Annotated in this window: 92 protein-coding genes and 1 tRNA gene (1 of these 93 running past the window's edge); 46 read left to right on the plus strand and 47 right to left on the minus strand. The window is 30.5% G+C overall.

Annotated elements, in window-relative coordinates; translation table 11 throughout:
* From Q0049_RS01805 to Q0049_RS01865, 13 genes are all read right to left on the minus strand, one after another.
* A partial coding sequence (locus Q0049_RS01805) for a fibronectin type III domain-containing protein (RefSeq protein ID WP_298115877.1) occupies positions 1–3960 on the minus strand: 3960 nt, incomplete at its 3' end.
* Between the two features lie 127 nt (positions 3961–4087).
* Positions 4088–6268, minus strand: coding sequence for a choice-of-anchor L domain-containing protein (locus tag Q0049_RS01810; protein ID WP_298115879.1), 2181 nt, complete (start codon positions 6266–6268; stop codon positions 4088–4090).
* A 51-nt stretch (positions 6269–6319) separates the two neighbouring features.
* Entirely contained in the window at positions 6320–7531 is a 1212-nt protein-coding gene (locus Q0049_RS01815) for an NAD(P)/FAD-dependent oxidoreductase (protein ID WP_298115882.1), read from the minus strand.
* Positions 7532–7594: 63 nt separating this feature from the next.
* The gene (locus tag Q0049_RS01820; protein WP_298115885.1) at positions 7595–8281 is read right to left on the minus strand and encodes a glycerophosphodiester phosphodiesterase family protein; all 687 of its coding nucleotides are present in this window, start codon (positions 8279–8281) and stop codon (positions 7595–7597) included.
* A 138-nt stretch (positions 8282–8419) separates the two neighbouring features.
* Positions 8420–10075, minus strand: coding sequence for an alpha-amylase family glycosyl hydrolase (locus Q0049_RS01825; protein ID WP_298115887.1), 1656 nt, complete (start codon positions 10073–10075; stop codon positions 8420–8422).
* Positions 10076–10077: 2 nt separating this feature from the next.
* Complete coding sequence (locus tag Q0049_RS01830; RefSeq protein ID WP_298115890.1) at positions 10078–12513, minus strand: TIM-barrel domain-containing protein; 2436 nt, start codon at positions 12511–12513, stop codon at positions 10078–10080.
* Between the two features lie 66 nt (positions 12514–12579).
* Positions 12580–13521: an alpha/beta hydrolase-fold protein gene (locus Q0049_RS01835; RefSeq protein WP_298115893.1), complete on the minus strand. Its 942-nt coding sequence runs from the start codon at positions 13519–13521 to the stop codon at positions 12580–12582.
* Between the two features lies 1 nt (position 13522).
* The gene (locus tag Q0049_RS01840; RefSeq protein WP_298115895.1) at positions 13523–15400 is read right to left on the minus strand and encodes a glycoside hydrolase family 13 protein; all 1878 of its coding nucleotides are present in this window, start codon (positions 15398–15400) and stop codon (positions 13523–13525) included.
* Positions 15387–15767 carry a GxxExxY protein gene (locus Q0049_RS01845; protein ID WP_298115897.1) on the minus strand — a complete coding sequence of 127 codons (381 nt, stop codon included), beginning with the start codon at positions 15765–15767 and terminating at the stop codon, positions 15387–15389. The genes Q0049_RS01840 and Q0049_RS01845 overlap by 14 nt, the downstream gene beginning before the upstream one ends.
* A gap of 116 nt (positions 15768–15883) precedes the next feature.
* Positions 15884–18187 (minus strand): glycoside hydrolase family 65 protein, encoded by a 2304-nt coding sequence (locus Q0049_RS01850; RefSeq protein ID WP_298115899.1) that lies wholly within the window; start codon positions 18185–18187, stop codon positions 15884–15886.
* A gap of 79 nt (positions 18188–18266) precedes the next feature.
* Positions 18267–18923: a beta-phosphoglucomutase gene (pgmB, locus tag Q0049_RS01855; protein ID WP_298115902.1), complete on the minus strand. Its 657-nt coding sequence runs from the start codon at positions 18921–18923 to the stop codon at positions 18267–18269.
* Entirely contained in the window at positions 18916–20445 is a 1530-nt protein-coding gene (locus Q0049_RS01860) for an MFS transporter (protein WP_298115904.1), read from the minus strand. Before Q0049_RS01860 ends, pgmB begins: the two co-directional genes overlap by 8 nt.
* A gap of 189 nt (positions 20446–20634) precedes the next feature.
* Complete coding sequence (locus Q0049_RS01865) at positions 20635–21657, minus strand: LacI family DNA-binding transcriptional regulator (RefSeq protein WP_298115907.1); 1023 nt, start codon at positions 21655–21657, stop codon at positions 20635–20637.
* A gap of 291 nt (positions 21658–21948) precedes the next feature.
* Here Q0049_RS01865 and Q0049_RS01870 point away from each other — a divergent pair, with 291 nt between their 5' ends.
* From Q0049_RS01870 to Q0049_RS01895, 6 genes are all read left to right on the plus strand, one after another.
* Positions 21949–24888 carry a SusC/RagA family TonB-linked outer membrane protein gene (locus tag Q0049_RS01870; RefSeq protein ID WP_298115910.1) on the plus strand — a complete coding sequence of 980 codons (2940 nt, stop codon included), beginning with the start codon at positions 21949–21951 and terminating at the stop codon, positions 24886–24888.
* A gap of 10 nt (positions 24889–24898) precedes the next feature.
* Entirely contained in the window at positions 24899–26500 is a 1602-nt protein-coding gene (locus Q0049_RS01875; RefSeq protein WP_298115913.1) for a RagB/SusD family nutrient uptake outer membrane protein, read from the plus strand.
* Between the two features lie 25 nt (positions 26501–26525).
* Positions 26526–27581 (plus strand): SusE domain-containing protein, encoded by a 1056-nt coding sequence (locus tag Q0049_RS01880; RefSeq protein ID WP_298115916.1) that lies wholly within the window; start codon positions 26526–26528, stop codon positions 27579–27581.
* A 61-nt stretch (positions 27582–27642) separates the two neighbouring features.
* Entirely contained in the window at positions 27643–30519 is a 2877-nt protein-coding gene (locus Q0049_RS01885; protein ID WP_298115918.1) for an alpha-amylase family glycosyl hydrolase, read from the plus strand.
* A 130-nt stretch (positions 30520–30649) separates the two neighbouring features.
* Positions 30650–33406 (plus strand): AsmA-like C-terminal region-containing protein, encoded by a 2757-nt coding sequence (locus tag Q0049_RS01890; protein WP_298115921.1) that lies wholly within the window; start codon positions 30650–30652, stop codon positions 33404–33406.
* Between the two features lie 172 nt (positions 33407–33578).
* Positions 33579–33848, plus strand: coding sequence for a hypothetical protein (locus tag Q0049_RS01895; RefSeq protein ID WP_298115923.1), 270 nt, complete (start codon positions 33579–33581; stop codon positions 33846–33848).
* A 335-nt stretch (positions 33849–34183) separates the two neighbouring features.
* On the opposite strand, the gene Q0049_RS01900 is transcribed toward Q0049_RS01895, so the two are convergent.
* The 3 genes from Q0049_RS01900 to Q0049_RS01910 form a co-directional block, all read right to left on the minus strand.
* On the minus strand, positions 34184–34399 hold the full coding sequence (locus Q0049_RS01900) for a GIY-YIG nuclease family protein (protein ID WP_367178932.1): 216 nt from the start codon (positions 34397–34399) through the stop codon (positions 34184–34186).
* 178 nt (positions 34400–34577) lie between these two features.
* The gene (locus Q0049_RS01905; RefSeq protein ID WP_298115925.1) at positions 34578–34862 is read right to left on the minus strand and encodes a GIY-YIG nuclease family protein; all 285 of its coding nucleotides are present in this window, start codon (positions 34860–34862) and stop codon (positions 34578–34580) included.
* Positions 34863–34910: 48 nt separating this feature from the next.
* Positions 34911–34983: transfer RNA gene (locus Q0049_RS01910), tRNA-Phe, on the minus strand.
* Between the two features lie 121 nt (positions 34984–35104).
* Here Q0049_RS01910 and Q0049_RS01915 point away from each other — a divergent pair.
* The 7 genes from Q0049_RS01915 to Q0049_RS01945 all read left to right on the plus strand — a co-directional run bounded on the left by Q0049_RS01915 (position 35105) and on the right by Q0049_RS01945 (position 42598).
* Positions 35105–35836, plus strand: a complete 732-nt coding sequence (locus Q0049_RS01915) for a type III pantothenate kinase (protein ID WP_298115927.1) — start codon at positions 35105–35107, stop codon at positions 35834–35836.
* The gene (locus tag Q0049_RS01920) at positions 35829–37094 is read left to right on the plus strand and encodes a hypothetical protein (RefSeq protein WP_298115930.1); all 1266 of its coding nucleotides are present in this window, start codon (positions 35829–35831) and stop codon (positions 37092–37094) included. The genes Q0049_RS01915 and Q0049_RS01920 overlap by 8 nt, the downstream gene beginning before the upstream one ends.
* A 15-nt stretch (positions 37095–37109) precedes the next feature.
* Positions 37110–38372, plus strand: coding sequence for a hypothetical protein (locus Q0049_RS01925; RefSeq protein WP_298115933.1), 1263 nt, complete (start codon positions 37110–37112; stop codon positions 38370–38372).
* Positions 38373–38379: 7 nt separating this feature from the next.
* Positions 38380–38928: an LPS export ABC transporter periplasmic protein LptC gene (lptC, locus tag Q0049_RS01930; protein WP_298115936.1), complete on the plus strand. Its 549-nt coding sequence runs from the start codon at positions 38380–38382 to the stop codon at positions 38926–38928.
* A 2-nt stretch (positions 38929–38930) separates the two neighbouring features.
* Entirely contained in the window at positions 38931–39137 is a 207-nt protein-coding gene (locus Q0049_RS01935; RefSeq protein ID WP_298115939.1) for a hypothetical protein, read from the plus strand.
* Positions 39138–40397, plus strand: coding sequence for a hemolysin family protein (locus Q0049_RS01940; protein WP_298115942.1), 1260 nt, complete (start codon positions 39138–39140; stop codon positions 40395–40397).
* 107 nt (positions 40398–40504) lie between these two features.
* Complete coding sequence (locus tag Q0049_RS01945; protein WP_298115944.1) at positions 40505–42598, plus strand: peptidylprolyl isomerase; 2094 nt, start codon at positions 40505–40507, stop codon at positions 42596–42598.
* Between the two features lie 62 nt (positions 42599–42660).
* Here Q0049_RS01945 and Q0049_RS01950 read toward each other — a convergent pair whose 3' ends face one another.
* Together Q0049_RS01950 and Q0049_RS01955 are read right to left on the minus strand one after the other, a co-directional pair.
* A complete protein-coding gene (locus Q0049_RS01950; protein WP_298115947.1) occupies positions 42661–43575 on the minus strand; it encodes a GYDIA family GHMP kinase in 915 nt (304 codons plus the stop codon).
* Between the two features lie 103 nt (positions 43576–43678).
* Complete coding sequence (locus Q0049_RS01955) at positions 43679–44995, minus strand: hydroxymethylglutaryl-CoA reductase, degradative (protein ID WP_298115949.1); 1317 nt, start codon at positions 44993–44995, stop codon at positions 43679–43681.
* Positions 44996–45163: 168 nt separating this feature from the next.
* Here Q0049_RS01955 and Q0049_RS01960 point away from each other — a divergent pair, with 168 nt between their 5' ends.
* From Q0049_RS01960 to Q0049_RS01980, 5 genes are all read left to right on the plus strand, one after another.
* Complete coding sequence (locus tag Q0049_RS01960) at positions 45164–47335, plus strand: S9 family peptidase (protein WP_298115952.1); 2172 nt, start codon at positions 45164–45166, stop codon at positions 47333–47335.
* Positions 47336–47365: 30 nt separating this feature from the next.
* The gene (locus Q0049_RS01965) at positions 47366–49234 is read left to right on the plus strand and encodes a peptide MFS transporter (protein WP_298115954.1); all 1869 of its coding nucleotides are present in this window, start codon (positions 47366–47368) and stop codon (positions 49232–49234) included.
* Between the two features lie 77 nt (positions 49235–49311).
* Positions 49312–50970 carry a peptide MFS transporter gene (locus Q0049_RS01970; RefSeq protein WP_298115957.1) on the plus strand — a complete coding sequence of 553 codons (1659 nt, stop codon included), beginning with the start codon at positions 49312–49314 and terminating at the stop codon, positions 50968–50970.
* Between the two features lie 2 nt (positions 50971–50972).
* Entirely contained in the window at positions 50973–52484 is a 1512-nt protein-coding gene (locus Q0049_RS01975) for a peptide MFS transporter (protein ID WP_298115960.1), read from the plus strand.
* 48 nt (positions 52485–52532) lie between these two features.
* Positions 52533–53075, plus strand: coding sequence for a thioredoxin family protein (locus Q0049_RS01980; protein ID WP_298115962.1), 543 nt, complete (start codon positions 52533–52535; stop codon positions 53073–53075).
* A 1-nt stretch (position 53076) separates the two neighbouring features.
* On the opposite strand, the gene Q0049_RS01985 is transcribed toward Q0049_RS01980, so the two are convergent.
* From Q0049_RS01985 to surE, 5 genes are all read right to left on the minus strand, one after another.
* A complete protein-coding gene (locus Q0049_RS01985) occupies positions 53077–55113 on the minus strand; it encodes a ComEC/Rec2 family competence protein (RefSeq protein WP_298115965.1) in 2037 nt (678 codons plus the stop codon).
* 69 nt (positions 55114–55182) lie between these two features.
* Positions 55183–55665, minus strand: a complete 483-nt coding sequence (locus Q0049_RS01990) for a C40 family peptidase (RefSeq protein ID WP_298115968.1) — start codon at positions 55663–55665, stop codon at positions 55183–55185.
* Positions 55666–55672: 7 nt separating this feature from the next.
* Complete coding sequence (lpxB, locus tag Q0049_RS01995; protein ID WP_298115971.1) at positions 55673–56785, minus strand: lipid-A-disaccharide synthase; 1113 nt, start codon at positions 56783–56785, stop codon at positions 55673–55675.
* Between the two features lie 95 nt (positions 56786–56880).
* On the minus strand, positions 56881–57153 hold the full coding sequence (locus tag Q0049_RS02000) for a hypothetical protein (protein WP_298115973.1): 273 nt from the start codon (positions 57151–57153) through the stop codon (positions 56881–56883).
* Positions 57154–57177: 24 nt separating this feature from the next.
* Positions 57178–57948: a 5'/3'-nucleotidase SurE gene (gene surE / locus Q0049_RS02005; protein WP_298115976.1), complete on the minus strand. Its 771-nt coding sequence runs from the start codon at positions 57946–57948 to the stop codon at positions 57178–57180.
* 177 nt (positions 57949–58125) lie between these two features.
* Here surE and Q0049_RS02010 point away from each other — a divergent pair, with 177 nt between their 5' ends.
* Entirely contained in the window at positions 58126–60402 is a 2277-nt protein-coding gene (locus tag Q0049_RS02010) for a carboxy terminal-processing peptidase (protein WP_298115979.1), read from the plus strand.
* 99 nt (positions 60403–60501) lie between these two features.
* Here the strand turns inward: Q0049_RS02010 and Q0049_RS02015 are convergent, their stop codons facing one another.
* Complete coding sequence (locus tag Q0049_RS02015; RefSeq protein ID WP_298115981.1) at positions 60502–61044, minus strand: hypothetical protein; 543 nt, start codon at positions 61042–61044, stop codon at positions 60502–60504.
* Between the two features lie 96 nt (positions 61045–61140).
* On the opposite strand from Q0049_RS02015, the gene Q0049_RS02020 reads away from it, so the two are divergent.
* On the plus strand, positions 61141–61953 hold the full coding sequence (locus tag Q0049_RS02020; RefSeq protein WP_298115984.1) for a DNA/RNA non-specific endonuclease: 813 nt from the start codon (positions 61141–61143) through the stop codon (positions 61951–61953).
* A gap of 1 nt (position 61954) precedes the next feature.
* Here the strand turns inward: Q0049_RS02020 and rodA are convergent, their stop codons facing one another.
* From rodA to purH, 6 genes are all read right to left on the minus strand, one after another.
* Entirely contained in the window at positions 61955–63220 is a 1266-nt protein-coding gene (gene rodA / locus Q0049_RS02025) for a rod shape-determining protein RodA (protein ID WP_298115987.1), read from the minus strand.
* A 1-nt stretch (position 63221) separates the two neighbouring features.
* Positions 63222–65186, minus strand: coding sequence for a penicillin-binding protein 2 (gene mrdA, locus Q0049_RS02030; protein ID WP_298115990.1), 1965 nt, complete (start codon positions 65184–65186; stop codon positions 63222–63224).
* Positions 65183–65689, minus strand: coding sequence for a rod shape-determining protein MreD (locus tag Q0049_RS02035; RefSeq protein ID WP_298115993.1), 507 nt, complete (start codon positions 65687–65689; stop codon positions 65183–65185). The genes mrdA and Q0049_RS02035 overlap by 4 nt, the downstream gene beginning before the upstream one ends.
* The gene (gene mreC / locus Q0049_RS02040; protein ID WP_298115995.1) at positions 65682–66506 is read right to left on the minus strand and encodes a rod shape-determining protein MreC; all 825 of its coding nucleotides are present in this window, start codon (positions 66504–66506) and stop codon (positions 65682–65684) included. Before mreC ends, Q0049_RS02035 begins: the two co-directional genes overlap by 8 nt.
* Before the next feature lie 66 nt (positions 66507–66572).
* A complete protein-coding gene (locus tag Q0049_RS02045) occupies positions 66573–67601 on the minus strand; it encodes a rod shape-determining protein (protein WP_298115997.1) in 1029 nt (342 codons plus the stop codon).
* 58 nt (positions 67602–67659) lie between these two features.
* Positions 67660–69186: a bifunctional phosphoribosylaminoimidazolecarboxamide formyltransferase/IMP cyclohydrolase gene (purH, locus tag Q0049_RS02050; protein ID WP_298115999.1), complete on the minus strand. Its 1527-nt coding sequence runs from the start codon at positions 69184–69186 to the stop codon at positions 67660–67662.
* A 185-nt stretch (positions 69187–69371) separates the two neighbouring features.
* Here purH and Q0049_RS02055 point away from each other — a divergent pair, with 185 nt between their 5' ends.
* The 4 genes from Q0049_RS02055 (at position 69372) to Q0049_RS02070 (ending at position 74295) form a co-directional block, all read left to right on the plus strand.
* Positions 69372–69992 carry a hypothetical protein gene (locus tag Q0049_RS02055; protein ID WP_298116002.1) on the plus strand — a complete coding sequence of 207 codons (621 nt, stop codon included), beginning with the start codon at positions 69372–69374 and terminating at the stop codon, positions 69990–69992.
* Positions 69993–70138: 146 nt separating this feature from the next.
* A complete protein-coding gene (locus Q0049_RS02060) occupies positions 70139–71395 on the plus strand; it encodes an ABC transporter permease (RefSeq protein ID WP_298116005.1) in 1257 nt (418 codons plus the stop codon).
* A 35-nt stretch (positions 71396–71430) separates the two neighbouring features.
* Entirely contained in the window at positions 71431–71964 is a 534-nt protein-coding gene (locus tag Q0049_RS02065; protein WP_298116007.1) for a hypothetical protein, read from the plus strand.
* Positions 71965–72093: 129 nt separating this feature from the next.
* Complete coding sequence (locus Q0049_RS02070; RefSeq protein WP_298116010.1) at positions 72094–74295, plus strand: TonB-dependent receptor; 2202 nt, start codon at positions 72094–72096, stop codon at positions 74293–74295.
* A 50-nt stretch (positions 74296–74345) separates the two neighbouring features.
* On the opposite strand, the gene accD is transcribed toward Q0049_RS02070, so the two are convergent.
* The 3 genes from accD to Q0049_RS02085 all read right to left on the minus strand — a co-directional run bounded on the left by accD (position 74346) and on the right by Q0049_RS02085 (position 78954).
* Positions 74346–75200, minus strand: a complete 855-nt coding sequence (gene accD, locus Q0049_RS02075; protein WP_298116012.1) for an acetyl-CoA carboxylase, carboxyltransferase subunit beta — start codon at positions 75198–75200, stop codon at positions 74346–74348.
* A gap of 76 nt (positions 75201–75276) precedes the next feature.
* The gene (gene fbaA, locus Q0049_RS02080; RefSeq protein WP_298116014.1) at positions 75277–76344 is read right to left on the minus strand and encodes a class II fructose-bisphosphate aldolase; all 1068 of its coding nucleotides are present in this window, start codon (positions 76342–76344) and stop codon (positions 75277–75279) included.
* A gap of 60 nt (positions 76345–76404) precedes the next feature.
* Positions 76405–78954: a BamA/TamA family outer membrane protein gene (locus Q0049_RS02085; RefSeq protein WP_298116016.1), complete on the minus strand. Its 2550-nt coding sequence runs from the start codon at positions 78952–78954 to the stop codon at positions 76405–76407.
* 35 nt (positions 78955–78989) lie between these two features.
* Between Q0049_RS02085 and Q0049_RS02090 the strand changes: the two genes are divergently transcribed.
* On the plus strand, positions 78990–79718 hold the full coding sequence (locus Q0049_RS02090) for an RNA methyltransferase (protein WP_298116019.1): 729 nt from the start codon (positions 78990–78992) through the stop codon (positions 79716–79718).
* Here the strand turns inward: Q0049_RS02090 and Q0049_RS02095 are convergent.
* The 4 genes from Q0049_RS02095 to Q0049_RS02110 form a co-directional block, all read right to left on the minus strand.
* A complete protein-coding gene (locus Q0049_RS02095) occupies positions 79715–80419 on the minus strand; it encodes a porin family protein (RefSeq protein WP_298116021.1) in 705 nt (234 codons plus the stop codon). The two genes, Q0049_RS02090 and Q0049_RS02095, sit on opposite strands and share 4 nt — an antisense overlap.
* 23 nt (positions 80420–80442) lie before the next feature.
* A complete protein-coding gene (ubiE, locus tag Q0049_RS02100; RefSeq protein ID WP_298116024.1) occupies positions 80443–81174 on the minus strand; it encodes a bifunctional demethylmenaquinone methyltransferase/2-methoxy-6-polyprenyl-1,4-benzoquinol methylase UbiE in 732 nt (243 codons plus the stop codon).
* A gap of 129 nt (positions 81175–81303) precedes the next feature.
* On the minus strand, positions 81304–81786 hold the full coding sequence (locus Q0049_RS02105) for a dihydrofolate reductase (RefSeq protein ID WP_298116026.1): 483 nt from the start codon (positions 81784–81786) through the stop codon (positions 81304–81306).
* Positions 81786–82112, minus strand: a complete 327-nt coding sequence (locus Q0049_RS02110) for a 2TM domain-containing protein (protein ID WP_298116027.1) — start codon at positions 82110–82112, stop codon at positions 81786–81788. The genes Q0049_RS02105 and Q0049_RS02110 overlap by 1 nt, the downstream gene beginning before the upstream one ends.
* A 237-nt stretch (positions 82113–82349) precedes the next feature.
* Here Q0049_RS02110 and Q0049_RS02115 point away from each other — a divergent pair, with 237 nt between their 5' ends.
* Entirely contained in the window at positions 82350–82646 is a 297-nt protein-coding gene (locus tag Q0049_RS02115; protein WP_298116030.1) for an isoamylase early set domain-containing protein, read from the plus strand.
* 60 nt (positions 82647–82706) lie between these two features.
* Here Q0049_RS02115 and Q0049_RS02120 read toward each other — a convergent pair whose 3' ends face one another.
* On the minus strand, positions 82707–83162 hold the full coding sequence (locus Q0049_RS02120; protein ID WP_298116033.1) for a GAF domain-containing protein: 456 nt from the start codon (positions 83160–83162) through the stop codon (positions 82707–82709).
* 69 nt (positions 83163–83231) lie between these two features.
* On the opposite strand from Q0049_RS02120, the gene xrtF reads away from it, so the two are divergent.
* The 12 genes from xrtF (at position 83232) to Q0049_RS02180 (ending at position 95959) form a co-directional block, all read left to right on the plus strand.
* Positions 83232–83783 (plus strand): exosortase family protein XrtF, encoded by a 552-nt coding sequence (gene xrtF, locus Q0049_RS02125; RefSeq protein WP_298116035.1) that lies wholly within the window; start codon positions 83232–83234, stop codon positions 83781–83783.
* Positions 83764–84204, plus strand: a complete 441-nt coding sequence (locus Q0049_RS02130; protein ID WP_298116037.1) for an exosortase F system-associated protein — start codon at positions 83764–83766, stop codon at positions 84202–84204. The genes xrtF and Q0049_RS02130 overlap by 20 nt, the downstream gene beginning before the upstream one ends.
* A 53-nt stretch (positions 84205–84257) precedes the next feature.
* The gene (locus tag Q0049_RS02135; RefSeq protein ID WP_298116039.1) at positions 84258–84677 is read left to right on the plus strand and encodes a hypothetical protein; all 420 of its coding nucleotides are present in this window, start codon (positions 84258–84260) and stop codon (positions 84675–84677) included.
* Between the two features lie 51 nt (positions 84678–84728).
* Positions 84729–86735, plus strand: coding sequence for a TonB-dependent siderophore receptor (locus tag Q0049_RS02140; protein ID WP_298116041.1), 2007 nt, complete (start codon positions 84729–84731; stop codon positions 86733–86735).
* A gap of 26 nt (positions 86736–86761) precedes the next feature.
* Positions 86762–87103: a metal transporter gene (locus tag Q0049_RS02145; RefSeq protein WP_298116044.1), complete on the plus strand. Its 342-nt coding sequence runs from the start codon at positions 86762–86764 to the stop codon at positions 87101–87103.
* A 60-nt stretch (positions 87104–87163) separates the two neighbouring features.
* On the plus strand, positions 87164–87904 hold the full coding sequence (locus Q0049_RS02150) for a DUF2490 domain-containing protein (RefSeq protein WP_298116046.1): 741 nt from the start codon (positions 87164–87166) through the stop codon (positions 87902–87904).
* Positions 87905–87995: 91 nt separating this feature from the next.
* Positions 87996–88673 carry a VTT domain-containing protein gene (locus Q0049_RS02155; protein ID WP_298116049.1) on the plus strand — a complete coding sequence of 226 codons (678 nt, stop codon included), beginning with the start codon at positions 87996–87998 and terminating at the stop codon, positions 88671–88673.
* 14 nt (positions 88674–88687) lie between these two features.
* Complete coding sequence (locus tag Q0049_RS02160; protein ID WP_298116052.1) at positions 88688–89080, plus strand: hypothetical protein; 393 nt, start codon at positions 88688–88690, stop codon at positions 89078–89080.
* A 31-nt stretch (positions 89081–89111) separates the two neighbouring features.
* Positions 89112–91604 (plus strand): YbcC family protein, encoded by a 2493-nt coding sequence (locus tag Q0049_RS02165; protein WP_298116054.1) that lies wholly within the window; start codon positions 89112–89114, stop codon positions 91602–91604.
* A gap of 5 nt (positions 91605–91609) precedes the next feature.
* Complete coding sequence (locus tag Q0049_RS02170) at positions 91610–93478, plus strand: proton-conducting transporter membrane subunit (RefSeq protein ID WP_298116055.1); 1869 nt, start codon at positions 91610–91612, stop codon at positions 93476–93478.
* 18 nt (positions 93479–93496) lie between these two features.
* Positions 93497–95104, plus strand: coding sequence for a SulP family inorganic anion transporter (locus tag Q0049_RS02175; RefSeq protein ID WP_298116056.1), 1608 nt, complete (start codon positions 93497–93499; stop codon positions 95102–95104).
* Between the two features lie 6 nt (positions 95105–95110).
* Positions 95111–95959 (plus strand): DUF2490 domain-containing protein, encoded by an 849-nt coding sequence (locus Q0049_RS02180; protein ID WP_298116058.1) that lies wholly within the window; start codon positions 95111–95113, stop codon positions 95957–95959.
* Between the two features lie 93 nt (positions 95960–96052).
* Here the strand turns inward: Q0049_RS02180 and groL are convergent, their stop codons facing one another.
* The 8 genes from groL to miaB all read right to left on the minus strand — a co-directional run bounded on the left by groL (position 96053) and on the right by miaB (position 103596).
* Positions 96053–97684 carry a chaperonin GroEL gene (gene groL, locus Q0049_RS02185; protein ID WP_298116060.1) on the minus strand — a complete coding sequence of 544 codons (1632 nt, stop codon included), beginning with the start codon at positions 97682–97684 and terminating at the stop codon, positions 96053–96055.
* Between the two features lie 116 nt (positions 97685–97800).
* A complete protein-coding gene (gene groES / locus Q0049_RS02190; RefSeq protein WP_298116062.1) occupies positions 97801–98076 on the minus strand; it encodes a co-chaperone GroES in 276 nt (91 codons plus the stop codon).
* 309 nt (positions 98077–98385) lie between these two features.
* Positions 98386–98757: a preprotein translocase subunit SecG gene (gene secG, locus Q0049_RS02195; protein ID WP_298116065.1), complete on the minus strand. Its 372-nt coding sequence runs from the start codon at positions 98755–98757 to the stop codon at positions 98386–98388.
* A 3-nt stretch (positions 98758–98760) separates the two neighbouring features.
* Complete coding sequence (locus Q0049_RS02200; RefSeq protein ID WP_298116068.1) at positions 98761–99573, minus strand: tetratricopeptide repeat protein; 813 nt, start codon at positions 99571–99573, stop codon at positions 98761–98763.
* A 99-nt stretch (positions 99574–99672) separates the two neighbouring features.
* A complete protein-coding gene (locus Q0049_RS02205; RefSeq protein WP_298116071.1) occupies positions 99673–100176 on the minus strand; it encodes an LptE family protein in 504 nt (167 codons plus the stop codon).
* Positions 100177–100243: 67 nt separating this feature from the next.
* The gene (locus tag Q0049_RS02210; protein WP_298116074.1) at positions 100244–101503 is read right to left on the minus strand and encodes a sigma-54-dependent Fis family transcriptional regulator; all 1260 of its coding nucleotides are present in this window, start codon (positions 101501–101503) and stop codon (positions 100244–100246) included.
* An 80-nt stretch (positions 101504–101583) separates the two neighbouring features.
* Positions 101584–102102 (minus strand): hypothetical protein, encoded by a 519-nt coding sequence (locus Q0049_RS02215; protein ID WP_298116076.1) that lies wholly within the window; start codon positions 102100–102102, stop codon positions 101584–101586.
* Between the two features lie 45 nt (positions 102103–102147).
* Positions 102148–103596 (minus strand): tRNA (N6-isopentenyl adenosine(37)-C2)-methylthiotransferase MiaB, encoded by a 1449-nt coding sequence (gene miaB / locus Q0049_RS02220; RefSeq protein ID WP_298116079.1) that lies wholly within the window; start codon positions 103594–103596, stop codon positions 102148–102150.
* Between the two features lie 316 nt (positions 103597–103912).
* On the opposite strand from miaB, the gene topA reads away from it, so the two are divergent.
* From topA to Q0049_RS02255, 7 genes are all read left to right on the plus strand, one after another.
* The gene (gene topA, locus Q0049_RS02225; RefSeq protein WP_298116081.1) at positions 103913–106414 is read left to right on the plus strand and encodes a type I DNA topoisomerase; all 2502 of its coding nucleotides are present in this window, start codon (positions 103913–103915) and stop codon (positions 106412–106414) included.
* 3 nt (positions 106415–106417) lie between these two features.
* The gene (locus tag Q0049_RS02230; protein ID WP_298116083.1) at positions 106418–107563 is read left to right on the plus strand and encodes a formimidoylglutamase; all 1146 of its coding nucleotides are present in this window, start codon (positions 106418–106420) and stop codon (positions 107561–107563) included.
* A gap of 254 nt (positions 107564–107817) precedes the next feature.
* Positions 107818–109224: a gliding motility lipoprotein GldK gene (gene gldK / locus Q0049_RS02235; RefSeq protein WP_298116086.1), complete on the plus strand. Its 1407-nt coding sequence runs from the start codon at positions 107818–107820 to the stop codon at positions 109222–109224.
* Between the two features lie 49 nt (positions 109225–109273).
* A complete protein-coding gene (gldL, locus tag Q0049_RS02240; RefSeq protein WP_298116089.1) occupies positions 109274–109921 on the plus strand; it encodes a gliding motility protein GldL in 648 nt (215 codons plus the stop codon).
* A 54-nt stretch (positions 109922–109975) separates the two neighbouring features.
* Positions 109976–111511: a gliding motility protein GldM gene (gldM, locus tag Q0049_RS02245; protein ID WP_298116091.1), complete on the plus strand. Its 1536-nt coding sequence runs from the start codon at positions 109976–109978 to the stop codon at positions 111509–111511.
* A gap of 50 nt (positions 111512–111561) precedes the next feature.
* A complete protein-coding gene (gldN, locus tag Q0049_RS02250; protein WP_298116092.1) occupies positions 111562–112476 on the plus strand; it encodes a gliding motility protein GldN in 915 nt (304 codons plus the stop codon).
* A 93-nt stretch (positions 112477–112569) separates the two neighbouring features.
* Entirely contained in the window at positions 112570–113637 is a 1068-nt protein-coding gene (locus Q0049_RS02255; RefSeq protein ID WP_298116094.1) for an FAD-binding oxidoreductase, read from the plus strand.
* On the opposite strand, the gene Q0049_RS02260 is transcribed toward Q0049_RS02255, so the two are convergent.
* Positions 113600–113986: a DUF983 domain-containing protein gene (locus Q0049_RS02260; RefSeq protein WP_298116096.1), complete on the minus strand. Its 387-nt coding sequence runs from the start codon at positions 113984–113986 to the stop codon at positions 113600–113602. The genes Q0049_RS02255 and Q0049_RS02260 overlap by 38 nt on opposite strands.
* A gap of 140 nt (positions 113987–114126) precedes the next feature.
* Here Q0049_RS02260 and Q0049_RS02265 point away from each other — a divergent pair, with 140 nt between their 5' ends.
* Positions 114127–115343, plus strand: the 5' portion of a protein-coding gene (locus Q0049_RS02265; RefSeq protein WP_298116098.1) for an ABC-F family ATP-binding cassette domain-containing protein. Its footprint extends 691 nt past the window's final position; only the first 1217 of its 1908 coding nucleotides appear in the window; its start codon is at positions 114127–114129; its stop codon lies beyond the right edge, outside the window.

A 115343-nucleotide genomic window follows, 5' to 3' on the forward strand; every position in this document is an offset into this window, starting at 1 on the left:
ATAAACACCTTGAGAAAGTTCAGATGTGTTTATTTGTGTTTGATTTGAATTTACTTCATCAATCATTTTGATTGTTTTTCCTAAAACATCATGAATTAGAATTGATTTAATACTTTCTGTATTATTTTGTAAATAAATTTGAACATAATCAGATGCTGGATTTGGAACCATCATAAAACTTCCTGAATCAAAAGCTAAATTACCCAAAGCGGCAACAAATTCAGTGTTGAAAGTATTGGTAACAATAGCAGGATTGGTATCAAAGAAGATATTTGCGGTGTTTGGAACAATATCTCCAACAGCGAATCCAGGTTTTAGTTTTATTTTGAAAGTAATATATCCTTTGCCAATATCAGTATTTTCAACTGATGGAGGAAGTTGAATATTATTGAAATTCCATGATAAATTGTTTTCTACTCTGTCTAAAATATAGGGATGACTCGCACTTAGCATTGTTAAAGATGTCTCATCTAATTTTGAATCTAATAAGTCATTCACTCTAACATCTAATGCAGTTGCATTTCCAGTGTTTTCAAATCTAATAGTATAAGTTAGATAATCATTTGGTGAAAATGAAGAAAATAAAATTTGTTCTCCATGAGCTTCCATTTTATCATTAGGATCATAAGCCGCTATGACTTCTTGAGTAAGAGTACTATTATTATTTGCAAGACTAATTTCTGTTACTGTTGATGAAATTGATGCCGTATTAACTAATAATTGTCCAATTGAAACCGTAGGTAATGATGGCACATTCATAACAACAGTTATTTCTCTTGTTTCAAAAGGTAATAAATTTGTAAAATTATAAGTAAATCCATTCGGAATCGTTGTTGTTCCAGTTTGAGATATAGTTGCAATAGTTACTGCATTATCATGATTAAAGTTTAAATTTCCTGAAGCAATTGTTTGGTTTCCTAAATTTGTGTATACAATTTTATTTTGATATAGGAATCCTGCTCTTGGTGCATTTGAAGGAATTATAGCAACAGATAAATCATTATAATTATTAGTAATTGTTATTGGGAAATTATATGTTATCATTCCACCACCAACAACAACATTAACATTATTGTATGCAGATGTTGTGATTGAATACATTGATGTGTAAGCAGGATTGATAGAATAACTTAAATCATATGAATTTAAAGGATTAATGTCATATATACTATGTCTTCCAACAGGTGACGTAATGTTATGTACATTTCCGTCATCATTTATTTCATAATGGAATTGGCCTAGAGGAAAATTTTGTTCCCCAACTTCTTGAGTTCCATTTGAATTTGTGTCTAAAAAAGCATTCAATCTAAATCCTGAACAATCAATATCACCTGTAGAAGTGCTGTTCATTGTAATATTAATGAAACCTGGTTGATTACTAAAATTAGTAGTCATCAATAAATAGTATTGACCAGGAAGCGCATTAGGAATAATAGGATATTCTATTGCTGCTCCAGAAAAACTGCAACTAACAATATTAGATGTTGTTAAGCCAGATGAGCATGGTGCTGTTGGACTTGTGAATGGACCATAAATTACATAATCAACATCAAGTTGTCCACCAACAAATGTAATATTTGAACTTTGTTGGATAGTAAGATTTACTGTACCAGCACTACTAATTGGTAAATAAAACCAAGTTGGATTTGGTGTTGAAGCAAGACATCCATAATTATTTCCAATTTCAGCAGAAATACTTTGATGTGTATTAGCAAATGGAGTTCCTAAAGAACTACATAATGAATTTGCATTTATACATTCATAAGCTAAATTACAATCTGAATAAGCATTTAATTGAAATCTATATAGCATATCACAACTTGAAGCAATTGTTTCTCTAGCAAAAATTGTTACAGCCGGAGAAGTGGTTAGTAGTGAATAGTTAGTTGGATTTGTTATTGCATTTGTTTGATTTGTAGCATCGACTAAAGACGTATAAAAACTAACAGGATTTGTAGTTGTTAAAGATGTTGTCAAATTAAATATTACGGAACCGTCACCGTTGTCATCACATCCAACAAGATTTTCTATAACAATTGGGTTAGCGGTTGAAAATGTCGTAGATGACCATGAACTACTTGTAGTTGATGAACAAAATGTTCTAACATATGCTTTGTAAGATGTAAAACAAGAAAGATCAGTTGCAATATATGAGTTAGTTGTAATAATCGTTCCAGTTGAAGTTGCTGTTGGAATAGGTGCAGTTGCTGGAAGAATCAATACTTCCCATTGTGTAGAAACTCCGCTAGACCAAGTAATATTTACACTTGTTGGATTTACGATAGAAGTCAAATAACCTGAAGGTGCTGAACAAGTTGGAGTGAAAAAACTTGAACTTGCTGCCCAATTACTTGTACTTGTTCCTGAGCAGAACGATCTAACATAAACTTTATAGGATGTTCCTGCTAATAATCCATTGGCAAGATATGGATTAGAAGATGTTAAAACACCAGTTGAAGTTGATGTTGGAGCAGCCATTGAAGAAGGTTGAACAATTACTTCCCATTGTGTAGCGGCATTATTTTCAGTCCATGCAATTGTAGCAGAATTAATTGAATTTGGTGTAATTACAATATTTGTTGGTTTTAGACAAATTGATACTGTACCACAAACTACACTGGCATTCCATCCGGGTTTATTTACAGCTGTATCACTTCTAAATCTAAAGGTAAGACAACCATCAGGACTTGATGAAGTTATAACTTCAGGTATTGATGTTCCCCAAAAAGCTCCAGGTAAACCACCAGGAACACTTCCTGCAGGATTTGTACTAGATATTTGTGGTGAAGTAATTGAATTTCCATTGTAAACATATAATCCATCCCAGTTTGCTTCTGTATCAAAGGAATTAAAAATTACATTAACCATTTCGCCTGCAACAGTTGGACAAATAACATAAGTATTATCAGAGCCATTTGCGTAATTTGCAGTTAAACCACCATTATCAGTAAAAGTTTCACCACAAACAGGATTTGCAACTGTTAGTGGTAATGTTGTAGCTGATAATACTGATGACCAAGCACTTTTTTCTGTTGCAGAACATACTGCTCGAACAAATAGTTTATAACAAGTATTTGGATTTAATCCATTTATATTAGTTGGATTTGTAGAAGTTAAAGTTCCAGTAGTTGATGCAGTAGGAGTTGTAGCAGTACATGGCAAAACCAAATATTCCCAAGAAGTTGAACTTCCATTTTCTGTCCAACCTAAATCTAAGGAATTTGGAGTGAAATTAGATGAAAATACTGGATTTGGTGTTGGACAAGTTGATAAAGCAGCGAGTGTTGTAATAGTTTTTTGCATTGACCAAAAACTAGTTTCTGTTGCTGAACAAATTGACCTTACAAAAAGATTATAACAAGTTCCCGGATTTAATCCAGTTAAAACATATGGATTTGATGTAACAATTGTACCAGTACTTGTAGGACTTGGAGCTGTTCCACATGGCATAGCAATTACTTCCCATGAAGTTGCAGAACCACTTTCTGACCATGAAAAAGCAACTGAATTAGAAGTTATATCTGTTGTCAATAAGTTAGTTGGTACCAAACAAGATGGTGGTAATCCACAAGTTATATTTGCAACCCAGCCAGCTTGATTCACAGAACTATCAGATGTGAAAACAAATGTCAAACATCCACTAGAATCACTTGAAGTATATGTAGTTGGAATTGTACTTCCTGTTAAATTTGCAATTAATGGTGCACTTGCAGAAGTTCCATTGTAGATTTTTAATCTATCAAAATTATTTTCTAAGGCAAATGATGAAAAAGAAACAGAAACAAATTCTCCAGGATTTGATGGACAAATAGTTGTTGTTACGTTAGAATTATTTGCATAATTTGTAGTTGCACCTGCAGGATCAGTAAATGTTCCTCCACAAACAGGAGTAGTTTGTGCAAGGGTTAAAAATGTTCCGAAAAAGAGTGCAAAAAAACTTAAAAGTAGTTGTTTTTTCATATTTGGTTGATTTATAGAAAACCAAATATAGGTTGATTTTTAATTACTTACAAACAAAAAGCAGTTTTATTTTAATAAAACTGCCTCAGTTGCAATGAAATCAAGGGTTAAAAAATAAAAATGATTTCTATTTGATTATTAATTTCTTAACGGTTTTCAATCCATAATTATTTATTATTTCAATCATATAAATTCCTTTTGAAAATTCAGAAGTATTTACTTTAGTTTGATTAGAATTTACTTCATCAATCATCTTGATTGTTTTTCCTAAAACATCATGAATAATAATTGATTTAATACTTTCTGAATTATTTTGTAAATAAATTTGAACAAAATCAGATGCTGGATTTGGAACCATCATAAAACTTCCTGACTCGAAAGCTAAATTACCCAAAGTGGTAACAAATTCTGTATTGAAAGTATTGGTAACAATAGCAGGATTAGTATCAAAGAAGATGTTTGCTGTATTTGGTATAATATCACCTACAGCAAATCCAGGTTTTAGTTTTGCTTTAAATGTTACATATCCTTTACTCATCTCTTCATCAACTGACATTGGTTGTAGGTAAATATCATTAAAGTTCCAAATTAAATTATTTGCTGTTCGTTGCATATCGTAAACATGACTTGCACTAATCATTTGAACACTTGTTTCATCAATTTTTGAGTTTAAAACATCTTCAATTCTAATATTTATGGCGTCAGCAGTTCCTTCATTTTGAAAACGAATGGTGTAAAATAAATAATCATTTGAACCAAATTGATTGAACTGTATTTTGTCTCCATGCGATTCCATTTTGTCGTTTGGATCATAAGCTCCAATTACAATTTGAGAATTTGAAAAAGTATTATTTGTTGAAATAACATCGCTTGTAGGAACAGTTGTTGTTGCACTATTTGATAAAATATCACCTAAGTTTACTGCCGGAATTGAAGGCACACTCATAGTTACATAAATAATTCTTGCCTCACCTGGAAGTAAATTCAAGAAACTATGAGAAAAGCCTGTTGGAGTTGGAGTTGTTGTTGTTTCGGAAACATTTGTAATAGTAACTTGTGGCGATTTTACAAAGTCTAAAGTTCCTGAAAAAGTTGTTACACCTGTATTTTTCAATTCAATTGCATTGGTATAATTAAATCCAGGTCTTGGTTGTTCAATTGGAATAATTGAAACAGAAATATCTTCAAAAGGAATTGTTTGCGTTATTGGAAAATATAATGTTTGTGTTCCAGAAGGCGAAATCGATATGCCAGAATAAGAAGTTGTTCCTGATGAAAAATAACTTGAAAATTCTGGACTTACTTGATAACTAAAATTATAAACATTAGATAAATTTGCATCATATAAAGAATAAGTTCCTGTTGGCGAATTTATATAGTTAGAAACACCTGCATTTTTTTGATACACAAAATTACCATTAGCAAAATTAACCTCACTAGAATCTTTTATACCATTTGAATTTGAATCAATAAATGAAATCAATTCAATAGGAGAGCATGAACTTGATGAAAAACTACCTGCTTGTAAGAAAACCGCAGAATCAAAAGCAGAATCTGATACATTACTAATTGCTAATTTTATATGATAGGTTTCACCACATAAAACCTCAGAACTTGCTGTAAGTAGTGTTGTAAATCCATCATATTGAATTGATGAATTTAATGTTGGCGTTGTTCCTGTTCCATTATTTATATAATAAGTAGCGTTCGAAGTCGAATTAACGTTGTTAATTGATATTGGTGTCGTTGTAGTAGGAATCAAAGCAATATTTTTTGCATTGTTAGTAAATGGGCCAGAAATTCCCGGACCACTTATAAAAAAACCAAAAACATCATTAAAAGAAGATCCAACATACTCCAAATATTCTTCTGATGCAAAGACGAAATTAAAGCTAACATTGTTTCCAATAGGAACAAAATCAAATTCAATTACAGCTTTTGTATTAATTGTGCCCGAGGATATAGCTGATAAATCGGCATCACTTCCCATAGGAAATAGTGTTGTATTTGTTTTACTGCCTGAATCATTTGGACCAATTGCAACTGTTGCTTTACCAGTTGAAAGTATAATTCCATTATTTAAACCAATATTAGTTGCTGAACCATTTAAAAAATGTCCAACTTGATCTCTAACCATAGCTGCATTTGAAGCTGAACCATTAAATGTAACATTCGAAACAGAAATTCCACTTCCTAAAAGCACATTTTGAACTAGTTGCGCAGGAGTTTGTGTAGTATTGTCAACAACTAATTGAGCGTTAGCTATAGTTACAAGAAGCAATGATAGTGAAAGTAATAATTTTTTCATTTGTAATAAATTAAATTCAAATATAATTTAAAAATCTGTTAATCAGTATTTTTATTCAATGTTTTCTGCAATAATAAATCCTCCAGTCCAAGCATTTTGAAAATTAAAACCGCCAGTTATAGCATCAATATTTAAAATTTCACCAGCGAAATATAAATTTTTATGCAATTTACTTTCCATTGTTTTGAAATTGATTTCTTTTAAATCAATGCCACCAGCAGTTACAAATTCTTCTTTAAAAGTGCTTTTCCCATTAACTTGAAATTCTCCATTCGTTAATTGGTTGGCCAAATTATGAAGCTGATTTTTAGATAAATCTGCCCATTTTGTGTCTTCTGAAATTTCTGACGCTAAAACCAAACTTTCCCAAAGGCGATTTGGAAAATCAAAAGGTGATTTTTTTGAAACTCCTTTTTTAGAATGTTCTAATTTTAGTTCCTTGAGTTTTTCTAGAGTTTCCTCAAAAGTTAGGTCGTTTAACCAATTTACTTGTAAAACAAATTGATAATTTTTTTCTGCCAATATTCGTGCACCCCAAGCCGAAAGTCTTAAAATTCCTGGCCCAGACATTCCCCAATGAGTTATTAATAATGGTCCAGAAGCTTCCAGTTTAGTATTTTTTACTTTCACATTTGCAAAAGCAGATAAACCCATTAAATCTTTAATTCGCTTATCTTTTATATTAAAAGTGAATAATGATGGAACTGCCGAAATAATAGAATGACCAAGTTCAGTAAGCATTTCCCAAATTTTAGGATTACTTCCAGTAGTCATTACTAATTTTTCACAAGAAAAAGTTTCTACATTAGTTTCAACTTTCCAATAATTTTCACCTTCGAAAAGTGATTGTACACTTTGATTAGTTAGAATATCAATTTTTAATTTTTGCGTAGCTGTCAAAAAACAATCAATGATAGTTTGAGAAGAATCGGAAGTTGGAAACATTCTCCCATCATCTTCAATTTTTAATTTAACTCCATGTTTCTCAAACCATTCTATTGTATCACCAGAGCAAAATTGATGAAAAGGTCCGCGAAGTTCTTTTTCACCACGAGGATAAAATTTCACTAAATCATTTGGAACAAAACAAGCATGAGTCACATTGCATCGTCCGCCACCAGAAATTCTTACTTTAGATAAAACTTCTTTTCCACGTTCTAGAATAGCGACTTTTAACTTCGAATTTTTCTCTACAATATTTATTGCCGTAAAAAAACCTGCTGCACCACCACCAACTATAATTATATCGTATTTTGAGTTCATCTTTTGTAAATCTTCGTTAGAGTTTTAATCTCTGACAAAGATAAACTTTTATAACACTAAACTTTAATGCAATCTTTCAGGATAATTGCAAAAAATTCCGTCAACTCCTAAACGAATCATTTTTTTAATGGCATCAGGTTCGTTGACTGTGTAGGTATAAATTTTGTAACCTTTTTTATGAATTAGGTTAATATTTTCTGATGTTAAAGTCTTATACCAAGGATTAATGCTTTGGGCTTTTAATTTTTCAGCAATGTTTATGGCATCAATTGGATTTTCCTCTGTTAAAATTCCAATGGAAATAGTTGTGTCAAGTTGTCTATAATTCTCTAATTCATTCCAGAGAAAACTTGAAATATTAAAATTATCTTTTGTCCATCCTTTTTCATAAAACGTTTGAAGTATATCAAAAACAGGTTTGGCGGTTTTGCTTCCTTTTAGTTCAATGTTTAAAGGAGTTTTTTTATTTATTGTTGAAATTACTTCTTCTAAAAGTGGAATTTTATGGTTTCCTTTTACAGTTACTTTTTTAAGTTCTTCCCAATTATAGTCTTCTATTTTTCCTTTAGCATTAGTTAAACTATCTAAAATGTCATCGTGAAAAACTACTACTTCGCCTGATTTAATTACAAAGACATCAATTTCAATCATATCAACATTAAGCTCTAAAGCTTTTTTGATGGATGAAATGGTGTTTTCAGTTTCGTGTCCCATTGCTCCACGATGCCCAATATTGAGTGGTTTTTTCATCACGTTGCATTGAATAAATAGAAATGAAATTAAAAATAAATAACAGCTTTTCATTGTAACATCTTAAATTTAAATTATTATTTCAAATCTAATTTGTTGAAAATTATTACTTTAAATTATCATGTTATGATATTGTTATTAATTTTTTTCCAATAAAATAATCCCAAATTCACTATCAATAGCAACTTTTCCATCAATAACTTCTGATGTCGTTCCTGAATAAACATCTTTTACTTTTGTGCCATTTTCAAATATAGTTCCAACAGAAATTTCCTTTTTTCCAATAGGTAAATCCAATCCAACTACAACTTTATCAGAATAATTTCCATTAGAATAGTCACGACTAAATACATAAGGAGAACTCGTAATTTGCCTGTGAATTCCTGCTCCAACCGATGGATGATTTTTTCTAAATTGTCCTAATTTTTGCCAATGATTTAAGACTTTGAACGTCATTTTATTGGTTTTCAAATCGTCCCAATTCATCATTGAACGTAAAGTCGCATCACCATTTGTTCCTTCAATATCTAAAGAACGAGCAGTTTCATCTCCATAATATACTTGAGAAACTCCAGGAGTAAGCAATAATTTGGTTCCAGATTCAAATGTTTTTTCACGTTTTTTATCAAACGGCCAACCATCATCGTGAGACGAAACATAGTTCATAACAGTTTTTCCTTTCAAATCATTCTGAAGAATAGTAGAATACTTAGAAAACAACTCTTCATAGTTCATTTTAGCTTCATTTCTAAAATCAAAATTGATTAAGCCAGTAAATCCATTAGCATAATAATCTACTTTTTTATCACCATAATCGTATAATCTTTTGCTTCCAATGTTGTAGCCATAAACTTCTCCAACAGTAAAAAACGCATTATTATCCAAAACTTTTGAAGGATTTTTAGCTTTAAATTCTGCAAAAGACATTTCGCAAACTTTTCCAAAGTCATACCAAACATCTTCTGTAGTATGCTTCACAGTATCTACACGGTATGCGTCAATTCCGAAATCTAAAATATAATCAGCAAGCCATTTCATAATGTAATATCTTGGTGCTCTTGAATAACCTGTTTTTTTGAAAAAAGCATTCAATTCGGCTACTTCTTCTTCATAACGTCCTTCTTTTTTCCATTTTTCAATCAAAAAAGGAGGTAATTCAACATTTTCTTTACTTTCTGTTTTTACATCAAAAAGTCCAGTAACTAAAGTACAATTGATGTTAGAATCATACGAATTGTATTTGCAATTTGGAGTTGAACGAACCCAATCATCTGGATATTTTTCGTCCAATTCTGTGGCGTGACCAGTGTGATTTATAACGGCATCAAGCATAATTCTTATTCCTCTTGCATGTGCTTTATCAACCAATTCTTTCAAATCGTCACGTGTTCCATAACTTGGATCTAAAGCTGTCCAATCTTTGGTCCAATAACCATGAAAACCATAGGTATTTCCTGTTCCTTCATCAACTGAACCATGAATTTGTTCTACAACAGGCGTCATCCATATGGCGTTGATTCCTAAATCGGTAAAGTAACCTTCGTCTAGTTTTTGAATCACACCACGAATATCGCCACCTTCAAAACCGCGCAATTTTGCTGTTGGTTTATCTCTTTTAATGATAGCATTGTTGTTTGGATTTCCATCTAAAAATCTATCGGTTAATAAGAAATATACATTGGCGCTTTCCCAAACGAAAGGTGTTTTAGTTTTTTGAGTATAAGTTGCCTCTTTAGTTGAGTTGCAACTTGAAAAAGCAAACAATACTGTAAGTAAAAAAAATATTTTTTTCATGGTTAAAATGTAATTGTGATATCGGTTTTGTAGCTTGAGTGATTGTATTTTATTTCTAACGATTTTGTTTTTAAATCATATTTATAATCAACGTTTTTGCCATTAATCAATACTTTTTTTGGTTGATTTTCAAATTTGTATATAAAAATTGTTCCGTTTTTTCCTTTAGAAAGTAGTTCTTGATTTTCTGTTTTACTCTCTAATCGTATAAAAAATTGATTTTTAATTAACTCGGTAGAACAATTTAATATTTCATGATCTTTAGCATCAATAATTGTATCAGGTGTTTTTCCATCATCAAAATAAAATTCTCTTTCACTTGACGGTTTCCCTTCGAAATAATAATGTAAATCCAAATCGGAAGTTGTATAGGAATTTGTGTTTTGAACCAATTTTGTCATTGGATAAAATACATTTCCACGAACAAATGTTGGAATATTATTCTTATTCAATTCAACTTTTTGAGTTGTTCCCGCTTCGTATTTTTTTCCGGTGTAAAAATCATACCAATTTGAATTTTTTGGAAAATAAACTTCTTTTTGAGTTTGACCTTTTTCTATAATTGGATATACTAAAAAATCATTTCCCCAAAGATAACCATCAGCTTTTGAAAGCAATTCTTTATTGTTTGGCTCATTAAAAAACAAAGGTTGCATTAATGGTTTGCCCAAAGTTGAATTTTCATAAGCTAAATTGTAATTATAAGGCAACATTTGGTAACGTAGTTCGACTGCTTTTTTTGCAATTTCTTTTGTGTCAACGTCTTTATAAGCTACTTCTGATGCCACATCTTCTTGAGCGTGCGGACGAAAAATTGGGTTGAAAACACCATATTGCAACCAACGCAAATACAATTCGTTGTCAAAATAATCTCCGGCAAAACCGCCTAAATCACTGTGCATATAAGCCATACCTTGCATTCCCATTTGAAGCGCAATTTCCATCTGGCTTTGCAATCCGCCCCAACTTCTTGAAACATCACCACTCCATGGAATCATCCCAAAACGTTGACTTCCAGAATAACCAGAACGCATTAAAATAAATGGACGTTGATTTGAAAAATCTTTTTTATAACCATCAGCAATTAATTTTGCCCAATTATGACCATAAACGTTGTGAACTTCATCAGCTGTACCTGCAAAAGTATTGGCATAAGATGGAAAAACTTCAGGTTCGCCCAAATCACCCCAAAGTCCGGCAACACCTTGATTGATTAATCGTTTGTACACATTCCAAAACCACTCTTTTCCTTCGGGTTTGAAGACGTCAACTATTCCTGTGTTTCCAAAATAGAAATCCCAAGTGGCAGGTTTTCCTTCCGAAACTTCGGAATTTAATGTTGCTAAGACTTTTTTATCAACAGTTTCTTGCCATTTTGAAGATGTTGTAAGGATAAATGGTTCTGTTATCAAAACAGTTTTTACACCTTTTGCATTTAAGTCAGCAATCATTTTATCTGGATTTGGGAAATTATCTTTATCCCATTCTAGATTTCCCATTGTGCCTTGAACTGTTTTCCCGAACCAATATAAATCCAAGATTATGGCATCGACCGGAATTTTACTTTCTTCAAATTTGCGAATGGTTTTTTCAACTTCTTCTTGTGTATGATAACCAAAACGCGAAGAGAAATTTCCAAATGCCCAACGTGGTGGCAAAGGTTGTTTACCAGTTAAATCGGTGTAGTTTTTTACTAAATCTTCCCAAGAATTGCCTACAATTACTTGATAGGTTTTTCTCCCTGATATCGTTTCATATTCTAAAGTATTATCTTTTTTTGAATCTAAATCTAAATATCCAGTGGCTTCATTATCAAAATGAACAGCATATAATTTAGAAGATAAAACCAATGGAATACAGAAATTCATTAATTCGGCACGTGTTTCATAACCATATTGCGCTCTGTTGTAAAGAGCTAATTTGTTGCCACGACGATTCATTCCTAAAGCTCTTGCTCCACCACCATAAAGCACTTCGTCTGATGAAATATTGAATTGTAAAACTTCGGTAGAATCGGCAGTAATGTTTCCTTTTACATTTTCAAGTGGAATGTGTTTGCGTTTTAAATAACCTGATTTTTCAGAAATAATTTCTACGTTATTATTTAAGTAAGATATTTTAAATGGTGATTTTTGAATAACGACCTTCAAATTGCTTGATTTGGAACTACATTCAACTGAGTTTTTATTCTCTTTGAAAGCAATGTTTTTCAGTTTATTTTTTAGTATAACAGCGTCTGAAGGTTTTATGTTTTTTTTACCATTTGGTATAAATGAAGTTTCAACAATTTTATCATTTAGAAAATGTATTAAATAATTCCCATCAGAAACTTTAACCGAAAAGCCACTAGAAATATTTTTGATTTCAATAAATTTTCGATCTGCATTTTGAGCAAATGACAAGGTCGTGAATAGTAATAGTATGAATACTTTTTTCATGTTTTTTTATTAATCTCGCAAAGGCACAAAGGCGCAAAGCATATTTTATTATGATTTTTTCTTTTATTAGTTTTTGCCAAACATAAATTCAATAGGAATGTTAATTCGTTTTTGCCAAGAAGCTTCCGAATGGTTTTCTCCTTCAAATTTAAGACTTTTATAATTTTCAGATGTATATCCTTTAGATTGTAGCACTTCATCAACGCGATATTCATATTTTAAATAACTTGCGTCAAGTGTTTCAGTTCCGTAATCGAAATAGATTTTATGATTTTTTGGATTGGGTAAATTTTTCTCCATGTAAGTAAAAAAACTTTCTGGAATTGGATTGTTTTCAAAATCACGAAATCCAACCCAATGTGTTGATAAACAACTCGCTTTTCCAAAAATATTTGGATATTCACAAATAGCATACATCGAAATCAATCCACCCATACTAGAACCCATGATTCCAGTATGTTCAGCATCGGTGTAAACGGAATAATTTTTATCGATATAAGGTTTTAATTCCGTAACAATAAATTGAAGATAATTATCTGAATTTATCTTTTTGTCATCAAATGGAAATTTTGCCTTTTTCACCTCTGTTTGAATACTTTCCTGAATTTCTTTTGATAGTAATTGATAAGGTTTGTTAGGATATAAATCCATATGTCTCAGGTTTGGAATATTCCAAATAGCAACAACAATAATGTCTTCAATTTTATTTTCAGAATTTAATTTTGATACAACATCATCAACCATCCATTCTTGTTTGTTCCAAGTTGAAGTGGCATCAAATAGCATTTGTCCGTCGTGCATATATAAAACACTGTATTTTTTATCTTTAGAATAATTGGACGGCAACCAAACATCAACAGTTCTTGGAACAATAAATTTTGTTGGAAAACTATCTATACGATTGATTATTCCTTCAATTTTTTCCTTGTTGATGATTTGATGGCTTTCAATTTTCCTTTGAGCAAATGAAAATGTGGTAAGTAATAAGATGAAAAGTAGTTTCTTCATTTTAATTCAATTCTAAAATTAAAACTGATTTTCCTTCAAGTTCAATATCGTTTTTTAAATCAAATGATTTTTCAGAAATAACATCTTTTCCAGATTTGTAGTTTTTGATGTTTTCTTGAAATCTCACAGTTTTGATGGTTTGTTTATCAGTTGAATTATTCATTACCACCATTACAGTTTGTTTTTCATCATATCTAAAATAAGCATAAACGTTATTTTCAGGAACATAATGCGTAGTTTTTCCGTTGTGAATTACAGATTTTGTTTTTCTCCAATTGAATATTTTTGAAGTAAAATCAAAGAATTTTTGTTGCTCTTCTGTTCTTCCTGATTTAGTGAAAGCGTTGTTTGTATCGCCATTCCATCCGCCAGGAAAATCTCTACGAATGTCACCATCGCCAACATTTTTGCTTCCTGCCATTCCAATTTCTGAACCATAATATACTTGAGGAATTCCACGAACGGTTGCAATTAACGAAACCGCCATTTGGTATTTTTTAAAGTCATTTTTATAGAATTCATTGATTCGGTTGGTATCGTGATTTTCAAAGAAAACTAACAAATTATTGATGTTTGGATACAGGAAATCGTTATTGAAATTCTCATAAACTTTTACCATACCGTTTCTCCATTCTTGTTTATCTTCGTTAAAAACACCATTGCCAATAGCATCTTGCAAAGTAAAATCCATAACACTTGGTAGGTTTGAGTTATAACTTTGGATAGCACCAATTTTACTGTCTTTTTGCCAATACGCCATTTGTGCTTGATCGTACATCCAAACTTCACCTACAATGTTGAAGTTAGGATATTCATCGGTTATTGATTTAGTCCATTTGGAAATAGCTGTTTTATCATTGTAAGAATAAGTATCCACTCTAAATCCATCTAAATCAGCATATTCAATCCACCATATAGCATTTTGAGTTAAATAATTTAAAACTAAAGGATTGGATTGATTTAAATCGGGCATTGATTTTACAAACCATCCGTCCATACACAAATCGAAATCTTTTTTGGAAGCATTAGTATCAAATTGTGTACTCATTCTATAATTGGTTTGTGCATAGCCTGGAAATTGATGAATCCAATCGTAAGTTGGCAAATCGTTCATCATCCAATGCTTGTAACCCCAATGATTGGTAACATAATCCATGATGTTTTTCATACCGCGTTTGTGCAATTCGGAACTTAAACGAAGGTAATCTTCATTGGTTCCAAAGCGAGCATCTATTTTATAAACGTCCGATTGTCCATAAGTGTGATATGAACCTCTATCGTCATTGTCTTCACAAAGAGGTGTTGGCCAAACTGCAGTTGCACCTAATTCTTTTATATAATCTAAATTTTTAATAATTCCTTCAATATCTCCACCGTGTCTTCCATTAATATTTGCTCTGTTTGCTTTTTCAGTAAGAATTTTATCTGAATCGTTGTTTGGATTGCCATTTGCAAATCGGTCGGACATAATTAGGTAAATCATATCTGAACTGTCGAAGCTTTTTCTGAACTTAGAATTTTCTTTTCGAGATTTTAGGGAATAATTTTGTGTAAACGACTTGTTTTTGTTTTTGAAAGTGAAAACTAAATCTTGAGCCGTTGTATTTTTTGTGTCGATGGTTACGAAAACGTAGTTAGGATTTTCGGTTTTTTGAATTCCTTTAATTACAATTCTATTGGAAACAGAAACTTCATTTTGAGCAATATTTTTTCCATAGAACATAATTTGAACATCAGAAAGATTCATGTCACTCCACCAAAAAGGAGGTTCAACTCGATCAACTTGAGCGAAAGTTGAAGTTGATAACATTAGAAGAGTAATTAATTTTGTTAATCTCGCAAAGGCGCAAAGGCGCAAAGTTTGTTTAGTATAGTCCATTTGCTACTCGTTTAATTCCGTTTTTTATTAATGCTTCATTAAAATTTATTAGTAAACCTAACCTTAAATCAGTTACTCTTACATAAGTTAATAATTGTTTCAAATGAACATTTGAAATACTTTCTACAGATTTTATTTCAATTATAACTTTATCTTCAACTATTAAATCCGAGCGAAAACCAATATCAAGATGTATATCATCCCAAATAACTGGAATTGGTTTTTGTCTTTCAACTTTTAAACCTCTTTTTGTTAATTCATGATACAGAATAGCTTCATAAACGCTTTCTAATAGACCAGGTCCAAGTCTTGTGTGAATTTTGTAACTCACATCGACTATTGTTTTTGAAAGTTCGTTTTCTGTCATTATCTTCAATTTTTTTTCGCAAAGTCGTAGAGGCACAAACTTTTATTTTCTTGTTATTTATTTTATTAAAAAAGTCGCAAAGTACATTCTTTGCGACTTTGTGTCTTTGCGAGAAACTAAACAGTCACCAAACTATTCGGCTCTACTAAAACTTCTTTTCCGTTGACTAAAACGGAAATTTCTTTATTTCCTTCTAATGAAAATTTAGTTTCATTTTGTAGTACTTCAACTTTTAGAATTTGATTTCTGAAGTTGATTTTGAACGAGTAGCCTTGCCATTGTGATGGAATTTTTGGTTCAAAATGTAATGTATCATTTTTGACTCTCATTCCACCAAAACCTTCTACAATACTCATCCAAGTTCCAGCCATTGATGTAATGTGACAACCTTCTTCAACTTCTTTATTGTAATCGTCTAAGTCTAAACGAGATGTTCTTAAATAGAAAGTGTATGCTTGTTCCATTCTGTCTAAAACCGCCGCTTGAATAGAGTGAACACATGGCGAAAGTGAACTTTCATGAACGGTAAATGGTTCGTAAAAATCGAAATGTTTTTCTAATTGCTCTTTGGTAAAATGATCTTCAAAGAAATAGAAACCTTGTAAAGTATCCGCTTGTTTGATGTATGGCGAACGCAAGATTCTATCCCAAGACCATTTTTGGTTAATTGGACGTTGGCTTTTATCTAAATCATGTACTTTTACCAATTCTTTATCTAAGAAACCATCTTGTTGTAAATAAACATCGTGTTCTTTTGAATATGGAAAATACATATTATCAGCAACGGCTTTCCAATGAGAAATTTCGGCAGCATCCAAATTCACTTTACTCATTATTCGAGCATAATCTGAAGCATATTCTTTTTCTACTTTATTGATTTGTTCAACAGCATAATCGATACACCATTTTGCCAAATAATTAGTGTAGAAATTATTATTTACGTTATTTTCATATTCATTTGGACCAGTAACTCCAAGAATTACATATTGATTTCTGTAAGTAGAGTAGGTTGCTCTTTGGTGCCAAAAACGTGCAATTCCGATAAGAACTTCCAATCCTTTTTCAGGAATATAAGAATAATCTCCTGTAAATCTGTAATAATTAAATATGGCAAAGGCAATCGCACCATTTCTGTGAATTTCTTCAAATGTGATTTCCCATTCGTTATGGCATTCTTCACCATTCATGGTAACCATCGGATACAAAGCAGCTCCATTTTTGAAACCTAATTTACCTGCATTTTCAATTGCTTTATCCAATTGATTGTATCGGTATGTCAATAAATTTCTTGCTACTTGTTGGTCTTTTGTAGCCATATAAAAAGGAATGCAATACGCTTCGGTATCCCAATAAGTTGAACCACCGTATTTTTCTCCTGTAAATCCTTTTGGACCAATATTTAAACGAGAATCTTTTCCTAAATAGGTTTGGTTTAATTGGAAAATATTGAAACGAATTCCTTGTTGCGCTTTTACATCACCATCAATAGTAATGTCGCTCATTTCCCAAATTTTTGCCCAAGCTTGAATCTGACTTTCAGCTAAATTAGAATAACCAATTTTCAAACCTTCAGCAATAACATTTTGAGCAGCAACTTGTGTGTTTTCGTGATTTAATGAAACGGTATATCCACCTAACTTTTGTATAGTAGCAATTTGTTCTTTTGCAACTGCAACTTCATAAGTAAATTGAATTTTGTCAGCTGTTTTTTCAACATTTGATGGATTTAAATTCAGATTTGTTCCGTTTAGCAAAACTGCATTTTGCATAAAAGTTGTTGCAGTGAAATGCGTTTTGAAAGTTCTAGCAGTAACAAATGCTTCATTATTTGAGTATTGAACGTTCAATGGTTCCCAGAATTTTTCTTCCCAGTTGGCATCTTCGTTGTGAACACCAGCATCAATATAAGGTTTGTAAACAATTTTGGCATCACCATTTAAAGGAGTGATATCAAAATTAATCACACCTAATTCATCAATATCTAGGGAAAGAAAACGCGTTACTTTAACTGAAATTTCTAATCCGTTTTGTAATGTAGCTGTGAAAGAACGATAGTAAATACCTTCTTTCATATTCAATTCACGTTTGAAATTGGCAACAGTTTTGCATTTTGCCAAATCAAAAACTTCATTGTTTATTTCAATGTCAATTCCAATCCAATTTGGAGCATTTAAAACTTTTGCAAAATATTCTGGGTAGCCATTTTTCCACCAACCCACTTTTGTTTTGTCAGGATAATAAATCCCTGCAATATAGCTTCCTTGAAATGTTTTGCCTGAATAGTATTCTTCAAAATTGGCACGTTGTCCCATAGCACCGTTTCCAATACTGAATAAACTTTCAGACGATTTTACTCTTTCTGCATCAAATCCTTCTTCAATGATGGACCAATTGTCTGCTTTGATATAATCTTGGTTCATTTTTTATTTTTTTTAAAAAAGTTTCAAGTTTCAAGTTTCAGGTAAAGTCAAACTTTAAACCTGAAACTTGAAACTAAAATTAATTTATCAATGATTCAATAAAAGAAACATCAATAAATGTAAAATCTTTAAATATATATTTTGCTTCGTGTAATGTTGTTGCTTCTCCAATTCCGATGCTGGTCATATTTGCAATATTTGCGGCTTGAATTCCGGCTACTGAATCTTCAAAAACAATTGAATTCTCGTTTGTTGCACCTAATTTTTTTGCTGCTTGAAGAAATACTTCTGGATCAGGTTTTGCATTGGTAACGTCATTTCCATCAACGATTGCATCAAATAAATTTAGAATTCCTGTTTTTTCTAAAATTGGTCGTGCGTTTTTACTTGCAGAACCTAATGCAACTAGCTGATTTTTATCTTTTAAATAGTGTAATACAGGAAGTACACCAGGTAAAATTTCACTTTCATCAATATCTACCAAATACGATAGATAATCTTCATTTTTTTGAATTAGCCATTTGTTTTTATCCTCTTGAGAAGCTTGAATTTCTCCAAGTTCTAAAATAATATCAAGAGATCGAACGCGGCTTACTCCTTTTAATTCTTCGTTGTGTTCGGGTGTAAATTCGATACCGAGTTCTTGAGCAAGTTTTTGCCACGCCAAAAAATGATATTTTGCTGTGTCAACGATTACTCCGTCAAGGTCGAATATGAATGCTTTTTTGTTATTCATTTAAATTAATTTTCGATTCGTCATTAATGGTTAAAGCTATTATTCCGGCAAGAATCATAGAAGCACCACCTATTAATAAAGCGTAAATCGGTTCGCTGTTGAAAAATTTTGAAACTAAAAATCCTAAAATTGATGCGGCAACTAATTGAGGAATTACAATAAAAAAGTTAAAAACTCCCATGTAATACCCCATTTTGCTAGATGGCAATGAACCAGAAAGCATTGCATAAGGTATTGATAAAATACTTGCCCAAGCAATACCAACTCCAATCATAGGAAGCCATTCCATTGTAAAAACGGTTGGTTCGGAAATAAAATATACAGAGATCAAACCTAATCCTCCACAAACTAATGCTACAAAGTGTGTAAATTTTCTGCTTGTATATTTAGCTAATAATGGTAAAAGAAAAGCTGCTAAAGCTGCAATTAAGTTATAATTTGCAAACATTTCCCCAACTTGATTTGCTCCAGTATTGTATGCTTCAGAAGTTGTGTCTGTTGTTTTGTAAATGTGCTGTGTAACGGCAAGAGTAGTGTAAATCCACATTGAAAATAGTGCAAACCATGAAAAGAATTGTACCCATGCTAATTGTTTCATGATTTTTGGCATAAACTGAAAGTCATTCATTATTGTAACGAACCCATTCTCTGTTTTATTAGCTTTTTGCATTAATCCAGAAATTAGCATCGCAATTCCGCCAAGTCCAATTAATCCAATTGATAATACATACAAATCTTTTTTCAAGTCATAATTAAAAATGGCAAATGAAAATAATACACTTATAGCTAAAAGCAATAATCCTTTACTTAAATGTGATTTTCCATTTAACACAAACCATTCTCTTGAATGTGTTTCTTTTTGATATGATTCTTTATTACTGTTTTCAAAAGCTTCTAACTCTTCAGGTGAATATTCTTTAGAAGTTAATACTGTCCATAAAACAGTTATTAAAAATGCAATTCCACCAAAATAGAAGGAATATTTAACAGAATCAGGAATAATTCCTAAAGGTGCTGTGTTACTTACCCCAAAATGAGTAAAAATTAATGGAAGTTTAGAAGCGAAATAGGCGCCAATTCCAATAAAGAAACTTTGCATTGCAAAACCTGTAGTTCTTTGTGAATCGGGTAAATTATCACCTACAAATGCACGAAAAGGTTCCATAGAAACGTTGATGGAAGCATCCATAATCCATAACATTCCGGCTGCAAACCATAAAACAGGAGAATTTGGCATTATAAATAAAGCGGCAGAAGCTAAAATTGCACCAGCAAGAAAATAAGGTTTTCTTCTTCCTAGTTTTGTCCATGTTCTGTCAGAAAAATATCCGATAATTGGCTGAATGATTAATCCAGTCATTGGAGCGGCGACCCACAAAATAGGAATGTCATCTATGTTAGCACCTAGAGTTTGAAATATTCTGCTAACATTTGAATTTTGTAGGGCAAAACCCATTTGTATCCCTAGAAATCCGAAACTCATGTTCCAAATTTGCCAGAAACTTAACTTACGCTTTTCCATTATCGTAATTTATTGGTTAGAAATACGATAAGCGTGATGCTTATCAAAACTTATTTTTTGTTTTCGAAGTAAAAAGTATAAGCTTTGATTTGGTAAAGATATTAAAAGATTTCAGATTTCAGATTTCAGATTTCAGAATTTTCATGAAATGACTTACGAAAACGTTTTTTTGTTGATAAAAAAATTATGCTATTTTGTGGATTCTCTTTCAACTAGTTCGGTTTCAATTACTTCTGTTTTATATTGTTCTTCGTAGTCTTCTTCTTCGATTTCAAGTTTTTCAAGAAGCATTTTTGCTGCTTTTTCACCCATTTTCACTCCATTTTGACTTACAGTTGTAATCGAAGGAGAAGAGTATTTAGATATAATTCCATCGGTAAAACCAATTACAGATATATCATTTGGAACAGATTTTCCTAGTCGTGTTGCAACTTTGATAGCTGTAACTGCAAAAATTTCGTTTACTGCAAAAATTGCATCTAAGTTGTGGTTAGTGATTAAATTCTCAATTTGAGCTTCAAAGTTGTCTGTGTCTTCAATTTTGACAATCAAATTTTCATCTACTTTAATATCATTAGTTTTTAAAGCTTTGAGATAGCCTTCAGTTCTTAATTTCCCTACACTAACATAATCTACAGTTGTTAATAGTGCAATTTTTTTAAATCCTTTATCAATTAAAAATTGCGTTGCGTTGAAAGCAGCTAAATTATCGTCAATAATTACCTTGTCACACAAAATATCATTAGTAATTCTGTCAAACATTACTACTGGCATACCTTGATTGATAACTTCCGTAATATGGTGAAAATCTCTCTTTTGTTGAGTTTCTTTAGATAATGACATTATAAATCCATCAATACTGCCATTAGCTAGCATTTCCATGTTAATTACTTCTTTGTCAAATGATTCGTCAGAAAGGCAAACGATTACATTATAGCCATTTTCATTGGCGACATGTTCTACGCCACTAATTACAGTTGCAAAAAAATGATGTATAATTTCAGGAATTATTATGCAAATAGTTTTAGATTTTCTGTTTTTTAAGCTTAGAGCAATATTGTTTGGTTTGTAGTTGTATAATTTAGCAAAAGCTTGAACTTTTTGTCTTGTATCTTCACTTATTTCTGGACTATCTCTCAAGGATTTGGATACCGTTGAAATGGAAACATCCAATTCCTTAGCTATTTGTTTTAAAGTGACTTTTCTTCTCATTTTTAATATTGTGAAATTATTTTTAGAAATAGTTTTTTTTGTAATGTTAAGTAATTGAAAAATGTTTAACTAAAACATTTAAAATTAAATTCTGAATAAAGGTATGTTTAATTTTTTTAATTGTCAATTTTACCCTTAATTTTCTGAAAATTAGAGAAAGTTTTCAACACGAAAACGTTTTCGGAAGTATATATATACGATGTCATTTTTTTTTGTGAATATTTATCATAAATTTAACATTCGAAGTTAAAGTATAAGCAAAAAAACAAATTATTAACCTAAACAAAATGTATGAAAACAATTTATCAAAAGTTGTTATTTTTATTACTACTTCTGCCATTTAGTGTCTTTGCACAAAGCACACTAGAAGGTGTTGTAAAGGATTCAAAATCTAAACAACCCATTCCAGGTGTAAATGTAGTAGTTCAAGGTGCCGCAGCAGGTACTTCAACTGATTTAGACGGTAAGTTTAAATTAGCTAAACTAAAAAGTGGAGACAAAATTGTCTTTTCTTTTATTGGTTACAAAAATGAGATTGTAAATTACAACGGACAATCTTCAATTTCAGTTTCATTAGAGGAAGAATCTAATCAAATTCAAGAAGTTGTAGTTCAAGTTGGTTATGGTACTGTTAAGAAAAAAGATGCGACAGGATCAGTAGCCACTGTTGCTAGCAAAGATTTTAATAAAGGAGCCAATGTAACGGTTGAGAATTTATTAAACGGTAGAGTTGCAGGTTTAACAATAAATACAAGTGGTGCGCCAGGGTCAGGATCGCAAATAAGAATTAGAGGAGGTTCTTCTCTATTTGCATCTAATGATCCATTAGTTGTTGTTGATGGTTTGCCAATATCAAATACTACAAACGTAGGATCTACTTCGTTTTTAGCATCTTTAAATCCAAGTGATATTGAAACTTTTACTGTTTTGAAAGACGCTTCATCAACTGCTATTTATGGTGCAAGAGCTTCAAATGGGGTAATAATTATTACAACTAAAAAAGGTTCTAAAAAATTATCTGTAGATTATAATTTTAATTATGGTTCTGGAAAATTAGTTGACAAAATTGATGTTTTTAGTGCAGATGAATACAGAAATATTATTCAAACATTAAGACCTGGTGATGTTGGGTTGCTAGGAAATTCAAACACTGATTGGCAAGAAGCAATCTATAGAAGAACAGATTATTTTGATAATAATTTATCATTAAAAGGAAATTTATTTAACAAAATCCCTGCAAGAATATCAATTGGTAGAACTTACCAAGAAGGGTTGAGACTTACAAATGAGTTTAATAGAAATACTGTGTCAGCAGCATTATCTCCTTCTTTATTAAAAGATCACTTAAAATTGAGATTTAGTGCTAATTACACAAATGAAACTAATAGATTTGCTGATGGTGTTGAAAACTCAGCAATTCAATTTGATCCTACTCAGCCTATATATGATTCGAATTCTCCGTTTGGCGGATTCTTTGAATATTATAATTACAATGCAGCTACTAATCAAAATGCTTTATTGTTAGCTCCAAGAAATCCTGTAGCTCAGTTGATTCAAACTAATGATAGTGGTAGAAATAATAGATTATTTGGTAATATCGAGTTTGATTATAAATTTCATTTTTTACCTGAATTAAGAGCTGTTTTAAATTTAGGTTATGATGAATCAAGAGGTAATAGATTAAGATTAGTTTCTCCTGATGCTGCAACTGGTGGTAGTATTGGTGATGTCAGATATGGAACTAATGAGTTTAGAACTAAAAACATCAAAAATAAATTATTAGATTTTTATCTAGTTTATAATAAATTGTTTGGAAAAATAAATTTTGAACTAACAGGTGGTTATTCTTATCAAAAGTTTGAAGAGCATGAATATTTTACTGGAAACAGATATAATATTTTTAACCAAGATGCTGATGCTATTGATCCTACTGATAATGTTTTAATTGGTTTTTTTGGTAGAACTAATTTAACTTTTAATGATAAGTATTTATTAACACTTTCTATGAGAAGAGACGCTACTTCTAGATTTGATGTTAATAATAGATGGGGTAATTTTCCAGCAGCTGCTTTTGCATGGAAAATGAAAGATGATTTCTTTGCAGACTCTAAAATAGTTTCTGATTTTAAACTTAGATTAGGATGGGGTATTACAGGTCAACAAGTTTTACCATCTGATGCTAATAATTATTATTTACAACAATATTCAGTTGGAGGTACAAATTCTCAATATATTTTTGGATCAATTCCTTATGCAGTTGGAATTCCAAATCCTTACAATACAAATCTAAAGTGGGAAGAAACAACAACTTACAATTTAGGTTTTGATTACGGACTATTGAATAATAGAATTACAGGAACATTAGATTTATTTTACAAAAAAGCAGATGATATGATTTCAAAAACTGCTTTTGCTGATGGAGGAAGTTTTACAAACAGAGGATGGGCAAACATAGGATCTTTTACTACTAAAGGCATTGAATTTGCTGTAAACGCAGAAATTTTAAATTCTAAAAACTTTAAATGGAATGTTAATTTTAATGCAACTAAATTTGAAAGAAGAATCGACGAACTTGCTTTGAATTCTGATATCTTATTAGGTGATGTAGGAGCTGGAACAGGTGGAACAGCACAAATATTAAGCGAAGGCTTTACTCCGTACTCTTTCTATGTTTACAAACAGTTATATGATAGTAATAACAATCCTATTGAAGGAGCTTATGCAGATTTAAATGGTGATAGTATTATCAATGGTGATGATAGATACATTTATAAAAATCCAGATCCAGACTTAACTTTAGGTTTTGCTTCAAATATGAATTATAAAAATTTAGATTTTTCATTTAACTTAAGAGCAAGTTTAGGAAATAGAATTTATAATTCTGTTAATGCTACAAAAGCACAATATGATTTACTTAAAAATAATGCAGTATTAGGAAATATTCCATCTTCAGTTTTGTCAACTGATTTCAATACAACATCTGATGTTATTTTATCTGATATATATATTGAGAACGGATCATTTTTAAGATTAGATAATGTAACTTTAGGTTATACTTTCCCTGAAGTATTTGATGGAAAAGCTTCTGTTAGATTATTTACAGGAGTTCAAAATGCATTTGTTCTTACAAAATACTCAGGTTTAGATCCAGAAATTGCGAACGATGGTAGAGATAATACAATTTACCCAAGACAACGTTCGATTCTATTTGGTGCAAACGTAAAATTTTAAAATAAAAACTATGAAAAAAATTAATTTAAGTTTTATCGCATTACTAGGATTTATGTTTTTGCTAAATTCTTGTACTGATGATTTAAATGTTGTCCCTGAAGATGACGACGTTTTCTTGTCAGAAGATTTTTTTAATCAACCTGATGCTTATAAAAAAGGTTTAGCAGGTGTTTATGGAAATTTTTCTTTAACAGGTGCTGCAGGTCCAGGTTCATCTTTCCTTGAAGGAATTGACGCAGGAACTAGCCAGTATGGTAGATGTCTTTGGTATATGGAGAATTTGACTACAGATGAAGTTATCTGGAGTTATGAAAATGATCCTGGAACTAAAGAATTACAAAGAAATACTTGGACAGCTCAAAATCCAGTAATTTTAGGGATGTATAGTAGAGCTATGGCAGAAGTTGCTTTTGTTAATGAATATTTGAGACAAACTACTCCAGAAAAGTTAAATTCTAGAGGAGTTACTGATGCAACAACGTTATCAGAAATTGAGTTGTATAGAAATGAAGTTAAGGTTTTAAGATCATTAGCCTACTATCATTTAATGGATTTGTTTGGTAAAGCTACATTTGTTACTGAAAATGATCCTCCAGGGTTTGCTGGACCTCAATATGATAGAAACCAACTTTTCAATTTTATTGAAGAGGAACTTACAGAAGTTATACCAAACTTAAAAGCTGCAAGAACAAATGAGTATGGTAGAGTTGATCAAGCTGTTGCAAAAATGATTTTAGCTAAAATTTATTTAAACGCAGAAGTTTACATTGGTACCAATAGATATTCAGATTGTGCTACTTTATGTACAGAGATTATTGGATCAGGATATACTCTTAATTCTAATTACTTAAATAATTTTAAAGCGGATAATAATAATTCATCAGAAATGATTTTCACATTTCAATCAGATGGTATTACTACTCAAAATTATGGTCCTACAACAGTAATGATTAATGGTCAAGTAGGTTCAATTGAACAAAACGGAACTGGTTTAGGAGTTAGTTCAGGTGGATGGGGTGGAGCTTTAAGATTGAGAAAACAATTTGTTCAAAAATTTGAAGGCGCTGATTTTAACACTGACTCAAGAAAAACTATTATTTCTGGTCCTAGAAATATTGACATTTCAGATATAGCTAATAGAGATCAAGGTTATATTTTAGCTAAATATTCTAATGTTACATCTACAGGAGGATTAGGATCAAGTACTACTTTTGTAAATACTGATTTTCCATTATTTCGTTTAGCAGATGTTTATTTAATGTATGCAGAATGTGCTGTTAGAGGTGCATCATCTGCAAGTTTAACTCAAGCGTTAGATTATGTTAATGATTTAAGAGAAAGAGCAAATTCTGGTTCTACAATAGCAAATATTGATTCTTCAGATTTAACTCTAGATTTTATTATTGATGAGCGTGCGAGAGAATTACATTGGGAATCTCACAGAAGACAAGATTTAATTAGATTTAACAAGTACACGGGTGGAAGCTACAATTGGGCTTGGAAAGGAAATGGATCGAATGGAATTTCAATTTCAAACAATTTAAAATTATTTCCAATACCATCTGCATCACTTGCTGCAAATCCTAATTTAACTCAAAACCCTGGATATTAATTTATTAACTATAAAAATAATAAAAATGAAAAATACAATAAAATCAATTTTTACACTAGCATTAGTTGCTTCTACTTTTTGGTCTTGTGAAGACGAACAAGATTTGCGATTTGCTACACCTGAAGCATCATTTGAAATTCTTTCTCCTCAGTCAGGTGAAGGCGTGGTTTTGACTCCTGATAATCCACTAAATCCTGCTTTAGCACTTACTTGGGGTAATATGGATTATGGTACACCAACAGAAGTAACATATACTATTCAAGTTGACAAAAACGGAGATAACTTTGATAATCCTGTAGATGTTGTAAATACAACTAATACATACATAACTATATCTTCAGATGTTTTAAATGGTGCTGCAGTAGCTGCAGGTTTAACTCCATATTCTGAAGGAGGTTTAGATGTTAGAATTAAATCAACAATTGGAAGTACAGCATCTCAAGAGGCTTTTTCAACACCTATTACTTATCTTGTAACTCCATATTCTACTGACTTGCCTAAAATAGCTGTTCCTGGTAATCATCAAGGATGGAATCCACCAACAGCTCCAACTTTAGCGTCTTCTGGTTTTGGACAAACAGATTATGAAGGTTATGTTTGGCTTGACGGAGGACACAAATTTGTAGGTCCAGATCCAGCAGGTAACTTTAATTGGGGAAATACTGATTGGGGTGATGATGGTACTTTTAGTGGTGTTCTTGCTGAATCAGGAGAATCAGATATTTCTGCTACTCCAGGTTATTATAGAATTCAGGCTAACACAGCAACATTGTTATACACAGAAACGTTAACAACTTGGGGTATTGTAGGTGCTGCAACACCAGGTAGTTGGGATAATAGTACTCCTTTAACATACAATCCGACTACAAAAAAATGGGAAGGAACAGTTGCTTTAACTGCTGGTGAATTTAAATTCAGAGCTAATAATGCTTGGGCTATTAATTTAGGAGGTGATCCAGATGAAGATGGATCAATGAATTATGATGGTCCTAATTTGTCAGTTGGTACAGCTGGAACTTATACTGTAGTATTAGATTTGTCTGATCCTAGACAATATTCATATACTTTAACGGCAAATTAATTATAAAAACATTTTTAAAGGGCTTTCTTTAATAGAAAGCCCTTTTCTATAAAAATAAACTATGAAAAAAATCACTTATTTATTCTTTTTGTTTTTTGCGATGAATGTTTTTTCGCAACAACAAACCATAACTTATAATGTATCTCCAACTGCTTTTGAAGAAAATCAATCAATTACAGTTACATTTAACGGTTCAAGTATTAATGAAGCAACTTGGGGTGTAACAGGAAACGCATTGTATCTATGGGCATGGTCCTTTGATTCAAATGATACTAATATTTTAGATTGTCCAACTAATGGAACTTGGACTAACTCTAGTGAAACAAATTTATTAACTTACAATTCAGGTACTGATACTTATTCAATAACATTTGTTCCTCAAACATTTTATTCAAGAACAGGAATTGGAAGAATAGGTTTTTTAGTAAAAGCAAAAAATGCAACAGGTGATAAAAAGTCACAAGATATTACTTTAGAAGTTGGTCTTTTTCAATCAACTCTAACTTCACCAACAGTAAATAGTTCTACAATTATTAGCTCAGGTGGAAGTTTAAATATAACAGCTAACAATACTAACGGTAATGCAAGTTATAATTTAAAAGCAAATGGAGTAAGTATAAGTTCAAATCCAAGCACAACTTCTTTTTCATTTAATCATACAGGAATTACGTCAAATCAAGCTTATGAATTAGATATTACTCAAGCATCAATTACTCAAACTAAAAAGTTTAATGTGATTGTAAATCCTGGTATATTATCTCAAGCACTTCCTTCAGGACTAGAAGACGGAATCAATTATAATTCTTCAGATGCAACTAAAGCGACTTTAGTATTAGATGCACCTGGAAAAGATTTCGTTTATGTTGCAGGAAGTTTTAATAATTGGCAACCAAACTCAAGTTACGCAATGAAAAAAGATGCTACGACTGGTAAGTTTTGGTTAGAATTGACTGGATTAACATCAGGAACACAATATACTTATCAATATTGGGTTGTTGATCAAACACCTACATTAAATTCTCCTGTTTTAGTAAAAACAGCTGATCCGTATTCAACTTTGGTACTATCTCCATATGATGATCCATATATTCCAGCAACATCTTATCCTTCTTTGCCAACTTATCCGTCAGGACAAGAAAGAGAAGTTACAGTTTTGCAAACAGGACAAACTCCTTACAACTGGAGTGCTGCAACTACAGGTTTTGTTAAACCTAATAAAGATAACTTAGTAGTTTATGAAGTTTTAATTAGAGATTTTGATTCAGACAGAAATTTTCAAGATTTAATTGATAAAATAAATTATTTCAAAAATCTTAAAATAAATGCTATTCAGTTAATGCCTGTAATGGAGTTTGAAGGAAATGAATCATGGGGTTATAATACTGCATATCATTTAGCTTTAGATAAATTTTATGGTACTGCTAATAAATTTAAAGAATTCATTGATTTATGTCACCAAAACGGTATTGCAGTAATTCTTGATGTTGCTTTAAACCACGCTTTTGGAAGAAATCCAATGGTTAGAATGTGGATGAAAGATGCTGATGGTGATGGTTGGGGTGATCCTGCTGCAGATAATCCATACTTTAATGAGTTCGCCAAACATAGTTATAGTGTTGGGTCAGATTTCAATCACTCTTCTACATTAACAAAATACTATACAAAACGTGTTGTTAAACACTGGATACAAGAATTTAAGATTGATGGATTCCGTTGGGATTTAACTAAAGGTTTCACTCAAGCATGTTCTGGTGGAGACGATACATGTACAAATGCATATCAAGCAGATAGAGTCGCTGTTCTTAAAGAATATGCAGATTATTCATGGACACAAGATAATAATCATATTGTAATTTTTGAGCACCTTGGAGCTGACAATGAAGAACAGCAATGGGCAAATTATAGATTAGGAGAAGGTAAAGGTATATTAATGTGGGGTGAAATGACTTCAAAATATGCTGAACTTGCTCAAGGAACGTCTGGTGATAAAGATATTACAAGAATGGGACACGTTTCTCGTGGATTTACAGGAAAAAGATTAATTGGATATCCTGAAAGTCATGACAAAGAGAGAATTTTATATTCTGCTTTTACATTTGGAAATGGTTCTGGTGCTTTTCCTGTGAATGGTAATCTTACAAACACAATAAAAAGGATGTCAGCTATTGGTGCAATTAGTTTACTAATTCCAGGGCCAAAAATGATATGGCATTTTGGAGAATTAGGAAACACAGGTTCAATATTTACTTGTAATAATGGCTCTGTTAATACTGATTATGATACTACAGGAGGCGATTGTAAGTTAGACACAAAACCACAACCTCAATGGACAAACAATTGGTTAGCCGATGCAAATAGAAGTGTTGTTTATAACAACTGGGCAAAAATGATTGATTTAAAAAAGAACAATTCAGTTTTTAATGCTAATTATGCAATCAGTGCGCCAGGTGGAAATAACAATAATGTAAGACAAAGAATTTATCTTTTTGGAGGTACAGGAGCTTTAACTAATGTAGTTATTTTAGCAAACTTTTCTGTAGCTAATTTAGATGTTGTTGCTGATTTCCCTTTTGCAGGAACTTGGTATAATTTAATGGATAATTCTACACTTTCAGTTACTAATACCGCTATGAATATCAACATTGAATCAGGAGGTTTTAGAGTTTACGGAAATCAAGCAGCTTTAAGTTCTATAGATTTCAATCCTTTAACCGGATCTGGTTTATATCCTAATCCATCTTCAACTTATTTTTCAATTGATAACTCGAGTATTACAAAAGTTCAAATTTTTTCAATGACAGGACAATTAGTAAAAACTTTCGAAAATCAATTAGTTGATTATCAATATCCAATTTCAGATTTAACTCAAGGTATGTATTTTGTAAAAATCTCTGATGACAACAATCATCATGAAACCTTGAAGTTAATTAAAAATTAATGTTTGAGTTAGTTTAAATAGATTACCTAAAGACCTTTCATTAATTTGAAAGGTCTTTTTTAATTATGTATTTTTTAATAAAAAGCTAAAACTTATTTTTTTAGCTTTGCAGCAATTTAAAAGTAAAAAAATGAAGAAGATAGCAATAAAGTCACTTAAAGTTTTTGGTATAACCATCGCGGTGATTTTATTATTTATGTTTCTTTTTCCAATTTTATTTCCAGGAAAAATAGAGAAAGAAGTTAAAGAATTTGCGAATGCAAAATTGAATGGTGAACTTAATTTTAAAGAAGCAAATCTCTCTTTTTTCAATCATTTTCCTTTATTAACATTGTCTTTGAGCGAATTTGATTTGAAAGGTTCTGCGCCTTACAAAAACGAGACATTACTTTCTGCTAACGAAATTGCATTCGGAATCAATCTTAAAGATTTAGTTTGGGATGGTCAAGTTACTATCAATAAAATTTTTCTTTCAGATGCCTTTGCTAATATTAAAGTAAACAAAAATGGCGAAGCAAATTATAATATTTATGTTTCTGATAGTAAAGAAGTTTCTAAAGATTCGTCATCAGCAAAAATTAAACTTGACAAAATTTCAATAGTGAATACTCATTTGGTTTATGATGACAAATCGACCAAAATATTGATTGATGCTAAAGGGTTTAATTACCTTGGAAAAGGTGATTTAGATAAAGCTATTTTTGACTTGAAAACCGAAGCTAAAATTGATGATTTCAATTTTGCAATGGATGGAGAACAATATCTTAAAAACAAGAAAGTTAATGCTGATTTGATTACGAAAATTAACACTAATTCTTTGTCTTTTATTTTTGAAGAAAATAATTTAAAAATCAATAAACTTCCAATAGATTTTGTTGGAAAACTTGATTTCCTAAAAAATGGATACGATCTTGATTTTAGTGTTGAATCTAAAAATAGTTTATTGAATGATTTTTTCACCGCTTTACCACCAAAATACGTGACTTGGTTAGAAAAAACAAAAGTAAAAGGAAATACAGATTTGCTACTAACTTTAAAAGGAAAATACATTGCTTCTACTAATGAGAAACCTAATTTGGCTTTTAATATGAAAATCAGAGAAGGCGAAATCAATCATAAAGAAGCATTGGTTCCAGCAACAAATGTTTTCTTAAATTTTGACACAAAACTTCCTGCTTTAGATGTTGAAAAATTGAAAGTCAATGTTGATTCAATATTTTTCAATTTGGGTAAAGATTATGTAAAAGCTATCATAAAAACGGAAGGATTGAGTAAGCCAAATATCAATGCCAAAATAAATACAGCCGTAGATTTAGCTAACTTAGACAGAGCTTTCGGAATTGGTAATGTGGATTTAAAAGGGAAGTTAAATGTTGATATAAATTCAAAAGGAGTTTACGATAAAGCCAACAAGATCGTACCTATTACAAAAGGTTCAATTTCACTTAAAAACGGCTATATAAAAACCGATTATTATCCAAATCCGATTAAAAATATTAATGTTCTTGCCAATGTTTCAGATAATTCAGGTTCGCTTAAAGATTTGAAAATCAATCTTTCACCAGCTTCATTTGATTTTGAAGGAAAACCAATTTATGTTAAAGCAGCACTTGAAAACTTAGAAAATGTCAAGTATGATATTATTGCTAAAGGCGAATTGGAATTGGCAAAAATTTACAAAGTTTTTTCAACCAAAGGTTTGGATTTAGAAGGTTATATCAAAGCTGATGTCGCATTTAAAGGAACGCAATCGGATGCAACAAATGGTAATTATCATAAATTAAATAATAAAGGAACACTAATACTCAGAAATATCAAAACTACATCTGAGTATTTGCCAAAACCATTTTTAATAAAAGATGGAACATTTGTTTTCAATCAAGATAAAATGAATTTCAGTAATTTCAATGCTGTTTATGGTCAATCTGATTTGAAAATGAATGGTTATATGCAAAATGTTATAGACTTTGTTTTATCTCAAAATGCTGTTTTAAAAGGAGATTTTACATTGACTTCAAATTATATAAATATTGATGAGTTCATGCCAAAATCGCAAGTCCTAAATCAAACAATTTCCTCTGAAAGTAAAGTGGAAACTAAAAAGGAAACGGAATCTGGTGTTGTGATTATTCCTCCAAATTTAGATTTGAAATTCAATTGTTTAGCTCAAAAAGTTGACTTCGATGAATTAAAAATGCAAAATCTAAAAAGCGAAGTTGTCATCAACAAAGGAAAAATTATGCTTAACAAATCAGGTTTTGATATTATTGGTTCTAATGTAAATATGGATGTTGTTTATGGAAGCGAAACTACCAAAAAAGCATTTTTTGATTTTAAAGTTGTAGCTAAAGAATTTGATGTAAAACGTGCTTACAAGGAAATAAAAATGTTTCGTGAAATGGCTTCTGCTGCAGAAAGTGCTGAAGGGATTGTTTCATTAGACTATAAAGTAGCAGGAAAGTTAAACGATCAAATGCAGCCCATTTATCCATCGTTATCTGGTGGTGGAATTCTTTCTGTTAAAAATGTAAAGATGAAAGGGTTTAAAATGTTTGGTGCCGTTAGTAAAAAAACAGGAAAAGATGCTATAAAAAACCCAGATTTGTCAAAAGTTGATATTAAAACTACTATAAAAAACAACATCATAACTATCGAGAGATTCAAATTTAAAGTAGCAGGATTTAGGCCAAGAATTGAAGGAACTACAAGTTTTGATGGGAAATTAAATATCAAAATGCGCCTTGGATTACCACCATTAGGAATTATTGGAATACCATTAACTGTTACTGGAACGCAAGAAAATCCGAAAGTAAAACTTGGAAGAAAAGGTGAGGATATTGAAGAAACAGAATACGACGATTCGACTACAGTAACAACAAAACCATAAAACTTAAAAGCATCACAAAGTTAGATGCTTTTTTTTGATGAATTAATTAAAAACAAAAAACCCGAATCCCGAAATTTCGGGACTATTCGGGTTTCGTGGCACTTTTAGTTAAAATACTAATTACTAATTAAAGTAATTTAAAATTTCTATTTTTGAAATAAATAAAAATCAAATGAATTACAAAGAATTGCAAAAAGAGTTAAGAAGAATTAACTATCCAGAAAATCAATATTTGTTTTATAGTGCAACCAGAATTATAGAAAACATTGTAAATAATACAAAGGACAAAGACATTTTAGTAAATATGGATTATTACTTAAAGCAACTTAATAAACTTGAAAATCCTTTTAACTTTGATAAAACAATAAAATCACAAAGTGGATTATCTAAACTAATGAGTATAGTTGCGGGTGCGGAATCTTTTTTAGAGGGTATTGAATAACACCTAAATTGTTTTTTAATGTATTCTGTAACAAAATATTACTCTATCATTAATTATTAGAGTTTTATAAAAAGATAAGAAATAAAATTTAGAGATAGTATTAGAAAATTTTTACTTTTTTGTAATCAAATTCATTTAACCTGAAATTCAAATATTCATTTTTGGTTGATAAGTTTCAAATACTTGGAGCTAGTTTTTGAAAACAAAATGTAAAGGAAGTGAGACATATTAATTAATTAAAAAACAAAAAACCCGAATCCCGAAATTTCGGGACTATTCGGTTTTGTGGTGCCTCCAGTCCCGACACTTCGGGAGAACCAGAGACACATTTTTAATTATTTCTTTAAAAGAATATCGGATAATATCTCAGTGTTCTGAATTATTTTTTCAATGAATAATTTACTTTTCATTCTTTTAATAAATTTTTCAAGATATAAAGCATGAGTTCTATCTCCACATTCAAAGGACAAAACTAATTCCCAATCGTTTGCAATTTTAGAAAATGAATTAGAATATTCATGTTGATTATGTTTAAAAATTCTTTCTTCAATATTATGAGTTTCTCCAACATAATATTTTAGCTAGTTTTTGAATACTAAATGTAAAGGAAGTGAGACATATGAATTAATTAAAAACAAAAAACCCGAATCCCGAAATTTCGGGACTATTCGGGTTTCGTGGTGCCTCCAGTCCCGACACTTCGGGAGAACCAGAAACATATTTTATTAATTATCTTTTTGAAAGAATATCTGATAAAATCTCAGTGTTCTGAATTACTTTTTCAATGAATAACTTACTTTTCATTCTTTTAATAAATCTTTCAAGATATAAAGCGCGAGTTCTATCTTCACACTCAAAAAATAAAACTAATTTCCAATCGTTTGCTATTTTAGAAAATGAATTAGAATATTCATGTTGATTATGTTTAAAAATTCTTTCTTCAACATTATGAGTTTCTCCAACATAATATTTTGAGCTAGTTTTTGAATACAAAATGTAAAGGAAGTGAGACATATTAATTAATTAAAAACAAAAAACCCGAATATTGCTATTCGGGTTTCGTGGTACCTCCAGGGATCGAACCAGGGACACATGGATTTTCAGTCCATTGCTCTACCATCTGAGCTAAGGTACCGTTACAATTTGTAGCATTACTGCTGTTGATTGCGGGTGCAAATATAGAACGATTTTTAATTTATCCAAAACAATTTTTAAAAAAAATCTATTTGTAACTTTGCAAACTAAATTATTAAAATATGCTTTTAGCTATAGATGTTGGCAATACACAAATCAAATCGGCTGTATTTGAACATAATACATTATTGCAAAAAGAAATTATATCCTATTCTGATTGGAAAAATATTTTAAAAAATATTTTAAAAAACTTTCCTAAAATTGAAAATATTGTAGTTTCATCTGTTGGAAAACTTGATAAAACCGATTTTTTAGAATTAAAAGATGGGGTAAATGTGTTTTTTGTCTCAAGAGAAATTGTGTTTCCTTTTAAAAATAAATATGAAACGCCAAATACACTTGGCATTGACAGAATGGTTTTATCAGCAGGAGCAGTTTTGCAATTTCCAAAACAAAACAGATTAATTATTGATGCGGGAACTTGTATTACTTATGATTTTGTTGATGAAAATGATAATTACCTAGGTGGAGCAATTTCTCCCGGAATTAGACTTCGTTATGAATCTTTACACAATTACACTGCAAAATTACCGTTATTAGTAAAAGATAATCCAGAACAAAGTGTTGGTAATTCAACAACTCAATCAATTCATTCAGGAGTTATAAATGGTATTTCATTTGAGATTGATGGTTTCATTAACTCTATTTTAGAAAAAAATGATAACTTTATCATAATTTTAACGGGTGGCGACTCAGAATTTTTGGCTAAACGATTAAAAAATACCATATTTGCCAATTCAAATTTTCTTCTTGAAAGTTTGAACCAAATTTTTCAATACAATCAAAATGATTAAAAAAATTATTGTAAGCATTAGCTTATTTCTTTCGGTAGTTGCATTTGCACAAGAAAGCACTTCTTCGCCTTATTCTTTTTATGGTCTTGGTGATGTTCGTTTTAAAGGAACAATAGAAAACAGAGCAATGGGTGGATTGTCGGTTTTAGGAGATAGTATTCACATTAATCTTCAAAATCCTGCTTTGCAATCTAATTTAAAATTGACCACTTTTGCAATTGGTGGAACTTATTCACCAACAACTCTTAAAACTGATTCTGAGAAAGAAAAATCAAGAAGAACAGGTTTAGATTATCTAGCTGTTGCTATTCCATTAAATAAAATGGCATTCAGTTTAGGTTTAATTCCATACTCTTCTGTGGGTTACAAAATAAGAACAACCGAAGTTGATCCTGCTACAGACGAAATAACCCAGCTTAATGACTATTCTGGAGAAGGCGGAATCAATAAAGTTTTTCTAGGTTATAGCTATCAATTAACATCAAAATTTAGTGTTGGAGCAGATTTACAATATAATTTTGGAAGAATTGAAACCAAAAGTTTAACTTATCGTGATGAAGTTCAATTTGGAACAAGAGAGTTAAACACATCTGACGTATCGGGTGTTAATTTTAATACCGGAATTGGTTTCAATTCAAAATTGAATAAAAAATTAACTATTTTTAGCGGAATTACTTTTAGTCCAAAGTCAACATTAAAATTGAATAACGAAAGAAGTATAGCTACTGTACAATTTTCGTCAGTTGGAGGTGAGGTTGCTATAGATGAAGCAGAAAATATTGATGTTGATGATTCAACATTAACTTTCCCATCTAAATTAGCTTTCAGTACAGCAATTGGCGAAGTAAAAAAATGGTCTATTGGTGGTGAAGTTACGCTTCAAGGTACAAGTGATTTAGGTAGTAGATTTAATGATATCGATAACGTAGCATATGAAAATTCTGTAAAATACAGTATTGGTGGTTATTACATTCCAAAATACAATTCGTTTACAAATTATTTTAACAAAATTGTTTACCGTGGAGGATTTAGATATGAAAACACAGGTTTAGTTTTAAACAATGAATCTATTAAAGATTATGCTTTAACTTTAGGTTTAGGATTACCTTTAGGAGGAACATTTTCAAATATTAATATCGGGTTAGAATTTGGAAAAAGAGGAACTACAAATGCAGGTTTAGTTCAAGAAAATTATACAAACATTAGTATCGGATTATCGTTCAACGATAAATGGTTCAAAAAAGCTAAATACGACTAATTAAAATAGCATGTTATGAAGAAATTGTGTTTTATAGTAAGTGTTTTTTTTACAGGAATTTTGTTCTCACAAGAAATCAATTGTGTTGAAAAACAAAAGCAATTGTCTTCATTAATCAATGATAAAGACTACAAGCAAGCTAATTTACTTTTGTCTGAAATTAAAACTATTTGTTCATCAAAATCAGAAGAGTTTTTTTATTTAGGAATAAATGTTCTTCAATATAATGTTGACATTGCATCAAATGAAACTAAGGAAAAAGAAATCAGAGAATTAATAAAGTTCTATGATTTATATGATAAAAATTTCCCTCAAAACAAAAACGGAAATTCTATCAACAAAGCAATGCTTCTTTTTGATAATGGAATTGCTAATCAAGATGAAATTTATTCTAATTTAGATAAATCTTTTCAAAAAGATAAATTTCAATTTTCTAATCCAAATGCTTTATTCACTTATTTCAAGATGTTTAAAGAAAAATATGGCGATAAGAAAAATGCCATTACATTCGATAAATTTATTGAAACCTACGGACAAGTTCTTGCTGTAATTGAAAAAAATAAAACAGCTTTTCCTGATAAAGCAGTCGAATTTGAAAATGCAAAATTGGCAACAAATTCAATCGTAAGAGAAGATTTTACTAAAGAAAATTTAGTATCCTATTCTGAAAACAATTTCAAACAAAATGCAAATAATGTTGAGTGGCTTTCCTCAATTGCGGCTTTACTTTTTGTCAATGCATCCGAATCATCAATATTTGGAGCTATTGCGTCTCAGTTAAATTCGTTAAACCCAACTTCAAAATCGTTATATTATTTAGCTGATTTCAATTTGAAAAATAAAAATCAGGAAAAAGCTATCGATTTATTAGAAAAATCGGCAGAACTTTCAATTGAAAAAAACGAAAAGAGTCAAATATATTTAACTTTAGCTAATATGTTTGCTACAAGAGACAAATCAAAATCTAAAGAGTTTATCAAAAAGATTATGGAAATAAGCCCTGAAAGAGGCGATGTGTATCTTCTTTTAGCAAGTTTATATTCAAATTCAATCAACGAATGCGCAACTACAGAAATTGAAAAAAAAGCAATAAACCGATTAGCTAAAATTACTGCAGAAACAGCAGCTAAAGTGGAACCACGATTCAAATCTTCGTTGCCTGGTATTGCAAAAAAATATGCTAATCAAGAGTTAACTGCAGACGAAATGAAGCAAGTTAAAAAGTCTGGCGGAAGCATAACAATCAATTGTTGGATTAACGAAAAAGTGAAGTTTTAATATAAATATGATTAAAAAAACAACATTTTTTATTTTCTCAATTCTATTTGGAATTCTTTTTTTATCTTCTTGCGAAAGTAATTTCAAAGAAGTTCAAAAATCTAATTTTGTCGAGTTTACACCTAGTGGTGAAGCAGATTCTATAAATTTGAAATACACCGATTCAGGAAAAATTAAATCAATTTTAGTTTCTCCAAAAATGCTAGATTATGCAACAGTTGAATTTCCTTTTACAGAATTTCCTAAAGGAATAAAAGTGACAATGTATGATGAAGGAGGAAAAAAGACCTATGTTACATCAAAATATGCGGTTTCATTTAAAAACACTGATTTAATTGATTTACAAGGAAGTGTTAAAATAACAAATGATGCTGGACAGCTTTTTGAAACGGAACAATTGTATTTTGATCAAAAAAATGAATGGTTTTATACCGAAAGAAGATTCAAGTTTACAGATCCAAAAGGATTTACTTTTGGCGAAGGTGTTGACTTTAGTAAAGATTTCAAAATAATTAATTCGCAACGAATAAACGGCGAAGTTGAAAACTCAAATTAACTATGAATTATTTAAATATAACAAAATACATCTATTTAGCTATTGGTTTTATAATGGTTTATGATACAATTTCAAAATGGAATAATGATCCAAAACCCTATTTAAGTATCATGCTAGCCGCAATGGCATTTTTTCTTTTTTTCTTTAGAAGTAAGTTTGGTAAAAAATTTGAAGAAAGAAAAAAACAACAAAATCAAACTAAATCTTAAATGGAAATTGCAGTAATAATTATATGTTTATTACTTTCAGCTTTCTTTTCAGGAATGGAAATTGCTTATATTTCCTCCAATAAAATTTATCTTGAAATTGAGAAAAAGCAAGATAACTTCCTTTCAAAAATTCTAACTAAAATTACCGAAAAACCTTCAAAATTTATTGCAACAATGCTTGTTGGAAACAATATAGCTATTGTAATTTATGGGTTTTTTATGGGAGATTTATTAATGAATTGGATAAATTCATTCGACTTTCAACTATCTGAATTTTCTAATGTTTTACTTCAAACAATTATTTCAACTCTAATAATCTTAATTACTTCTGAGTTTTTGCCTAAAGTTTTTTTTCAGATTTATGCCAATAGTTTAATTAAGTTTTTTGCTATACCAAGTTATTTCTTCTATGTAGTTTTTAATTACATATCTACTTTTATCATTTGGATTTCCGATTTTATTCTAAAAAAATTCTTTAAAACAGAAGGCGATTATGTTCCGTCATTTTTTAGTAAAGTCGAATTGGGAAATTATATTAACGAACAAATGAGTGCTGTTGAAAATAACCAAGAAGTAGATTCTGAAATTCAAATATTTCAAAATGCTTTAGAGTTTTCAGGAGTAAAAGCACGAGAAATAATGACGCCAAGAACAGAATTAGTTGCTATTGAGTTGCATAGTCCTGTTTCAGAATTAAGGGAATTATTTATTGAAACTGGATATTCTAAAATATTAGTTTATCAAAATTCTCTTGATGATATTATCGGTTATGTACATTCATTTGAATTGTTTAAAAAACCACGAAGCATTAAAGCTATTATGATTGCTGTAGAGTATGTGCCTGAAACAATTTTCATAAAAGATGTTTTAAATCTTTTGACGAAAAAGAGAAAAAGTGTTGCAGTAATTCTAGACGAATACGGAGGAACATCAGGAATAATTACGGTAGAAGACATTGTTGAAGAGCTTTTTGGTGAAATTGAAGATGAACATGATAATGATGAAGAGTTTGTTGAAAATCAAATTGATGAAAATAATTATTTGTTTTCAGCAAGACTAGATGTTGCTTATATAAATGAGGAATATAAACTAAATATTCCTGAAAGTGATTCTTACGGAACTCTTGGAGGATTTATTGTTAATTCATCAAAAGAAATTCCTCTAAAAGGTGACCAAATCGTAATAGAAAACTTTCACTTTACAATTGAAGAAGCTTCAAATACTAAAATAGATTTGGTTAAATTGACTATAATTGACTAAAAAATAAAAAAAATCACTTTTTTATTGAAATTATAACTTCACTATTATAATTATTTCACAGATAATTGTATTTTCGCAAACTGAAATAAAAATTAACATATATAAAAATGGCAGTTTTACAAAAAATTAGAAAGCGTTCAGGTTTACTTTTAATAGTTATCGGGTTTTCATTATTAGCTTTTGTTATTGGAGATTTAATCCAAGGTGGAAGTTTTAATCAAGTATCAAAAGACGTTGGAAGTATCAATGGAAAAGATGTTCCTTTTGAAGCTTTTAGAATAAAAGTTGCTAATATGGAGAAAAGTGGTCAAGGAACGACTACTACTCAAGCAGCTAATCAACTTTGGGATCAAGAAGTTGCTATTGCTTTACTTTCTGCAGAGTTTGAAAAATTAGGTCTTCGCGCAGGAGAAAAACACATTGTTGAAAATTTCAAAAACGATCCTAACATTGGACAAAATCCAGCATTCTTAAATGAATTAGGAAAATTTGATTTGAAAAAATTTAAAGAATACTTTAAATCAAATCCTGAGCAAGCACTAGCTTTGAAAGATAGAGAAAAAGATGCTGAATTAAATGCTAAATATCAAATGTATGCTTCTTTAATAAAAGGAGGAATGTACACTACAAACGCAGATGGAAAATTCAAATATGAATTAGAAGCAAATAAAACTTCTTTTGATTATGTGGTTGCATTATATTCTTCTGTAAAAGATAGCGATATAAAAGTTACAGATGAAGATTATCTTAACTACATGCAAAAACATGAAAAGAGATTCAAATCTGACGGTACACGTGAAATCGAGTATGTTTTAGTAGAAGACAAACCGTCTAAAAAAGACGAAGACGAAGTTAAAACTAAAATTAATGCTTTATTAGTTGGAGGTCTTGTTTACAATGACGAAACAAAAGAAAACGATACTGTACCAAGTTTTAAAAATGCTTCAAATGTAGCTGAATTTGTTTCTGCTAATTCTGATATTCCTTATGATTCAACTTATGTTTCTAAACAAGATTTACCTGCTGAACATGCTGAGGCATTATTCAACTTGCCTGCAGGTGAAGTTTATGGACCATATATGAATGGAAAATACTACAGTATTTCTAAAGCAATGGGAAGAAAATCAGGTGCAAAAGCAAAAGCAAGTCACATCTTGATTAGTTGGGAAGGAACTCAAGTACCAAACAAAAAAGAAAAAAGAACTAAAGAACAAGCTAAAGCTAAAGCTGACGGTTTGTTAGCTCAAGCATTAGCGGCGCCAGGAAATTTTGCAATTTTAGCTTTAACAAATTCTGATGATTCTTCTGCTCAACAAGGTGGAGATTTAGGAGTTTTTGGACCTGGACAAATGGTTAAACCATTTAATGATTTTGTTTTCAATAATCCTGTTGGAAAAATTGGTTTAGTTGAATCTGAATTTGGTTACCATATTATTAATGTTACAGATAAACAAGATGCAATTCGTTTAGCTACTGTTGCTCAAAAAATTATTCCATCAGAGCAAACAACAAATGAAGCTTTCACAAAAGCAACTAAGTTTGAAATGGATGCTGCTAATAAAGATTTTGCTGCTGTTGCAAAAGCTGCAGGATTAACAGTTAGTCCTTCAGTTAAAGCAAAACCAATGGACGAAAACTTTGGAACTGTTGGAAATCAAAGACAAATTGTAAAATGGGCTTATAGTGATGATACAAACATTGGTGATGTTAAACGTTTTGAAATTACTAATGTAGGTCATGTAATTGCTAAATTGAAAAAAGTAAATGAAAAAGGTTTAATGACTGTTGAAGAAGCTAAACCAATGATTGAAAGTATCGTAAAAAACGAGAAAAAAGCTGAAAAATTAATTGCTAAAATGAAAGGTTCTTCTTTAGAAGCAATTGCAAAAGCAAATGCAACTACTGTTCAACAAGCAGTTGATGTAACTGTTGATAATGCTACTTTAGCAAATGTTGGAGTTGAGCAAAAAGTTGTTGGAACTGCTTTTGGAACCGCAATTAATAAAGTTTCTGCACCAATTCAAGGAAATACAGGAGTTTTTGTTGTAAAAACAAAATCGGTTGTAAAAGCTCCTAAAATTGCTGACTATTCTGCTTATGTTAATAAACTAAAAGGAAATGCAGGTCAAGCTGCTGGAAGAGTTATTCCTGCGTTGAAAAATGATGCAAAAATTGAAGATAATAGATTAGAATTTTACTAGTAGATTCTTTTCAAAATAATATTTAAAAAAAAACGTCTCAGCAATGAGACGTTTTTTTTGTATTATAAAATCATATCTTTATAGGAAATAACTACTGAATATCCTTTATTATTAAAGTATTCTATTGGATTTTCTTTTGAAATAGCTAAAACAAAATCGCCACCCCAAGCTCCAAGACTTTTAATCACACCTTGGAAATCATCAAACAATGCTTCTTGAACCGTTTGGAGTTCTAAAACATTACTCATTTCTATTTCGTGCTTTTGCAGTGCTAAAGCAAATTCTTTTGGTTCGGTTGCGTCAATAACTGTCTTCGTAATAGAATCAATTATTTTTACTGTTTTACCAATATCACCTTGTTTATCAAGATAAGAAGCAATTGCAGATTTGCTACTTTGTTTTTTATTCAAATAAACAAAATGTATTTTATCAATAAAATTTGGTTCAAATGAAATTCTTTCAACTATTGGTTTTTCATTAACAAGTTGGTAAATAATAGCCGAATCATTTTGAGCACAAGCCAAGTCGTAACCACTTCCTCCAAAACTTCTTTTAAGCAATTCGTAGGCGTCAATTTCTAACCACTGAGCAATATTATTAATAAGAGTAGAAGAAGTGCCTAAACCCCAAAATTTTGGGAATGTAAGTTCCGTAGTTATTTTATATCCTTTAGATTGTGTTATAAAATCTGAATTCATCAGATAAGCTTCGTGTAAAATCTCAATTAAAGTGTTTTTGATGTTGTGAACTTCATTGTAATTTTTTTTCTCGATGATGCTAGAAAAAGGGATGTTGTCCTCAAACCAAATACTTCCGTCATGATCGTGACTTCTCCATTGAATAACTTCATTTTCTGAAGATTCAATAATTAAATTTTGACCAAATTTTGTAGGTAGCGCTAATGCTTTTGCACCATCAAGAACCACATATTCTCCTGTGATTAATAATTTTCCGTTGCTGTAAAATTCTTTTTTCATAGTATTTGCCACAAAATCGCTAAGGCGCAAAGTTTCATTTTATTATTTGTCACACTGAGCAAGCTTGCAATGAGTTTATCGAAGTGAAGTGCTTTTTACAAAATTATTTCCTTAAATTTTCAATAAATTCAACAACTGCTGCATGAGAGATAGTGTTATTTTCAAAATGCTTTTTAATCATTTTTCGCTCTTCCTCAGAAGTTTGAAACTGATTTAAAATATTATTAATATGCATTTTCATATGACCTTCTTGAATTCCGGTTGTGGTTAACGAACGCAAAGCTGCAAAATTTTGTGCTAAACCTGTTACAGCAACAATTTGCATTAATTCATGTGCAGATGGTTTTCCTAATATTTGTAAAGCCATTTTTACTAACGGATGTAATGAAGTTAATCCGCCAACGGTTCCAAGTGCTAATGGAATTTCCATCCAAAAAGTAAAAATACCATTTTCAATTGTAGCATGCGATAGACTTGAATATTTTCCGTTTCGAGAAGCATAAGCATGAACGCCAGCTTCAACGGCACGAAAATCATTTCCTGTTGCAAGAATTACAGCATCAATTCCGTTCATGATTCCTTTATTGTGCGTTACTGCTCTAAAAGGTTCTATCTCTGCAATCTTAACAGCTTGAACAAATTTCTCTGCAAATTCATGAGGATTTGAAATATTTTTTTCAGCTAGTTCTTCCACTTTACAAGAAACTTCTGCTCGAACTATACAATTAGGAACATAATTTGAAAGAATACTCATCACTACTTGGATGTTCTTTTCTTCCAAAGAAAAATCTTCATTATTTAGAGCTTCTTCTTTCAATGTTTTTGCAAATTGCTCTAAACAAGAATTTATAAAGTTAGCACCCATTGAATCTTTCGTTTCGAAAGTAGCATGCAATTGAAAGTAGTTTTCTAATTCGTTGGTTTTATTTCTTAGTTCAATATCCAAAATTCCACCACCGCGTTTTTGCATGTTTTTGGTGATGCTTTCGGTTTCTTCAACCAATTTTGATTTTGTTGTTTTGAAGAATTTTTCTAATTTTTGAACATCACCTTTATAAATAAAATGTACTTGTCCAATTTTTTCAGAATTCAAAACAGTTGCTTTAAATCCTCCACGAGTACTCCAATATTTTGCTGATTTTGAAGCGGCAGCAACAACAGAACTCTCTTCAATAACCATTGGAACCGAATAATAGTTGTTGTTGATTAAAAAATTTGGTGCAATTCCCATTGGTAAATAGAAATTAGTAATCGTATTCTCAATAAATTCATCGTGCAACTGTTGCAGCTTAGAATCAGAGTTCCAATATTGTTTTATGGTGGCAATAGCTTCTGTTGGATTGGTAAAGTATTCAGTAGCAATCCAATTGATTTTTTCTTCTTTTGATAATTTTGAAAATCCAGCAACAGCGTTATTCATGTTCAAATGATTATTTCTTATTTTCAGCAAAGATACGCTTTAGAATTAATTCTTATATTTGATTTTGGAGTAATTTAAAAATACTAAAAACTGCATTTAACATAAAAATATGCCATTATTTGGGAATTTTTCACTAAAATTGAACTCGTTTTATAATCAATCAAAAAAATGAAAATTACTAAAATTATTACACTCTTTCTTTTAACGACTTTTTCTGTCGTAGCGCAGCAAAAAATTTCTGTTGAAGAAATCTACACAGGTGCTTTTCGTACCAAAGGAATGGATGAATTGCAATCCATGAAAAACACGAATCAGTACACGGTTTTAAATACTGATAGAGCTACAAAAAGTCAACAAATAGATTTGTATGATTTTGCAACATTAAAAAAAGTTTCTACGTTGATAGATACTAAAAACTTCAAAGAATTATCAGAAAACGGTATTGATAGTTACGTGTTTAGTAAAGACGAAAAGCAAATTTTAATTGCTAATAATTCTAATCAAATTTTCCGTCATTCGTTTACAGCTGATTATTTTTTGTACGATATGGCATCTCAAAAAATTGCTGGATTTCTTGGGCAAGTTCAAGAACCAACATTTTCTCCTGATGGTACTAAAATTGCTTATGCAAAAGCAAATGATTTATATATTTATGATATAACATCAAGAAATACAACTCGTGTTACCAGTGATGGAGTAAAAAATAAAATTATTAACGGAATCACTGATTGGGTTTATGAAGAAGAGTTTGCTTTTGTTCGCGCATTCGATTGGAGTACAGATAGTAAAAAGTTAGCTTATATTCGTTTTGACGAAAGTGAAGTGCCTCAGTTTTCTATGGATATGTATAAAAAAGATTTATATCCAACATCTGAAACCTTCAAATACCCAAAAGCAGGTGAGAAAAACGCATTAGTTTCATTACATATATACAATTTAAACGGTAACATTTCACAACCCATTAATTTAGGAAACTACTCAGATTTCTATATTGCAAGAATGAAATGGACTAATGATGCCAATATAGTTTCTGTACAAGTTCTAAACCGTCATCAAGACAATTTAGATTTGATTTTTGTTGATGCAACTACTGCAAATGCAAAAGTTGTTTTGAATGAAAAGGATAAAGCTTATGTTGACGTAACAGACAATTTAACGTTTTTGAAAGACAACAGTTTTATTTGGACATCAGAAAAAGATGGTTACAATCACATTTATTTGTATGATAAAAACGGAAAACTTAAAAATCAAATTACCAAAGGAAATTGGGAAGTAACTTCTTATTATGGATTTGACGAAAAAACTAAAACGGTTTTCTATCAATCAGTTGAAAATGGTTCAATTTTGAGAGACGTTTATAAAATTTCGTTAGACGGAAAAAAGAAAGTAAAATTATCTTCACAAGTTGGAACTAATGCAGCGACTTTCAGTCCAGATTTCACTTATTTTATTAACACTTATTCAAGTGCGACAGTTCCTCCAATGTATACTTTAAATAGTTCTAAAGACGGAAAACAGGCGCAAGAAATTGTAAATAATACCACTTTAGTAGATAAATTAAAGAAATATGATTTGCCAACTAAAGAATTTTTCGAACTTACGACTGAAAAAGGGCACAAACTAAATGCCTGGATGATTAAACCGAAAGATTTTGATGCATCTAAAAAATATCCAGTTTTCATGTATCAATATTCTGGTCCAGGTTCGCAAGAAGTAGCTAATAACTGGTTAGATACTAACGATATGTGGTTCATGATGTTGTCACAACAAGGTTACATCATTGCATGTGTTGACGGAAGAGGTACAGGTTATAAAGGTGCGGCTTTCAAGAAATGTACACAAAAAGAGTTAGGAAAATTTGAAGTTGAGGATCAAATTGATGCTGCAAAAGTTATAGGAAACTATGCTTATGTAGATAAATCTAGAATTGGTATATTTGGCTGGTCTTATGGAGGATTCATGTCGAGCAATTGTTTGTTTAAAGGTGCTGATGTTTTTAAAATGGCAATTGCTGTTGCTCCAGTTACAAATTGGAGATTTTATGATAGTATTTACACCGAAAGATACATGACAACACCACAAGAAAACGCTAGTGGATATGATGATAATTCACCAATCAATCACGTGAGTAAGTTAAAAGGAAACTTTTTACTGATTCATGGAACAGCAGACGACAACGTTCACGTTCAAAATTCAATGCAAATGATTGAAGCATTAGTTCAAGCTAATAAGCAATTCGATTGGGCAATTTATCCTGACAAAAACCACGGAATATATGGTGGAAAAACAAGAATTCAGTTGTTTAATAAAATGACGAATTATATTAAAGAGAAACTATAATCAACTAAATACAAACTAAAATAAATTAAAATGAGTGAAACAGTAAAAACAGGACATCCAAAAGGACTTTGGGTATTATTTGGAACTGAAATGTGGGAAAGGTTCAACTTCTATGGAATGCGAGCTATCTTAACCTTGTTTATGGTTAATTCTCTTAGGATGCAAGAAGCAGATGCTGCAATTATATATGGTGGTTTTTTAGGACTTTGCTATTTGACACCAATGTTGGGAGGATTTATTGCGGATAGATTTTTTGGTAACAGAAACTGTATTTTACTTGGTGGTGTGATGATGGCTATCGGACAATTTTTATTGTTCACAAGTGCAAGCGTATTTGGCGCAAACTTATCTCTGGCAAATACCTTAATGTGGTTAGCGTTAGGAATTATTATTTTCGGTAATGGATTCTTTAAACCAAATATTTCTTCAATGGTTGGGAGTTTATATCCAAAACAAGAAAAAACTAAATTAGATACTGCATTTACAATTTTCTACATGGGAATTAACTTAGGGGCATTATTTAGTCAATGGTTATGTCCATTGATAGGTGATGTAAAAGATGCTGGAGGAGTTAGAGATATTCATGCTTTTAAATGGGGATTTTTAGCTGCTGGGATTGCAATGGTAATTGGAACAGCTGTATTTTATTTTTTAAAAAACAAGTATGTTGTAACTCCAGAAGGAAAACCTATTGGAGGTTTGCCATCAAAAAACGAAGCTGATGATTATGAAGAAGGCGAATCTCAAAAAGCCGTTTTCTCTCAAAAAGCTTTGGTAGGAGCAGTTATAGCTTTCATTGGTTTAGGGTTGTTGTTTCACTTCGTAGTCGGACAAAATTTAATCTATTCAATAATTTACGCTAGTGGTTTGTCATTGGCTGGATTAATTATATCTGATTCTTCACTTACAAAAGTAGAAAGAGATAGAATTTTTGTAATTTACATTGTTGCTTTTTTCGTAATATTTTTTTGGGCTGCGTTTGAACAAGCTGGTTCTTCTTTAACTTTTATTGCGGATAATCAAACAGATAGGACGTTTTTATTTGGATGGAAAATGCCTGCATCTATGGTTCAGATTTTTAATGGTTTGTTCGTGGTAATTTTAGCGGTTCCTTTTAGTATGCTTTGGGATAAATTAAGAGCTAGTGGAAAAGAACCAATTTCTCCAATGAAACAAGCTTTTGGTTTGGCTTTTATAGCTTTAAGTTATTTTATTATAGCTTTTAATGTTAAAGATTTAGGTAATTCAGGATTATTAGCTATCAAATGGTTAATTCTTTTGTATTTTATTCAAACTTTAGGAGAGTTGTGTTTGTCTCCAATTGGATTATCATTAGTAGGTAAATTATCTCCAAAAAGATTTGCATCATTATTATATGGTGTATTCTTCTTATCAAATGCAGCTGGTTATGCTCTTGCAGGAACATTAGGTTCAATTCTTCCTCCAACTGGGGATAAATATATTGCTGCTGAGAAACAAAATATTGATTTGAGAGCTATTTTAGACGAGAAGAAAGTAGCTGATGGAGCAGAATTATTTGCTTTAGCAAAATTGAATTTAGCAAAAGTTGATAATGATAAAGCAAAGGAATTGAAATTAGATGTTGAGAAAAAAATAAAAAATATAACTGAATTTAAAAGTCAAAAAGAGATTGCTAAAAAAGACAAAAAAGAATTTGTTAGCAAATTCACTGCCACAGATACAACTTTTACAGCTAAAGAATTAGACATTATAAAAGAAAATAAAATTATAAGTGCAACGTATCCGAATTTTGCAGGATTTAAAATAAAAACTTTATATGAATTTTTTATGGTATTTGTTGTTTTATGTGGATTGGCATCAGTAATTTTAATTTTATTAGTTCCAAAATTGAAAAAAATGATGCACGGCGTTCGCTAGTCATTATTTAAAAATATTTTTATATCTTTCAAACCTACAAGAATTCCTTGTAGGTTTGTTTTTTAAATTGAATTATTATGTGGAAAAGTCATCCTAAAGCATTGCCTTACTTATTTTTATCTGAAATGTGGGAACGTTTTGGTTATTATTTAATGATTGGAATTTTTACGTTATATCTTAAAGATGTTGAAGCTGGTTTTGCTATGACAGAGAAAGAAGCTTCCGACTTGTATGGAACTTTTATCGCTTTAGTATTTTTAACGCCTTTCATTGGTGGGCTTGTTGCCGATAGATATTTGGGCTACAAAAAATCAATTGTCATCGGTGGAATAATGATGGGTGCAGGATATTTTATGATGGGAATTCACAGTTTACCAATGTTGTATTTAGCTATGACTTTAGTAATTGTTGGAAATGGATTTTTTAAACCAAATATCTCGACATTATTGGGTAATTTCTATAACGAAGACCAATACAAAGAAAAGAAAGATGAAGGTTATAACATTTTCTACATGGGAATAAATGTTGGAGCGTTCATTTGTAACTTTTTTGGTGCCGCTTTACAAATTTTATTGGGTTGGCAATATGCTTTTATGGCAGCAGGTGTTGGAATGTTCATTGGTGTAATAGTTTTTCTTTTAGGAACAAAACATTACGGCGATAAAACTGAAAAGAAAGGAATTCAAGAAGGCGATATGCCATTTTCTAAAATTGTGTTATATATTTTAGTTCCGTCAGTAGTCTTTGGAATTATAGGTTGGTTGTACAAAGGAGTTCAATCAGATGCAAATCTAGATAGTGCTATTTTTGGTTCTGATAGTACAGATGCTTTTATTTTTGCATGTCTTCCTGTAGTTTATTTTTATGGTAGTTTGTTTTTCAAGGCAAAACCGGAAGAGAAACGACCAATTGGAGCTTTGCTTTCAATTTTTGCAGTGGTGATTTTATTTTGGGCTGTTTTTAAATTAAATGGTTCTGCATTAACGACATGGGCAGATAGATATACTGATAGGGAAATTAATGGAACAACTCAAACAGTTTTTAATAACTTAAAGTTAGCTAAAGAAGTTGAGTATAAAAAAGATTCAACTGAGTTATATGATGCAAGTTTCAGAATTCAAAAGGAGAACGGAGTTGTAAAAAAAGAAGTTAATTATCCAGTTTATTTTAGAAATGTAGCAGAAGATAAAATACCAACAGAAGATTCTAAAGTATCACTTTGGGCAACCAATTTGAGTCAATCCATAAATCCTGGTTGGGTTATCATATTAACTCCGCTTGTTGTTGCCTTTTTTACCTTTTTACGAAGTAGAAAAAAAGAACCTTCTACGCCAACAAAAATTGCTTTCGGATTATTAATTTCTGCTTTATCTGTTTTAGTAATGGTTGCTGCAGTTCATATTGGAAACAATGGAACAGAGAAAGTATCGGTTTGGTGGTTGGTCGCTAATTACGGAATTATAACAATAGGAGAACTATTTCTCAGTCCGATGGGATTATCAATTGTTTCAAAATTATCACCAAAAAATATTACTGCTTTAATGATGGGTGGATGGTTTTTATCTACTTCTATTGGAAATAAATTATCAGGAGTTTTAGCTAGTATGTGGGATCAATATGATGATAAAGCCAATTTCTTTTGGGTTAATTTCGGATTGTTAATGTTTGCAACAATACTAATGTTTGCCTTAGTGAAAAACTTAAATAAAGTAATGAAAGACCACGGAATTAATTAATTATGGAAATCAATCAATCAATAGAAGAAATTCAAGATTTTAAAGGAAAATATCCAAAACAATTGTGGTATTTATTTTTCAGTGAAATGTGGGAACGCTTCAGTTTTTATGGAATGCGTGGAATGTTGTATTTTTTTATGGTTAACGAGTTGTTGATGAATAAAGAAGTAGCCAATTTACAATATGGAGCAACTCAAGCTTGGGTTTATGCATTTACATTCATAGGAGGATTATTCGCTGATAAAATTTTTGGTTTTAGAAAGTCTTTATTTTGGGGTGGATTGTTAATGATTGTTGGGAGTATTATTTTAGCTATAGATCCTAAAGAATACTTTTTTTTAGGTGTTAGTTTTACAATTGTTGGAACTGGTTTTTTTAAACCAAATATTTCATCAATGGTTGGTAAATTATACAAAGATGGTGATAATAGAACTGATGCTGGTTTTTCATTGTTTTATGCAGGTGTAAATCTTGGTGCAATTCTTGGAGGCTATTTTTGTATAGCTATAGGGAAAAGAGAAATTTTTGCATCTCAAATAGAAAAAGGTTTTGAGTGGAATGTTGCTTTTGGTTTAGCATCAGTAGTAATGGTTATAAGTTTATTAACTTTTACACAAACACAAAAAAGTTTGGGTGAAATTGGTTTTTCACCATTATTACATCTTAATAAATCTAAAAGGAGATTTTATGAATGGAGTACATATATTGGCTCTATTTTGATTGTACCAATAATTATTGTTATGGTTTCTAATACTGTTTACACTGATTATTTTATGTATGCTATTGGTCCTATTTCAATTTTGTATTTAGCATATGAAATGAGAGGATTTTCTATTACTGAAAATAAAAAACTTATAGCAGCCGTCATTTTTATGCTTTTCTCAATTATTTTTTGGGCATTTTTCGAACAAAGTGGAGGTTCATTAAGTGATTTTGCTGCTGAAAATCTTAATAAAGAAGTCTTAGGATTAGAGCTAGATCCTAATGGTGTTAATAATTCTGCAAATTCTGTTTTTGTTGTAGCATTTGCCGCTTTACTTGGTATGGTTTGGTTATGGATGGCAAAAAGAAAAATAGAACCTAATACGGTTATTAAATTTGGTTTAGCATTTTTATTTCTTGCAGGTGGTTTTTGGATATTTTATTATACCAAATTCTTTGCTGGAGCTGATGGAAAAACGTCGCTTGATTTATTTACTTTTGGATGGTTTATAATCACTTTTGGAGAGCTTTGTTTATCTCCAATTGGAATGTCAGCCATGACAAAATTATCTCCACAAAAAACACAAGCAGTAATTATGGGAATGTGGTTTTTAGCAAGTGCTTATGGTCAATATTTTGCAGGATTACTTGGTGCAAACATTGCAAAAGCTTCTAAAAATGCAACTAATTTAGAGAAACTAAACGTATATGCTGATGGATATTATCAATTAGCAATTTATGCACTTGTTGCAGGGATTATTCTAATTATAATTTCACCGCTTATTAAAAAACTAATGCAAGAAGTAAGATAGCCACCATTTTTTGGTATTATTTTTGAATATATTTGTAAAAAAAAAGAAATGAAGAAATTATTTATAACATTATTGTTTGTCGTTTCATCAATGACAATTCAAGCGCAAGAAAAATTAACTTGGTATACTAATATTGATGAAGCTATTGCTGTATCAAAAATTGAAAACAAACCTTTGTTTTTATTTTTCACAGGAAGTGATTGGTGTGGATGGTGTATCCGACTTCAAAAAGAAGTTTTTAAAACTCCCGAATTTGAAGCTTGGGCAAAAGAAAAAGTAGTTTTAGTTGAGTTAGATTTTCCTAGAAGAACTCCTCAAGCTGATGCCTTAAAATTGCAAAATAGTCAATTGCAACAATTTTTCGCGATACGTGGATATCCTTCTGTTAGAATTGCTAAAGCTGGCGCGCCTATTGATGGTAAAACTAGTTTTGAACTTCTTGGAGAAACTGGATATTTAGCTGGTGGACCAACAGTTTGGTTAGATGGAGCCAATAAAATGGTTGACAAGTTTGTTCCTTTTACCGAAGAAGAACAAAAAGCAGCTAAAAAAGCAGCTAAAAAGAAAAAATCTGATAAAAATAAAGCATAATTTATCTCAATCTATAAAATCCCTTTTCTGAAGTATCATGAAAAGGGATTTTTTCTTTTCTGCAAGTTGCTTCCCAAATTTTCACATATGATTTGAAGTTCGATGCATCAACAACAACTTGTTTTGGTTTCCACATCTGAAATAAACGTTCTAAATTCAATTTAGGTGATTGGGTTATAATTAAAATATCAGGTTTTATTTCTTCAGAATAACAAGCAGTGCTGTCCATCAAAAAGATTTTCTTATTCTTGAAATAATATAAATTAGAAAGCTCTCTCTTTTCATTTAGTTTACAATAATTTGCAACTAAATAGGATCTTAAAACTAAATTGTCATTGGTGGTATTTAAAATACTGTCATTAGCAAAAAGTGTAACATCATTACCTTTTCGTTCCGTAATTAATGTGTTTTTCTTCCTAGTGAAAACTATAAATTCACTAGTGTTTTGATTAGAATAATTAGCGTAAAAATAGGAAGTTTGTAAAACAATAATTGCAATTAAACCAATTGCTAGTTTTTTGAAATTAGGTTTTTTAAGATATATAATTATTGCAAAAATCACTAAATACCAACTTAACATCACGTAAGAATTTAACGGAATATCTTTCAATATAAAGTCTTCGAAAGAAGCAACCCAAGCTATAATTTTGTTCAATAGCCAAATGCTACATTCAAGTAATTTCATTATTGGAAACAAAACTATATCAAAAGCAGCAAGCACTATCACTACAACACCAAGTGCAAGAATGAAACTTAAAAAGGGTAGAATAATTAAATTGGTTATGAAAAATAAACCAGGAAATTGATGAAAATAATAAATGCTAATAGGAAAAGCTCCTATTTGAGCAGCAAATGAAACTGTTATTATTTCCCAAAAGTAGTTTGCAATTTTGTTTTTTGGTGTCCAAATGGATGCTAAAAGCGGTTGAAACCAAACAATAAAAAATAATGCAATATAGCTCAATTGAAATCCAATGTCGAATAGAAAGGAAGGTTGAAAAAGTAGAATTAATAAAGCAGAAACTAACAAAGTGTGATAAATATTGATGCTTCTTCTAAGAAACATTCCAATAGCTACAAAAGAAAACATTGTTACTGAACGAACTACTGACGGAGCTAATCCTGCTAAAATTCCAAATGACCAAAGCGATATTAATACTATGATTAATTTTAATGTTAAACCTTTTTTAGAATTTGAAATAGGTTTCAATAAAAAGTTTACAAATATTAAAATAAATCCAACGTGCAACCCCGAAACCGAAAGAACATGAACGGCACCAGCATATTGATAATCTCTAACAATATCTTTTGAAATATCTTGTTGTTGTCCAAGAATCAAAGCGATAACAACGCTTAATTCTCGTTTGTTGAAATTATTTTTTTCAAGTTTGTGAATGATTTTATTTCTAAGTTTTGAAGCATAATAGTTTAAACTTTTCTCAACTTTAGAGCCAATCATGATTTTGCTTACATCAGTATAAATTTGAGCATAAATCTGTTGATTTTCAAGATATTTCCCATAATCAAATTGATCAGGATTAAAGGGATTTCTATTCTTATAAAATGTCCCATTCACTTTTAAATAAGAACCTAGTTCTATATTTGATAAAGCGTTACTTTTTTTAATATTAAGAATTATTTTACCATAACTTTTCTCCTCATTTATTGCCATAACTTTTGCAATATAACGATCATTATTCAATGTGTTTTTTAATTTTTCACTAATAATAACTTCAAAGGAATATTTGTTTTCTGAATCTAAATTTTTCTGTAAATAATGATTAGGATTAGAAGGTTGAATATTTGAAACTAAAGTAAATCCTCCAATAAAAAAAGAGGTCAAAAGTGTAAATAATCCAAAATAAATGCTGGTTTTCTGGTTTTTTGAAATAATTAAATAACTAATTATAAGTAATAAAAAACTTGAAAGTAAAGGAATTAGAATTGTTTTATAACTTGGTTTTATGAGATGAGAAAAAATTATTCCTAAAACAAAACTGAGGGTTACTTTAACTAATGGAAATTGGAGTACTTTCATGAAATAAAAGTACCTCGAAGTAATTATATCATCCTTTACATAATTACTCTAAATTATTGATTATTGATATTAGTTATCAATTACTCTATTAATATGTGAAAAAGATTTTCGATAATAGTCTTCCTTTAAAGAGGAGATAATTACACCTTTTTTTGTAGAAGAGTGAATGAATTTAATGTCATCATGATTACTATCCACGATAAGTCCAACATGGTTTATTTTTGATGAACCACCAGTTTTAAAGAAAATTAAATCGGCTTTTCTTGCATCTTCTTTTTTAATTCGTTTGCCATAATTTGACATTTCAATTGAAGTTCTAGGTAAAATTATTTCCTCTTTTTTATAGGCAGTAAAAACTAAACCAGAGCAATCAAAACCATTTTTAGTAGTTCCTCCAAATTTATATGGAGATCCAAGATTGTCTTTTGCGTTATCAACTAAATTGTCACTTAATTCTATTGCTTTCTTGTCAGAATTTGATACAGAAGAATGTGATGACTTACAGGATGCAAAAACAAAAACTACTAATAAAAGATATAAAAAATGCTTCAATGGATACTTATTTAATGTTTTCTACAATAAGTTTAGCCGTTTTTTCACTAGCGCCAATTCCGCCAAGTTTTTGTTCTAACTCATCATATTTTTTTAGTAAATGTTTTCTGTGGTTTTCCTCAAGAATTTTGGTCAACTCAACTTTAATCCTCTTAGGATTACATTCATTCTGAATCAATTCAGTTACCACTTCTTCATCCATAATTAAATTTACTAACGAAATATATTTTAAAGTAATAATTCGTTTTGCAATTTGATAAGAAATCCATCCACCTTTGTAGCAAACCACTTCTGGAATTTTGAAAAGAGCTGTTTCTAAAGTTGCTGTTCCTGAGGTTACTAAAGCGGCATGAGCATTACTCAATAAATCATAAGTTTTATTGGATATAAATTTGATATTCTTACCTTTTAAAAAGGTTTCATAAAAAGAAAACTCTTGGCTTGGCGCACCGGCAATCACAAATTGATATTCTGAAAAATCATCTACAACGCTTAACATTAGCGTCAACATTTTTGAAATTTCTTGTTTTCTACTTCCGGGTAAAATTGCAATTATCGGTTTGTCATCTAAATTGTTTTCTTTTCTAAATGATTCTGAATCAATGGTTTTTCTATTGTGAATTGCGTCAATCAATGGATGACCAACAAACTCCACAGGAAAATTATGTTTTACTTCATAAAAATCTTTCTCAAAGGGAAGAATTACATAAAGTTTGTCAAAATCACGTTTGATAGCTTTAATTCTACTTTCTTTCCAAGCCCAAATTTGAGGAGAAATATAATAATGTGTTTTAATTTTTCTTTCTTTCGCCCATTTTGCTATTCGCATGTTAAAACCAGGATAATCAATGAAAATTATCACATCAGGATTAAACTTTTCGATATCCGATTTGCAAAATTTGATATTATTTAAAATAGTTTTTAAGTTCATTACTACTTCAGCAAATCCCATGAAAGCTAGTTCTCGATAATGTTTCACTAAAGTTCCACCAACATTTTGCATCAAATCGCCACCCCAAAATCTAATTTCTGCATTGGAATCTTCTTTCAACAATGCTTTCATTAAATTGGAACCGTGTAAATCGCCTGATGCTTCTCCTGCAATGATATAATATTTCATATTAAAAATTGTTCTTTAGCTGTCATATATGTTATCGCCTTTTATTTATTGGTTGTTGCTTACGCAAACTTGTTGTCAATGGCGATTTCATAAAATTACAAAAATAGTGTAGTTAGTGCTAAAATAATTGTTGCCATGACAACACCTCGAGCCATTAATTCTTTATTTTTTTTCAGTAAAATGAAGAACATGATTATGTTTAAAACAGCTCCAAGTGCCATAACTTTTCCAAGTATTCCTTCGTTTTTTATAATCGAAAAATCTTCAATTAAGTCATACTCGGTTTGAGTTTTTAAAAACAAATACGATCCAACAAAAGCTGAAATTAATCCAATTATTAAACCAATAAGTAAATCTGTTTTTTTCATTTTAAAAATATTTAATATCTAAAATTATAATTCCCAAGTATTTAAAGTTTGTATGGCATGATGTGCTGTCAAATCAAATTGAACCGGAACAATTGATACATAGCCGTTTGCTAATGCAAATTCGTCAGTGTCTTCACCTTTATCTTGATTGATGAATTCGCCTGTTAACCAATAATATTCTTTGCCAAATGGTGTAACTCGCTTGTCAAATTTTTCTTGCCACATAGCTTTTGCTTGTCGGCAAATTTTAATTCCTTTAATTTCTTCTGTTTTTAATTTTGGAAAGTTTACGTTTAAAACGGTTCCTTCTGATAAACCATTTTTCAAAACCTGAAGAGCAATTTTTTTCACAAATGGTTTTATTTGTTCAAAATCGGCATTCCAATTATAATCTAAAAGTGAAAAACCAATGGCAGGAATACCTTCAATTCCAGCTTCAACCGCAGCACTCATTGTTCCTGAATAAATGACATTTATAGAAGAATTTGAACCATGATTAATTCCTGAAACACATAAATCGGGTTTTTGTTTCAAAATTTCATTCACAGCCATTTTTACACAATCAACAGGAGTTCCTGAACAACTGTATTCAGTAATTACTGCATTTTCTTTTGAAATTTTATTCAAATGCAAAGTGTTGTTTATGGTAATTGCGTGTCCCATGGCACTTTGCGGACTATCTGGTGCAACTACAACAACAGTTCCAATTTCGCTCATTACTGAAATCAAAGCTCTAATTCCTGGTGCAGAAATACTGTCGTCGTTTGTAATTAATATTAAAGGTTTCTTTGACATTTGAAGAAAAATTGAATTGTAACAAAAGTAATTAAATTACTACTTACATTACGATACAAATTTATAACTTTGGAGCAATATCAAACTATTTGATAATTACGAATGAGGTTTTAACAAAAAATTATGCGCAACAAGTATTTTATGGCATACTTTTTTATGTAATTTAGTGAAAAATTAATGAATAAAATTATACAGTTTATGAAAAGGAATTATAAAGTAGTATTGCTAATATTAGCATTATGCGTTGGTTTGTGGAGTTTTATTCCAAGACAAGACAAAAACGATCCTGAAAAAGATAAATTGCTTTTAGAGTTATTAGCATATGTTCTTGAAAAAGGTCACTACAGTCCTTTGCAATTTGACGATAAATTTTCAAAGGGTGTTTATAAAGATTATATTGATGCTTTGGATCCATCAAAACGTTTCTTTTTACAGTCGGATATTGATGAGTTTTCAAAATATGAATTAAAGATTGATGACCAAATTTTGAATAAAGAACTTACTTTCTTTGATTTGACCTACACCAGGTTGATGCAAAGAATGGAAGAAAGTAAATCTTATTATAAAGATATTCTTGATGAACCTTTCGATTATACTATTAATGAAGAGTTTAATACCGATTATGAGAAGCTTCCTTATGCAAAATCAAAAAAGGAATTGATTGAAAAGTGGAGAAAGCAAATTAAGCTTTCCACACTTTCTACCTATGTTGATAAACAAAAATTAGAAGAAGATAAAATCAAGAATAGAAGTAAAACTCCTGAGCAAAAACTTGAAGAATATAAAACTAAAATGGGTTCAAAATTGACACCTGAATTAGAAAAGAAGTTTATTGAAAACAATGCTAAAATTGATAATGAAGAACCAAAAACGAATGCTGAGCTTGAAGAAGAAAGTCGAGAAAGTAGTTTAAAATCTTTAAATGATTATTATAATGTAATTAAAGATTTAGATAGAAATGATTGGTTTTCAGTATTTATTAATGCTATTGCAACTCGTTTTGATCCACATACATCTTATTTTGCTGCAGAAGAAAAAGAACGTTTTGATGTTTCAATGAGCGGAAAATTAGAAGGAATTGGTGCAAGACTTCAAAAGAAAAATGACTTTACAGAAATTTCAGAATTAATTTCAGGTGGACCAGCTTGGAGAGGAAAAGAACTTGAAGCAGGTGATGTTATTTTGAAAGTTGCTCAAGCTGATGGTGAACCAATCGAAGTTGTAGGAATGCGTCTTGATGATGTTGTTAAGAAAATAAAAGGACCAAAAGGAACTGAGGTAAAACTTACAGTAAAGAAAACCGATGGAACTATAAAAGTAATTTCAATTATTAGAGATGAAGTTGAAATTGAAGAAACTTATGCAAAATCAAGCGTAATTGAAAAAGACGGGAATAAATATGGAATTATTTATTTGCCTAAATTTTACATTGATTTTGAAGATAAAAATAGTCGTGATGCTGCTAAAGATGTTGCTATTGAAGTAAAAAAACTTAAAGAAGCAGGCGTAAAAGGAATCATTATGGATGTTAGAGATAACGGTGGTGGTTCACTTAAAACTGTAGTTGATATTGCAGGATTATTTATTGATAAAGGACCAATTGTTCAAGTAAAATCTGCTGATGGACGAAAAGAAGTGCTTTATGATAAAGATGCCACAGTACAATGGGATGGACCTTTAGTGATAATGCAAAATAGTTTTTCAGCATCAGCATCAGAAATTCTTGCAGCAGCTATGCAAGATTATAAAAGAGCAATTGTTATTGGTAGTAAACAATCTTATGGTAAAGGAACAGTTCAAAATATTATCGATTTCAATCAATTTGTGAGAGGAAGTAATATGGGTGATTTAGGTGCTTTAAAAACCACTATTCAAAAATTCTATAGAATCAATGGAGGTTCGACTCAATTAGAAGGAGTAAGTAGTGATGTTGTAATGCCAGATAGATATGCTTATTTAAAAATGGGTGAACGCGATATTGAAAATGCAATGCCTTGGGACAAAATTGAACCTGCACAGTATTCAACTTGGAATAAGCAAAGCAATTTTGATTTAGCTATCGCAAATAGTAAGCAGAGAATGCAGAACAATCCTCAAATGAAACTGATTGACGATAATGCTAAATGGCTTGACGAAAGAAATAAAGTAACAGTATATAGTTTGAATATCGATAAATTTAAAGCGGAGCAAAAGAAACTTGAAGAGACTAATAAAAAGTATAAATCTTTAGCAGATTATAGTAATCAATTGCCTTTTACAGCTTTGCCAGATGAACTTGAAATGATGAAGAAAGATAATTTCTTGAAAGAGAAAAAAGAGAGTTGGTTTGAAAGCTTGTCTAAAGATATTTATGTTGAAGAAGCTTTACATATATTAGATGATTTGCAACCAAATGCAAAAAAAGAATTAACTAATAAAATTAAGGTTAAAAATGATAAATTGATAAAATCATAATATCCTTAAAGTGATTAAAAATAAAAGGTGATATTTGATAATATCACTTTTTATTTTTTAAATTTAGTTATAAAAAATCCACCCGAAGGTGGATTTAAATTATCTCAATTTGTTTAATTTCTTTTGAGATTTTTGAATGTCTTCCTCAATTTCAGTAATTTTTAATTGCTGTTTTGTGATTTTTACATTCTCTTTTTCAATTTCTACTGGAGTAAGTTTTCCTTTTGCTTTGTTTTTAGCAAATTTAGATTGCATTTTTGATAAATCTTTTCGTGCTTTTTCAAGTTTACTTTGGTTTTTAGAAACTGCTTTTTCCGCTGATTCTAATTTTTTTTGCTCCTTTTCAATTTTCTTTACTTCTTTTTCAGCTTTTTTCTGGGCTTTTTTTGCTTCTTTTTCAGCCTTCTCAGCATCTTTTTGAGCTTTTTCAACTTTAGCTTCTGCTTTTTCTTGAGCTTTTAAACTCTTTTTTTCTTCTTTCAATTGTTGCTCAAGTCTAGCTTTTTCATCTGCTTTTTGCTTTTCAAGTTCTAATGCTTTTACCTTTACCGAATCAGTTGCTACTGTTGTAATAGTTTCTTGAGCATAGAAATTTTGAAAACACATCAATACGATCGCTGTCAATAATAATTTAATTTTCATTTTTTTTCAATTTAGTTTTATTAAATTCAATTTATATCTTTACTGCATAACAAATACCATTCCTAAAAAACGGAGTTCACAGCAAACTATAAAATTATGAATATTTATTTAAGAAATAAAACTATTTTTTGTCTAATAATTGCTACAACTATTTTTTCATGTAAGCGATATGATGATTTGCCTGTTGAAAATGAGGAAAGTGTTTCAGTAGAAAAAAGTTCAAAAGATTTTGATTTTTTACCAACTTCAACAACCAATGAAATTGTTATTCATGAAAATTATACATTGTCATATATAGATGAATATGAACAAGCTGAGTGGGTTGCTTATGAATTAAAAAAAAGCGAATTGAATTATCAAAATAATAATTTTGAAAGACCTTTTTTTATTGAAGATACTAAAGTTAAATCGGGTTCAGCAGATTGGAGAAATTACAAAAGATCAGGTTATGATAAAGGACATCTTTGCCCAGCTGGAGATAGAAAATTTTCAAAAGATGCTTTTGAAGAAACCTTTTTGACATCCAATATCTCACCTCAGAAACATGATTTTAATGAAGGTGTTTGGAATAGATTGGAGCAAAAAGTAAGATATTGGGCATCAAAATATGATGGAGTTTATGTTGTTACTGGCGGCGTTTTCACGGATAATATGGAAACAATTGGTGATGAAGACGTAGCTGTTCCAGAGTTTTTTTATAAAGTTCTTTTAGACAAATCAAGAAGTGAATATAATGCTATTGCTTTTTTAGTTCCGCATGAAGATAGTGCCAAACCTCTATATGAATTTGTTGTTTCCATCGATGAATTAGAAGAAAAAACAGGTTTAGATTTTTTTCCAAAATTAAATGATTCCGTAGAGAATGATTTAGAAAAAAGCAGTGATTATAAGTCGTGGAGTTTTAACTAAACTACCATTCATTTACTTTATTGGCATCCATTTTTAGAAAAATAAACAATAAAACAGTAAATCCCCAAAGTCCAGAGCCACCATACGAAAAGAAAGGTAATGGTACGCCAATTGTTGGAAAAACTCCAATAACCATTGCAATATTTACAAAAAAGTGGATAAATAATATTGCCGCAACACAATAGCCATAGACGCGACTAAACTTGGTTTTTTGCCTTTCAGCAAGATATATTATTCTTAAAATTAATCCAACAAAAAGACCAATTACAAATATACAACCAGCAAAACCCCATTCTTCACCTACTGTCGTAAATATATAATCGGTGTGTTGTTCAGGAACAAATCCACCTTTAGTTTGCGTACCTTCTAAATATCCTTTACCAAATAAACCTCCTGAACCAATTGCTATTTCTGATTGATTGGTATTATATCCAACACCTTTCAAATCGACTTCTTTTCCAAGAAGAATATTAAAACGATCGCGATGATGTTGTTTAAAAACATTGTTGAAAACATAGTTAACAGAAAATGAAAAACTCGAAATCATTACAAGTAAAATGGCACTTGCAATAATATTTCTATCAACTATTCTGCTTTTAAAATAGTTAATGGCTAAAATCACTACTGTTATACCTATTACAATATAAGGGTTGTTTGTAACTAACGTTAATACAAATAAAAGTATTGCAATAAAACCTGTCAATAAGTACCAGCCAGGCATTCCTTCTCTAAAAAGGACTACGAAAAAGATACTATAAATTAAAGCACTACCAGGATCGGGTTGAGGTAATATAAGCATTACAGGTAACATCACTATCAGTAATACTTGAACTTGTCTGTTGACTTCTTTAAGATTTATTTGTACGTCGCTAAGGTATTTTGCTAAAGCAAGTGCTGTAGCGGCTTTAGCAAACTCTGAAGGTTGTAATGTAAAACTTCCAATGGCATACCAACATCGTTGACCTGCAATAACTTTTCCAAAAGCAAATAAACCGAGTAATGATAAAATTGAAATGGCAAATATTACAATTGAAAATTTTTCGTAAAATTTTGCATCAACAAAAAGGACAATGAAAATGATAGGTATGGTAAACAATATAAATAAAAATTGTTTACCATAAACTTGTGAAAAATCTAATATTGAAGAATCTTCACCAACATTTGATAGTGAAGAAGAGTATATATTAAGCCAACCCATAATTACCAATACTATGTAAATTATGATGCTAATCCAATCAATATTTTGTGAAATACTTTGATTTTTCATTTTAATTAGCTTTTGTACTATCTTTTAAAGCTCCTTTTTTTGCGTTCTTTTGTTTTGTGATTGAATCGAGTTTTCTTTTTACTAATGCTAAACTATCTCTTCTTTTAAAAATACTATCTTGTTGTTTTTTTGGAAGTAATTTGTCATACTGCGATTTTAAACTTCCATTTAGCATTCTTTTTTCAAAATCAACTCTTGTGATTTTTTTATTCAAATATTTTTCAATCATTAATGTAGTAATTGGACCAGCCCATCGTGCACCCCAATATCCATTTTCAACAAAAACTGCAATAGCGATTTTTGGATTGTCTTTAGGTGCAAATGCAACAAATATAGAGTGATCTTGAAGTTTTACTCTTCTACCGTTAACTTTTGCAAAATTTTCCGCTGTTCCTGTTTTTCCACATATTTCAATTCCCACAGCTCCAAGTCCACCAGCTGTTCCACCTCGTCCATAGACTGCGTTCATACCTTCAACAATTGGATCAAAATATTTTCTATCGATAGATGTTGTATGTTTAGTTCTAAAACGTTTGTCGATAATATTTCCTTCAATTTTTTTAACAATATGAGGTGTGTAATAGTAACCTCTATTGGCAATTGTTGCCATGAAATTTGCTAATTGTATAGGAGTCATTAAAACCTCTCCTTGACCAATAGCATTTGACAAAATTGTTTTTCCATCCCATTTCCATCCAGCATATGCTTTGTCATATGTTTTTCCTGTTGGAATATTTCCCTTTCTTCCAGTAGGTAAATCATATCCCATAAAATCTCCTAAACCAAATGATTTTAAATGTTTTGCCCAAACATCAACGCCGTAAGATCTGTCTTTATATTTATTTACGGTTTTTATGTAAGAATTAGAAAAATAAGTGTTGCATGATTGATAAATTGCTCTGTGAAGTTGAACTGCTCCACCAGAACAGTGACATTTCATAAATCTACCTCTAGCATAACTAAATCCATGACGGCAATAAAAGCTGGTACTGTCAGTAATTACTCCTTCTTGTAACGCAATTAAACCTGTTAATATTTTAAATGGCGAACCTGGAGGATATTCAGCAAGTAAACCTCTGTCATACAGTGGTTTTGCTATGGAATCTCTATATAATTTACTATAATTTTTAGAACGTTGTCTTCCTACTAAACTTGATGGATCGTATGATGGAGCAGTTACAAGTGCTAAGATTTCACCAGTTCTTGGTTCAATAGCTACAATTCCACCTCGTTTATTGATCATTAATTCTTCTCCATATTTTTGAAGTTCTGCATCAATGGTTAGTGTTATGTCTTTTCCTTGTTTTGCAATAGTATCAAATTTGCCTTCTTTATAAGAACCAATTTCTCGATTAAATTTATCTCTTAAAATATATTTTACCCCTTTTTGACCTCGTAAAATTTCTTCATATTCTTCTTCAACACCTTGTTTTCCTAGTAAATCTCCTCCTTTATAATATGGATTTTTGTTAACTACGGCTTCATTTGCTTGTGTTATAAATCCAAAAACATTAGCTGCATAATTTACTTGATAATCTCTCAAAGAACGCTTTTGAATATAAAATCCTTCAAATCGTCTTAGTTTTTCTTGAAATGCAGCATACTCAAGTTTATTTAATTGAGATAAAAACACAGAAGGTAGCATCGGACTATAAACCCTAGCTTTTTCAATTTTTTTTATAAATTCTTCTTTAGTAATATTTAGTAATTTACAAAATTGAACAGTGTCAATATTTTTCACATGACGAGGAACAACCATAATATCATATGAAGGTTGATTTGCAACTAATAATTTTCCATTTCTATCATATAGATAGCCGCGTTCAGGATACGTATAATTAATTTTAATTGCATTATTTTCGGATTGCAATTTGAAAGAATCATCAATAACCTGTAAATAAAAAAGGCGAATCAGTAATAACGATGCCGTAATAATTACTAATGCTGGAAGTAAAACCTTTCTCATCGTTTTTTGGGCTTAATTAAGTAGATAATTAATATGCTTATGATAATTGTGAATAACGTACTAACTAATGTTTTAAGTATAATGCTCCAAAAGAATTCTAATGTAAAAATTTCTAAGACAAATAAAATTACATGGTGAATTGCTACAGAAAGAAATATAAATGAAAAACGTTCAGGTGTTAAAACATCATTAATTCTAACGGTTTGATATTCATAGCTTAATCCAAAAGAAAATTTGAACAATGATGGTCTTACATAGGCGAGAACTAAACAAGATGCTGCATGAACTCCACCAGAATCCATGAATAAATCCATTATTAATCCAAGAAAAAAACTAGCTAGAAGTAAAGCTGATTTATTTCCATTTACTGGATACAAGATTATAAATAAAACATAAGGAAACGGATTGATGTATCCCAAAAAATCAAATTTATTGAAAATAGTAACTTGAGCTGCAAGCAACAAAATAAAACGGGCAATATTTAGTAATAAAGCACTATTCATCTTTTACAGTTGTTTCTTCAAGTTTTTTGATTTCTTCAGTGTCTTTATTTTTTATAACATAAACATAACCAAGACTCGTCATGTCATTGAACAAGCGAACTTCTAAAACATATAAATTCGTTTCGTTGTCTATGTAAGTCTTTTCTATTGTTCCAATGTTTATATTTTCAGGAAATATAGTTGATTGACCTCCAGTTACAATAGTGTCGCCCTTTTTAACGGTTGCTAATCTCGGAACATCGGTTAATTGAACAAAACCTGTGTTTTTGCCGTTCCAAATTAATGATCCAAAATGTCCTGATTTTTTGACTTTAGCATTAATAGGTGATTTTACATTTAAAATACTTAAAACCGTAGCGTAGTTTTTTGAAGTAGTTTCAACAACCCCAACAATACCTAAACTATTAATAACTCCCATATCTTGTTTCAATCCATCTTTTGAACCTTTGTTAAGGGTTAAATAATTTTCATGAATATTGTATGAGTTTTTAATAACCTTAGCAGTAATTAAATTAATTTGCTTCACACCACTAATGGTATCATAAGGAATTTTAGTAGTATCTTTCAAGTTGAAAAGAATACTTTTTAATCGAGCATTCTCTTTAGCGAGTTCGTCATTTTGAATTTTCAAATTGAAATATTCTTCAACATTATTCATCTTTTCATAAACTCCACCAGATAGAAAATTTGCAGAGCTTATAACCTTACTTTTATGATAAGAATGTGATTGAATAGTTAAAGAAATAGATATTATCATAAGCAGCAAAAACAGCATACGATAGCTGTTTTTAAATATAAAATTGAATATTTGCTGCATTTTTATCTAATGTTCGGTTGAAAGTATTCCGTGAAAAACTAAAAATCTATTTGTAGTTGTTTAAAACTATTTAATTAAGATACTTCTAAATTTTGGAATGTCTTTCAATGCCATTCCAGTTCCTCTAACAACAGCTTTCAATGGATCTTCTGCAATATAAACAGGTAAGTCTGTTTTCAAGGAAATACGTTTATCTAAACCACGAAGCATTGAACCTCCACCTGCTAAATATATACCAGTATTATAAATATCTGCTGCTAATTCTGGAGGTGTTTGTGATAACGTTTCCATAATAGCATCTTCAATTCTTTGAATAGATTTGTCTAACGCTTTTGCAATTTCTCTAAAAGAAACTTCAACTTGTTTTGGTTTACCTGTAAGCAAATCTCTACCTTGAACTGACATATCTTCTGGAGGAGAATCTAAAGCATCTGTAGCAGCACCAATTTGTATTTTGATTTTCTCAGCTGTAGTTTCACCCACAAATAAATTGTGTTGCGTTCTCATGTAGTAAATGATGTCATTTGTAAAAACATCACCTGCAATTTTTACTGATTTATCACAAACAATTCCGCCAAGAGCAATGACTGCAATTTCTGTTGTTCCTCCACCAATATCAACAATCATGTTTCCTTTAGGCTGCATAATGTCAATACCAATACCAATTGCCGCAGCCATTGGTTCATGAATTAAATAAACTTCTTTTCCGTTTACACGTTCGCAACTTTCTTTTACGGCACGCATTTCTACTTCAGTAATTCCAGATGGAATACAAACTACCATGCGTAATGCAGGCGTAAACATTTTTTTCTTCAATGCTGGAATACTTTTGATAAACATCTTTATCATTTCTTCAGAAGCAGCAAAATCAGCAATAACACCATCTTTCAATGGACGTATGGTTTTGATGTTTTCATGGGTTTTACCTTGCATCATATTTGCTTCTTTTCCAGCAGCAATTATTTTTCCAGTAATTCTATCTCTGGCAACAATAGATGGACTATCAATTACAACTTTGTCGTTGTGAATGATTAGCGTATTTGCGGTACCAAGGTCAATTGCTATATCCTCAGTCATGAAATCAAAAAATCCCATAGTTATGTAAAGGGTGTTAGTTTGTTATGTTTTTATTAAGCCTACAAAAATAATAAAATTAATGTTTAAAATGACGTGTTCCAGTAAATACCATTGCAACTTTATTTTCGTTACAATAATTAATGCTTAATTCGTCTTTTATAGAACCTCCAGGTTGAATAACTGCTGTAATTCCAGCATTTTTTGCAATCTCAACACAATCAGGGAAAGGGAAGAATGCGTCACTTGCCATTACTGCACCATTCAAATCAAAATTAAATGAGTTTGCTTTTTCAATTGCTTGTCTCAAAGCATCAACTCTTGATGTTTGTCCTGTTCCAGCGGCAATTAATTGACCATTTTTTGCTAAAACAATTGTGTTTGATTTTGTGTTTTTACAAATTTTTGATGCAAAAATTAAATCTTCAATTTCTTGATTCGTTGGTGTTGTTATTGTAACGTTTTTTAAGCCTTCTTTATTGTCTGTTATGTTATTTCTATCTTGGACTAAAATACCATTTAAACATGTTCTTACTTGTCTATTTGGTAAAGGTACATTATTTATTGTCAATATGATTCTGTTTTTCTTTTCTTGTAAAATTGTTACTGCTTCCTCATCAAAACTTGGAGCAATTACTACTTCACAAAATAATGAATTTATTTCGTTTGCTGTGGCAACATCTATTTTTCCATTTGCAATTAAAACGCCACCAAATGCTGAGGTTGGATCACCAGCAAGCGCATCAAGGTAAGCTTCTTTCATGGAGTTTCTAGTTGAAATTCCACAGGCGTTATTATGCTTTAAAATGGCAAATGTTGGTGCATCGTTTTTAAACTCTAAAATTAAATTTACCGCAGCATCTACATCAAGTAAGTTGTTGTATGACAATTCTTTTCCATGAAGTTTTGTGAAAATCGCATCAAAATCTCCAAAGAAAAACCCTTTTTGATGTGGATTTTCACCATATCGAAGTACTTGACAATTGGTTTCGCTAACTTTTAAAATTGTTTCATCTGTATTAAAATAATTAAAAATAGCAGCATCATAATGAGATGATGTATGAAACGCCTTTGTAGCTAATAATCTTCTTTGTTCTAAAGTTGTTGCGCCATTTCCTTCAGAAATCATTTCTAAAAATAAACCATATTCATTTACCGAAGGAACAATCACAGTATCATTAAAATTTTTTGCTGCGGCACGAATCAATGAAATGCCACCAATATCTATTTTTTCGATGATATCAGCTTCACTTGCACCTGATGCAACAGTTTTTTCAAATGGATATAAATCTACTATAACCAAGTCAATTTGAGGAATGTCAAATTCTTGCATTTGTTGCACATCGGTAGCATTGTTTTGACGGTTTAAAATTCCACCAAAAATTTTTGGATGTAATGTTTTAACTCTTCCGCCAAGGATTTCAGGAAAAGAAGTAATGTCTTCAACAGGAACTACTGGAATTCCTAGATTTTTTATAAATTCTTCTGTTCCGCCAGTAGAATAAAAAGTAACATTTTGTTCGTGTAGTTTGCGAACAATTGGTTCTAAACCATCTTTCGAAAAGACAGAAATTAAAGCCGATTTAATAGTTTTTGTTGTGCTCATTTTGTTGTGTTGTTAAGCACGCAAAAGTAGTTTTTTTAATCGGAATTTATTTCAAATTTTTCTCTGATTTTTTAAATTATTTTCTAATGAAATTATCATTGGTTTTAGTAAGTTTTGTTCACAATCAATGCGATTCATTTTTAATTTATTATTTTTGATGACAATTAATTTTTAACATCTTCAAAATGAAAACTACTGCAATTAAACTTTTGATTTTTTCATTCTTTTTTAGTTTTTTAATTTCATGTAGTAGTGATGATGAAGCAAAACAATTTCCATTAGATCAACCAAGTGTTACTGATGCTGAAGATTATAATGTTTATGCAGCAATTATTGACAGTTATAGTGCTGATAAATTTGTTCTCAAACAAAAAACGTTATCAGGTTATACTTTTATAGATGATTACTTTATTGAGCAATTATCGGAGGACAATCCAGGATTTGAACCTGAAATGGCTGCAACTTTAGTTGAGGTTAATCAAAATCCTTTGTATTTAGAGGAATCTTTTGCTATTTCATCTACACAAGTAGTTTTAGTTTCGGAGGCACAGTTAGAATATATTTTTAATGATGGTTATTCAGAAAATGACTGGAATCAATTTCATGATACATTTTCAAATTCTGAATCTATTGGTTATGGTTATAATCAATTTTCTGCGGTAGCTTATAATGCCGATAAAACAAAAGCTTTAGTTGAAACTGCAAATGTTTGTGGTCCGCTTTGTGGACTTGGGCTATTGATTTATCTTGAAAAAGAAAATGGCATTTGGATTATTAAAAAAAGTGTTCAAACTTGGATTTCATGATTAATGTAACCACATATTTTTATTTTTCGATTAGCAAATCTATTCAAAGTCAAATCTAAAATCAATTTCTATCTAATTTTCTGTAACAATTATCAATTTCTAGTTACTAATACCTTAAATTTGACCTAGAAAAGAACGCTAAAAACATGCTTGTTTACTTCCGATTACTAAAAGAGAGTTTTGGTTTTGCAATGAATGCCTTGCGAAACAACAAGTTGCGTACATTACTTTCACTTCTTGGTGTAACCATTGGAATTTTTTCTATTATTGCTGTTCTTGCTGCGGTTGATTCCTTAGACAAAAAAATTAAAGCAGATATTAGTGGTTTAGACAATAAATCTATTTTCCTTTTTAAATATTGTTTTGGTCCTTCGGATGTTGAAGATTGGAAAATCGACCAATTTCCAGATGTTAGTTTCGACGAATACAACTACATTAAAGATAATGTAAATGGAGTAGAAGCGGTTTGTTATCAGTTTTTTACCAATCGCGAAAGTGTAAAGTATGATGATAAAACTGCAAGTTCTGTTAGTATAAAACCATGTACTTATGAGTTTATTGATATTGAAAAATTAGAATTTACGCAAGGTCGTTTTTTTAACGAACAAGAATCTAATTCAGGTAAAAACTGTGTTATTCTTGGACATGAAGTTGCTCAATCTTTGTTTGAAGATAGTGATCCAATTGACAAAGAAATTCGTCTTTATGGACAAAAGTTTATTGTCTTTGGCGTTTTGAAAAAAGTAGGCGAGCGTATGGTTAATTTTGGTTCAAATCCTGATAATACTGTATATGTTCCAATAAATAAAGTGCGAAGTATGTTTGGCGATAATAATGATTTGTTTACACCAATAATTATCATTCGTCCTGAAGCTAATGTCGAACTTGAAAATATAAAAGGTGAATTAACTCAAAAACTGAGAATCAAACGTGGATTAAAATCAGGTGAGATTGACACTTTTTTTGTTAATGTTTTAAAAGGCGCCACTGATCAAATTGATGCAATCATCACTCAAATGAATATTATGGGTTGGATTATTGCAGGATTTTCACTTCTTGTTGGAGGTTTTGGAATTGCAAATATTATGTTTGTTTCCGTAAAAGAAAGAACTAATTTGATTGGAATTCAAAAATCGCTTGGAGCTAAAAATAAATTCATTTTATTTCAGTTTCTTTTTGAAGCAGTTATACTTTGTGTAATTGGCGGTGCAATTGGTCTTTTTCTAGTTTGGATAATTGCTTTAATCCTTACTAATGCTTTAGATTTTGAATTTGTTCTTAGTCTAAAAAATATGGCGCTTGGAACTTCATTAGCAATTGTTATTGGTTTGATTTCAGGGATTTTACCAGCAATTTCAGCATCAAAACTTGATCCAGTCGAAGCCATTCGAAGCGGAATGTAATTCATTTTCTATATATTTGTTGCAAACTTCTGCAATTGAAAAAACAAGTAGTCAGTATTTTTTTACTATTTATCATGATAGTTCCTGCTGTTGTAACATATACATGGTTACAAAAGCATAAGCGTGCTGTAAAAAGAGAAGTAAAATGGAAAATGATTGCAGGAATCGACAAAAGCGAATTAGTTTTTTTTACATTTTCTAATAAAGATATTCAAACAAAACTGCGATGGGAACACGCTAAAGAATTTGAATATAAAAACCAAATGTATGATGTAGTTGAAAAGAAAATCTTAAAAGATTCTACTCAATTATGGTGTTGGTGGGATTACAAAGAAACCAAACTCAACAAACAATTACAACGTATTTTAGTTACAGTTTTTCAAAACGATTCAAAATCAAAGGAAAAGCAAGATCAAGTATTCAAATTTTACAAAATGGTTTATCTTCCTTCAGTATTTGATTGGAAACCTCATTTTGATGCTTCTTTTTGTAAAAAAGCTATATGTAGAAATGTATTTTACAAATCTGTCACATCACTAATTTCATTACCGCCACCAAAAATCGTTTAGTTCATTTATCGATTTTTGAATGTTAAAGTGCATCACAATTATAAATTTTAAAATTAGAATTTATGATTTGTGTTATTGTGCTATTTAATAATGTCTATTTGATAAAATAGCATTTATAATTATAAAAAAATGAAAAGATATATTACTTATGCTGTATTGTTTTTATCAGTAATTGGGTATTCACAAACAGATAATGATTCTACAAAAGTTAAAACTATTGATGAAGTTGTAGTTTTAAATAAATTACCAAAAAAGTTTTCTTCATTGCCAAATCAAATTGAAGTTATAACTGAGAAACAAATTGAGTTTCAAAATTTTCAAACTACTGCCGAAATGCTTTCCAATTCAGGAAACCTATTTGTTCAAAAATCGCAACAAGGTGGCGGAAGTCCTGCTATTAGGGGGTTTGAAGCAAGTAGGGTTTTACTTCTTGTTGATGGAATTCGAATGAATAATTTAATTTTTCGTGCTGGACATCTTCAAAACGCAATTACAGTTGACGAGAATATGCTTGAAAATGTTGGGATTTTTTATGGACCAACATCAACACTCTTTGGAAGCGATGCTTTAGGTGGTACTGTTGCAATGACTACCAAGAGAGCTTTGTTTTTAGATGAATCAAAAAAAGCTCTGACAGGAAATGTAAATACAAGATATAGTTCTGTTAATGAGGAAAAATCAATTGCGTTTGGGTTGAATTATGCAACATCAAATTTTGCATCATTGACTTCATTTTCTTTTAATGATTTTGGAGATTTAAGAATGGGAAAACGTAAAAATCATCATTCAGATTATTTTGGCGAAAGACCTTTTTATGTAGCAACAATTGATGGAGTTGATCAATTGATTGAAAATGATAATAAATATGTTCAAAAAAATTCGGGTTACAAGCAGTATAATTTTATGCAAAAACTGGCTTATAAAACTGCATCAGGTTTTGAACATGGCTTGAATTTTCAATATTCAACTTCATCAGATATTAATAGATATGATAGATTGACTGAAACAAATGCTACAACTGGTCTAACGCATGCCGAATGGTATTATGGACCACAAAAACGTTTGTTAGGAGTTTATTCTCTTCAAAAATCTAATGCGTTTTTAAATAGTGATTTGAAAATCAATGTTGCTTTTCAAGATGTAAAAGAAAGTCGTCACAATAGAAGATTTGGGAATTATAAATTACAAAATAGAGAGGAAGAAGTGAAAATGTACTCTGTTTCTGCTGATTTGAATAAGAAATTTTCAAAGGGTGAATTATTTTACGGATTTGAATCTTATTTTGAAACGTTAAACTCGTCAGCTTATTCGAATAATATCAATACGGGAGAAATTGCTGCAATAAGTACACGTTATCCAAACGGTGATAATAAAATGATGCGTAATGATTTGTATGTTTCTTACAATCATAAAGTTTCTGAAAATACTTTTTGGAATGCAGGAGCGAGAGTTGGATATACAACACTAAAAAGCACTATTAATGATGATGCATTTTTTCCATTACCATTTTCTAGTATTTCTCAAGGAAATGTGACTTACAGTGGAACAATTGGAATAAACCATAATAATTCTCAAAACTTTACTATTAAAGCGAATCTTTCAAGTGGATTTAGAGTTCCTAATATTGATGATTTAGCTAAGATATTTGAATCAGTTCAAGGAACAATTATTGTTCCTAATGAAGATTTGAAACCTGAGAAAACGTTAACTGCTGATTTTGGAATTGTCATTCAATCTGATTCTAAAAAAATAAGGTTAGAAAATACTTACTTTTACACAAGAATGTATGATGCTATTGTAACGGATGAATTTCAATATAATGGTCAAAGCATAATTGATTATGAAGGAACTCCGAGTCAAGTTTTTGCAAATCAAAATAAAGGCAAAGCATTTGTGACAGGAATTTCCACAAGTTTTTATGCGGCATTGTTAGATGATTTAGATTTTAATGCATCTTTCAATTATACTTATGGAAGAGTTGTTGAAGAAAATGGTACAAAAACACCTTTAGATCATATTTCACCTTATTTTGGAAAAATAGGTTTCGAGTACACTAAATCATGGGCAAATTTTGAATTATATATGTTATATAATGGTAAAAAAGCAAGTAAAAACTATTCTACAAGTGGTGAAGATAATCAACAATATGCACCAATAGGAGGAATGCCTGCTTGGGAAACGTATAATTTTAAAACAGGATTTAAAGTGTATAAAGGAGCAACACTTTTTGCAGGTATTGAAAATATTTTAGATACTCAATATCGAACTTTTGCTTCTGGAATTAATGCTCCAGGAAGAAACTTTTACGCTGGTTTGAAGTACAGTTTCTAAAATTAGATTTAAAATAAAATCCCGTCTCATTTTAACGAGACGGGATTTTTTTATCTAATTTCTTGATTTAAAATTAAATCAATGTATAAATTTATTTTGTCTTTTAGTTCTTTTCTTGGAGCAATGAAGTCTAAAAATCCATGTTCTAATACAAATTCTGCGGTTTGAAAACCTTCAGGTAAATCTTTTCCAGTTGTATCTCGAACTACTCTTGGTCCAGCAAATCCAATTAATGCGCCAGGTTCAGAAATGTTGATATCACCAAGCATAGCATAAGAAGCAGTTGTTCCTCCTGTCGTTGGGTCAGTACATAAAGAGATATATGGAATTTTTGCTTCGGCAAGTTGTGCTAATTTTGCAGAGGTTTTTGCTAATTGCATTAAAGAATAAGCTGCTTCCATCATTCTTGCTCCACCAGATTTTGAAATCATAACAAATGGAACATTGTGTTTTATTGAATAATCAATTCCTCTTGCTATTTTTTCTCCAACTACTGCTCCCATTGAACCACCAATGAAAGCAAAATCCATACAACAAACTACTAAATCTTTACCTTTAGATTTTCCAACTCCTGTTCGCACCGCATCTTTCAATTTGGTTTTGTCCATTACGTCTTTCAATCGGTCAGAATATTTTTTTGTATCCACAAAATTTAATGGATCTTTTGATGTCATTTTTGCATCTAATTCTTTGAATTCGTTATTGTCAAATAATATTTCAAAATATTCTTTACTTCCAATCCTAACATGAAAATCATCTTCAGGACTAACCCAAAGGTTTCTTGCTAATTCGTCAGTATCAATAATTTTTCCTGTTGGAGATTTATACCACAACCCTTTCGGAACATCTTTTTTGTCCTCAGTTGCAGTAGTAATTCCTTTTTCTTTTCTTTTAAACCAAGCCATAATTTTAAATTTTGGATGGAAGATGGAAGATGGAAGATGGAAGAAACCTTCCTACTTCTAGCTTCAAACTTCCAGCTTATAAAGTGTTAACGTTGTTTAAGTCAGCAAATGCTTGTTCTAATCTTGTGTTGAAAGTTACTTCACCTTCACGAACCCATTTTCTTGGATCGTAATGTTTTTTATTTGGAGAATCGGCACCATCAGGACTTCCAATTTGAGTTCTTAGATAATCAATTTTAGAAACCATATAATCTCTAATTCCTTCAGTAAAAGCAAATTGTAAATCAGTGTCAATATTCATTTTAATAACACCATAAGAAATAGCTTCTCTAATTTCCTCTAATGTTGAACCTGAACCTCCATGAAAAACAAAATCAACCGGATTTGGACCAGTATTGAATTTTTGTTGCACATAATCTTGTGAGTTTTTCAAAATTTTTGGAGTCAATTTTACATTTCCTGGTTTGTAAACTCCATGAACATTTCCGAACGAAGCAGCAATTGTGAATCTTGAACTAACTTTTGAAAGTTCCTCATAAGCATAAGAAACTTCTGATGGTTGTGTGTATAATTTTGAACTATCAACATCAGAATTATCAACTCCGTCTTCTTCGCCACCAGTTATTCCTAACTCTATTTCTAAAGTCATTCCCATTTTGCTCATTCTTGCTAAATAGGTTTTACAGATTTCAATATTTTCTTCAATTGGTTCTTCTGACAAATCAATCATGTGTGAAGAGAATAAAGATTTTCCTGTTTCTGCATAGAATTTTTCAGAAGCATCTAATAAACCATCAATCCAAGGCAATAATTTTTTTGCACAATGGTCAGTGTGAAGTATTACTGTTGCTCCATAAGCTTCTGCTAGAGTGTGTATGTGTTTTGCTCCTGCAATTGCTCCTAAAATAGCCGATTTCTCACCTGCATTTGAAAGTCCTTTTCCTGCATTAAATTGTGCACCACCATTTGAAAATTGAATAATTACAGGTGCATTTAATTTTGCAGCTGTTTCTAAAACGCCGTTTATTGTACTTGAACCAGTTACATTTACTGCTGGAAGGGCAAAACCTTTTTCTTTTGCATAAGCAAAAATTGCTTGAACTTCATCTCCAGTAGCAACTCCTGGTTTGATATTGTGTGACATTGTGTAGTAGTTTTTTTAGTTAATCCCAAAATTTAGGAATACAAAAATAATAATTCTATTTTAGAATGGATAATTTATACCAATATTTACAACAGATTTTGATAAATTAATTTCTTTAAACCATTTTTCATTTTCAAGTTTAGCAGGATTGTAGGTTTTAAATCCTAAATCGCCACGAACAACAAATAGTCCAAAATCATATCGTAAACCAAAACCTGTTCCCAAAGCAATGGTTTCTAAAGATTTTAATCCATTGAATTGATATGTTTCGTCTTCTACGTCATCAAAAACATTCCAAATATTACCTAAATCACCAAAAAGCGCACCATTCAAATTTCCAAAAATATTAAATCGGAGTTCTGCGTTGAAACTGATTTTCATATTAGCTTCGTTAAAATCATTAATTCCGCCGCTACTTCCTGGACCTAAACTATAAGGTTGCCATGCTCTATTGTCGTTTGTTCCTCCAGCAAAATAACTTCGGGAAAAAGGAATGTTTTTTGAATTAGAATATGGAATTGCTATACCAAAGAAACTTCTAATGGCAAAGACTTTTTTTCTGTTCAAATCCCAATGTTTGATGTATTCAAATTCTGTTTTAATGTACTGTGAATATTCAACATCAAAAATAGTATTGGCACCACTTTGATTAATCAGTTGATTTGAAGCTCGTGCAAAAAGCGATAAAACATTTCCAGCCGATTCTATTTTTGTTCTAAAAACATGAAAGCTATTGTCTTGTAAATTACTTTTTGATGTTTGTGAAAAGCTAAAACTTGTTGCAAAAATCAGATTGTTTTCTGTTAATCTTTTTCTTCGTTCTTCAATACTACTAATAGTTTTTAAATCCTCATCTGAAACATTTAAATTAGATGGAACTGAATTGAAAACTTGATTAATAAATCCATTAGTTCCTTGATCAATTTCTAATTTTCCATTTTTAAAAAACGAAGCATTTGCTCCATAAGCAATTGCTAAATCATTTAATATATCATAAGATGACTCATAAATATTGAAATAATTACTAATATTTACATTCTTAACAAATTGAACGTTTAGTAAATCAAATCGGGCAGTTTTGTTTTTTCTTGGAGTCCAATTGTATGTAAGTGAACTTGTAAAATTTTCTTTATCTAAACCAATATTTCTTTGTTTAGCATAACCCACACTTAAGGTTGTAGATGGAATCATACTTTTTGGAATAATTTTATCAGTTTTGAAAGGCAATAAAATTCTTGGAAAATTAAGTTTTGAATCGATACCAAACTCAGAAATGTTAAAAAAGGTTCCATTTGGGTTTGCTATATCTCTTGATGAACCTATATTTCCTCTAAAGGCAATTTCAAAAGTTTCTGCACCATTAAAAACATTTCTAATTCCTAAAGAAGTATTTCCAGAGATACCAAAGTCTTGAATATTAGAATGTGTAAAATCTGCTGAAAGTCCAAAAGTGTATTTTTTTCTTGGTGTTAAAAATACATTAGCAATCAATCCGTTTTCATCCTTTGGGTCAACTTTATATTGAATTACAGGATAATTGAAAACCCTTAAATTACTCAAATATTTTGAGGTTAATGTAGTGTTCACGTCAGAATATGTTCCTCCTTTTGAAATAAAAACAGCATTGGTAATTGCTTTTGGACGGTATTTTAATTTGTTTTCACTGTAAAAATTAAAATCTTTATATGTCACAGAATCATTTACTTTAACAACACTTCTATTAGCAGGATGATCTGTAAAAATATTTACTTTATTAATTTTATATAACTTAAATTCTTGTGTTCTTGAAGTATCATTTACACGAATATTTTGATTTTTAATATTCAAATCAAGATGTACTTTTTTGTTTGTATTTATGGTGTCAAGAACTCTAGAAATATAGTTTTGTTGAAAGAAAAAGGCACCGTTATTTCTAAAGTCAGCTGTAATTCTGTTTCTTTCGTTTTCCCAATCACTTTCGGTATATTGTTTTCCTGTTTTAAAAAAACTTGCTGCAATTTTATTTTTGTAGATAGAATCTAAAGCAGGCGTAGCAATATTAGTCTTGATACTGTCCACTTTAAAACCATTTCCTTTATCAATACTATATTTGATTTTTACTTTTTTTGTTTGAGAAGAATCTGCAGTAAAACTAGTTTTTACATCAAAAAAACCATTGTCAAAATAATATTTTCTTAATCGTCTTAAAGATTTATTTGTACTGTTTGTGTCAAGTATTACTGGTGCTTCTCCAGTTTTTTTTAAAAAATTATGAATTCCTTCATGCCAAAATGAATGGCCTAATCGATCAACTTGTTTTTTTGAGAGAAATTTTGCTTTTCGTTTATACTTTTCAGGATTTTTAATAAATTTAGCTTTGTATGACGAATCAGTATTCTTTTTTGCAAGGTTAAATAAATTCAATCTAAGTCGGTAGCCAAGGATTGAACTGTTAGGTTTTTGATACAATTGATTGAAAACTTCTTCGTCTTTAGTTGATTGATTATCAACTGATATTTCGTTTTTAATTAGTAAGCGTTTATTTTTTGGAACACGTTTAGTTGTGTTACAAGAGGTAACTAGTAGTCCAATTAAAATAAATAGTGATATTTTTGTAAAGTGATTTTTCAAAAGCGAAATAATTTAATTCAAAAATACATTTTTTTATGGTTAGTAAGAGCCAAATAAAATTAATTACAAGTTTGCAACAAAAAAAATTCCGTCAAGAGCATCAATTGTTTATTGCAGAAGGTGTAAAGGTAATTCAAGAATTGCTATTATCAAATTTTGTATTAGAACATTTGTTTGTTACGCAAGAACTTTTTTCTGAAGTAGATACAAAACAAAAAACAGTTATCACGGAGACGGAATTAAAGAAGATTTCGTGTTTGTCAACACCAAATAATTGTTTGGCTTTGTTTAAAATTCCAATACAAAAAACTACTAAAAGTTCAGGATTGATAATTGCCTTAGATGATATTCGTGATCCTGGAAACATGGGTACAATTATTCGTTTGTGCGATTGGTTTGGGATTGAACAAATAGTTTGTTCTGAACAAACGGTGGATGCTTATAATCCTAAAGTGGTTCAGGCAACAATGGGTTCAATATCTAGAGTATCGATTACATATACTAACCTTTCTAAATATTTATCAAGACAAAGCATTGAAATTTTTGGAACTTTTATGGATGGAAAAAACGTTTACAAAGAAAGTTTACCTAAAGATGGTGTTTTAGTTTTAGGGAATGAAGCAAATGGAATATCAAAAGATGTTGAAAAATTGATTACTTCAAAACTTGCTATTCCACGTTTTGGCGATTTACAAAAAGCAGAAAGTTTAAATGTGGCAACAGCTACCGCAATATTTTTGAGTGAATTTAAACGATTTTCTTAGTGAAATGTAAAGTTTATGAAAACGGCTCTAGTTTTCATAGCGTCAATATTTCCTGTCCAAGGACTGTTTGGGTCATTGTCTCGAATTAACTCGTCATTTAAACCAAAAACGCCTCGAATAGATGGAGAGAACTTGAAATATTCTAAATACAAATCAACTCCAAAACCAACTTCATAATTTGTTGTCCATGGTTTCATTCTAAACCTTTGTTGTAAATTATCGTCTTTAGTTTTTGAATTGCTTGATAAATTCAATGTTGCAGAAAGGCCACCAAGTAAATAAGGACGAAAATTTCCAATTCTTTCTGATGAAAACTTTAATAAAAGAGGAAAATGAATGTAAGTAGATTTAACTTCTCTCAAAGCATCATTTTCATTAGTAAAACCAGAATAGGTTAAATCTCTTTGTGTATAATACAATCCTGGTTCAAAACGTAAATCTAAATGTTCATAAAGACGTAAATTTCCAACTAAACCAACATTAAAACCAGTAACGCCTTTTACGGATATATCTTTTTCAGGAGTGTTTTTGTAATCAAATTTAAAATCATAAGCATTAAATCCTAAAAAATATCCCCAATGAACTTTCTGTTTATCAAAGTTTTCAAGATTAATGATTGGGTCTTTAGAAAACATTCCTTTTGACTGTGCTGGACTTTCAATAGTTATAAAAAACAATACTATAAATAAATACTTTTTCATATGCATGCTGAATTGCTTCAGGTTTATTTTTTTGATGCCGAATAAATAGTTGCAACACCAAATGTTTGTGGCATAGCAATTACATCTATAAACCCAATTTTTCTCAAAATATTGTTTAAAACTTCTCCATAAGGAAAAACAGATGCTGATTCTGATAAATATCCATAAGCAACATCGTCTTTTGAGAAAATTTTTCCAATGATAGGCAAAATATTTTTAGTATAAAAACGATATCCTTGTTTATAAGGTGTTTTCGTAGGTACAGAAGTTTCTAAAATCACAAAAATTCCGTTAGGTTTTAATACTCTTAGGATTTCTGCAAGTCCTTTTTCAAGAGTTTCAAAATTTCTAATTCCGAAGGAAACTGTGATGGCATCAAAATGATTATCAGGAAAAGGCATGCTTTCACTATCACCAATAACCATTTCGATAATATTATCAAGTTTTTTATCAGCAATTTTCTTTTTTCCAACTTCAAGCATTCCAGCAGAAATGTCTAATCCAATAATTTTTTTTGCTTTGGTTTTTGTCATTAAAATTGCCAAATCGCCTGTTCCTGTTGCAATGTCAAGAATGTTTTCAGGATTTTTTTCAGAAACAAGTTGGAGTACTTTTTTACGCCATTTTACATCAATTCCAAAAGAAATCACTCGGTTTAATCCATCATAATTGCCCGAAATAGTATCAAACATTTGAGTGACTTGTTCTTTTTTTCCTAATGTGGAATCTTTATATGGTGTAACGTTTTTTGACATTTTTTCGCAATTTTTAGAGTGCAAAAATACAAATAATAAAAATTGAAATTGCAATAAACAAAACTTAAAATAAATGTTTCAAAATTTGTCAAATCGAGTGTGGTCGAAGTGTGTTTAAAGTTATAAAATTTATCGCTTTAAGTAAGTTTGAAAAGTAAAATCAAAATTGTGTTTATCGTCTTTTTTATGATGTTCTTCAAGTACTAACTTCCATTTGTCTAAATCAATTTCAGGGAAATAAGTGTCGGCTTCAAAAGTAGCATGAACTTTTGTAACTTCTATTTTATCAGCAATTTCGATGGATTGTTTATAGATTTCGCCTCCACCAATAACAAATACATCTTCATTTTTTGGAGCCATTTCAATTGCTTTCTCTAAGCTTGAAGCAATGATGCAACCTTCGTATTTATAGTTTTTTTGACGTGTAATAATGATGTGAGTTCGGTTTGGTAAAGGTTTAGGAAAACTTTCAAAAGTCTTTCTTCCCATGATGATGTAATGTCCTGACGTTAGTGTTTTGAAACGTTTAAAGTCATTTGGCAAATGCCATACTAACTGATTGTCTTTTCCTAGAGCGTTGTTTTCTGCGACAGCAGCGATTAATATTATCATTATTTTTTATTCTCGATTTCGTTTTTCAATTTTTCAATTTTTTTTTCTTGCATAGTCATCAATCGGTTGATTTGCTCACGTTCCCAATTTTTATTCATAAAACTATCGGTAATGAAAACTTTTATGAAATGTAAAATAAAAATAAAGAACCAAATGGTAACAATCCAAATATACCAATTAGTTGGTTCGCCAATATTCAACCACTTGTTTGCAATAAAAAAGAAAATACTTCCTAAAAAGAACATGATGAAGTGAAAATACAAACCTTTTTTCTGTTTGATTCTTCTTCTTGCATATTCGTAAATTTCATGTTGATTGCTGTCCATAAGTCGAAAATTTGATTTTAAAGATACCAAATATTTATAAAACACAAAAGTAACAAATAGATATTTTATATTATGAAAACGTTTTCTTATTTTGATTTTATGATTTAAAGCTTTTAAAATTAGTAAATTAAGTATTTAAAGATGTGAAAAATGATAAAATCATAATTCGTACAATCAATGTAATTTGTTTATTATTAATGCGTTACTTTGTGTCATTAATCTATAAATGAAATAGTTATGTCTATCAAGAAACAATTTATAAAAACAAAACCAGTTTGTAAAGTTACTTTTTCTGTGGAAGCAAAAGAAGCGCAAACTGCAGCAGTTGTTGGTGATTTTAATAATTGGAATGCAACTGAAGGTGAATTATCAAAATTAAAAAACGGAACTTTTAAAGGAGCTTTCGATTTGCCAAAAGATAATTCATTTGAATTCAAATATATTGTTGATGGTTCTTATGTAAATGAACCTGAAGCAGATAGTTACCGTTGGAATGAATATGCAAATGCTGAAAACAGCGTTTTAGAAGTATAGGTTTAGGTTTTAGTTTGTTTTAAAATCCGTTTAGTTTTTATAATTAAACGGATTTTTTATTTAAAATAATTTAGCAACTTCTTGATTTACAAATTCTAAAAAACGTTCGTCGTTTTCAGTAAAAGGATCTATAACATGACTGTCAATGTCAATTTGACCAATATTTACATCCTTTACAAATAGAGGAACTACAATTTCAGATTTTACAGTGAAACTGCATGCAATATAATTGTCTTGAGCGCTAACATCAGGAACTACAAAATTTGCATTTGATTCGGCAACTTGCCCGCAAATTCCTTTACCAAATGGAATTACCGTGTGGTCAGTTTCTGCACCAACATATGGTCCAAGATGTAAGGTTTTGTTTTCATGATTGGCAAAATAAAATCCAACCCAATTGTAATAGTCAACTGAATCAGAAAGAAATTGACATAATGATTTTAGCTTTTCATCTCTCGTGTTTTTTTCGTTTGATAAAATTGCAATTACCTCAGGTTTTAAAGTTTCAAAATTCATAATTATTTTTTTTGCAAAAGTAATTATTGTGCTTCCATACTTTTATATAAATTTGTTAAAAAATAAAATTTGAAAAATTATTTTACCGAATACAAACCATTCCTGTTTTTTCTGGCTAAGTTTTTTGGAACTTATTTGGTTCTAACATTTGCTTATCAAACTTACTTGAATGAATTCGACACAAGTAAATTTGAAGTTGATGGTTTTACGCAACTTGTTGCAGAGCAGTCTAAACAAGTGTTATCCCTTTTTGATTCACAATCATATACACAACCAAATTTAAAAGAATCAAGTGTCAATCTTTTTTATCACAATAAATGGGTAGCTCGAATTGTTGAAGGTTGTAATGCGTTGAGTGTGATAATTTTATTTATAAGTTTCGTTTTTGCTTTTACCGGAAAATTTAAACAAACCATTCTATTTGTAATCGCAGGAAGCTTGATTATTCATATATTCAATATTATAAGAATTGCTTTGTTGTGCATGGCCATTTTTCATTATAAACACTATCAAGAGATACTACATGGAGTAATTTTTCCGTTATTTATTTATGGAATTGTATTCATTTTGTGGATTATTTGGGTAAATAAATATTCAAAACATGCTAAAAAAACTGTTTAAAAATAAAACTAAAGTTGTTGTTGGGTTAATTTTGGTAGGGCTTTTAGTTGTTATAAGAGCATTCGAAAATAACTTATTTTATGATCCTTTTTTAAATTATTTTAAAGCAGATTATACAAACAACCCAATACCAATTTACAATCCTATAAAGTTGTTTTTTAGTTTAGGTTTTAGATTTTATTTGAATTCAATGATTTCACTTGCTTTACTGTATTTATTATTTAAAGATTCTAAAATTATTAAATTTTCAACTTTACTTTATATTGTTTTAGGAAGTATATTGATGATCAGTTTTCTTTTTACGCTTAAGTTTTTTCCAGCAGAAAAAATGACAATATTTTATTTACGACGTTTTATTATTCAACCTATATTTTTGATATTATTTATTCCTGCTTTTTATTATCAGAAAAAGATAAAATAAGTTTATAACATCAATTTAAGAAATTCTATTTATTTTTCTATTACTTTTGCTACATGCAATTAAAGAAACAAATTTTATTGTTTTTAGCGTTTTTCGTTTTGGTTTCCAATTCGGGATTGGCTTTTAATGTTCATTATTGTGGTCAAAAAATTGCTTCAATTTCTTCTGTTTTTACAAATGAGGAAGTTTGCGACATGATTATTAAAGAAGAAGATTCTTGTTGTGCAAAAAAAGAAGCTTCTCACAAAAAATGTTGTTCTGATAAAGAGGTAAATTTAAAAGATAAAACAGAAAAAGTTACTTATAAAACTCTTTCTTTTGATTTTGATTTATTTCATCAAAACAATTTATGGAAACCTTCTGTTTATAATTTGGTTTCTATCCTTTCTCATTCTCAAAATGTTGAATATTACTGTGATGCAAACGCGCCACCATTGTATCAACTCTATTGTCAATTTACATTATTTGGTTAAAAATTAGTATTTATTTAGTTTAAACTTTTATAAATATTAAATTTTTATGTAATGAAAAAATCAATGTTGTTCTTTACATTGTTGTTTTCGATTGTAGCTTTTTCTCAAAAAGAAATAGAGGAAGTTAAAATTGAAAATAAGAAAAAAGGAATTCAAAAATCACTTAAAAAAACTACTAACACTTCAGTAGTTTCAAGCAAAGAGTTACTTAAAGCAGCTTGTTGCAATTTGGCTGAAAGTTTTGAAACAAATCCATCAATAGATGTCAATTTTTCAGATGCTTTAACAGGAACTAAGCAGATAAAAATGTTAGGTTTAACTTCGCCTTATTTAATGATTACAGAGGAAAATATTCCTTCTGTTCGTGGAGCTTCACAAGCTTATGGATTGTCATTTACGCCAGGAACATGGGTTGAGAGTATCCAAATTACAAAAGGAGCAGGAAGTGTTGTTAATGGTTTTGAAAGCATTTCGGGACAAATAAATACCGAATTGATTAAACCTATGAATGATATTCCATTCTATTTGAATGTTTATGGTTCAACCGATTCTAGATTTGAGGTAAACACACATTTCAATAAGAAAGTTTCAGATAAATGGGCAACAAGTTTATATGTTCATGGGAATGCTAGGGTTTCAAAAAACGATATGAATCATGATCATTTTCTAGATAATCCTCTTGGAAAGCAAATTAATTTGTTAAACCGATGGCAATATTCTAATCCAGAATCGGGTTGGGTGTCATTTATAAATTTTAAATTTATGAATGATGAAAAGCAAACTGGTGAAATTGATTTTGATCCCAATAGAGATAAATTGACAACCAATTTTTGGGGTTCAGAAATTAACACACAACGATTTGACTTTTCGTCTAAAGTAGGTTATGTTTTTGAAGATATGCCTTATCAAAGTATTGGTTTTCAGAATGCTTTTAGTAATCACAATCAAGAATCTTATTTTGGTTTAAATCAATATAATATCAAGCAACAGAGTTATTATTCGAACTTAATTTTTAATTCTATTATCAATAACACAAGAAACAAATTTGCCACAGGATTAAATTTTACATATGATAAATATGCTGAATTTGTGACACTTTCAAATGTTAGTAGAATTGATAATTCTGTAGGTGCTTTTTTTGAATATACTTTTGATGACAATGATAAATTTAGTTATATCCTTGGCGGAAGATTTGATTATCACAATAGGTTAGGAGCTTTTTTTACACCAAGACTTCATGTAAGATACAATCCTTGGGAAAAATCAGTTTTTAGATTTTCTGCCGGAAGAGGTAAACGTGCCGCTAATATCTATGCCGAAAATCAAAATCTTTTTGGTAGTTCGAGAGCTTTTTCTGTTTTAGATACTGATGGCAAAACTTATGGCTTAAATCCAGAAATTGCTTGGAATTATGGAGTTAGTTTTACTCAAAATTTTAAATTATTTGGTAGAAATGCCGATGCAACTTTGGATTTTTATCGAACGGATTTTCAAAATCAAGTAATTGTAGATGTGATGCAAAGTCCACAAAGTGTTTTGTTTTATAATTTGAGAGGAAATTCGTTTGCTAATAGTTTGCAATTGGAATTTAATTATGAAATCATCAAACATTTTAATTTTAGGACAGCATATAAATATTATGATATTTCTACCGATTATTTATCTGGAAATTTTCAACGTCCGTTGCAAGCAAAGCATAGATTTTTTGGCAATTTAGAATATGAAACCCACATAAAAGATAAAGGTCAACAATGGAAATTTGATTTTACCGTTAATTGGTTAGGAAGACAACAATTGCCAAATACAGCTACAAATCCAGTTGAAGATAGATTGCCAAATTTTTCACCATCATTTTCAGTGATGAATACACAAATAACCCGAACATTTTCAAGCACATTTGAAATGTATATTGGAGGCGAAAACATAGGAAACTATAAACAGGAAAATGCTATTTTAGGTGAACATAATCCATTTGGAACACATTTTGATACCTCAATTGTGTATGCTCCAATTTTTGGACAAATGTATTACATGGGATTACGATTTAAAATAAAATAATAATGATTTTAAAAATCAATAACAATATGAAAAATATAATTTTAGGAATGATGTTACTATTTGTAACTCTTACAACACAAGGACAAGAGAAAAAAAATAAAAATGCAAAACACGATGTAGAAGTAAATGGCAATTGTGAAATGTGTAAAAAGCGAATTGAAAAAGCGGCTTACTCTGTAAAAGGTGTAAAAAGTGCTGAGTATCACACGGATGATCATATGTTGCATTTAATAATTAATGAAGAGAAATGTTCAACATTAGATGTAAAAAGAGCTGTTGCAAATGTAGGTCACGATACAGATGAAGTTAAAGCAACTGACGAAGCTTACAGTAAACTTCATGGTTGTTGTAATTATGAAAGAAAATAATTGTGAAACTCCTTAAGAAATTAAGGAGTTTTTTATTTATATCTTTGTTGTATGAGAAAAATGAAATTTATTTTAAGCCTATTTGTTTTAACTTTTACCACAATTTGTTTTGCGCAAAAATTAGAACACAATCAGGCGAATTGGTTTGCTTATGTGGGTCAATACAATGTTTCTAAAAAATGGGGATATCATATTGAGGCACAATTTAGATTAGATGATGAGCTGCAAAGAAGCAATCAAAATTTGTTTCGATTGGGTGCATTTTACAATAAAAATTCTAAAATGACCTTTGCTTTAGGTTATGGATTGATAAATACTTTTAACGCTAGTGTGGATGATTATTTTAATGAAGATAGAATTTGGGAACAAATACAATTGAATTCAAAATGGAATAATGATAAAAATATATTTATTAATCGCTTTCGTTTAGAACAACGATTTGTTGATAAAATTGGTTTAGTTGATGGTTCAGTAAAAAAAATAGAAACCAATTTTCAAAATAGATTTCGTTATCTAAATCGAAACCTTTTTCATGTTATGGATTTCAAATCAGGAAATGAAGAACTATATTTAGTGTTACAAGATGAGGTTTTCTTGAATATTGGTGATAATAAAGTCAATTCTAGTTTTTTTGATCAAAATAGATTTTTATTTGGTTTTGGAATTAATTATAAAAACAGTATCCGATTTGAGGTTGCTTATTTGAATCATTATATAAACCCAAGTGTTGGTAATGATTTAATGAATCACACATTTTCCTTAACATTATTTCAAAATTTAATTCTTTATAAAGAGAAATAAATGTTATAAATAAGTCAAAATTGATGTTTATATTATCATATAAAATAAATATTCGTTACTTTCACGGCCTCAAATAAAACTTAACTTTTTTATGGATCAATTTGATTGGAAACAACTATTAAACCCAGAGTTTTATATTCTTCTTGAACTTGGAGGAATTAAAATTGGATTGTATGTTGTTTTATTTATCGTATTTGCAGAAACAGGATTATTAGCAGGATTCTTTTTGCCTGGAGATAGTTTACTTTTCCTATGCGGAATATACAGTGAGTTACTAATGAAAGAAATTTCTACAGGAAACGACTTTCTTAATGTTGTCCTTCTTGCATCATTAATTTCCTTGATGGGAGTTTTTGGAAATATGATTGGATATTGGTTTGGGAAAAAGAGCGGAAATTATTTGTACAAAAGAGAAGACAGCTTCTTTTTTAAGAAAAAATATTTATATCAATCACAAGATTTCTTTGAAAAATACGGTAGCAAAGCCATAGTTTTTGCACGTTTTTTACCAATTTTTAGAACTTTTGCTCCAGTAATAGCAGGAATAGTTTCTATGGATAGAAAGAAGTTTATGTTTTATAATATCCTTGGTTCTGTTTTATGGTCATTTACAATGATTTTTGCAGGACATTATTTATATGAATTATTCTTGTCACAATTCAATATCGATTTAAAGCATTATATTGAATATATTGTTATCGGAATTGTGTTGTTTACAACGGTTCCTGTTTTATGGAAATTATTAAAGAAGAGAGTACATTTAGAATAAATTAATTTGGTTTTATGAAACTCGTTATCAATAAGAGTTTATTTTTCATTACTTTCATTGGAATACTTTTTCACTTAAGTATTGGTTCTTTAGATATACACAATAACGATATATTTATACCAAAAAAGAGTGTTGAGAATATAAATATTTTCTCAAATAAAAAGTTTAACAAATTAAATTTCTTTGTTGAAACCGAGAAGGATTCAGACTTTTGTGTTGATGAATTTGAATTTGAATTCGAATTCAATTCGTATAAACAAATAATCTTTGAAAATTTTTATTTAGAGGAAGTTGCAGCAAAAAAACAGACAATTTTTAGCTGCCAATTTTCTTCAATTAAAAATAAAATACCACTCTACAAGCTCTTCTGTAAGTGGAAACTCTACACCGATTTAATATTAGTTTAAGTAAAATAAATTAATAATTAAATCATTATTTATGAATTCTAAAACATTATTGTTTGATGAAACAATAGTGCTTCAAAATCTTGCGCATTATTTACCTGCACAAAATCCATTGAAAGACTTTGTTCATCATAATACTTTGCATGCTTTTCAAGAAAAAAACTTTTTTGAAGCCTTGCAAAACTCATCAGAAATTTTTGGATATAAAACGTATTTATCTCTTATTGAATACAAAGAAAAATTTCAAAATAAAAAAATTAATAAAGATATACTTGAAAAAGTAATTAAAGAAAGAAAAGGGATTAATCAATTTAATCTTTGGAATGAAAATGTTTTAAACAAAGCTTACGATGAATCGATTCACTCAAGAATTGGAAAGTTAAGAAGTCTTTGGAAAGAAAAATATGCTATAAATTTAGATAAATCAACTCACGGTATTCTTTTTAGAATTTTGTGTAGTTATTTAGATCAAGGCATTTCTGTTTGGCCTTTTCCAATTCACGAAGATGGTTTTTTAGCTTCAATAAGAGAACTAAATAACAATGGTTTATTTAGTGTTTTTTCAACATCAAGAGCTAAAAAATTACTCAAAGAAAATGCTTCTATTTCTCAACTATTACAAATTTTGGTTGGTGATAGCTTGTATTTTGAAAATTATCTTTTTGATCAACAATTTTCGCATCCTGGTTGGAGTGGTATGATTGCAACTCTAGAAAGCAATCCCAATTCTTTATTAGATGAAAGAAAAATAACACTTAAAGAGCTCATTACCTTTGAGTTGCTTTTAGAAGTTGATGCGTTGGATAAAAAGTTTAATGAAAATTGGGAACCTTTAATTTCTAAAGTTTCATTTGAAACTTATGATTTGTTTTCTAAATCAGAATATTCAGAATATTTTGATGTGCTTTCCATTTGGCAAGAGGCATTTGAATGGTCCTTTTACAATCAAGTCTTAACAGGTTTACAACATAAAAAAGATGAAAATAAAATTGGCATCACTCCTGCATTTCAAGCTTTGTTTTGTATGGACGACCGTGAATGTTCTTTCCGAAGACATATTGAAGCTTTAGAGCCAAACGCAAGAACCTTTGGAACAGCAGCATTTTTTAACTTTGAATTTTTCTATCAACCTATAAATGGGAAATTCTTTACTAAATTATGTCCAGCTCCAGTTACACCAAAATTTTTAATTAAAGAATTGCCTCGAAAGAAAAAAAGAGCGAAAGATTTTCACTACAACAAAAAATCACATTCATTATTTTTTGGTTGGTTAATTTCTCAAACTTTAGGTTATGCTTCTGCGTTTAAATTGTTTTTAAATATTTTTAAGCCAAGTATGTCGCCTGCTACATCTTCTTCTTTTAAACATTTAAATAAAAAATCGCAATTAGTAATTGAAAATACCAATCCTAATGATGTTATTGATGGATTGCAAGTTGGTTTTTCAATTGAAGAAATGGCTAACCGTGTTGAAGGTATTTTAAAAAGTATAGGTTTGGTAGAAAACTTTGCACCAATCGTTTATGTTGTCGGTCATGGTTCTACTAGCGTTAACAATACCCATTTTGCAGGTTACGATTGTGGAGCTTGTAGTGGAAGACCAAGTAGTGTAAATGCTAAAGTTTTGAGTTATGCTGCTAATCATAAAAAAGTTCGTGAAATTTTAGTAGCGAGAGGCATTTTTATTCCAACAGAAACTCAATTTTTACCTGCTTTACACGATACAACAAGGGATGAAATTGTTTTTTACGATGAGCAATTACTTTCTGAACATAATAATTTTTTACATAAGGAAAACAGTAAAATATTTATTAAGGCATTAGCTAACAATGCTATAGAGCGTTCAAGAAGATTTGATACTATTAACTCTAGTGAGAGTATTTCAAAAGTTCACGAAAAAATAAAAAATCGTTCGGTTTCACTTTTTGAACCTCGTCCCGAGTTAAATCATGCTACAAATGCTATATGCATTGTTGGAAGAAGAAATGTTTCGGATCATTTGTTTTTAGACAGACGCTCATTTATGAATTCTTTTGATTACAAAGTAGATCCAAAAGGCGATTATTTAGCTGGTATTTTAAATGCTGTAGCACCTGTTGGAGGAGGAATTAATTTAGAATATTATTTCTCAAGAGTTGATAATCATAAACTAGGCGCAGGTTCTAAATTACCGCATAATGTAATGGGGTTAATTGGAGTTGCAAATGGCATTGATGGCGATTTACGTCCAGGTTTACCTAGTCAAATGATTGAACTTCATGATCCATTGCGGTTGTTAATAATAGTAGAACATTTTCCAGATATTGTAAAATATGCTATAACAAAAGCTCCTAGTACGTATGAGTGGTTTGTTAATAATTGGGTGAATTTGGTTGCTTTACATCCTGAGAGTAAAGAATTATATCGTTTTGTTAATGGTGAATTTGAAATCTATAAACCAATTTCATTTGATATAAAAAGTATTGATAATTCTTTAGAATATGCTTTGACAAGTTCAGATAATTTAAATGTAACTCTAATAAAATAAGTATGATGACAAATGAATTTTTATTAGTATTTATCATTATTCCTGTTTTAGGATTTTTGATTAGTTTTTTTATTCCTGAAAAGAGAGAATCATGGTTGTCATTGACTGCATTTACAACTGTTTTTGTTCAGTTGATTGTTTTATGTGTTTTTATTTGCTATTGGATTATTAACGACTGTAAAGATTTGAATTTATTCGAAGTCTCTTTAGTGAAAACAAATGATTATAACTTTTTTATAGATTTTTACTTTGACAAGGTAACAGCAGTTTATCTATTTATTGGAGCTTTATTAACTTCAATGATAACTACTTATAGTCGCTATTATTTGCATCGTGAAAAAGGATATAAACGATTTTTTATTACAGTTTTGTTTTTCTTTTTCGGATATAATTTAGCAATTTTATCAGGAAATTTTGAAACTTTATTTATTGGTTGGGAAATTATCGGAATTTCATCATTCTTATTAATTGGTTTTTACAGAGAACGTTATTTGCCTGTAAAAAATGCTTTCCGAGTATTTTCAATCTATAGAATTGGCGATGTTGGAATTATTTTAGCGATGTGGGCTAGCCATCATTTGTTTCATGAAAACATCACTTTTATTCGACTTCATAACTATGAATTAGTCAATGAGCATTTACAAAGTCACTCCTTAATTGGTTCTTTTATTGCATTGTGTTTAGCATGTGCAGCTGCGGTAAAATCGGCTCAAGTTCCATTTTCATCTTGGTTGCCAAGAGCTATGGAAGGTCCAACACCTTCAAGTGCTATTTTTTATGGTTCACTATCGGTGCATTTAGGTGCGTTTTTAATGTTAAGAACGATGCCTTTTTGGGAACATCAAACTTCTATGCGAATTGCAATTGGCTTTATGGGATTAACTACAAGTGTCATAACAACATTAATTGCTAGAGTTCAATCTTCTGTAAAAAGTCAAATCGCCTATAGTTCTATATCGCAAATTGGATTGATATTTATAGAAATTGCTCTAGGATTAGAAACATTAGCTTTATTTCATATCGCAGGAAATGCATTTTTAAGAACTTATCAGCTATTAGTTTCTCCATCTGTAGTGAGTTATTTGATACGAGAACAGTTTTACAATTTTGTACCCAAAAAACATAGTAAACGCTTTATTTCAAAAAAAATTGAAAGTGCATTTTATGTTTTAAGTTTGAATGAATTTCATTTAGAAAAAATTATTAGAATGTTTTTATGGAATCCATTAAACATAATTGGGAATAAATTAAATTTCTTGAATCTAAAAAAATTATTCTTATTGTTTTTAAGTACTTATTTAGTTGGAATTATTAGTTTGTATTTTAAAAATTCAATACCAAATTTTATCACGAATTATCTGCCTGAAATTTTTGTAACTATTGGAATTATATTCGTTTTTAAAGCATTTTCAGAAAGAAAAAGTCCATTTGTAGCTTGGTTATTAATAGTTTTTAACCATTTCTGGATTGTATTAGCTATTTTATATAACGAAAAAGTTAGTTACTATGAAATTTCATTGTATATATCTGGGATTATTATTGCTGGTACTATTGGATACATTGCTTTATTAAAATTAAAGTCAATGGAAAAGAGAATTCTTTTAATACAGCATTCAGGTCACGTATATGAGCATCCAAGATTTGCTTTCTTTTTCTTACTAGCTGCACTTGGAGTGACTGGTTTTCCTATAACTTCTACTTTTATTGGCGAAGACTTATTGTTTAGTCATATTGAAAGTCACCAAGTAGTTTTAGCTTTTTTAGTGGCAAGTAGTTTTGTGGTTTCAGGAATAGCTGGTGTTAGAATTTATACTAGACTTTTCTTAGGAACACACATTAAAACGTATCACGAATTACCTTATAAATCATCTTAATAAAATATATTCATTTTTATGAACGCAAAATTAAAAAAAGTAATCCCTGCAGATGGAATTGCAGGTTTAAAAGAAAATTTCTCATCAGATGCTATATCTGGTTTCATTGTATTTTTATTAGCACTTCCATTAAGTTTAGGAATTGCTAAAGCGTCTGATTTTCCTCCTATCATGGGTTTAATTACCGCAATTATTGGTGGTTTAATTGTAAGTTTATTATCGGGTTCTAGATTAACAATAAAAGGTCCAGCAGCAGGATTAATAGTTATTGTTGCTGGTGCGGTTGCTGAATTTGGCAAAGGAGATAACCTACTAGGTTGGAAGTTAGCTTTGGGAGCAATGGTAATTGCTGGTTTAGTACAAATATTATTTGGTATTTTAAAACTAGGAAAGTTAGCCGATTTTTTTCCGCTTTCTGCTATTCACGGAATGTTAGCTGCTATTGGTATTATAATAATTGCTAAGCAAATCCCAGTGTTGTTAAACGATAATCCAACACTAGCTAAAGGCAAAAGTCCACTAGCATTATTAGTCAATATTCCAGATTTTATTATGAATTTAGATTATAAAGCCACTATTATTGGTATTGTTAGTTTAACCATTATGATGGCTTGGCCTTATATTAAAAACAAGTATATTAAAATGTTTCCTGCTCCACTTGTTGTTTTGTTATTTGCCATTCCTGCCGAATTATTTATGAATTTTGCCCAAACTGAGCCACCTTATGCATTGGTTAAAATAGGAAGTTTAATAGATAATTTAGATTTCAATGCAAGTTTTGATGGATTTTCTCAAACCGGTATTTTTATAAAATATGTAATCATGTTTGCATTAGTTGGAACTCTAGAAAGTTTGTTAACGGTAAAAGCAATTGATTTAATTGATCCTTACAAAAGAAAATCAAATGCAAATAAGGATTTGATTGCAGTTGGAATTGGAAATGTTTTTACGGCACTATTAGGAGGTTTACCAATGATTGCTGAGGTAGCTCGAAGTTCTTCAAACGTGAATAATGGTGGAAAAACAAGATGGGCTAATTTTTTTCACGGATTTTTTATTTTAATTTTTTTACTGGTTGCCTCTCCATTATTAGAGATGATTCCAAATGCTGCTTTAGCGGCTATGTTGATTACAGTTGGAATAAAATTATCGCATCCTAAAGAGTTTATTCACACTTTTGAAATCGGAAAAGAACAATTGGCAATATTTTTAGTAACTATATTTTTTACTTTATTTGAAGATTTATTAGTTGGTATTGCCGCAGGAATGGTATTGAATATGATTATTCATTTGTTTCATGGCACACCAATATCTTCTTTTTTTAAAGCACCTACGCAAGTTGCTTTCGAAGGTAACGAGTATTTGGTAACGATCAGTAAAGCAGCAATTTTTACCAATTTTTTAGGAATCAAAAGAAAGTTAGAAGAAATCCCTTATGGATTTAATGTTACTATTGATTTGAAGAAAACCAAAATTGTAGACAATTCTGTTTTAGAAAACTTGGATCATTTCATTCATGATTATGAGTCAAATGGCGGAAAAGTGTCAATTAAAGGTTTAGATAATCATGTTGCATTTTCTTCGCATCCAAAATCTTCAAGAAAAAACTTAAACTTAGTTCAATAACTCATTATGAATACAATTATAACATTTTTGGAAAACAAAAAAGCTATAAGTTTTAAGTCTTTTATAGATTTAACGAAGAATAGATTCACATTAAATAAAAAGTATAACGTTTTAATGATTCTACTTTTTAGTTTTTTGGGATTTATTATGACTAATAATTCTACTGCACAAACAAAGACAAGTAACAATAATCTTTGGTTTCATTATGTTGGAAAAAATAAGATAACTGATAAAATTTCTTTTACATTAGAAGCAACAATGCGATATGCCAATGGGCTTTCAGAAAAACAGCAGTATTTTATTAGACCATCTATTGATTATCAATTTACTAAAAAATTTAATGGCAGTATAGGATATTCACATTATAACACTTATGTTTATGGAAATCCTTCTTTAAATAAAACGGACATACCTGAGAACCATTTTTGGATTCAAGGAACATTTGTGCAAACCAAAGGAGATTTTAAGTTTACGCATCGTTTAAGAGATGAGTTTAGGTATGTTGGAATTGCATTAAAAAAAGGAGATGAATATGTAATTGATCATTATGATTATAGAAACAGGTTGCGATACATGTTTCTTGTGAATTATACTTTAATTGAGAAGGCTGATAAAGTAAAACTATTCGGAATTTTGGGTGATGAAGCTTTTATAAATTTAGGGTCAAATGCTGGAAAAACTCTTTTCAATCAGAATCGAGTTATTGGAGGCTTAGGTTACAATATTGATAAAAATCAACAAATTCAATTGAGTTATATTCATCAAAACATTTGGAATTTTACAAATACTTTTCATGAAAGTAATCCAACGTTAAGAATATCATACATAACTAATTTAGATTTTACTAAAAAATAATTTATAGAGTTTGGTGTTAATAAAAAAAAATCCGTTCTAATAATTCAGAACGGATTTTTTGTTATTTGAAATTTGTTATTTGGAATTTACCCATTACATCATTCCTGGCATTCCTCCGCCCATTGGCATTCCTCCACCAGCGTTTTCCTCTTTGATGTCGATTAAAGCGCATTCTGTAGTTAGAATCATTCCTGCAACAGAAGCAGCATTTTCAAGTGCTACGCGTGTTACTTTTTTAGGATCGATGATTCCTGCTTTTAACATATCAACATATTCGTCTGTTTTAGCATTGTAACCAAAGTTGTCTTTTCCTTCAGATACTTTTGCTACAACTACTGAACCTTCAAGACCTGCATTTTCTACAATAGTTCTCAATGGAGATTCCACTGCACGGAACACAATTTGAATTCCTGTTGCTTCATCAGCATTATCAGCTTTTATTGTTGATAAAGCATTTTTTGCTCTTAATAAAGCAACACCTCCACCAGCAACAATTCCTTCTTCAACGGCAGCACGAGTGGCATGTAAAGCATCATCAACTCTGTCTTTTTTCTCTTTCATTTCAACTTCAGAAGCAGCACCAACATAAAGAACAGCAACACCACCAGCTAATTTAGCCAAACGTTCTTGTAGTTTTTCTTTATCATAATCAGATGTTGTAGTTTCCATCTGACCTTTAATTTGGTTTACTCTATTTTTAATTAAATCTGCATTACCAGAACCGTTTACTATTGTAGTATTATCTTTATCGATTACTATTTTTTCTGCAGTTCCAAGCATTTCAAGTGTTGCGTTTTCTAAAGTGTATCCACTTTCTTCTGCAATTACAGTTCCACCAGTTAAGATGGCAATATCTTCTAACATTGCTTTTCTTCTATCACCAAAACCTGGTGCTTTTACTGCTGCAATTTTTAATGCACCACGAAGTTTATTTACAACTAAAGTTGATAAAGCTTCTCCATCAACATCTTCAGCAATAATTAATAAAGGTTTACCAGATTGTGCTACAGGTTCTAAAACAGGAAGTAACTCTTTTAGTGAAGATACTTTTTTGTCGTATAATAAAATGTATGGACTATCTAATTCCACATTCATTTTTTCTGGATTTGTAACAAAATAAGGTGATAAATATCCTCTATCAAATTGCATTCCTTCAACAACATCAACATAGGTATCAGTTCCTTTAGCTTCTTCAACTGTGATAACACCTTCTTTTCCAACTTTTCCAAAAGCAGTTGCAATTAAATCACCAATAACTTCGTCATTGTTAGCTGAAATTGAGGCAACTTGCTTGATTTTTTCAGATGAAGAACCAACTTCTTGTGCTTGTTTTCCTAAATCTGCTACAATGGCTTCAACGGCTTTGTCTATTCCGCGTTTTAAATCCATTGGATTTGCTCCTGCGGCAACGTTTTTCAATCCTTCTTTTACAATTGCTTGCGCTAAAACGGTTGCAGTTGTAGTTCCATCTCCAGCTAAATCATTAGTTTTTGAAGCTACTTCTTTTACCATTTGAGCACCCATATTTTCTAATGGGTCTTTTAATTCTACCTCTTTTGCAACAGAAACACCATCTTTAGTTACTGTTGGTCCGCCAAATGATTTTGAAATAATTACATTTCTTCCTTTTGGTCCAAGGGTTACTTTTACTGCGTTTGCTAATGCATCAACACCACGTTTTAATCCGTCACGTGCTTCAATATCGAATTTTATATCTTTTGCCATTTTTAATTTTAGTTTAAAGTTTAAAGTTGTTTTAGTTTATAGTTTTATTTACAGGATTCAAACTTGAAACCTGACCCGAACGATAGTGAACAGGCGAAGTAAACTTGAAACAAAATTTAGATTATTGCAAGAATATCATCTTCTCTCATGATAAGATAATCTTTGCCATCAAGTTTTAAATCGGTTCCTGCATATTTTCCATAAAGAACAGTATCACCAATTTTTACTGTCATTGGTTCGTCTTTTTTTCCATTTCCTACAGCAACAACAGTACCTTTTTGAGGTTTTTCTTTAGCTGTATCAGGAATAATAATTCCAGAAGCTGTTTGTGTTTCTGCAGCTGCTGGTTCCACAATTACTCGGTCTGAAAGCGGTTTAATGTTTAATGCCATAATTTTAAATATTTAATTAAAATAATTTTTAAGTTATTATTTATTAGTCAGAAATTGTGCCATTTGAGTAAAACTGACATTTTTACAGAGTTGTTTTGAAAATTGAAATAATAGGCAAGGCGATTTCAGTTTAGCCCTGATCTCGTCATTGTTGGAACTCTTGTTTCGTCTCGTCACAAATCGAGACGAAACAAAGTGACTGACGAGAGCAGGAAAATGGATTGTAAAAACACGCAAGACATTCGCTCCAAAATAATACAAAAAAAGTCCCGATTTTTATCGAGACTTTCATATTGAATTATATAATTCTTATTTTTTTTCTGGTGTTGCAGGAGTTGCAGCTGGTTTTGTAGCATTTGTTGTAGTGCTATTAGCTGGTGTTGCTGCTTTTTCAGTTTTTGCTGGAGCATTTCCTACTTCTTCGATTACTTTTGAACCATTATCGCTTAATGTTCCTGTAAAACTTAAACTTGAAAGTAGTACTAAAACAATTAATGCAGTTGCTAATGTCCAAGTACTTTTGTCTAAGAAGTCAGTAGTTTTTTGAACTCCACCAAGCATTTGTGAACCTCCAATAGATGAAGATAAACCTCCACCTTTAGGGTTTTGAACCATGATTACGATTATTAATAAAAAGCAAACTATTGTTATTAAAACTAAAAATACTGTAAAATTTGTCATCTTCTAATTATTATTTTTTTGTTGTATATTTTTTATATCTGAAATTCGGTCTGCAAAGAAACTACTTTTTTCTGGATATTTCAAAATTAATATTTCATAAGCTTGAATTGCTTTTGAATATTTTTTTTGTTCTAGATAAACTCGTGCTAATGTTTCTGTCATTAGGTAGGATTTATCCTCAATTATGGGTTGTACTGCAAAAGTTGAATTTTCTTTTACAATTGGTGGAATTTTGGGGTTGGTTTCAATAAACTTGTCAATTAATTCAAGTTTTTTCTTACGAGCAATATCTTCTTCTGATGTGGTTTCTTTTCTTTCAATTGGTTTTAATCTTGATAGTTGTAACCATTCTTGAAAGGAATGTTTTTCGTTTTGTGTAAACTCTAATGGTTTACCGATATTTAATTTTTCTTCAACAGCTTCATTTGGATTTGCTTGAGATATTGACGAAAGTATGGATTGTTCTAGTGTGTTTACTTCTTGATGCGGTTTTGAATAGTCAACTATTTCGCTTTCAACGACATTAATATTTAATAATTCGGCAACTTTTTGATCGTAAAGACCATTTTGAACGGTTACAAATGAATCTGAAGTTATAAAGTCAAACAAAATACTTCGATCAGTCGTAAATGCTGCGGCTACTTTTAGAGCATAGTTATATTTAAAACTATCCTGATTGTACAAATGTTTTAATCGTAAAACTCGTGCACTTTGAAAGTATGGAAATTCTTCCATGATTTTTTCCAAAGCAATGCTGTGACGCTCATTGATGGCATCGGGTTTATTAATTAAATAAGTGTAATCAGTTAAGTTCAATGTTTTCAGTTTTCAGTTTTCAGTTTTCAGTTTTCAGTTTGTTGTTGTAAATTTATGAGTTTTACTGCAAACTGTGACGGAATACTGCCCACTATTTAATTACCATTTAGCCAACGATTCATTAAAAATGTCTTGTGTTATTCTCTCAAAAATTACATCTAAAGCTTCCGTTAATTTTCCGCCAACAAGTTGGGAATCGCCTGCATAATCATAGAAAAAAGTAAATGGTTTTTCAAAATCATCGGCTTCTTTGTTTTTATTTGTAAAACGAACCATAACTTTAATTGTCAATCTGTTTTGAGCAGCACGTTGATCTGCGGTTGCTGTCATTGGAGTAATTCTATATTCTGTAATCTCTCCTTCGTACATTAAATCGCCGCCTGAGTTTACAAGATTCAAATTCGTTTGATTTTGAATAATATCTTGCAATTCAAGAGTGAATGTTCTTTCAATTCCAGGTTCAATTAATTCGGCATTATTTTGAAAATAATTTACCTGAAAGGTTTTGGCATCGATTTTACCTGTACCTGTAAAGTTATATGGTCCACAACTATTGAAAGTTGCAGCAATTATTAATAGAAGTATAAATTTTATATTTTTCATAGAGGTATTAAAACGTCAAAGATATTATTTTCTAATTGCAATTTTAAAATTTTAATTTTCAATTAACTTATAAATCGTATTGTTTGATTTTTCGATATAGAGTTCGTTCAGAAATGCCAAGTTCATCAGCAGCAGCTTTTCTTTTTCCTTTGTTTTTTTCTAAAGATTTTTTGATGAGCTCAATTTCTTTTTGTTCTAATTTTAAAATTTCTTCTTCTTCAACAGTTTCTGCAAATAAGTAGTTGTTGTCATCTTCATCATCTTCAAATTCTTCTTGCTCAATTTCTTCCGCTTTTGGAATTATTGCACTTCTTGGTTGATCTTCAAAAAAAGTGTCTTCATCTGATTTTCCGTAAACTTTCTGAATCAAATTTGGATTGATGTCTTGCACTTTTGCGCCGTTTTTCATCAATTCCAAAGTCAATTTTTTCAAATCATTCAAATCACTTTTCATGTCAAAAAGTACTTTGTATAAAATATCTCTTTCTGTAGAAAAATCATTTTCAGCTTTTTTCCCACCAATCACACTCGGCAATTGACTTCCTTCTTGAGGTAAATAAGACATTAATGTTTGAAGTGAAATTTCTCTTTTAGTCTCTAAAACCGATATTTGTTCAGCAGAATTTCGCAACTGACGAATATTGCCACTCCAACGATAGTTTAGCAAATATTTCACCGCATCATCATCTAGTTTTATAGCTGGCATTTTGTATTTGTGTGCAAAATCAGAAGCAAATTTTCTAAACAATAGATGAATATCGTCTTTTCGTTCGCGCAATGGCGGAAGTCCAATTTCAACAGTGCTTAAACGATAATATAAATCTTCACGGAATTTTCCTTTTTCGATTGCGTCAAACATATTGACATTAGTTGCTGCTACAATTCGAACATTAGTTTTTTGAACTTGTGATGAACCTACTTTTATAAATTCACCATTTTCTAAAACACGTAACAAACGAACTTGAGTAGTTAAAGGCAATTCACCAACTTCATCAAGGAAAATAGTTCCGCCATCAGCAACTTCAAAATACCCTTCACGAGCATTATTTGCGCCTGTAAACGAACCTTTTTCGTGTCCAAATAGTTCACTATCAATTGTTCCTTCAGGAATGGCACCACAGTTTACAGCAATATATTTACCATGTTTTCTGTGTGAAAGCGAATGTATTATTTTAGGAATACTTTCTTTTCCAACGCCACTTTCTCCAACTACCAACACCGAAATATCAGTAGGAGCAACCTGAATTGCTTTTTCTACCGCACGATTGAGCTTAGGATCATTTCCTATAATTTCAAATCGTTGTTTTATAGATTGTACTGTTTCCATTGATTTTTAGTTTAAAGTTTTCTTTGTTTAAAGTTTAAAGTTGTTTGGGTTGAACCCTTAAACAATCTTAAATCTTTAAACTATTTAAACTTTTTCTGTATGTCTATTGAACTAAATAGTTCCTTTAATTCGTTATATTGATTGTCGATTAAATCGGCTTTTATTATTGGAAATGCTGAATTTTTCTTTGGATAAATCAAAAACCAACTTTTAGTTTCTTTAATTTGATAGGTTTCATTCCAAAAATTTTCAATTTTAAATGTTTCACCTTCTTGAATATAAGAATCCTTTTTAAACGTAATTTTTTGAAGTTCAAAATTCTTTTTATTTTTAAGTAAGTTTTCCTTTGATGATGATAATAATCTATAGATTATAAATACCCATACCAAAGCTACTATTGAATATGGAAGCATAGCTATAAAAAAGTTTTTATCTTGTGCACTTTCTTTGTATAATCCTGGTAAATTATTAGTCACCAAAAGGAGGATTATTGCTAAAAGAATAAATTTAAACAAGGGTAATCTTAACAAAAGATATTTTGTAACTTTCATCAAATTATCAATGTTAGACTTATAACTAATTACAATCTCTTTTTCCATATTTCGAAAACTTTGAACCTTAAACTTTAAACTTTAAACAAATTTTTAATTCATTTCACTATAACCAACCGCTTCACCAATCAACGTGCCACTGGTGCAATTAGTTATTTTCACATTTACAAAATCGCCTACTTTATAATTTTCTTTTGGAAAAACAACTGTTATGCTTTGTGAATTTCTTCCAGATAAATCATTCTCCGATTTTTTAGATGTTTTTTCAACCAAAACTTCAACTGTTTGTCCTAAAAATTCTTGTGTTCTAAAAGCACTGTGAATTCTTTGTAAATCAACTATTTCTTGTAATCTTCTTGCTTTGGTTTCTTCTGGTACATCATCTTCCATTTTTCTTCCAGCTAAAGTTCCAGGACGTTCAGAATACGAATACATGTACCCAAAACTATATTTTACATAGTCCATTAAAGATAATGTGTCTTGATGATCTTCTTCTGTTTCTGTTGGAAAACCAGCAATCATATCTTGCGTTATACAAACATTTGGAATTATTGATTTGATGTTGTCAATCAATTTCATGTATTCTTCACGTGTGTGAAGTCGATTCATTTCCTTCAATATTCTATTACTTCCCGATTGTACTGGCAAATGAATATGCTTACAAATATTTGGATATTTCGCAATTACATGAAGTACTTCTTCGTGCATATCTTGTGGATTGGAAGTCGAAAAGCGAATACGCATTTTCGGAAAACCAATTGCTACCATTTCTAACAACTGTTCAAATTTAATTGCTGTTGCTTGTTGCATTTCAGTAGCTTTATCAAAATCTTTTTTCAATCCGCCACCATACCAGAGGTAACTGTCCACATTTTGACCTAATAGCGTGATTTCTTTATAACCTGTATCCCAAAGTTGCTGAATTTCTGTCATAATACTTTGAGGTTCACGACTTCTTTCACGACCACGAGTAAACGGAACAACACAAAACGTACACATATTATCGCAACCACGTGTAATGGAAACGAAGGCAGAAACTCCATTAGAATTCAATCGCACAGGTGAAATGTCACCATAAGTCTCTTCTTTAGATAATAGTACGTTTATGGCATCGCGACCATCTTCAATTTCGGCAAGTAAATTTGGTAAATCTTTGTATGCATCCGGACCAACAACCATATCAACAATTTTCTCTTGTTCTAGAAATTGTTCTTTCAATCGTTCTGCCATACAACCTAAAACGCCTACTTTCATTTTCGGATTGATGTCACGTTTTACAGCATTGTATTTTTCTAAACGTTTTCTAACAGTTTGTTCTGCTTTATCTCGAATAGAGCACGTATTTACTAAAACCAAATCGGCTTCTTCTAATATTTGAGTAGTATTATAACCTTCATTTGTAAGTATAGAAGCAACAATTTCACTGTCAGAAAAATTCATAGCGCAACCATAACTTTCAATATAAAGTTTCTTTGTGTTTTCAGGTTTGTTTTCAAGAACTAAACTTTGCCCTTGAACTTTTTCATCAATTTCTTTTTCCATAAAATAATCTTCGATTGAATCGGACTACAAAGATAATACTAAATTATAAAATCTGACAAGATGGCAGATAATGTTTAACATTCTTTTATTAAGGAGCAAATGGTTTGGGATTTATCGGCAATCCATATTCCTGCTTTTCGTTGCAATCTTTTCTTTTGTTGTATGAGGTAAACTCGAAGGCAACAAAAGAAAAGGATTTTCACTGTAATCAGGGCTAAAATTTGTTCCATTTTTATATTTGTAATTTTTAAAAATCACATCAAAAACTAAAAATCTAAAAAAAAAATATACTTTTGCCGAACAAACAAAATACATAATGGCAAAGAATTTAGTTATAGTAGAGTCACCAGCAAAGGCAAAAACCATTGAAAAATTTCTTGGCAGCGATTATCAAGTCGAGTCAAGTTATGGACATATTGCCGATTTGCCTTCCAAAGAAATAGGAGTAGATGTCGAAAACGGATTCAAGCCAAAGTATGAAGTTTCTGCCGATAAAAAAGCATTAGTGACAAAACTTAGAGGTTTAGCTAAAAATGCCGATATGGTTTGGTTAGCTTCCGATGAGGACCGAGAAGGAGAAGCAATTTCTTGGCATTTATCAGAAGAATTAAAATTAGATAAAAACAAAACTAAAAGAATTGTTTTTCATGAGATTACAAAAAACGCCATTCTAAAAGCCATTGATAATCCTAGAGAAATTGATTATAATTTAGTAAACGCACAACAAGCTCGAAGAGTTTTAGACAGATTAGTAGGATACGAATTATCACCAGTTTTATGGCGTAAAATTAAAGGTGGATTGTCTGCTGGTCGTGTTCAATCCGTTTCTGTAAGATTAATTGTAGAACGCGAACGTGAAATACAAAATTTCAAACCTGTTGCAAGTTATTCTGTTGTGGCAGAATTTGTAAACGAAGCAGGAAGAGCTTTTAAAGCCAAACTTCCAAAGAATTTTAATACTAAAAAAGAAGCCGAAGATTTTTTAAATAAAAACATCGATTCTAATTATAAAGTAGGCGATTTAGAAACAAAACCTACTAAAAAATCTCCAACTGGACCATTTACAACATCAACACTTCAACAAGAAGCAGCTCGTAAATTATATCTGCCAGTTGGGATTACCATGCAATTAGCACAACGTTTGTACGAAGCCGGATTGATTACGTATATGAGAACGGATAGTGTGAATCTTTCTAAAGAAGCAATGGATGCGGCTCAAGCGGAAATTATTAAATCTTACGGAAAAGAATTTTCAAAACCAAGAACGTTTACCAATAAAAGTAAAGGTGCACAAGAAGCTCACGAAGCCATTCGTCCAACGGATATGTCGCGTCATACAGTAAATATTGATAGAGATCAAGCGCGTTTGTATGATTTAATTTGGAAAAGAACATTAGCATCTCAAATGAGTGATGCCGAATTGGAACGAACCAATGTAAAAATTGAAGCAAATAATCATTCTGAAGTTTTTACAGCTTCGGGAGAAGTAATCAAATTTGAAGGTTTCTTAAAAGTATATCTTGAAGGAAATGATGAGGATGAAGAAGAACAAGAAGGAATGTTGCCAGCAATGAAGGTCAATGAAAAATTGATCAACAATTACATCACGGCTACAGAACGTTATTCTCGTCCACCAAGTCGTTATACAGAAGCGTCTTTGGTTAAAAAACTGGAAGAGCTTGGAATAGGTCGTCCGTCAACTTACGCGCCAACAATTTCTACAATCATCAACAGAAGTTATGTAGAAAAAGGTACGCTTGAAGGTCAAGAAAGAAAATATACTCAATTGACATTGCAATCAGGAAAAGTATCGGATGTAATTCTGAAAGAAAATACAGGTTCAGATAAAGGAAAATTAGTTCCAACAGATATTGGAAATATTGTTACTGATTTCTTGGTTAAGAACTTTGATGCAATTTTAGATTATAATTTCACTGCTAAAGTCGAACAAGATTTTGACGAGATTGCAGAAGGAAATATCAATTGGACAAAAATGATGCAGGAGTTTTATGATAAATTCCATCCAAATGTTAAAGATGTTGAAGCTAATGCAGACAGAGAAAGTGGAGAGCGAATTTTAGGAAAACATCCAGAATCTGGTAAAACGGTTTTGGTTCGTTTAGGAAAATTTGGTGCTATGGCTCAAATTGGTGATAGCGATGATGAAGATAAGAAATTTGCAAGTTTACGTCCAGAACAAAATATTGGTAATATTACTTTAGAAGAAGCATTAAATTTATTTTTACTTCCAAAAGCTTTAGGAACTTATAAAGGAGAAGAAGTTGAAGTAAGTTTAGGCCGTTTTGGACCGTTTGTGCGTTTCGGTAAAGTATTTGTTTCACTTCCTAAAGGTGAAGAACCACTTGATGTAGATTTAGAAAGAGCAAAGGTTTTAATCGATGAAAAAACTCAAGCGGATGCGCCAATAGCAGTTTACAAAGGCGAAGGTGTTCAAAAAGGCACAGGAAGATTTGGACCATTCATCAAATGGAACGGGATTTTTATTAATGTTTCAAAAAAATATAATTTCGATAATTTATCTCAAAACGATATTGAAGAATTAATTGAAGAAAAACTTCAAAAAAATATCGATAAAGTAATTCACAATTGGGAAGCTGAAGGTATTTTAGTTCAAAAAGCACGTTGGGGAAGAAGCGAAATTACAAAAGGTAAAATCAAAATTGAGTTAAGCAAAGATGTTGATGCTTCAAAATTAACTTTAGAAGAAGTTCAAGAAATGATTGCCAAAAAAACTCCTGCAAAAAAACCTGCGGCTAAGAAAGCACCTGCAAAAAAAGCAACTACAAAAAAGAAATAATAAATGGAATTCGATTTTCTTGCGCCATTAGATAATGATTTGATTATTGATATTAAACAATTGTCATCCCAACATTTGTCTAGCAAAGTTGTGTTTCATACAGAGGCAGAATTTCCTGACATTTCAAAAATTAATATTGCTATAATTGGAGTTCTTGAAAATCGTGGAAAAGACACTTCTGAAGTTAATTTGTCAAATATTAGAAGAGAATTATACAGTTTGTTTCCAGGAAATTGGAGTAAAACTATAGCCGATTTAGGTGATATTTTTCCGGGTAATTCCCTTGATGATACTTATTTTGCGCTTCAAAGGGTTGTTTCGAAGCTTATTAAAACTAAAGTAATACCTATTGTTATTGGTGGATCACAAGATTTAACTTACGCTTTATATCGTGGTTTTGATGATTTAGAACAAATGGTAAATTTAGTTTCGATTGATAATAAATTTGATTTGGGAAAACAAGAAACTTTGATTAGTTCAGAGTCTTATTTGTCTAAAATAATTGTAGAAGAACCAAACAATCTTTTTAATTACAGTAATGTAGGTTATCAAACCTATTATAATTCCCAAGAAGAAATTGATTTAATGGAGAAACTCTTCTTTGATGCCTATCGACTTGGAGAAGTTTGTAATAACATTTCCATTGCTGAACCAGTTTTTCGTGATGCTGATTTAGTAAGTTTAGATATGAATTCTGTAAAGTCATCAGATTCTGGAAATTTTACCAATTTTCAACCAAATGGCTTTAATGGTAAAGAAATTTGTTCTCTTTCAAGATATGCAGGTATAAGTGATAAAGTATCGTGTTTGGGAGTATTTAATCACAATGATAATAAACAAGAATCTGTTTTAATTGCACAAATAATTTGGTACTTTATAGAAGGTATTCATTATCGTTCTAATGAGTATCCTTTTGGAAGTAAAGAAAATTATATAAAATATACTGTACCTTTTGAAGATGAGGATATTGTGTTTTATAAAAGCAATAAAACAGAGCGTTGGTGGATAGAAATTCCGTTTTTTTTAAATCATAACAATAAATTAAAAAAGAATACGTTATTACCTTGTTCACATGAAGATTATCTTGCAGCTTGTAATCAAGAATTTCCTGAAAGATGGTGGAAAGCACAAAGAAAAAGTATTTTATAAATGTTAATGTTTAAAAAAAAAAAAAAAAAAGCATTTTAATAATATTTTGTAAGATATAACACATAAAAATAATAAAAAAAGTAAATTATCGCATTTTTTTGCACTTTATCGATTATTTTATTTTGACAATTGACAAATAATTGTAATTTTGGTCAATCAATTGAAATTTTAAGAAATAAATAATTGTTTTTTTCAAAAATAATGGATAGGTTTACGCCCTCAAAAATAAGAATATATAATTAACCCAAATTTATATGAAGAAGTTCATTGCATTTGCATCTGTTTTAACCCTTATGGTTAGCTGCGGTAAGACCGGAGATAAAGGTGAATTAGTAGGAGTTAAAGGTAGAAAGTGGCATCCAGAAAAACCATACGGAATGACATTAATTCCTGGTGGAGCTTATATCATGGGTAAATCAGATGATGATTTAGCTAATGTTCAAGATGCACCAACTAAAACTGTTACTGTTAGATCATTCTACATGGATGAAACGGAAATCACTAATAGTGAGTATCGTCAATTCGTTGAATGGACTAAAGATTCTATTATTAGAGTTAATTTAGCAAAGCTAGCTGAAGAAGTTGGTCAAAAACCAGGTTCAGGTAAAGGTGGTAAAAATGCAGGTAGCATTGGAGATTTCGCTTTTGCAGACCAAGATCCAGCTAAAATGACTCCTTATGATAAATACATGTACGAAAACTATTATAGTGTTGGTACAGAAGATGATGAGTTTGCAGGAAGAAGACTTAACAAAAAAGTTAAACTTATAACAGATACAAAAAAATATCCAGACGAATATTATGTTGAGGTAATGGATTCAATGTATTTGCCTGCTGCAGAAGCATATAATGGTTTAAGAACTATTGATGTAAACAAATTGAAGTTCCGTTACTCTTGGATGGATATTCAAGCAGCTGCAAAGGCTAAAAAAGGTAAAAGAAGTCAGTTTATTAAAACAGAGCAACAACCGGTTTATCCTGATACAACTGTTTGGATTAAAGATTTTAACTATTCTTATAATGAGCCAATGCATAATGACTACTTTTGGCACCAAGCTTATGGAGATTATCCTGTAGTTGGGGTTAATTGGAAACAAGCAAAAGCATTTTGTGCATGGAGAACTTTAAACAAAAATACGTACATCAAATCTAAGAAAAAAGGAAGAGATTTAGTGAACTCATTCCGTTTACCTACAGAAGCTGAGTGGGAGTATGCTGCTCGTGGTGGTTTAGAATCAGGTAACTATCCTTGGGGTGGACCTTACACTAAAAATGACAGAGGTTGTTTTATGGCTAATTTTAAACCAAATCGTGGAGATTATGCTGCAGATCAAGCTTTATATACAGTAGAAGCAAAATCATTTGAACCTAATAGATACAATCTATACAATATGTCAGGAAACGTTGCTGAGTGGACAGATTCGTCTTATGATGCTGCTGCTTATGAGTATGTTTCAACAATGAATCCAAATGTTTCTGACTTAACAAATCAACGTAAAGTTGTAAGAGGTGGGTCATGGAAAGATGTTTCTTACTTCCTACAAGTTGGAACAAGAGATTTTGAATATCAAGATACTGCTAGAAGTTACATTGGTTTCAGAACTGTTCAAGATTACATGGGAACTCAAACCACTGGAAACGGAAAAAGAGTAAAACTTTAAAATTTAACTAACTAAATTATATTAACTTAACTAACTAAAAATTATTATTATGGGATTATTGTCACCTAAAGTTATGAACTTTGCTTACGGTATGGGAGCAGCAATTGTAATCATTGGAGCGTTATTTAAAATTGCTCACTTCGAAATTGGACCTTTAACAGGAACTGTTATGTTAACAGTTGGATTAGTTACAGAAGCTTTAATTTTCGCAATTTCAGCTTTTGAAGCGCCGCCAGCAGAATTAGATTGGTCATTAGTTTACCCAGAATTAGCTGGAGGTCAAGCAAAAGAAAAAACAGCTAAAAAAGAAGATCCAAAAGAAGCTCAAGGTTTACTATCTCAAAAATTAGACAACATGTTGAAAGAAGCTAAAATTGACGGTGAGTTGATGGCAAGCTTAGGAAATAGCATCAAAAATTTTGAAGGTGCTGCTAAATCTATTTCTCCTACTGTTGATGCTATGGCTGGACAAAAGAAATATGCTGAAGAGATGACTAAAGCTGCGGCTCAAATGGAAACATTAAATAGTTTATACCAAGCACAATTACAAAGCGCTGAAAGAAACGCTCAAATCAATAATGAAGTTGCTGAAAACAATCTAAAATTGAAAGACCAAATGCAGTCTTTAACTTCTAATTTGTCTACATTAAATAATGTATATGGTGGAATGCTTTCTGCAATGAGCAACAAAGGATAATTAGTTTTTTTAACTATATTTTATTAAATTAACAATTAAAACTAATTAGAAAAAATGGCAGGAGGAAAATTAACCCCTAGACAGAAGATGATTAACCTGATGTACTTGGTTTTCATCGCAATGTTGGCAATGAACATGTCAAAAGAAGTCCTTTCGGCTTTCGGTTTGATGAATGAAAAATTTGAAGGAGCAAATGAATCGGCTAAAGCAACTAACGAACAGATGATGTTGGCTTTAGATACAAAAGCTACTGAAGCTAAAGGAGAATTTGCTGTTGCTGCTGGAACTGCTCACAAAGTAGAAGCCGCTACAAAAAAATTCTACGATTTTGTAGGAACTCTAAAAGCTGAAGTTCTTAAAGGTGTTGAATCAGAGGATGGAAAATTGCCTTATGAATCAATGGATAAAGCGGATAATTTAGATCATAGCTGGTTTACAGGTGATGGTTATACTGCAAGAGGAAAAGAAGTTGTTGCTGCAATTGAATCATACAAGTCAGAAATGAAAGCAGCTTTAGGAAGTGAAAAAAAATATTCTGCAATACTAAATGAAGTAAATAAGAAATTTGATGTTTCTCAAGTTGTAAATAAAGAAGGAATTAAAATTGATTATTTGGATTATCATTTTAAAGGATTTCCTGCGATTGCTTCGTTAGCTAAATTGACATCATGGCAAAATGATTCAAAGAAAGCTGAATCTGATGTAATTAGTGCTGCACTTGGAAAAGCAGCTGTTCAAGCAGCTTCTTACAGCAATTATCAAGCAATTGTTGTTTTAGATAAAAATGCTTATTTCCAAGGTGAACAAGTAACAGGTAAAGTTGTTTTAGGTCGTTATGATGAAAATACTAAGCCTACTTCATTCCAAGGTCCAGGAAAATTAGTTAATGGGCAAGCAGTTATATCTTTAACAGCTGGTGGAGTTGGTGAGCAAAATATTGGTGGTCAATTTACATTCGTTGAAGATGGTAAAACAATTCCATTAAAATTCCAAGGTAAATATGTTGTTGTACCTCGTCCAAATTCAGCTAATATTTCTGCTGATAAAATGAACGTAGTTTATAGAGGTTTACCAAATCCAATTACTGTTTCGTTTGCAGGTATTAGTGATAATAATGTTACTGCTTCTGCTCCAGGAATGTCTTCAGCTGGAGGAAAAGGTAAATATAACTTAAATCCTGGTCAAGGTACTGAGGTGACTGTTGTTGCTACAGGAAAAATGGCTGACGGAAAATCAGTTTCTGATAAAAAAGTATTTAGAATCAAAAATATTCCAGCTCCAGAAGGTGCAATTGGTGGAACAACAGGTGTTCAAAAAGGTGCTAAGTCGCGTTTAGAATCTTCAACTATCTCTGCTAAATTAAATGATTTCTTGTATGATTTGAATTTTGAAGTTACTCAATTTGCTCTTAAAGTTCCAGGACAAGCGTCAATTGTAGTAAATGGAAATAGAGTTGATGGAAGATGTAAAGCTGCTTTAGCAAGAGCAAAAGCTGGTGATCAAATTACAATTTCTGACATCAAAACAAGAGTCGTAGGTGCTAATATCGCTACCAAAACTGCAGCTCCTGCAATCTACGAAATACAATAAAAATTTAAGTTTGTCGTTATCTGATTACTTAAATAACAAAGAATAATAATATGAAATTGAAAAACCTTTTATTAGTTGTTTTTAGTGTAGTAGGAAGTTATGCTTCTTTTGCACAATCAAATTTATTGAATGCTAAAACTCCAGATGAAATTGGAAAGAAAACAGCAGCTCAATTATTATCTGATAATGATAAGCCTCTTCCTTATGGATATGTTCATGATAGAGACGTTTTGATGGGTAAGACTACTTGGGAATTAATTGATCTTGATGAAAGAGTTAATTTTCCTTTGTACTACCCTGTTGATACTGCCTTTGTAGGAAAAGAGAGAAGATCACTTTTTCAAGTTCTTTTAAACGGTATTAAATCAGGTAAAATTACTGAAGTTTATGGTGATGATTATTTTAATGCAAAAAAATCTTTAGCTGATATTGAATCAGTATTCAAATTTAAGGATACCACTGATGCTGGTAAGGATGAATTCAATAACTATTATGATGACTATAAGTCTGGTAGAAAAGTTTTATCTGATGAGTATATCAATGTTACTGAATTATCTGCTGCAGATGTTTCAGGTTATAAGATTAAAGGTTTTTGGTACTTTGACAAACGTCAAAGTGAATTAAAATACCGTCTTTTAGCTATTTGCCCAATTGCTACTGAAGCTCGTGATAAAGCAAAAGGAAACACAGATGCAATTGAATTATTTTGGGTTTATTTTCCTTCAGTAAGAGATGTGCTTCATGAAGCAAAAGCTTTCAATGATAAAAACTCTGCTATGCCAATTACGTTTGACCATTTATTAAATTCACGCCGTTTTAATGGTGTAATTTATAAAGAAGAAAATGTTTACGGTGATAGAACTATTGAAGATTATATGAAAGATAACGCTCAAATGCAGTTGTTAGAATCTGAGAGAGTTAAAGAGAAGATTCGTAATTTTGAACAAGACATGTGGAACTACTAATTAGTTTTTCAAAACAATAAAAAAAACTCTTATCGAAAGGTAAGAGTTTTTTTATACACAATATTTATCTTTACATTTTATAAACATTGAAATATGCTTGATTATATAATTGTTGGTTCAGGTCTTGCTGGAATTGCATTTGCTGAAACAGCTCTAAATAATGACAAAAATATATTAGTAATTAGTGATACTTCTCAAAACTCTTCTATTATTGCTGGAGGATTATATAATCCTGTTATATTAAAAAGATTTAGTGAGGTTTGGCAAGCATCTGAACAACTTGGTATCTTAACAGAATTTTATAGTGAACTTGAAAAAAAATTAACTTTAAAATTTGATTATAGAATGCCTTTGTTAAGAAAGTTTTATTCAGTTGAAGAGCAAAATAATTGGTTCACAGCTTCTGATAAACCAAATCTTTCTAAGTTTTTATCAACTAATCTCATTACAAAAAAATGGGAGGCAATTCCTTCTCCTCATAATTTTGGTGAAGTTTTATATTCTGGATATGTGGATACAAGTTTATTAGTTAATTCGTATCAACACTATTTAATTTCAAAGGAATGTTTTCATGAGGAAACATTTAATTATACTGATTTAATTATCAACAACGAATTTGTTACTTACAAAAATTTTAAAGCTAAAAACATTGTCTTTGCTGAAGGATTTGGAATGCTTTTAAATCCATTTTTTAATAAATTACCACTAGATGGAACTAAAGGTGAATTATTACTTATTAAAGCGCCTAAATTGAATTTGGATGTAATTGTGAAATCTTCGATTTTTATTTTACCGGTAGGAAATGATTTATATAAAGTTGGGGCAACTTACAATTGGGAAGACAAAACAAATATTCCAACAGAAGCTGGGAAAAAAGAATTAATCGATAATCTTAAAGAATTAATCACTTGCGATTTTGAAATTATCGAACACCATGCGGGAGTTCGCCCTACGGTTAAAGACAGAAGGCCTATGCTTGGCGCTCATCCAATTTACAAAAACTTATTTGTACTAAATGGATTGGGAACAAGAGGTGTAATGCTTGCGCCTGCAATGGCAAAAATGTTATTCAATCATATAGAAAAACAGGATGAACTAAATCCTTATGTTGATATTAAAAGGTTTAAAGCTTTTGCTTCCAATCCTTATCATAATGAATAAACATATTGATATAAATATTTCGTGCTATTCTCGAAGTTACTGGAGTTAATAAAACTATTCCAACAATTATTGAAATAAATGTTGGTAAAACAGCAACATTAAATATCACATTTAAGGTTACAAAAATAGCTATACCAATTGCAACAGTCAAACCATATCCAACATACATAGCACCATAAAAAAATGACGGTTCTATTTGATATCTAGTTTTGCAGTGGCTACAAGTTTCATGCATTTTATATAAAGTGTTCAATTTGTATGGGTTTTTTTCCACATACATGCTTTCTTCATGACATTTTGGACAAGTTCCTGTTAAAATACTATTTAATGTGCTTCCTTTTTTTAACATTTGCAAAAATTTTCAGCAAAGGTACATTTTTGTACTTTGGCTTATGTAACAAATATTACAATAATTAAATTAATTAGGAGATTTGAGTTTTCTTTTTCAAAACTTGTAAACTCTAAATCTATAAACTCTTAAACTTTAAAATGCTTAATATTCACAATTTATCGGTTTCTTTTGGTGGTTCTTATCTTTTTGAAGAAGTAACTTTTCGTTTAGGTTCTGGAGATAGAGTAGGACTTGTTGGGAAAAATGGTGCTGGAAAATCTACAATGCTTAAAATTTTAGCAGGAGATTTCAAACCCGATTCAGGACAAATTGCTACTGAAAAGGAAATTAAAATGGGTTTCCTACGTCAAGATATCGATTTTGAACACGGAAGAACAGTTCTCGAAGAAGCTTATGAAGCATTTACAGAAATTAAACATGTAGAAAAAAAGCTTGAGGAAATTAATCATCTTTTAGTTACAAGAACTGATTATGAAAGTGAGGAATATGGTCAAATAATTGAAGATTTATCAGATTATACCCATCGTTTTGAATTACTTGGCGGTTATAATTATGTTGGAGATACTGAAAAAATATTATTAGGATTAGGATTCAAAAGAGAAGTTTTTAATGATCAAACTGATACATTTTCTGGAGGTTGGAGAATGCGTATCGAATTAGCGAAGTTGTTATTACAATCTAATGATATTTTACTTCTTGATGAGCCAACAAACCACTTGGATATTGAAAGTATCATCTGGTTAGAAGGTTTCTTGAGGAATTTTCCTGGTGTTGTAGTAATCGTTTCGCACGATAAAATGTTTCTTGATAATGTTACTAATCGTACTATCGAAATATCTTTAGGAAAAGCCTACGATTTCAACAAACCTTATTCTGAATATCTAGAATTGCGTCACGAAATTCGTGAAAAACAATTGGCAACTCAAAAAAATCAGGCTAAGAAAATTGAAGAAACCGAGAAGTTAATCGAGAAATTTCGTGCCAAAGCATCTAAAGCTTCCATGGCGCAATCATTGATTAAAAAATTGGATAAAGTGGAACGTATAGAAGTAGATGAAGACGATAATTCGGTTATGAATATCTCTTTTCCAGTGTCAAAAGTTCCGGGAAGAGTGGTTGTTGAAGCTGAAAATGTTACCAAAGCTTATGGCGATAAAGTCATTCTAAAAGACATTTCTTTGTTGGTTGAAAGAGGAAGTAAAATAGCTTTCGTAGGTCAAAATGGTCAAGGAAAATCTACTTTTATTAAAGCTATTGTTAACGAGTTTGAATACCAAGGCGAAATCAAACTTGGGCATAACGTTCAAGTAGGTTATTTTGCTCAAAATCAAGCTGAATATCTTGATGGAGAAAT

The sequence above is a fragment of the Flavobacterium sp. genome (assembly GCF_027484205.1).
Classification (GTDB): domain Bacteria; phylum Bacteroidota; class Bacteroidia; order Flavobacteriales; family Flavobacteriaceae; genus Flavobacterium.

What these genes read in the sequence shown, in the direction of transcription:
- Q0049_RS01810 (WP_298115879.1), bottom strand. Translation starts at nt 6,268, where the DNA reads ATGAAAAAATTATTACTTTCACTATCATTGCTTCTTGTAACTATAGCT.
- Q0049_RS01815 (WP_298115882.1), bottom strand. Translation starts at nt 7,531, where the DNA reads ATGAACTCAAAATACGATATAATTATAGTTGGTGGTGGTGCAGCAGGT.
- Q0049_RS01820 (WP_298115885.1), bottom strand. Translation starts at nt 8,281, where the DNA reads ATGAAAAAACCACTCAATATTGGGCATCGTGGAGCAATGGGACACGAA.
- Q0049_RS01825 (WP_298115887.1), bottom strand. Translation starts at nt 10,075, where the DNA reads ATGAAAAAAATATTTTTTTTACTTACAGTATTGTTTGCTTTTTCAAGT.
- Q0049_RS01830 (WP_298115890.1), bottom strand. Translation starts at nt 12,513, where the DNA reads ATGAAAAAAGTATTCATACTATTACTATTCACGACCTTGTCATTTGCT.
- Q0049_RS01835 (WP_298115893.1), bottom strand. Translation starts at nt 13,521, where the DNA reads ATGAAGAAACTACTTTTCATCTTATTACTTACCACATTTTCATTTGCT.
- Q0049_RS01840 (WP_298115895.1), bottom strand. Translation starts at nt 15,400, where the DNA reads ATGGACTATACTAAACAAACTTTGCGCCTTTGCGCCTTTGCGAGATTA.
- Q0049_RS01845 (WP_298115897.1), bottom strand. Translation starts at nt 15,767, where the DNA reads ATGACAGAAAACGAACTTTCAAAAACAATAGTCGATGTGAGTTACAAA.
- Q0049_RS01850 (WP_298115899.1), bottom strand. Translation starts at nt 18,187, where the DNA reads ATGAACCAAGATTATATCAAAGCAGACAATTGGTCCATCATTGAAGAA.
- pgmB (WP_298115902.1), bottom strand. Translation starts at nt 18,923, where the DNA reads ATGAATAACAAAAAAGCATTCATATTCGACCTTGACGGAGTAATCGTT.
- Q0049_RS01860 (WP_298115904.1), bottom strand. Translation starts at nt 20,445, where the DNA reads ATGGAAAAGCGTAAGTTAAGTTTCTGGCAAATTTGGAACATGAGTTTC.
- Q0049_RS01865 (WP_298115907.1), bottom strand. Translation starts at nt 21,657, where the DNA reads ATGAGAAGAAAAGTCACTTTAAAACAAATAGCTAAGGAATTGGATGTT.
- Q0049_RS01870 (WP_298115910.1), top strand. Translation starts at nt 21,949, where the DNA reads ATGAAAACAATTTATCAAAAGTTGTTATTTTTATTACTACTTCTGCCA.
- Q0049_RS01875 (WP_298115913.1), top strand. Translation starts at nt 24,899, where the DNA reads ATGAAAAAAATTAATTTAAGTTTTATCGCATTACTAGGATTTATGTTT.
- Q0049_RS01880 (WP_298115916.1), top strand. Translation starts at nt 26,526, where the DNA reads ATGAAAAATACAATAAAATCAATTTTTACACTAGCATTAGTTGCTTCT.
- Q0049_RS01885 (WP_298115918.1), top strand. Translation starts at nt 27,643, where the DNA reads ATGAAAAAAATCACTTATTTATTCTTTTTGTTTTTTGCGATGAATGTT.
- Q0049_RS01890 (WP_298115921.1), top strand. Translation starts at nt 30,650, where the DNA reads ATGAAGAAGATAGCAATAAAGTCACTTAAAGTTTTTGGTATAACCATC.
- Q0049_RS01895 (WP_298115923.1), top strand. Translation starts at nt 33,579, where the DNA reads ATGAATTACAAAGAATTGCAAAAAGAGTTAAGAAGAATTAACTATCCA.
- Q0049_RS01905 (WP_298115925.1), bottom strand. Translation starts at nt 34,862, where the DNA reads ATGTCTCACTTCCTTTACATTTTGTATTCAAAAACTAGCTCAAAATAT.
- Q0049_RS01915 (WP_298115927.1), top strand. Translation starts at nt 35,105, where the DNA reads ATGCTTTTAGCTATAGATGTTGGCAATACACAAATCAAATCGGCTGTA.
- Q0049_RS01920 (WP_298115930.1), top strand. Translation starts at nt 35,829, where the DNA reads ATGATTAAAAAAATTATTGTAAGCATTAGCTTATTTCTTTCGGTAGTT.
- Q0049_RS01925 (WP_298115933.1), top strand. Translation starts at nt 37,110, where the DNA reads ATGAAGAAATTGTGTTTTATAGTAAGTGTTTTTTTTACAGGAATTTTG.
- lptC (WP_298115936.1), top strand. Translation starts at nt 38,380, where the DNA reads ATGATTAAAAAAACAACATTTTTTATTTTCTCAATTCTATTTGGAATT.
- Q0049_RS01935 (WP_298115939.1), top strand. Translation starts at nt 38,931, where the DNA reads ATGAATTATTTAAATATAACAAAATACATCTATTTAGCTATTGGTTTT.
- Q0049_RS01940 (WP_298115942.1), top strand. Translation starts at nt 39,138, where the DNA reads ATGGAAATTGCAGTAATAATTATATGTTTATTACTTTCAGCTTTCTTT.
- Q0049_RS01945 (WP_298115944.1), top strand. Translation starts at nt 40,505, where the DNA reads ATGGCAGTTTTACAAAAAATTAGAAAGCGTTCAGGTTTACTTTTAATA.
- Q0049_RS01950 (WP_298115947.1), bottom strand. Translation starts at nt 43,575, where the DNA reads ATGAAAAAAGAATTTTACAGCAACGGAAAATTATTAATCACAGGAGAA.
- Q0049_RS01955 (WP_298115949.1), bottom strand. Translation starts at nt 44,995, where the DNA reads ATGAATAACGCTGTTGCTGGATTTTCAAAATTATCAAAAGAAGAAAAA.
- Q0049_RS01960 (WP_298115952.1), top strand. Translation starts at nt 45,164, where the DNA reads ATGAAAATTACTAAAATTATTACACTCTTTCTTTTAACGACTTTTTCT.
- Q0049_RS01965 (WP_298115954.1), top strand. Translation starts at nt 47,366, where the DNA reads ATGAGTGAAACAGTAAAAACAGGACATCCAAAAGGACTTTGGGTATTA.
- Q0049_RS01970 (WP_298115957.1), top strand. Translation starts at nt 49,312, where the DNA reads ATGTGGAAAAGTCATCCTAAAGCATTGCCTTACTTATTTTTATCTGAA.
- Q0049_RS01975 (WP_298115960.1), top strand. Translation starts at nt 50,973, where the DNA reads ATGGAAATCAATCAATCAATAGAAGAAATTCAAGATTTTAAAGGAAAA.
- Q0049_RS01980 (WP_298115962.1), top strand. Translation starts at nt 52,533, where the DNA reads ATGAAGAAATTATTTATAACATTATTGTTTGTCGTTTCATCAATGACA.
- Q0049_RS01985 (WP_298115965.1), bottom strand. Translation starts at nt 55,113, where the DNA reads ATGAAAGTACTCCAATTTCCATTAGTTAAAGTAACCCTCAGTTTTGTT.
- lpxB (WP_298115971.1), bottom strand. Translation starts at nt 56,785, where the DNA reads ATGAAATATTATATCATTGCAGGAGAAGCATCAGGCGATTTACACGGT.
- Q0049_RS02000 (WP_298115973.1), bottom strand. Translation starts at nt 57,153, where the DNA reads ATGAAAAAAACAGATTTACTTATTGGTTTAATAATTGGATTAATTTCA.
- surE (WP_298115976.1), bottom strand. Translation starts at nt 57,948, where the DNA reads ATGTCAAAGAAACCTTTAATATTAATTACAAACGACGACAGTATTTCT.
- Q0049_RS02010 (WP_298115979.1), top strand. Translation starts at nt 58,126, where the DNA reads ATGAATAAAATTATACAGTTTATGAAAAGGAATTATAAAGTAGTATTG.
- Q0049_RS02015 (WP_298115981.1), bottom strand. Translation starts at nt 61,044, where the DNA reads ATGAAAATTAAATTATTATTGACAGCGATCGTATTGATGTGTTTTCAA.
- Q0049_RS02020 (WP_298115984.1), top strand. Translation starts at nt 61,141, where the DNA reads ATGAATATTTATTTAAGAAATAAAACTATTTTTTGTCTAATAATTGCT.
- rodA (WP_298115987.1), bottom strand. Translation starts at nt 63,220, where the DNA reads ATGAAAAATCAAAGTATTTCACAAAATATTGATTGGATTAGCATCATA.
- mrdA (WP_298115990.1), bottom strand. Translation starts at nt 65,186, where the DNA reads ATGAGAAAGGTTTTACTTCCAGCATTAGTAATTATTACGGCATCGTTA.
- Q0049_RS02035 (WP_298115993.1), bottom strand. Translation starts at nt 65,689, where the DNA reads ATGAATAGTGCTTTATTACTAAATATTGCCCGTTTTATTTTGTTGCTT.
- mreC (WP_298115995.1), bottom strand. Translation starts at nt 66,506, where the DNA reads ATGCAGCAAATATTCAATTTTATATTTAAAAACAGCTATCGTATGCTG.
- Q0049_RS02045 (WP_298115997.1), bottom strand. Translation starts at nt 67,601, where the DNA reads ATGGGATTTTTTGATTTCATGACTGAGGATATAGCAATTGACCTTGGT.
- purH (WP_298115999.1), bottom strand. Translation starts at nt 69,186, where the DNA reads ATGAGCACAACAAAAACTATTAAATCGGCTTTAATTTCTGTCTTTTCG.
- Q0049_RS02055 (WP_298116002.1), top strand. Translation starts at nt 69,372, where the DNA reads ATGAAAACTACTGCAATTAAACTTTTGATTTTTTCATTCTTTTTTAGT.
- Q0049_RS02060 (WP_298116005.1), top strand. Translation starts at nt 70,139, where the DNA reads ATGCTTGTTTACTTCCGATTACTAAAAGAGAGTTTTGGTTTTGCAATG.
- Q0049_RS02070 (WP_298116010.1), top strand. Translation starts at nt 72,094, where the DNA reads ATGAAAAGATATATTACTTATGCTGTATTGTTTTTATCAGTAATTGGG.
- accD (WP_298116012.1), bottom strand. Translation starts at nt 75,200, where the DNA reads ATGGCTTGGTTTAAAAGAAAAGAAAAAGGAATTACTACTGCAACTGAG.
- fbaA (WP_298116014.1), bottom strand. Translation starts at nt 76,344, where the DNA reads ATGTCACACAATATCAAACCAGGAGTTGCTACTGGAGATGAAGTTCAA.
- Q0049_RS02090 (WP_298116019.1), top strand. Translation starts at nt 78,990, where the DNA reads ATGGTTAGTAAGAGCCAAATAAAATTAATTACAAGTTTGCAACAAAAA.
- Q0049_RS02095 (WP_298116021.1), bottom strand. Translation starts at nt 80,419, where the DNA reads ATGAAAAAGTATTTATTTATAGTATTGTTTTTTATAACTATTGAAAGT.
- ubiE (WP_298116024.1), bottom strand. Translation starts at nt 81,174, where the DNA reads ATGTCAAAAAACGTTACACCATATAAAGATTCCACATTAGGAAAAAAA.
- Q0049_RS02105 (WP_298116026.1), bottom strand. Translation starts at nt 81,786, where the DNA reads ATGATAATATTAATCGCTGCTGTCGCAGAAAACAACGCTCTAGGAAAA.
- Q0049_RS02110 (WP_298116027.1), bottom strand. Translation starts at nt 82,112, where the DNA reads ATGGACAGCAATCAACATGAAATTTACGAATATGCAAGAAGAAGAATC.
- Q0049_RS02115 (WP_298116030.1), top strand. Translation starts at nt 82,350, where the DNA reads ATGTCTATCAAGAAACAATTTATAAAAACAAAACCAGTTTGTAAAGTT.
- Q0049_RS02120 (WP_298116033.1), bottom strand. Translation starts at nt 83,162, where the DNA reads ATGAATTTTGAAACTTTAAAACCTGAGGTAATTGCAATTTTATCAAAC.
- Q0049_RS02130 (WP_298116037.1), top strand. Translation starts at nt 83,764, where the DNA reads ATGCTAAAAAAACTGTTTAAAAATAAAACTAAAGTTGTTGTTGGGTTA.
- Q0049_RS02135 (WP_298116039.1), top strand. Translation starts at nt 84,258, where the DNA reads ATGCAATTAAAGAAACAAATTTTATTGTTTTTAGCGTTTTTCGTTTTG.
- Q0049_RS02140 (WP_298116041.1), top strand. Translation starts at nt 84,729, where the DNA reads ATGAAAAAATCAATGTTGTTCTTTACATTGTTGTTTTCGATTGTAGCT.
- Q0049_RS02145 (WP_298116044.1), top strand. Translation starts at nt 86,762, where the DNA reads ATGAAAAATATAATTTTAGGAATGATGTTACTATTTGTAACTCTTACA.
- Q0049_RS02150 (WP_298116046.1), top strand. Translation starts at nt 87,164, where the DNA reads ATGAAATTTATTTTAAGCCTATTTGTTTTAACTTTTACCACAATTTGT.
- Q0049_RS02155 (WP_298116049.1), top strand. Translation starts at nt 87,996, where the DNA reads ATGGATCAATTTGATTGGAAACAACTATTAAACCCAGAGTTTTATATT.
- Q0049_RS02160 (WP_298116052.1), top strand. Translation starts at nt 88,688, where the DNA reads ATGAAACTCGTTATCAATAAGAGTTTATTTTTCATTACTTTCATTGGA.
- Q0049_RS02165 (WP_298116054.1), top strand. Translation starts at nt 89,112, where the DNA reads ATGAATTCTAAAACATTATTGTTTGATGAAACAATAGTGCTTCAAAAT.
- Q0049_RS02170 (WP_298116055.1), top strand. Translation starts at nt 91,610, where the DNA reads ATGACAAATGAATTTTTATTAGTATTTATCATTATTCCTGTTTTAGGA.
- Q0049_RS02175 (WP_298116056.1), top strand. Translation starts at nt 93,497, where the DNA reads ATGAACGCAAAATTAAAAAAAGTAATCCCTGCAGATGGAATTGCAGGT.
- Q0049_RS02180 (WP_298116058.1), top strand. Translation starts at nt 95,111, where the DNA reads ATGAATACAATTATAACATTTTTGGAAAACAAAAAAGCTATAAGTTTT.
- groL (WP_298116060.1), bottom strand. Translation starts at nt 97,684, where the DNA reads ATGGCAAAAGATATAAAATTCGATATTGAAGCACGTGACGGATTAAAA.
- groES (WP_298116062.1), bottom strand. Translation starts at nt 98,076, where the DNA reads ATGGCATTAAACATTAAACCGCTTTCAGACCGAGTAATTGTGGAACCA.
- secG (WP_298116065.1), bottom strand. Translation starts at nt 98,757, where the DNA reads ATGACAAATTTTACAGTATTTTTAGTTTTAATAACAATAGTTTGCTTT.
- Q0049_RS02205 (WP_298116071.1), bottom strand. Translation starts at nt 100,176, where the DNA reads ATGAAAAATATAAAATTTATACTTCTATTAATAATTGCTGCAACTTTC.
- Q0049_RS02210 (WP_298116074.1), bottom strand. Translation starts at nt 101,503, where the DNA reads ATGGAAACAGTACAATCTATAAAACAACGATTTGAAATTATAGGAAAT.
- Q0049_RS02215 (WP_298116076.1), bottom strand. Translation starts at nt 102,102, where the DNA reads ATGGAAAAAGAGATTGTAATTAGTTATAAGTCTAACATTGATAATTTG.
- miaB (WP_298116079.1), bottom strand. Translation starts at nt 103,596, where the DNA reads ATGGAAAAAGAAATTGATGAAAAAGTTCAAGGGCAAAGTTTAGTTCTT.
- topA (WP_298116081.1), top strand. Translation starts at nt 103,913, where the DNA reads ATGGCAAAGAATTTAGTTATAGTAGAGTCACCAGCAAAGGCAAAAACC.
- Q0049_RS02230 (WP_298116083.1), top strand. Translation starts at nt 106,418, where the DNA reads ATGGAATTCGATTTTCTTGCGCCATTAGATAATGATTTGATTATTGAT.
- gldK (WP_298116086.1), top strand. Translation starts at nt 107,818, where the DNA reads ATGAAGAAGTTCATTGCATTTGCATCTGTTTTAACCCTTATGGTTAGC.
- gldL (WP_298116089.1), top strand. Translation starts at nt 109,274, where the DNA reads ATGGGATTATTGTCACCTAAAGTTATGAACTTTGCTTACGGTATGGGA.
- gldM (WP_298116091.1), top strand. Translation starts at nt 109,976, where the DNA reads ATGGCAGGAGGAAAATTAACCCCTAGACAGAAGATGATTAACCTGATG.
- gldN (WP_298116092.1), top strand. Translation starts at nt 111,562, where the DNA reads ATGAAATTGAAAAACCTTTTATTAGTTGTTTTTAGTGTAGTAGGAAGT.
- Q0049_RS02255 (WP_298116094.1), top strand. Translation starts at nt 112,570, where the DNA reads ATGCTTGATTATATAATTGTTGGTTCAGGTCTTGCTGGAATTGCATTT.
- Q0049_RS02260 (WP_298116096.1), bottom strand. Translation starts at nt 113,986, where the DNA reads ATGTTAAAAAAAGGAAGCACATTAAATAGTATTTTAACAGGAACTTGT.